The organism is Armatimonadota bacterium (assembly GCA_036504095.1).
In the GTDB taxonomy this organism is placed as follows: Bacteria; Armatimonadota; DTGP01; order JAKQQT01; family JAKQQT01; genus DASXUL01.
Window position 1 is genome coordinate 1 of record DASXVS010000042.1, and the last position, 115,343, is coordinate 115,343.

86 protein-coding genes and 3 pseudogenes (1 of these 89 running past the window's edge) are annotated in these 115,343 nt (G+C 63.4%); 31 read left to right on the plus strand and 58 right to left on the minus strand.

The features are described from left to right. Positions 1 to 566: 566 nt before the first annotated feature. The 4 genes from VGM51_08485 to VGM51_08500 form a co-directional block, all read right to left on the minus strand. Complete coding sequence (locus tag VGM51_08485; GenBank protein ID HEY3413081.1) at positions 567 to 968, minus strand: DUF559 domain-containing protein; 402 nt, start codon at positions 966 to 968, stop codon at positions 567 to 569. A 105-nt stretch (positions 969 to 1,073) separates the two neighbouring features. After that, positions 1,074 to 1,766, minus strand: a complete 693-nt coding sequence (locus VGM51_08490; GenBank protein ID HEY3413082.1) for a hypothetical protein — start codon at positions 1,764 to 1,766, stop codon at positions 1,074 to 1,076. 158 nt (positions 1,767 to 1,924) lie between these two features. Then, entirely contained in the window at positions 1,925 to 3,385 is a 1,461-nt protein-coding gene (locus VGM51_08495) for a right-handed parallel beta-helix repeat-containing protein (GenBank protein ID HEY3413083.1), read from the minus strand. A gap of 420 nt (positions 3,386 to 3,805) precedes the next feature. Beyond that, positions 3,806 to 4,891, minus strand: coding sequence for an IS481 family transposase (locus VGM51_08500; protein HEY3413084.1), 1,086 nt, complete (start codon positions 4,889 to 4,891; stop codon positions 3,806 to 3,808). A 287-nt stretch (positions 4,892 to 5,178) separates the two neighbouring features. Here VGM51_08500 and VGM51_08505 point away from each other — a divergent pair, with 287 nt between their 5' ends. Next, positions 5,179 to 6,015 carry a hypothetical protein gene (locus VGM51_08505; GenBank protein HEY3413085.1) on the plus strand — a complete coding sequence of 279 codons (837 nt, stop codon included), beginning with the start codon at positions 5,179 to 5,181 and terminating at the stop codon, positions 6,013 to 6,015. 198 nt (positions 6,016 to 6,213) lie between these two features. Here the strand turns inward: VGM51_08505 and VGM51_08510 are convergent, their stop codons facing one another. Together VGM51_08510 and VGM51_08515 are read right to left on the minus strand one after the other, a co-directional pair. Continuing rightward, positions 6,214 to 7,569 (minus strand): terminase family protein, encoded by a 1,356-nt coding sequence (locus VGM51_08510; protein HEY3413086.1) that lies wholly within the window; start codon positions 7,567 to 7,569, stop codon positions 6,214 to 6,216. 132 nt (positions 7,570 to 7,701) lie between these two features. After that, positions 7,702 to 10,758: a sugar-binding protein gene (locus VGM51_08515; protein HEY3413087.1), complete on the minus strand. Its 3,057-nt coding sequence runs from the start codon at positions 10,756 to 10,758 to the stop codon at positions 7,702 to 7,704. Between the two features lie 308 nt (positions 10,759 to 11,066). Here VGM51_08515 and mutS point away from each other — a divergent pair, with 308 nt between their 5' ends. The 7 genes from mutS (at position 11,067) to VGM51_08550 (ending at position 20,453) form a co-directional block, all read left to right on the plus strand. Next, positions 11,067 to 13,643 carry a DNA mismatch repair protein MutS gene (gene mutS, locus VGM51_08520; protein ID HEY3413088.1) on the plus strand — a complete coding sequence of 859 codons (2,577 nt, stop codon included), beginning with the start codon at positions 11,067 to 11,069 and terminating at the stop codon, positions 13,641 to 13,643. Between the two features lie 120 nt (positions 13,644 to 13,763). Continuing rightward, positions 13,764 to 14,912: a Fic family protein gene (locus VGM51_08525; GenBank protein ID HEY3413089.1), complete on the plus strand. Its 1,149-nt coding sequence runs from the start codon at positions 13,764 to 13,766 to the stop codon at positions 14,910 to 14,912. 158 nt (positions 14,913 to 15,070) lie between these two features. After that, on the plus strand, positions 15,071 to 16,207 hold the full coding sequence (locus tag VGM51_08530; protein HEY3413090.1) for a hypothetical protein: 1,137 nt from the start codon (positions 15,071 to 15,073) through the stop codon (positions 16,205 to 16,207). A 38-nt stretch (positions 16,208 to 16,245) separates the two neighbouring features. Then, positions 16,246 to 16,380: a hypothetical protein gene (locus tag VGM51_08535; GenBank protein HEY3413091.1), complete on the plus strand. Its 135-nt coding sequence runs from the start codon at positions 16,246 to 16,248 to the stop codon at positions 16,378 to 16,380. Beyond that, entirely contained in the window at positions 16,377 to 18,584 is a 2,208-nt protein-coding gene (locus tag VGM51_08540) for a hypothetical protein (GenBank protein HEY3413092.1), read from the plus strand. The genes VGM51_08535 and VGM51_08540 overlap by 4 nt, the downstream gene beginning before the upstream one ends. Positions 18,585 to 18,778: 194 nt before the next feature. After that, positions 18,779 to 19,030 (plus strand): type II toxin-antitoxin system Phd/YefM family antitoxin, encoded by a 252-nt coding sequence (locus VGM51_08545; protein ID HEY3413093.1) that lies wholly within the window; start codon positions 18,779 to 18,781, stop codon positions 19,028 to 19,030. 331 nt (positions 19,031 to 19,361) lie between these two features. After that, positions 19,362 to 20,453 (plus strand): glycoside hydrolase family 43 protein, encoded by a 1,092-nt coding sequence (locus VGM51_08550; protein ID HEY3413094.1) that lies wholly within the window; start codon positions 19,362 to 19,364, stop codon positions 20,451 to 20,453. Positions 20,454 to 20,539: 86 nt separating this feature from the next. Here VGM51_08550 and VGM51_08555 read toward each other — a convergent pair whose 3' ends face one another. From VGM51_08555 to VGM51_08595, 9 genes are all read right to left on the minus strand, one after another. Continuing rightward, the gene (locus tag VGM51_08555; GenBank protein HEY3413095.1) at positions 20,540 to 22,441 is read right to left on the minus strand and encodes a hypothetical protein; all 1,902 of its coding nucleotides are present in this window, start codon (positions 22,439 to 22,441) and stop codon (positions 20,540 to 20,542) included. A 228-nt stretch (positions 22,442 to 22,669) separates the two neighbouring features. Further along, the gene (locus VGM51_08560) at positions 22,670 to 25,735 is read right to left on the minus strand and encodes a glycoside hydrolase family 38 C-terminal domain-containing protein (protein ID HEY3413096.1); all 3,066 of its coding nucleotides are present in this window, start codon (positions 25,733 to 25,735) and stop codon (positions 22,670 to 22,672) included. A 160-nt stretch (positions 25,736 to 25,895) separates the two neighbouring features. Then, entirely contained in the window at positions 25,896 to 27,110 is a 1,215-nt protein-coding gene (locus VGM51_08565; protein HEY3413097.1) for a glycosyltransferase, read from the minus strand. A 106-nt stretch (positions 27,111 to 27,216) separates the two neighbouring features. Beyond that, positions 27,217 to 28,458, minus strand: coding sequence for a hypothetical protein (locus VGM51_08570; protein ID HEY3413098.1), 1,242 nt, complete (start codon positions 28,456 to 28,458; stop codon positions 27,217 to 27,219). Positions 28,459 to 28,486: 28 nt separating this feature from the next. Beyond that, positions 28,487 to 29,806, minus strand: a complete 1,320-nt coding sequence (locus tag VGM51_08575; protein ID HEY3413099.1) for a hypothetical protein — start codon at positions 29,804 to 29,806, stop codon at positions 28,487 to 28,489. Between the two features lie 89 nt (positions 29,807 to 29,895). After that, positions 29,896 to 31,146 (minus strand): sugar ABC transporter substrate-binding protein, encoded by a 1,251-nt coding sequence (locus VGM51_08580; protein HEY3413100.1) that lies wholly within the window; start codon positions 31,144 to 31,146, stop codon positions 29,896 to 29,898. 128 nt (positions 31,147 to 31,274) lie between these two features. Continuing rightward, positions 31,275 to 32,330: a polysaccharide deacetylase family protein gene (locus tag VGM51_08585; GenBank protein ID HEY3413101.1), complete on the minus strand. Its 1,056-nt coding sequence runs from the start codon at positions 32,328 to 32,330 to the stop codon at positions 31,275 to 31,277. A gap of 170 nt (positions 32,331 to 32,500) precedes the next feature. Next, positions 32,501 to 33,796, minus strand: coding sequence for a S41 family peptidase (locus VGM51_08590; GenBank protein ID HEY3413102.1), 1,296 nt, complete (start codon positions 33,794 to 33,796; stop codon positions 32,501 to 32,503). Between the two features lie 43 nt (positions 33,797 to 33,839). Beyond that, a complete protein-coding gene (locus VGM51_08595; GenBank protein HEY3413103.1) occupies positions 33,840 to 35,126 on the minus strand; it encodes a S41 family peptidase in 1,287 nt (428 codons plus the stop codon). 93 nt (positions 35,127 to 35,219) lie between these two features. Here VGM51_08595 and VGM51_08600 point away from each other — a divergent pair, with 93 nt between their 5' ends. Next, positions 35,220 to 36,164, plus strand: a complete 945-nt coding sequence (locus VGM51_08600; GenBank protein ID HEY3413104.1) for a dockerin type I repeat-containing protein — start codon at positions 35,220 to 35,222, stop codon at positions 36,162 to 36,164. On the opposite strand, the gene VGM51_08605 is transcribed toward VGM51_08600, so the two are convergent. Beyond that, the gene (locus tag VGM51_08605; GenBank protein HEY3413105.1) at positions 36,161 to 37,423 is read right to left on the minus strand and encodes an MFS transporter; all 1,263 of its coding nucleotides are present in this window, start codon (positions 37,421 to 37,423) and stop codon (positions 36,161 to 36,163) included. The two genes, VGM51_08600 and VGM51_08605, sit on opposite strands and share 4 nt — an antisense overlap. A gap of 248 nt (positions 37,424 to 37,671) precedes the next feature. On the opposite strand from VGM51_08605, the gene VGM51_08610 reads away from it, so the two are divergent. Together VGM51_08610 and VGM51_08615 are read left to right on the plus strand one after the other, a co-directional pair. Beyond that, complete coding sequence (locus VGM51_08610) at positions 37,672 to 38,268, plus strand: hypothetical protein (protein ID HEY3413106.1); 597 nt, start codon at positions 37,672 to 37,674, stop codon at positions 38,266 to 38,268. Positions 38,269 to 38,493: 225 nt separating this feature from the next. Further along, positions 38,494 to 39,711, plus strand: a complete 1,218-nt coding sequence (locus VGM51_08615) for a glycosyltransferase family 4 protein (GenBank protein HEY3413107.1) — start codon at positions 38,494 to 38,496, stop codon at positions 39,709 to 39,711. Positions 39,712 to 39,728: 17 nt separating this feature from the next. Here VGM51_08615 and VGM51_08620 read toward each other — a convergent pair whose 3' ends face one another. The 17 genes and pseudogenes from VGM51_08620 to VGM51_08700 all read right to left on the minus strand — a co-directional run bounded on the left by VGM51_08620 (position 39,729) and on the right by VGM51_08700 (position 53,402). Next, positions 39,729 to 39,983: an RHS repeat-associated core domain-containing protein gene (locus VGM51_08620; protein HEY3413108.1), complete on the minus strand. Its 255-nt coding sequence runs from the start codon at positions 39,981 to 39,983 to the stop codon at positions 39,729 to 39,731. A gap of 66 nt (positions 39,984 to 40,049) precedes the next feature. After that, a complete protein-coding gene (locus VGM51_08625; protein HEY3413109.1) occupies positions 40,050 to 40,517 on the minus strand; it encodes a hypothetical protein in 468 nt (155 codons plus the stop codon). A gap of 55 nt (positions 40,518 to 40,572) precedes the next feature. Next, positions 40,573 to 40,992, minus strand: a complete 420-nt coding sequence (locus tag VGM51_08630; protein ID HEY3413110.1) for a hypothetical protein — start codon at positions 40,990 to 40,992, stop codon at positions 40,573 to 40,575. Between the two features lie 24 nt (positions 40,993 to 41,016). After that, positions 41,017 to 41,169: an RHS repeat-associated core domain-containing protein gene (locus VGM51_08635; GenBank protein HEY3413111.1), complete on the minus strand. Its 153-nt coding sequence runs from the start codon at positions 41,167 to 41,169 to the stop codon at positions 41,017 to 41,019. A 127-nt stretch (positions 41,170 to 41,296) separates the two neighbouring features. Further along, positions 41,297 to 41,974 carry an SMI1/KNR4 family protein gene (locus VGM51_08640; protein HEY3413112.1) on the minus strand — a complete coding sequence of 226 codons (678 nt, stop codon included), beginning with the start codon at positions 41,972 to 41,974 and terminating at the stop codon, positions 41,297 to 41,299. Positions 41,975 to 42,167: 193 nt separating this feature from the next. Beyond that, positions 42,168 to 42,845, minus strand: a pseudogene (locus tag VGM51_08645) (RHS repeat-associated core domain-containing protein). Positions 42,846 to 43,544: 699 nt separating this feature from the next. Next, a pseudogene (locus VGM51_08650) lies at positions 43,545 to 44,087 on the minus strand (RHS repeat-associated core domain-containing protein). A gap of 67 nt (positions 44,088 to 44,154) precedes the next feature. Beyond that, a complete protein-coding gene (locus VGM51_08655; protein HEY3413113.1) occupies positions 44,155 to 44,547 on the minus strand; it encodes a hypothetical protein in 393 nt (130 codons plus the stop codon). 40 nt (positions 44,548 to 44,587) lie between these two features. After that, entirely contained in the window at positions 44,588 to 45,241 is a 654-nt protein-coding gene (locus VGM51_08660; GenBank protein HEY3413114.1) for an RHS repeat-associated core domain-containing protein, read from the minus strand. 611 nt (positions 45,242 to 45,852) lie between these two features. Further along, positions 45,853 to 46,245 (minus strand): hypothetical protein, encoded by a 393-nt coding sequence (locus VGM51_08665; protein HEY3413115.1) that lies wholly within the window; start codon positions 46,243 to 46,245, stop codon positions 45,853 to 45,855. Between the two features lie 343 nt (positions 46,246 to 46,588). Then, positions 46,589 to 47,236 (minus strand): hypothetical protein, encoded by a 648-nt coding sequence (locus VGM51_08670; protein ID HEY3413116.1) that lies wholly within the window; start codon positions 47,234 to 47,236, stop codon positions 46,589 to 46,591. A 60-nt stretch (positions 47,237 to 47,296) separates the two neighbouring features. After that, entirely contained in the window at positions 47,297 to 48,022 is a 726-nt protein-coding gene (locus VGM51_08675) for an RHS repeat-associated core domain-containing protein (protein HEY3413117.1), read from the minus strand. 1,623 nt (positions 48,023 to 49,645) lie between these two features. Beyond that, entirely contained in the window at positions 49,646 to 49,792 is a 147-nt protein-coding gene (locus tag VGM51_08680; GenBank protein HEY3413118.1) for a hypothetical protein, read from the minus strand. Between the two features lie 454 nt (positions 49,793 to 50,246). Then, positions 50,247 to 50,903 (minus strand): RHS repeat-associated core domain-containing protein, encoded by a 657-nt coding sequence (locus VGM51_08685; protein ID HEY3413119.1) that lies wholly within the window; start codon positions 50,901 to 50,903, stop codon positions 50,247 to 50,249. A 65-nt stretch (positions 50,904 to 50,968) separates the two neighbouring features. Then, positions 50,969 to 51,160 carry a hypothetical protein gene (locus tag VGM51_08690; GenBank protein HEY3413120.1) on the minus strand — a complete coding sequence of 64 codons (192 nt, stop codon included), beginning with the start codon at positions 51,158 to 51,160 and terminating at the stop codon, positions 50,969 to 50,971. Between the two features lie 58 nt (positions 51,161 to 51,218). Next, positions 51,219 to 52,142: an RHS repeat-associated core domain-containing protein gene (locus tag VGM51_08695; protein ID HEY3413121.1), complete on the minus strand. Its 924-nt coding sequence runs from the start codon at positions 52,140 to 52,142 to the stop codon at positions 51,219 to 51,221. Positions 52,143 to 52,376: 234 nt separating this feature from the next. Beyond that, complete coding sequence (locus tag VGM51_08700; GenBank protein HEY3413122.1) at positions 52,377 to 53,402, minus strand: Gfo/Idh/MocA family oxidoreductase; 1,026 nt, start codon at positions 53,400 to 53,402, stop codon at positions 52,377 to 52,379. 99 nt (positions 53,403 to 53,501) lie between these two features. On the opposite strand from VGM51_08700, the gene VGM51_08705 reads away from it, so the two are divergent. After that, positions 53,502 to 54,173 (plus strand): phosphoribosylanthranilate isomerase, encoded by a 672-nt coding sequence (locus VGM51_08705; GenBank protein ID HEY3413123.1) that lies wholly within the window; start codon positions 53,502 to 53,504, stop codon positions 54,171 to 54,173. 53 nt (positions 54,174 to 54,226) lie between these two features. Here VGM51_08705 and VGM51_08710 read toward each other — a convergent pair whose 3' ends face one another. The 9 genes from VGM51_08710 to VGM51_08750 form a co-directional block, all read right to left on the minus strand. Beyond that, positions 54,227 to 54,919: a PEP-CTERM sorting domain-containing protein gene (locus VGM51_08710; protein ID HEY3413124.1), complete on the minus strand. Its 693-nt coding sequence runs from the start codon at positions 54,917 to 54,919 to the stop codon at positions 54,227 to 54,229. Between the two features lie 308 nt (positions 54,920 to 55,227). Continuing rightward, complete coding sequence (locus VGM51_08715; protein HEY3413125.1) at positions 55,228 to 56,556, minus strand: hypothetical protein; 1,329 nt, start codon at positions 56,554 to 56,556, stop codon at positions 55,228 to 55,230. Positions 56,557 to 56,862: 306 nt separating this feature from the next. Then, on the minus strand, positions 56,863 to 59,001 hold the full coding sequence (locus tag VGM51_08720; protein ID HEY3413126.1) for a glycosyl hydrolase: 2,139 nt from the start codon (positions 58,999 to 59,001) through the stop codon (positions 56,863 to 56,865). An 8-nt stretch (positions 59,002 to 59,009) separates the two neighbouring features. Beyond that, entirely contained in the window at positions 59,010 to 59,777 is a 768-nt protein-coding gene (locus VGM51_08725; protein ID HEY3413127.1) for a prepilin-type N-terminal cleavage/methylation domain-containing protein, read from the minus strand. Positions 59,778 to 59,819: 42 nt separating this feature from the next. Then, positions 59,820 to 60,908 (minus strand): LacI family DNA-binding transcriptional regulator, encoded by a 1,089-nt coding sequence (locus VGM51_08730; protein ID HEY3413128.1) that lies wholly within the window; start codon positions 60,906 to 60,908, stop codon positions 59,820 to 59,822. A 105-nt stretch (positions 60,909 to 61,013) separates the two neighbouring features. Next, positions 61,014 to 64,490, minus strand: a complete 3,477-nt coding sequence (locus VGM51_08735; GenBank protein ID HEY3413129.1) for a hypothetical protein — start codon at positions 64,488 to 64,490, stop codon at positions 61,014 to 61,016. Between the two features lie 288 nt (positions 64,491 to 64,778). Next, positions 64,779 to 65,483: a hypothetical protein gene (locus VGM51_08740; GenBank protein ID HEY3413130.1), complete on the minus strand. Its 705-nt coding sequence runs from the start codon at positions 65,481 to 65,483 to the stop codon at positions 64,779 to 64,781. Beyond that, positions 65,470 to 65,955, minus strand: a complete 486-nt coding sequence (locus VGM51_08745; GenBank protein HEY3413131.1) for a hypothetical protein — start codon at positions 65,953 to 65,955, stop codon at positions 65,470 to 65,472. The genes VGM51_08740 and VGM51_08745 overlap by 14 nt, the downstream gene beginning before the upstream one ends. Positions 65,956 to 66,000: 45 nt before the next feature. Beyond that, positions 66,001 to 66,738, minus strand: coding sequence for a DUF2231 domain-containing protein (locus VGM51_08750; protein ID HEY3413132.1), 738 nt, complete (start codon positions 66,736 to 66,738; stop codon positions 66,001 to 66,003). 319 nt (positions 66,739 to 67,057) lie between these two features. Here VGM51_08750 and VGM51_08755 point away from each other — a divergent pair, with 319 nt between their 5' ends. From VGM51_08755 to VGM51_08775, 5 genes are all read left to right on the plus strand, one after another. Then, entirely contained in the window at positions 67,058 to 68,548 is a 1,491-nt protein-coding gene (locus VGM51_08755) for a glycoside hydrolase family 172 protein (protein HEY3413133.1), read from the plus strand. A gap of 68 nt (positions 68,549 to 68,616) precedes the next feature. Continuing rightward, positions 68,617 to 70,140 carry a sulfatase-like hydrolase/transferase gene (locus VGM51_08760; GenBank protein ID HEY3413134.1) on the plus strand — a complete coding sequence of 508 codons (1,524 nt, stop codon included), beginning with the start codon at positions 68,617 to 68,619 and terminating at the stop codon, positions 70,138 to 70,140. 141 nt (positions 70,141 to 70,281) lie between these two features. Continuing rightward, on the plus strand, positions 70,282 to 71,703 hold the full coding sequence (locus VGM51_08765; protein ID HEY3413135.1) for a sulfatase: 1,422 nt from the start codon (positions 70,282 to 70,284) through the stop codon (positions 71,701 to 71,703). A gap of 73 nt (positions 71,704 to 71,776) precedes the next feature. Further along, positions 71,777 to 73,024, plus strand: coding sequence for an endo-1,4-beta-xylanase (locus VGM51_08770; GenBank protein ID HEY3413136.1), 1,248 nt, complete (start codon positions 71,777 to 71,779; stop codon positions 73,022 to 73,024). Further along, on the plus strand, positions 73,021 to 75,099 hold the full coding sequence (locus tag VGM51_08775; protein ID HEY3413137.1) for a glycoside hydrolase 43 family protein: 2,079 nt from the start codon (positions 73,021 to 73,023) through the stop codon (positions 75,097 to 75,099). Before VGM51_08770 ends, VGM51_08775 begins: the two co-directional genes overlap by 4 nt. A 38-nt stretch (positions 75,100 to 75,137) precedes the next feature. Here the strand turns inward: VGM51_08775 and VGM51_08780 are convergent, their stop codons facing one another. Then, on the minus strand, positions 75,138 to 76,805 hold the full coding sequence (locus VGM51_08780; GenBank protein HEY3413138.1) for an AarF/ABC1/UbiB kinase family protein: 1,668 nt from the start codon (positions 76,803 to 76,805) through the stop codon (positions 75,138 to 75,140). Between the two features lie 389 nt (positions 76,806 to 77,194). Between VGM51_08780 and VGM51_08785 the strand changes: the two genes are divergently transcribed. From VGM51_08785 to VGM51_08810, 6 genes are all read left to right on the plus strand, one after another. Then, on the plus strand, positions 77,195 to 77,668 hold the full coding sequence (locus VGM51_08785) for a hypothetical protein (protein HEY3413139.1): 474 nt from the start codon (positions 77,195 to 77,197) through the stop codon (positions 77,666 to 77,668). 300 nt (positions 77,669 to 77,968) lie between these two features. Further along, a complete protein-coding gene (locus tag VGM51_08790) occupies positions 77,969 to 78,409 on the plus strand; it encodes a hypothetical protein (protein HEY3413140.1) in 441 nt (146 codons plus the stop codon). A 324-nt stretch (positions 78,410 to 78,733) separates the two neighbouring features. Beyond that, positions 78,734 to 80,941: an efflux RND transporter periplasmic adaptor subunit gene (locus VGM51_08795; GenBank protein ID HEY3413141.1), complete on the plus strand. Its 2,208-nt coding sequence runs from the start codon at positions 78,734 to 78,736 to the stop codon at positions 80,939 to 80,941. A gap of 9 nt (positions 80,942 to 80,950) precedes the next feature. Then, the gene (locus tag VGM51_08800; protein HEY3413142.1) at positions 80,951 to 84,439 is read left to right on the plus strand and encodes an efflux RND transporter permease subunit; all 3,489 of its coding nucleotides are present in this window, start codon (positions 80,951 to 80,953) and stop codon (positions 84,437 to 84,439) included. Further along, positions 84,436 to 85,095 (plus strand): hypothetical protein, encoded by a 660-nt coding sequence (locus VGM51_08805; protein HEY3413143.1) that lies wholly within the window; start codon positions 84,436 to 84,438, stop codon positions 85,093 to 85,095. The genes VGM51_08800 and VGM51_08805 overlap by 4 nt, the downstream gene beginning before the upstream one ends. A 16-nt stretch (positions 85,096 to 85,111) precedes the next feature. Beyond that, entirely contained in the window at positions 85,112 to 86,539 is a 1,428-nt protein-coding gene (locus VGM51_08810; protein HEY3413144.1) for a TolC family protein, read from the plus strand. A 47-nt stretch (positions 86,540 to 86,586) separates the two neighbouring features. Here the strand turns inward: VGM51_08810 and VGM51_08815 are convergent, their stop codons facing one another. The 7 genes from VGM51_08815 to VGM51_08845 form a co-directional block, all read right to left on the minus strand. Further along, complete coding sequence (locus VGM51_08815; GenBank protein HEY3413145.1) at positions 86,587 to 87,903, minus strand: HAMP domain-containing sensor histidine kinase; 1,317 nt, start codon at positions 87,901 to 87,903, stop codon at positions 86,587 to 86,589. Beyond that, a complete protein-coding gene (locus tag VGM51_08820) occupies positions 87,900 to 88,565 on the minus strand; it encodes a response regulator transcription factor (protein ID HEY3413146.1) in 666 nt (221 codons plus the stop codon). Before VGM51_08820 ends, VGM51_08815 begins: the two co-directional genes overlap by 4 nt. Before the next feature lie 51 nt (positions 88,566 to 88,616). After that, a complete protein-coding gene (locus VGM51_08825) occupies positions 88,617 to 89,642 on the minus strand; it encodes a YncE family protein (protein ID HEY3413147.1) in 1,026 nt (341 codons plus the stop codon). Then, positions 89,639 to 92,731: an efflux RND transporter permease subunit gene (locus VGM51_08830; GenBank protein HEY3413148.1), complete on the minus strand. Its 3,093-nt coding sequence runs from the start codon at positions 92,729 to 92,731 to the stop codon at positions 89,639 to 89,641. Before VGM51_08830 ends, VGM51_08825 begins: the two co-directional genes overlap by 4 nt. Next, complete coding sequence (locus VGM51_08835) at positions 92,728 to 94,191, minus strand: efflux RND transporter periplasmic adaptor subunit (GenBank protein HEY3413149.1); 1,464 nt, start codon at positions 94,189 to 94,191, stop codon at positions 92,728 to 92,730. Before VGM51_08835 ends, VGM51_08830 begins: the two co-directional genes overlap by 4 nt. Continuing rightward, positions 94,188 to 95,441, minus strand: coding sequence for a TolC family protein (locus tag VGM51_08840; GenBank protein ID HEY3413150.1), 1,254 nt, complete (start codon positions 95,439 to 95,441; stop codon positions 94,188 to 94,190). Before VGM51_08840 ends, VGM51_08835 begins: the two co-directional genes overlap by 4 nt. A 101-nt stretch (positions 95,442 to 95,542) precedes the next feature. After that, a complete protein-coding gene (locus tag VGM51_08845) occupies positions 95,543 to 95,932 on the minus strand; it encodes a PepSY domain-containing protein (GenBank protein ID HEY3413151.1) in 390 nt (129 codons plus the stop codon). A 213-nt stretch (positions 95,933 to 96,145) separates the two neighbouring features. Between VGM51_08845 and VGM51_08850 the strand changes: the two genes are divergently transcribed. After that, the gene (locus VGM51_08850; protein HEY3413152.1) at positions 96,146 to 97,774 is read left to right on the plus strand and encodes a CARDB domain-containing protein; all 1,629 of its coding nucleotides are present in this window, start codon (positions 96,146 to 96,148) and stop codon (positions 97,772 to 97,774) included. Between the two features lie 22 nt (positions 97,775 to 97,796). Here VGM51_08850 and VGM51_08855 read toward each other — a convergent pair whose 3' ends face one another. The 4 genes from VGM51_08855 to VGM51_08870 are packed head-to-tail and all read right to left on the minus strand — an operon-like array spanning position 97,797 to position 101,911. Next, complete coding sequence (locus VGM51_08855; protein HEY3413153.1) at positions 97,797 to 98,741, minus strand: hypothetical protein; 945 nt, start codon at positions 98,739 to 98,741, stop codon at positions 97,797 to 97,799. A gap of 4 nt (positions 98,742 to 98,745) precedes the next feature. Next, positions 98,746 to 99,627 carry a carbohydrate ABC transporter permease gene (locus VGM51_08860; protein ID HEY3413154.1) on the minus strand — a complete coding sequence of 294 codons (882 nt, stop codon included), beginning with the start codon at positions 99,625 to 99,627 and terminating at the stop codon, positions 98,746 to 98,748. Beyond that, positions 99,618 to 100,562, minus strand: a complete 945-nt coding sequence (locus VGM51_08865; GenBank protein ID HEY3413155.1) for a sugar ABC transporter permease — start codon at positions 100,560 to 100,562, stop codon at positions 99,618 to 99,620. Before VGM51_08865 ends, VGM51_08860 begins: the two co-directional genes overlap by 10 nt. Next, positions 100,559 to 101,911 (minus strand): sugar ABC transporter substrate-binding protein, encoded by a 1,353-nt coding sequence (locus VGM51_08870; GenBank protein HEY3413156.1) that lies wholly within the window; start codon positions 101,909 to 101,911, stop codon positions 100,559 to 100,561. The genes VGM51_08865 and VGM51_08870 overlap by 4 nt, the downstream gene beginning before the upstream one ends. A 292-nt stretch (positions 101,912 to 102,203) precedes the next feature. Between VGM51_08870 and VGM51_08875 the strand changes: the two genes are divergently transcribed. Then, a complete protein-coding gene (locus VGM51_08875) occupies positions 102,204 to 104,183 on the plus strand; it encodes an NPCBM/NEW2 domain-containing protein (GenBank protein HEY3413157.1) in 1,980 nt (659 codons plus the stop codon). 12 nt (positions 104,184 to 104,195) lie between these two features. Here the strand turns inward: VGM51_08875 and VGM51_08880 are convergent, their stop codons facing one another. From VGM51_08880 to VGM51_08890, 3 genes and pseudogenes are all read right to left on the minus strand, one after another. Beyond that, positions 104,196 to 105,806: an ATP-binding cassette domain-containing protein gene (locus VGM51_08880; GenBank protein ID HEY3413158.1), complete on the minus strand. Its 1,611-nt coding sequence runs from the start codon at positions 105,804 to 105,806 to the stop codon at positions 104,196 to 104,198. 103 nt (positions 105,807 to 105,909) lie between these two features. Further along, a pseudogene (locus VGM51_08885) lies at positions 105,910 to 106,185 on the minus strand (transposase). A 366-nt stretch (positions 106,186 to 106,551) separates the two neighbouring features. Next, a complete protein-coding gene (locus VGM51_08890) occupies positions 106,552 to 107,919 on the minus strand; it encodes a hypothetical protein (GenBank protein HEY3413159.1) in 1,368 nt (455 codons plus the stop codon). Between the two features lie 565 nt (positions 107,920 to 108,484). Here VGM51_08890 and VGM51_08895 point away from each other — a divergent pair. Beyond that, the gene (locus VGM51_08895; GenBank protein HEY3413160.1) at positions 108,485 to 109,015 is read left to right on the plus strand and encodes an L-2-amino-thiazoline-4-carboxylic acid hydrolase; all 531 of its coding nucleotides are present in this window, start codon (positions 108,485 to 108,487) and stop codon (positions 109,013 to 109,015) included. 46 nt (positions 109,016 to 109,061) lie between these two features. Here VGM51_08895 and VGM51_08900 read toward each other — a convergent pair whose 3' ends face one another. Beyond that, positions 109,062 to 110,009 carry an AraC family transcriptional regulator gene (locus VGM51_08900; GenBank protein HEY3413161.1) on the minus strand — a complete coding sequence of 316 codons (948 nt, stop codon included), beginning with the start codon at positions 110,007 to 110,009 and terminating at the stop codon, positions 109,062 to 109,064. 201 nt (positions 110,010 to 110,210) lie between these two features. Here VGM51_08900 and VGM51_08905 point away from each other — a divergent pair, with 201 nt between their 5' ends. The 5 genes from VGM51_08905 to VGM51_08925 all read left to right on the plus strand — a co-directional run. Next, on the plus strand, positions 110,211 to 111,386 hold the full coding sequence (locus VGM51_08905; GenBank protein ID HEY3413162.1) for an aldo/keto reductase: 1,176 nt from the start codon (positions 110,211 to 110,213) through the stop codon (positions 111,384 to 111,386). Positions 111,387 to 111,438: 52 nt separating this feature from the next. Then, the gene (locus VGM51_08910; GenBank protein ID HEY3413163.1) at positions 111,439 to 112,290 is read left to right on the plus strand and encodes an aldo/keto reductase; all 852 of its coding nucleotides are present in this window, start codon (positions 111,439 to 111,441) and stop codon (positions 112,288 to 112,290) included. Positions 112,291 to 112,328: 38 nt separating this feature from the next. Further along, on the plus strand, positions 112,329 to 113,939 hold the full coding sequence (locus VGM51_08915) for a carboxylesterase family protein (protein HEY3413164.1): 1,611 nt from the start codon (positions 112,329 to 112,331) through the stop codon (positions 113,937 to 113,939). A gap of 55 nt (positions 113,940 to 113,994) precedes the next feature. After that, complete coding sequence (locus tag VGM51_08920) at positions 113,995 to 114,960, plus strand: aldo/keto reductase (GenBank protein HEY3413165.1); 966 nt, start codon at positions 113,995 to 113,997, stop codon at positions 114,958 to 114,960. Positions 114,961 to 115,069: 109 nt separating this feature from the next. Then, positions 115,070 to 115,343, plus strand: the 5' end (the start) of a protein-coding gene (locus tag VGM51_08925) for an aldo/keto reductase (protein HEY3413166.1). 716 nt of this gene lie beyond the right edge of the window; the window shows 274 of its 990 coding nt (coding positions 1-274); its start codon is at positions 115,070 to 115,072; the stop codon falls past the right edge of the window.

Here is a 115,343-nt window from a genome sequence, read left to right on the forward strand (position 1 = left end):
CACGAATGGGTGGAGATTCGCCCTGAACTACACGATGATGCAATCTATTTCGCAAACGTCCGCATCGCCGCTCTCGCTGAGGCCCGGGTGTAAACCATCTGTTGTCAGAAACTGTAAAGGATCTCTTGACATCGGACAATACTGGGGGACCAAACGGGGAGGGTTCGGGGGTAGCGCGGGCGCCTCGCCTGTATCCGGACCTATCCCGGCTCGCTAAGGCTCGCCACCCCTCCCTGAAGGGAGGGGCACCGGCCGCCGGACTCGCTAGCGCGGGCGCCTCGCCCGCATCCCGTGGCGCCGGCCTCCGTGCCGGCGGACGGTCTCACGGTAGGGCCGGCGTCCTCGCCGGTTTTCGGGAGTGGTCAACCCTCGTCGCGAGGGGACGTGCCCTTGGATTGTGCTACGCTGTCAGGTCAATCGCCGCGTGGAGCCCTCACCCCGGCCCTCTCCCCGAGGGAGAGGGAGCACGTTTGTGAGCTACGCCACCTTCACGGTTTGAGCGGAAGCCCATTCCGATTCCCCCTCGCCCGCAGGGAGAGGGGGTTAGGGGGTGAGGGCTCCGGGACTTAGCGGTCCAGATCAGCGGCGATCTTGGCAAGCACACTCTCAATCTCGCCGCACACCTCATCATTCGTTACGCGCAAAACCCGAAATCCGTGCGACACCGCCCACTCATCTCGCACGGAATCGCGCTCAGTCTGTAGCGCGTGGATGCCGCCATCAACTTCAATGATCAGATTGTATGCGTGGCAATAGAAATCCGCGATGAACGGACCAACGTTGTGTTGCCGGCGGAACTTCGCGCCACCAAGTCGCCGACCGCCAAGGCGTTCCCAGAGCATATCCTCAGCGGGCGTCTGAACGTGCCGCAACTCCCTCGCTCGCTCAAGAAGCGGGTCCGGAATAGTGCGGGCACGGCCGGCCAGGATTGAAATGTCATCGTTCTCGGGCACGGTGGAAGTCCTCACCCGGCCCTCTCCCCGAGGGAGAGGGAGCACGTCTTTCACCTACGCCACTTTCGCGGTTTCAGTGCAAGCCCAGTCCGGTTCCCCCTCGCCCGTAGGGAGAGGGGGTTAGGGGGTGAGGGCTCCGCGGGCGTCGCGTTTAGCCTTCCACGCCGCGTGCGCATCCAACGGCGCTTTGAAAAGGCGGTTGAAATCATCGATTACGTCCGGCTTGATGTCACCCAATATCCATTCACAATCCTTGAGGTGACCTTGGAAGACGTTTACAACCTCTAACACCTCCTCATAGCACGCCTCGACCTCTGCCATTGAAATCCACACAGCAGTGACGCTCTGGCGATCACCGACTCCTTGCAGGTCGGAGTGAGCGAGGACCTTGTTTCGAATGCGGCGTATTCGCCCTGCTAGATTGTGCTCCTTGATCCACTTCTTCTTGTCTTCGACTACTTCGATCACTGATTCGCGGGTCGGAGCGTGGACGAAAACCTCGGGATTTTGCGCTACCAAGTCCAGGAGTGCGGAAAGGCTGGCATGATCATGGCGGCGATCACGGGGATCAAAGATGCGCGCAAGCGCCATGATCGCCTCATGTCTACAGCTAATCACGACGGACTGCAGCAGCCAGCTGTGGCCGTCCAAACGGTCTTCATTAACGGCTTCTGTGACCACTTGCCATGTGGATAGCGCCGCCCAACCTCCGATCAGGTTGTCCCAAATCACCCTGAAGCGCTGATCAATATCCTCCCTTCGCAGTGAGATACTCTCTGCACTTTTCATCTCGACAGAAACCTCACTTGCCACGCTGCCTCACCTCACATCTCCACGCTCCACTGCCCGGCGTCCACCTTTGCCGCGGGTGCCAGCTTCGTGCCCTTGATAACCGATAGGCTGGCGAAATGAAACCCATAGCGCGTCAGCAACTGGTCCATTTCTCGGAACTGGACGCGCGGGGACGTTTCTCATGACGGGTCGAGGCCCGTGGCCCGGCGGACTATCCACACGACATCGAACATATCAATGGTATCTGCGGATGCTCCGCCACGGTCCGCATTCAGGTGCGCAAAGTCCGAAGGAGTGACGTAGGAAAGGCCACCCATAGATGCCAGGGCTGATTCTCCATCGTGAAGAGTGTAGGCGTCAATAGTACCACTCTCGAACGCACCCATATCCACGTGTGCGCCGACAATGCGGGGGCGGCCTTCCGCATCACGCTGTCCCGCAGTTACGAGGGTATCATCACCCGCGTCGATGCACGGCGAGCCGGAAGTCAGGTGGAAGTCGCCGCCCGTTCGGCTTACGAACCGCGGATCCTGAGAAATATTGCCGTTGGTACCGGTCGGGTCGGGGATGTTTCTGAAGTCGTCCGGGCTGCTGCCGTAAACGTCGTTGTGCGACAACATTACCTTGCCACCGTTCAAGTAGATCCCAGTGGAGTTGAAGGCAACAATAGAGTTGGTCACGGACGCCGTGCCACCGCTTTCCACGTAGACACCCGAGCCGATGGTGTTACCGCTGATGGTGCAGTTGGTCAGGGTAGCCATTCCGCTCACGAAGGCAGCAGTGGAGTTACCGCTTAAGGTGCAGTTGGCAATAGTCGCCGTGCCACCAACGCGGGCTCCCGTGGTGTTGCCACTGATGGCGCTGTTGGAGACGTTCGCTGTGCCTCCAGATGTGAAGATGCCAGTGGTGTTTGAGGTGACTACACAGTTGGTCATTGTCACAGTGCCACTGAACACGTCGATGCCAGTTCCATTATTGCTGACAGTGCAGTCTGTGATGGTCGCCGTGCCGTGGACGCCATAGTAGTTGCCGCTAATGGTGCAGTTTGTGATGGTCGCCGTGCCACCGTAATCCACGTAGACCCCAGAGCCATTGGTGTTACCGCTGATGGTGCAGTCGGTGATGGTCGCCGTGCCACCAGGCACAAAGATGCCGGTACCGTTACCTTGGATGGTGCAATTGGTGATGGTCGTCGTGCTGTTTACACGTATGGCATTTCCGCCATTGCGGACGGTAAAGCCATCCACAACAGCGCCCTTGACGGAAGACGAAACCACGTTGGACGTTGTGTTGTTGCCGTCCAGTATGGTGACGTTTGCCTTCACGTCACGCTGCCCTCTGTCAGTCTCCGTCCCGGCGAATCCGCCGTAGAGTCCCACGTCCGTGGGAAGGGTAATGGACTCCACGTATGCGGGCGAGGCTGGCTCAGACTTGGCCACCCATACGTCGTCCCCACCGTAACCCGCGTTCAATGCTTCCTGGACAGTGAGGAATGCAGTAGACCAGGCGGTTCCATCGTGCGTTGGTCCTGCCGCGTTGGCGTTCACATAAAGGACCGCCGACGTGGACGCGCCGGCAACGAGGGAGAGGTGATAGCCTGCCAGCAGCAGGCGAATAGATGCGCGATAGATGCGTGCCATCCGTTTTGACCTTCTAAGGGAAACGATGGCTGTCCCAGCGGGCGCCTTTGCGGGTGGGGCAAGCCGATGAGTGCGTGTGCCAACCTGTTGGTTGGTTGCCATCTGGAGTATATCGCGCATGGTAGACAGCTTGCGAATGCGGTTCGCCCCGTACCGCCTCGCCGCCCGTCCGCGCCATATCAGGTCGAGACCCTTCGCAGGCTCAGGGTGACGTAAGGGTCGGGTTCGCCCAATGCTTGTTTGGTCTTCCTCCGCGAGACCTCCCCGTACGGGTCCTCCGCGTTGTTGACGATGAGATTCTTCGCTGCGCTCAGAATGACATGTTGGGTCGCCCGCGCTACGCCTGCAACCCTCCCCCTTTGGTCCCCCAGCATTTGTCCGATGTCAAGAGATCCTTTACAGTTTCTGACAACAGATGGTTTACACCCGGGCCTCAGCGAGAGCGGCGATGCGGACGTTTGCGAAATAGATTGCATCATCGTGTAGTTCAGGGCGAATCTCCACCCATTCGTGGATCAGACCTTTGCCAGCCCGGTAGAGATGGCCCTTGTAGGTAACAGTTCCATTCTGCTCGACCTTGCGGGTCACAGCGCCCTCTGGTATCACATGGGCCGGCAGCTTGTTTGGGCGTTGCTTGAAACTGCTTTCGTAGACGACCCCCGGAACGCGCATCCCCAACGCCTCGTGGGGCCGGACCCAGTTGTAGCCATATTGGTACTCGACGAGTATCCTCTGTGCCATCTCCACATTGGCCTGGTCTAGTTTGTCACCGAGTTCCAGTTTCAGGGTCTCGTGGAACCGTTCCACCTTTCCCTGCGTTTGCGGGTGGCGCACCCGACCGTGCAACGTGCGTATCCCCAGTAGCCACAGGTTCGCCTCGAAACGGGTGGGGCCCTTCGACTGCCAGTCGTTGAACCCGTCCCCATTATCCGAAAGGATGCTGTCGGGCAAACCCACCTCGCCGAACAGGTTCCACAGCGCTTCGAACACCGTTTCCGTTGTCTTGTGCGGCAGTGCTGCAAGCAGCAACAGGAACCGCGAATGATCGTCCAAAACGCTCAACGGCCAGTAACGGTAACGCCGCGGCACCCCCTTGTAGTCCAATTGCCACAACTCGTTGCACCGATCACGCTCGAAGCGTTGGTCCCCTTGCGATAGTCTGACTTGACGGCCAACCAGGCCGTTGCGCTTCAGTATCCGGTCCACCGTTCGAACGCACACGGGTGCCGTGGAATCACGCCACAACGTGACGTGCAACTTCTTCGCCCCCCACGCCCGGTGCTTCTCCTTCTCGGCCAGCACTATCTCCTCGACGCTCAAAGGCGATACACGAGCGATTGCGTGTGGCCGCCGCGAACGTTCCGTCAACTCGGCGATCCCTTCCTCCCGCGCTCGATTCACCCACAGATACGCCGTTGTACGGCTGACGCCAGACTGGCGGGCGGCTTCCGATACGCTGATGCCACCCTCCAGCACCAGGCTCGCCAATCGTTTCCGTGACTGCATAAGCGATTGCTCCTGAAATGGCATCCCACACCTCCCGAGCGAAGTGTAAAGGATGTCTTGTCAGAAACTGTCCACCATCTATTGTCATCAGACACATTGGGGGGTAGGGGGGCTCCGGGACGACCATGCGATGTCGGCGAGGACGCCGACACTACCGGATTGGACGATGGACGATAGAAGATGGAAGTTGGATGGGAGTCCGGCTGCTGTCTCCCGCCTCCTGTCTCCTCCAAAAAAACTTCAGACAAAACCGCCTCCTCGCGGGCTAGTAAGTAGGAGGCATTCAAATGGCTACTAACCCTGCACGGTCCGAGGGGGACGGTATGATACGCGGCAAAGGACCGCGGGAGATCGCCGTTGCGAGCCGCGGCGATTGGCCCCCTTATGGCGAGGGGAGCGCGGCCTGGCCGGTGTGGCCGTCCATGTCGAGCATCACGCGGCTGCGGGTGATGAGCTATCTCTGCCAGCACGTTCCCGCCGGTTCCCCGGCCATCGCACGGGACCTGGGGATAGCGCCGACGACGGTGCGGTCCGTTTTGTGGGGCCTGAAGTCCACGTGGGCCGTCAGCGTGTGCGCGAGGCCAGCGAAGCGGAGGCGGCCGAAGTCATCGGCCGGCAACATTAAGTACCTGGACTGGCAGGCCACCGATACCGGGCGCAAATGGCTGTGGCGCTACGGTTGGGTCACGCGGCGCATCGGGTGGGACCTGGAGTGGCAGACGGCCGGCTACGAGGGGCGGCTGGATGTGATGCCTTACGACGTCTTGCACGACCACGCCGAACCCTCCCTGCTGCGTCCCACACCGCTGGCCATCATGCATTACCTCACGCGGTGCCCTCCGGAGCAAACCCCGACCCTTGCAGAGCACTGCGGGTTCAGCTACTTCTCCGTGCACGCGCTCCTGCAAAAGTGGTGGCGGCTCGGCTGGGTGGAAAAGACGCAGAACGCCGTGGAGCCGCGCAGCTACTTCGCGCCGGACTTCGTGACGGAAGCCCCGCGCTGGCTCCTCACGGAACGCGGAAAGCAGGCAGTGGAGCGCCACACCGCCGCGCTCCGATGGGCCAGCCAGACCGCCGGTTACACCCCACCGCCGGACGACCCGTTCCTGAACGATGAATTATGAGCGAGGAACGATGAATGCACTCCGCCCTCCCCGTCTCCCCCTTCCCGCCGCGCGTAGCGCGGGAATCGGGAAGGGGGCCGGGGGGTTAGGTCCGGAAGCGTCGGGCTCGGAGGCCCAACCTCCCGTTTCTGGCAGAATCTCGAATCCTCTGCGCTCCTCAGCGTCCTCTGCGCCCTCTGCGGTAGATCGGGATGATTTTCAGGAAAGCACCTTGACGTTGATCAACGCCGGGCCGCACTTCGTCGCTTGCAGCGCCAGGGCCAGCGCCCAGAGCTTGTCCGCGTGGGCCCCGTCCTTCACCGGCGCGTCATAGCACGGTATGCCGGACTCGCGCACGGTCCGGCGGAGCGATTGGATCTGGTCCATCAGGCTGCGGTTCCGCGGGATGGTCAGCGTGCCGCGCTCCAGGTCCCGCTTCAGGGCGGACGCCATCCGCTCCTTGCCGGCGGCGGTGAAAGTCACGGGTACCACGCGTTCCGGGCACTGCGCCATGATGCGTTCGCCCAGCTCGCAGCCGATGCCGGTGGCGTCGATGCACGCCATCTTCACGCCCGGCACCGCCAGGCAATCCATGATCGCGTTTTCCTGCTGCTCAAAGGTGGCGTTGACCATCGTGCGGATGCAGCACACGGTATGGCGGTCGCGTTCCTCGCGGAGGACCACGATCTCGGTGGCGTTGGCCACGCGGCCCACGTCTACTCCCACGAACAGCCGGCCCGGAACGGCGGCCAGGGCCGCCCAGGTGCCGGCCAGCGGGATGTCGTTCGCGTTCGCCTCGATCAGCGGCCACGAGATGAACGCGTCGTTGCTGTCCACGAAGCGCAGTTCGTATTCCTGCTGGAACGCCTCCAGGTCCAGCGTCTCGCGGATCGCGATGAGGACGTCGGTGCCGTAGACGCCAACGCGGCGGTCCGTATCGGCGTCCGGGTCCTGCCGGGCCGCCTCGACGTCGTTGCACAGCCACGGGGCGTCCCACCATGGCACGACGTGCTGGGAGTAGTGGGCGGCGATGAGCGGGTCAGACGTCACGCGGAAAAAGGCGCCGATGTCCCCGTTCGGGGTGGACGCGGCGGTGATGCGTCCTCCGTGGGTGATCACGGGGATCGCCCCGGTATACAGGCGCTGGGAGTTTGGGTAGAACGCCATCTCGTCCAGGTAGATGTTGGCGCCGGAGCGGCCCCGCGGCGAGCGGCAGGGAAACGAGAGGAGTCGCCCGCGGTTCGCGAAGCGTATCTCGCGGACGCCGGAGAGGGTAAGGCGCGGACGCATCCGCGCGGGCAGGCTTTCGTACAGGTCCATGGCGTAGAGGATCTTCTCCGCCGCCTCCTCGCGGTTGAGGCTCACGAAGATGCTGAAGCGCCCGTAAGCCACGGCCTCGGCCAGCGCCTCCAGCGCGAACAGCCAGGAGAACCCCGTCTGCCGGGCCTTCAGAACGGCGCGGAACCGGCTGCGGTCCGCCAGAAAACGCTGCTGATAGTCGGTGAGTGTGTACCCGGACGAACGGACGGCGGACGCGATCACCTCGTCCGCCGTCAAGCCGTTACGCTTCGCCATGATTTTGGCCTCCTACTTACTAGCCCGCGAGGAAGCCCTTTTGTCTGAAGTTTTTTTCAGCATCCAGCATCCGGCATCCAGCATCCAGGTCCGAAGTCCGGCCTGGATGCTGAATGCTGGATGCTGCCCCCCTCACAGCCCGTGGGCTATGCGGTTCACCTTGACGGCGTCTTTCATGTCCACAACGCCGTCACCATTGACGTCCGCGCTCGGGAAGGCGATTCCCGGCACGGTTGAGGTTGTGAGTCCGCCCGCCAACTGCGTGGCCAGAATCACGTCCTTGGAGTCTACAACGCCGTCCTGGTTGATGTCGCCAAGCAGCGGCGGGCCACCCAGCAGAATGGCGGAAGTCCAGGTGTTCGGGGTGGTTTCCGCGCCCGGCAATCCGGTGAGACTCATCAGGGTATCGGTACCCGGCGCGCTGGAGTCATTGTCCCGCCCTTGCAGGTTGAACCCGATCACGCCTCCAATCGCCGGTGTATAACTCCACGCGTTCGGCTGCTTCCACGGCAGCGATCCCTCGATGGCATACCCGCCTGCCAGGCGCACGAATTTGATGACGTTCAAAACGCCTTTCAGGGCATCCCTGCTCTGTGGCGAATTGGCGATGGCGGTATAATCCACGGTGCCGGCGGCCGGCGGGTCGGCGGAAATCCTCACATCGAAGTCACTGTCCGTGTAGGATGTTCCCCCATTGTGCTGGTGGTCGGAGAGGCTCAGGAACATCTGGAGCCCGTCTCGCCCGAGCAGATCGGTGGGATCTACTGGCGAAGCCGGCAGCGAGACCACGTCGTCCGCCACGAACGCGGCGAAATACAGGTTGTCTGTATCCCACTTCAGTTTCACCTGCGCCGAGTAATCGGCCAGGCCGCTCCAGTGGCCGGGCAGCAGGTCCTGCACCGCCTGGTTGAGGTTGATGATGGGCGCGCCATTCCATTCGGCAGCGGTGATGTTGCCGTCGATGGTGATGGGCGTCGTTGTGTGGAAGATGGGTATCTGGCCCGTGAGGACCACGTTGAACGGGTTGCTGTCCACGGCCTCTTCCGGATCATCGCTGGGCGTCGCGGTAAGCACGTAACCCACACCGGCCTTTGTGACCGAGAACTGGTTGAAGGTGACCCTGCCTCCGGAAACCTGCCCGGTAGTCGTCCCGGTCAGGGTGGCGCCGTCCGACCCGGTACCGGGCTTGATCGACAGGGAGACGGAACCCGTCATGTCTGTGATGAGGTTGCCGTCCGGGTCACGGGCCGAGATAACGGCCCCACCGGGCAGCGCACCGCCAACCACGGCCGTACCCAGGATAACGTCCCAATGCCACTTGGAACCCTTCCGAACGTAAGGCCTATAGCACACGGTAACCTCGCAGGTCCTGCAGTTAACGTCGGTGAATTCATAACGTACACAGAATGAAAGGCTGTCCGCACACGGCCAGCCGGGTATCGGTGGGAACTGGATGTTCATGGGGAATGCCTGCCCCGCGCCGAGGTTCACGCCGGCCGGCGCTACAGACTTCCAGACCATTGCGTGAGCGTTGACCAGCGGGATGCTGGCGTTGAAGCCAGGACTCGCGCCCCAGCCGATGAGGTAGCTGTTCACCGGGCCGGCTGTGCCGCAGGTGACCGGGGTAAACGTCCGATTCGTGGTGACCACCGTACCCACGACACGAATGATGGGGCCAAGTCCCGCGAGAACGCTGAGGGTTGGCGCGAAAGTGGCCGAACCGCCTGGGCCTAGCGTGAAGGTGCTTGGCGTTGCCGTCAGCATTACGCCGTCGCAGCAGGGTTTCGGCGTAATGTCACACGGCTGGATTCCGATCTCCTTTGTGATCGGCGGACACGCCGGCCCCATGGAGATCGTCACTGTCACAACGCCGCCACCGGTCGGATTCCAGTTGATGGTCACGCAAGGGCCGTTGTTCGGTCCCACGATGGTCCCGTTGGTAACAGACCACAGGTACGTGGCGCCCGGCGGCGGTGGCGTCACGCAATAGACGCCTTGCTGGCAGGTTGTGGGAGGCCCGGTAATGGTGAACACTGGTGTGGGGCACGGCGTCCAGCACTTGGTGACGGTGTTGGAGGTGTAGACGACGCCAGTGGCATCCGTCCACGTGGCGACGATATAGTCGCACCCGGGGCCCTTCGTGTCCGGATACGTCCAGGATGCCACGCCGCCGACGTTGGTGTTGCCGGTTCCGGTGGCGCCGGTATTAGGGCCTGCGATTACGGTGAACGTCACGACCGTGTTGACCGGCGGAATGGGTGTGATCGTGGCGCTGACGGTGTGATTCGTTCCCACCGGGTTGGTCGCGGTTTTGGGTCCAAGCTGAATATTCGTGATGACATCAACTTTGTCGCCGGTGACGATGATGTAGGGCAGGCCGTGGGTCCCGTCCGTGGCGCTGTACACGTTGGTCAGGTTTTGGCCGATGGCGAACACGTAGAAGTTGGCCGGCCAGGAGTCGAACCCTTCGTGCATCGAGCAGCCCCATCCGGAGAGATTGGCGTCCAACAGCAGCGGCACAGGCGGCAGGCCGACGCTTGGTCCCGTGAGACCAGGTGCGGTCGCTACGATGTGTGCGTTGTTGTAACACCCAAGCTGGCCGTGAATCATGAAAGTGCCGAACTGGTCCATCAACGGCAGGGGTTGTGGCGTGACGGGCGCGGCGTCGTAGTAGCAGCTCAGTGAAACGAAGGCACCGGTTTTTGCGGGGTTGTTTGCCGCGAAGTAGATGCCGCGGCGTTTCAGGTCTGTTCCCCTGTCCTTCAAGCCGGGAAGTGTTTCGGTGTGCAGGGCTTCATCGGTGCCTGTGATGAGGATGTTGCCTGTAACGGCTGGCGACCAGACTGTCCGGTTGGCCAACGCGGCCGTTATAGGGCCGGTACCACCAACGCAGAGCGGGTCGCCCAGGATGATGGCCCGGAAGGTCGCAAAATTGGCGGTGGTCATGCTGCCCCACGTAGTGGCGTTGTTCAGCACAACATCGAAGCCGAGGTTGAGCGCTTCCACCGCTTCCTGGCTTGTCGCGCCGCCATAGACGGTGTCGTCAAGGATTATGACGGAATTACCGGCAACGGGGGCGTTGACCAGGTTTGTGTAGGTGGTGTTGGCGCCAGATGGCGCGGCAAGGGCGCCGGCCAGGCCGGCCACAAGGAATGAGACACGGAGCCACACCGGAATGATGCACCTCATATGAAAAGATCCTTTCGGGTTGCACCCCTAAGATTGCAACCATGCGAGCGCGGTAAGCGCGCCGACGATTCATTAACCGAATTACGGTCAGTCATTAGCAAATGACCGCTGTAACAACTTAACAAACAGCTTGCCCTGAGGTTCCTTTACATGTGGATTTGAGACCGCTGGAATGACGGTGAATCGGAGGGGCCCAGCCCGCCAGCGCGGCCGTGGTGATTCTACGGTCTTGAGGCGATGTAGGGAACCCCCGCGCCCTCCGCGTTGAATTCGGGCAATGCCATCCTCCGCGTTGAAATCGTTCTAAAATGGGGTTCGTGGAACACGCCCCCAAACTCACCCCGATGATGGCGCAGTACAACGCCGTCAAGGCCCAGTACCCGGACGCCCTCGTGATGATGCGCATGGGCGATTTCTACGAGATGATCGGCGAGGACGCCGAGCGTGCAGCGCCGGTCCTCGAGATCACGCTGACGAGCCGCCCTGTCTCCAAGAGCGACCGCGTCCCCCTCTGCGGCGTGCCCTACCACGCAGCCGATCGCTATATCGCGAAACTCATCGCCGCCGGTTTCCGGGTGGCTATCGCCGACCAGTTGGAGGATCCCAAGAAGGCGAAGGGCATCGTCAAACGCGGCGTTACGAGGGTCGTCACGCCCGGCACGGTGGTCGAGGACTCGCTGCTCCCCGGCAAGGCCAACAATTTCCTCGTGGCGGTCGCACAGGGCGGCGACAACTTCGGGCTGGCCGTGGCCGATGTCAGCACCGGGGAGTTCGCCGTGACGGAACTGCGCGGCTCCGATCCGCGCAGGGCTCTGCTGGACGAACTGACACGGCTCCAGCCGGCGGAAACGCTGCTCCTGCACGATTTCCTGATCGAGGAGGACGTGAGGGCGGTCGTGAAGGGCCGCCTGGAGGCCTTCGAATCGAAAGCCGACATCCGCTCGCCGCACCAGATCCTGTGCGAGCATTTCGGCGTCGCCAGCCTGCGCGGGTTCGGCTGCGAAGACCTGCCGCTGGCCCAGCAGGCGGCTGTGGCCGTGCTGGACTACCTGGAGGGCAACCACCTCTCCGCAAAGCACCACCTGAACGGCCTCTCGACCTACAGCACGGACCACTTCCTGTTCCTGGACGCCACCGCCCGCCGCAACCTGGAGCTCACCAGCACGCAGTGGACCGCCACCGGCGCCAGCCTGCTCCAGACGCTGGATCGGACCGCCACGCCGGGCGGCGTCCGCCTGCTGCGCCAGTGGATCGAGCACCCGCTTCTGGACGTGGATACGATCCACGCGCGCCAGGACGCCGTCGCCGAGTTCCACGCCTCCACGATCCTCCGCCACGATGCCGGCGCCGCGCTGAAAGGCATCGCGGACCTCCCGCGCCTCGTCAGCCGCGCCGCCACGGGCGCGTCCAACCCGCGCGATATGGCAGCCATGAACGCCTCTCTGGAACGCATTCCGGAGTTGGCCAGAGCGCTTACATCGTGCGAGTCGTCGCTCCTGGTGGTGCTTCGCGAGGCGCTGGACCCGTGCGACGACCTGCGGAGCCTCTTGAGCGCGGCCATCGTGGACGATCCGCCGCTCAAGATGCAGGACGGCGGGTACATCCGCGCCGGCTTCAATGCCGACCTCGACCACCTGCGCGATCTGGCCGCCAACGGCCGCCAGTACATCGCGAACCTGGAGGCGCAGGAGCGCGAGCGGACGGGCATCAAGACGCTCAAGATCGGCTACAACAGCGTATTTGGTTACTACCTGGAGGTCTCTCGCTCGCAGGTTAACGGCGTGCCGGACGACTGGATCCGCAAGCAGACCACGGCGAACGGCGAGCGCTACGTGACGCCGCAGTTGAAGGAGTTCGAGCACGAGGTCCTCGGAGCGGACGAGAGGATTTCGGCGCTGGAGTCGGAGCTATTCAAGGCGGTCCGGGACGCGGTGGCGGACCAGTCGGTACGGCTGCTCGCCCTTGCCGCTGCGCTGGCCCAGGTGGACGCGCTGCTCGGGTTGGCGAAGGCCGCCGTTGAGAACCGCTACACGCGGCCGGAGGTCAACGCGGACGACGCCATCCGGATAACGGCCGGCCGGCACCCGGTGGTGGAGCGGTCGCAGTCCGACGCGTTTATCCCCAACGACTGCGTGCTGAACAGCGAGGAACGCCTCATTGTCCTCACCGGACCTAACATGAGCGGCAAGAGCACGTGGCTGCGGCAGGTCGCTCTCATCGTGCTGATGGCGCAGATGGGGTCGTTCGTGCCGGCGGACAGCGCGACGATCGGCGTGGTGGACCGCATCTTCACCCGCATCGGCGCTCATGACGACCTTTCGAGCGGACAAAGCACGTTCATGGTCGAGATGACCGAGACTGCCAACATTCTGTCCAACGCCACGGAGCGCAGCCTCGTCATCCTGGACGAGATCGGGCGTGGAACGAGCACTTACGACGGCCTGAGCATCGCCTGGGCGGTGGTGGAGCACCTCGCCGGCGTTGGGTGCAAAACCCTGTTCGCAACCCACTACCACCACCTGAACGACCTGGAGAAGCAGCAGGATGGCATCCGCAACTACCGCATCGCCGTTCGGGAGGACGGCCACCGCATCCTCTGGCTCCGCAAGATCATCCGCGGCGGCACGGACAAGAGCTACGGCATCCAGGTCGCGCGCCTGGCCGGCCTGCCGGACACAGTCATCGCCCGCGCCACCGAGGTGCTGGACCAACTGGAAGGCGACGGCAACCCGCCGGCGAAGGTAGACAAGGTGGAGCACTTGCAGTTGACGCTCTTTGACGCCCAGCAGACGCCTATGGAGAAGGAACTGAAGGCCCTGGACGTGAACGTCCTCAGCCCCATCGAAGCGCTGAACCTCCTGCACAAGTGGAAGGGGGAGAGGTAGCACCATGGTAATTCTGAAAGGTTTCTTTCAGGATGCCCCAAGTTTTGAAAAGATTCCCGCGTATTCTTTCAGAATGCGCTACCATGCAAGCGGCGGCATTGTCGCGGAAGGGAATCCCCAGTGAACCCAACTGAGTTTCACAGCACAGAAGCTGGTACAGTGACTCTCACTCGCGAGGGTTACCATGCCTTTCTGCCAGCCCCCCTGCCACCAAAGCTCCGTTACGATGACGCCCTCGTGCTAGCGCTGTCCAAAGCGGACACTGCACTGAGCGAACTTGCGGGTGTCGGACGAACTCTGCCAAATCCCCACCTTTTCATCATGCCCTACGTTCTCCGCGAGGCGGTTCTCTCCACTCGCATCGAGGGAACGCAAGCCGGGGTTTCCGACTTCCTGCTTGATGAGGTGGGGGAAAAGACTTCCACACAGCCGGCAGACAGGCAGGAGGTACAAAACTACATTCAGGCGATGGAGTATGGATGCAAGCGCCTAAGCGATCTGCCGCTCTCCAGGCGACTGGTATGCGAGATACACGCGCATCTGCTAAATGGCGTACGCGGAAAACACAGCACACCGGGCGAAGTTCGTCGATCACAAAACTGGATTGGAGGCACATCACCGGCTGACGCGGTTTACGTTCCTCCGCCAATCTACGAAATGGACAATGCTCTCACCCTTTGGGAATCGTACCTGCACGAACGTGACAAGTATCCACCACTTATCCAGTGCGCGCTGATGCACGAGCACTTCGAGTCGATACATCCGTTCCTCGATGGCAACGGACGCATTGGCCGCCTCCTGATCACGTTGTTCCTGATCGAGCGAGGCCGGCTGACTCGACCGATGCTTTATCTGTCTGCTTACATCGAGGCTACAAAGGGCCAGTATTACGATTGTCTGCAGCGCATCCGCACTCATGGCGACTGGCGATCGTGGTTGCTCTACTTCCTTGGAGGCGTGACGCAGGCCGCAGCCGATGCCGCACGCCAGGCCGGCCATCTTATGGACCTGTGGCGGGACTACGAGTACAGGCTACGTAACGAGCCCAGGGCCCATGTCTTGCTCCCACCTCTCTTCGCCAACCCTTATATGACAGTTGCCCGTGCTGAGAAGATTCTGCGGGTATCGACGCCAACCGCTAGAAAAGCTGTACTCGCGCTGGAAGCACATGGCATGCTCGAAAACGTTCCTCAAAGCCCCTGGCGCAGGTTGTACATGGCGCGTCCGATTCTCGATTCGTTCGAGCCAGCAGAGGTGTCTGGAGCCTGATCAGGGGTCTCCTTGCGCCACACTGTGATGCACTCGTTGGGGGCCGCGGAGTCGCCGATGGAGAAAGAACTCGAAGCGCTGGACGTTAACGTACTATCGCCCCCCGAAGCGCTGAACCTCTTGTACCAATGGAAAGGCGAGGATGGTAAACGATGATCATGAAACTGAACTCACTGACTCTGGTTGTCCTCAGTGCCGCGATTATGGGATGCGTGCCCGCTGCGCGCGCGATGGACAGGCCCACGAAGCCGAAGGAGACCAAGCAAATGCGCCGAGGATTCACGATCCCCAGGGTCTGGGTGCGCCGGGGCCTCGTGCTGCCGCGGCAGGAAGGGGAAGGCAACAGCGTCAGCGGCGATCCGTGCATCGTCTGGGACGAGGCCATCAACGGATGGCGGATGGTCCTGTTTCACGATCCTCCCGGCCATGCGCAGGCCGTCTGCTTGAATCGCGATGACCTTGGCCCCGGAAACTGGAAACTCGAGGGTCCCCTGCCGGTGGCGAATCCGGAGGCGGTGGGCGGTTTCCACAAGCCGTTCTTCGTGATGGACCCGGACCACCCCAACCAGGCGGCGAAGATCGACGGCCGCTATTGCCTGCTGGTCGTCAGCTTCAAAGACGGGCACAAACAGGTCCAGCGAGCGTGGTCCGAGAAGCTCGCCGGGCCGTGGACGTTCGAACGCGAGGCCATCATCCCGACAGGCGCCGGGGATGCGTTCGATGCAAAGCACACGGACGCGGTCACTGGCTACTATTTCCCCAAGCGCAAGGAGTTCCTTTACTTCTACATGGGATATCCGGCCAAAGCGCAGCCGAGGAAGATCAGCCCGTACGGCTCGGCACAGGCCGTCGCCACGCAGAAGCTAGGCGACAAGGTGGCGACGAAGCGCGGCGTGATCCTCGCGCCTTCCCAGCAAACCGGGCATTGGGCTTCGGGCTGGGTTGGCGGCCTCCAGTTGCTGCGTGGAGCGCAGCACCGCTGGGTAGCCGTCGTCAACGCGTCGCCCACCGCGCCCGATCCCGGCAACAAGGCTGAGTGGAACGAGGAACCCGCACCGAGCCTGGGCGGCTTCGCCTGGTGCGATGAGGAATGGCCGGTGAAAGGCTGGCACTTTGCTCCGGCGCCCATCGAGTGGGTCAAAGACATTCCCAGGGATGCGCTTGATGCCGGCGAAGGATACAACCTGTGGCGGCAGTTCATCCACGTCTTGCCAGACGGGCGGGCCGCCCTTTTCTACAACAGCGGCTATTACGGTCGCGAGCAATTGTACATGAAGTTGAGTCAGAGGCCGTGACCGGTACGCCCCGGGCCGGTGTGCAAAACGCGGAGCATATGCTGCAGATCTTTTTCGAAGCCGTCGAATCGCCGATGGAAAGAGTACTGAAAGCCCTGGACGTGAACGTCCTGAGCCTCACTGAGACGCTGAAACTGCTGCACAAATGGAATCGCGAGGCGGGTAAACGATGATCAAACTGAACTCACGCACCCTGGTCGTGCTCTGCGCCGCGAGCATCGGATGCGCGCCGGCATTGGCCGGCGCCTGGCCGTTCCAGCCGGCGGCGGATACGTTCGATCCGAATGCCCTCCTGGATCTGCACTCGCTGAATGAGAAGACCGCCGGGCAGTCCGGCTTCGTCCGCCGGAGCCCGGACGGGCACGGATTCGTCCTGGGCAACGGAAAACCCGTCCGTTTCTGGGCGGTCACGGATTATGTCCAGCGCCTCCCCGGCGCGACGGACCTCGAACACCACGCCCGGTGGCTAGCGAAGCGTGGCGTGAACATGGTGCGCTTCCACGGGCAGCTAACACCCAAGGGCGAAGCCACGAAGATCACGGACGCCAACCGCGAGGAGATAGACCAGTGCTGGAAGCTCGTGGCCGCCATGAGGAAGCACGGCATTTACACCACCATCTCCCCGTACTGGGCTTTCGGCTACGGCAACATCCCGGCGTCCTGGGGCGTGCCGGGCGATGCGGGCCAGAGCCCGGCCGCCCTTCTCTTCTGGGACAAGACTCTCCAGAACGGCTACAAAGCGTGGATGCGGGCGCTCCTCTCACCCCCCAACCCCTACACCGGCATCCCGCTTGCGAAGGACCCGGCCGCGGCCATCATCCAGCTCCAGAACGAGGACAGCATGCTGTTCTGGACGATGCAGGGCGTGAAGGGGGAACAACTCCGCGCCATCGAGCGGCGGTTCGGAGAGTGGTTGGCCCGACGGTACGGCTCCCTGGAAGCGGCGAAATCCGCGTGGGGCAGCGCCACCCATCCGGACGATGACGCGGCGGACCGTCGCGCCGGCCTGTTCATCGTGTGGGAGTTCACGCAGCCGCAGCAGGGCGGCAAGGCGAAGCGCCTCGCGGACCAGCTCCATTTCTACGCCGACACAATGCGGACTTTTGACTCCGAGATGGCGCGCTTCCTGCGTCAGGACCTCGGCTGCCGGCAGCTCATCAACGCCGGGAACTGGAAGACGGCGGACGACGTGAAGCTCAATGATGTCGAGCGGTACGTCTACACCCAAAACGACGTCATCGCCGTCAACCGGTACTTCGGCGGCATCCACATCGGCCCGCACGACGGCTGGGCGGTCGAGGTGGGCGATCACTTCACGAACGCGTCTGCTCTGCTAAGGCCGCTGGAGATGCCGATGAACCTGAAACAGGTGGTCGGCTATCCGAGCCTCATCACGGAGAGCGAGTGGGTGGCGCCATCTCTCTACCAGTCGGAAGGCCCCTTCCTTACCGCCGCGTACCAGTCGCTAACCGGGGTGGACGCGTTTTACTGGTTCAGCGATGGAGACAGCGCGGAGTGGCGGCAGCCGGATGGACCCTGGGCGGTGAAATGGGCGATCAACACGCCGATGCAGCTCGGTCAGTTCCCGGCGGCGGCGCTGCTGTACCGCAAAGGGTATCTGAAGCGGGGGGCAACGACGGTCCACGAGGAACGCGCGCTGGAGGACCTCTGGCAGCGGCGAACCCCGATCATCGCGGAGGCCAGCGGGTTTGATCCGAACCGGGACGCGGGCGACATCGCGCCGCGATCCGGCGTCAGAACCGGCGTGGACGCGCTCGCGTTTCTGGTCGGGCCTGTTGAAGTGACGTACGGGGGTGACCCGGCGAAGAGCCGGGTGATCGATCTGAAGCCGTATATCAGGAAGGACCGAAAGACCGTGGTCAGCGATACCGGGGAGATCCGGTTGAACTACGGAGTCGGGCTTTGCGTGCTGAATGCGCCCCGCGCCCAGGGCGCAGCGGGTTTCCTTCGCAAGGCGGGGCCGATCGGCCTTTCGGACGTGCGGATCACCTCGGGCAATGAGTACGCCAGTATGCTTGCCGTATCCATGGACGGTAAACCCCTCCGCTCATCCGGCCGGGTGCTGGTGCAAGTGGGGACCACCGCGCGGCCCGCAGGCTGGGAAGACCGCGAAGCCGACTTCTCCAGTACCGACGGCAAGACGGCCTACCATGGCCGCCAGGTCGTCGCCTTCGGCCATCCACCCTACGAGATCGAGCAAACCGACATCACTTTCACCCTGAGGAATCCACGGATAAAGGACGTCGTCGTGCTCGACGCTAACGGGAACGCGGCCGGAGATGTGCCGACGGTGCGGCACGGCGCCAAAATCACCGTCAAGCTCCCAGCCAACGCGATGTACGTGGTCTTGCGCTGAGACACCCGAGAACCGATGGACGGGCAAATAAGGTGCTCGGAGGTGAACTGCCGAGCCGCATCGAGGCTCTGAACCTGCTGCACGAGTGGAAGAATGGGAGAGCTGTTAACCAGCCGGTGGGTCGGCGTTCACAGGATATGTCGCCGATGGTAACATGTGTACACAAGGCAACTTGTTTACACTAGGAGGGACCAATGTCAACCATGACGTGCCGGCAGCTGAGGACGGATCTCGCGGACACACTCAATCGTGTGGCATATGCGGGTGAGCGTTTCGTTATCGAGCGCCATGGGAAGCCGGTGGCGGCCATCGTGTCCGTAGAGGACCTTGCCGAGATAGAAGCGCGGGAGGATGCAGAGGATATCGCGGATCTGAGAGCTTCCATCGCCGAAACGCAGGAAGTGGGCACCGTGCCATTTCGTGGCCTGCTTGCCTCGAAACCCTAGCCATTCCCTGCCGCGTGCGATGCAGGAGCGGCTTGAACCCCATATCCTGGCAATTGAGGGAGACCCTCGACCTCACGGATGCCGAAAGCTCTCCGCGCCGCTTGAAGGGTACCGGATTTGGGGGGGCGACTACCGGGTCGTCTATCAGGTAGATGATGCCGCACGCATCGTGTTCATCCACAAGATCGCCCCGCGTGACGGCGTTTGCACGTGAACTCAGTTGAATCGCTGAACTGAATCGCCGAGCCTCCCGCGGAGACAGAGTTCTTTCGAAATGCGGCAGAGACGGACTGTTGGCGCCGTGAAACGGCTATATGAAAAGGCAAACATAATGAGAATTTCGATTACGAAGAACCCCCTGAACAGAACCGGGGAGCGGATCACTCTCGCGGCGGTACTGTCGCTCGCCTGGGCGCTGCCGTCCATGGCTCAGCCACAGGCCGCTTCGGTGAACAAGGACGTTCAGAAGTCGCCGCGGAACACGGCGGGTGCGACTAAAGATGCGAAGGGTGCGGTCACGTCGGGCAATCCGTTGTTCCCGGGGTGGTATGCCGATCCCGAGGTCGCGGTGTTCAAGAAGCAGTACTGGATCTATCCGACCTACTCGGCGCCGTATGACCAGCAGACCCACCTGGATGCCTTTTCCTCCAAGGACCTGGTTACCTGGACGAAGCACCCAAGCATCATCGATACGAACGCCGTGACATGGGCCCGGCGGGCCATGTGGGCGCCCGCCATCATCGCAAAGGGCGGCAAGTACTACCTGTTCTTCAGCGCCAACGACATTCAAAACGACGATCAGATCGGCGGCATCGGCGTGGCGGTCTCGAAGTCTCCGGGCGGGCCCTTCAAGGATTATCTGGGCAAGCCCTTGCTGGGCAGAATCATCAACAGGGCGCAGCCGATCGACCAGTTTGTGTTCCGTGACAGAGACGGCACGTACTATATGATCTACGGAGGCTGGGGGCGGTGCAACATCACCAGACTCAAGGACGATTTTACTGGCCTCGTTCCCTTTGCCGACGGCGCCACCTTCAAGGAGATCACGCCCAGAGGCTACGTGGAAGGCCCAGACATGTTCGTGCGCAAGGGGAAGTACTACTTCATGTGGTCGGAGGGCGGATGGGGCGGCCCCAACTACCGTGTGGCGTATGCCATCGCCGATTCGCCACTCGGGCCTTTCGAGCGCATCGGCACGATTCTGCAGCAGGACCCCGCTGTCGCCACGGGCGCCGGCCACAACTCGGTGCTGCAGGTTCCCGGCACGGACGACTGGTATATCGTCTATCACCGAAGGCCGCTGGGCGAAACGGACGGCAACCACCGCGTCACCTGCATCGACAAGATGTTCTTCGATGAAAGGGGTTTTATCCTGCCGGTCAAGATCACGAATACCGGGGTCGCGAAGCAGACCGTCAAGTAGAGCGATGCTCCCTTCATTCAGATCGATCGGAGGCCGGATACACCGTATCCGGCCCCCAATCTCAAGCGTCTCACATCGAACCTGCCTCAGCGAACGTTCACCAGGACCTCGATGAGGCCTGCGTCAGCGCCGTCAAACGGGGCGAGAGCCTTCCCGATGATGCTTCCGGCCGGCGGGTTGGAACCGGCTTTCATCGCGACGCCGGGACGCGTCGATGTCACCAGCAGGTCGCCACGGCGGATCGATCCGTTGCCTGCGCACACTTTGGTGGGGATGACGCCGATAACGCCGAGGGGCACAAGGTCGGACTGGTCCTCATCGACGTCGCGTTCGGTGAGAAGCACCCCCGGCTTCTTGGCAACCACTCCGGCCACGCGCGTTGAATACGCTTCGGCGCACTTCTCCATCGTGCGGTCGGTTCGCTCCGATATGACGAGAACGTCACCCGGCTCATAGGCGGCGCGGCTGCCTTCCACGGCGAAGTCCTCGGCGACGTCCGCTCCGCTGTACTGCGCTCCGCCGTTGAAGAAACCCCTGCCGTTGTTGTCGATGCGAGCCTCGTTGGCGCCGTTCGTTTGGAAGACGGCGAGGTTGCGCAGGGTGGTGGTGCTGGTTCCCACTCCGGTGTGGTTGACGTACAGCGCGTTGCCTGTGGCGCTTGTGACGGCTTCCAGCGCATTGGCCGCGCTGACCGCATTGATAACCTCAAATCGCCCCCCCGCGCCCGTACCGCCGGCGGACCCTCCGGTACCTAGAACGCCGGGCCCTGACTTTGTGGTGAACCCCCTGACGCCGGAGCCCAGCCCGTCGTTGCGGCCGACAACGGAACCGGATAAATCGCACAAGGTCATGCCAACTATTCCCTCGCCCTTGAGATTCTTCCCGATCAGGCCGGCGCCGCTCATCGCACTCGTTGAACCGTACAAGGCAGTTCCGTCCGTTGAGACGCTGTAGACGCCGTATCCCGACGCTGCGGAGACGTTGAGGCCGGTTCCGCTTCCGTTTTGCGTGAGGACGAGTGCGGTCGCGGTCGACCCCGCCGGCACTGTGAGCTGGGCGGGTGTTCCGGTATTGGAAGTGGCGGAGAGAGCGATGCCGGAATCGGTAGCGATGCTGAGGCCGCGCCCAATTCCGGCGTGCGTGATCGTTACGGCATCCGCCGGTGATCCAGCGGGTGAAACAAATTGTCCAGCGGACCCGGTGGAGGAAGTGGCGTAGACGCCGGTCCCGGTTGACGATATGCCCTGAAGCCCGCTGTTAGAGGTGCTTTGTCCGAATACCCCTACTCCCTGAGGGGTGCTACCATAGACGCCATAGCCACCGTTGGCGAAGCCGTACACACCCCAGCCGGATCCGGCGTAGGAGCCATACACGCCAATTCCGAGGCCGCTTGTTCCATAATTGATCCCGCGAACCGCGGCCGAGAAAACTCCGGTCGACGGGGAGGAGACAATTCCCTGAATCGCCGTTGCCGAAGGATCCGTGGAATCTGTTATCCCCAAGATGCCGGGATCCGTCCCGGTGGTGGACGTTCGGCGACCCAGAATGCCCGATCCCGTTCCGGCGTTGCCGATCGCCAGGGCCGCGCCCTGATAAGTGGTTGTGGCGAGCGTTGGCAACGCCAGACCGATCGCGTACGGGACGGATGACAGCGGGAGGCGGGGCGTCATCTCCGCGTCAGGGGGCAGCGCAACGCCCACGAAGTATGGCGAATTGAACGTGACAGACGAGGGGAATGGGGTTGCACTGCCCAACGCCGTGTTAAACACGCCGGCAACGGTCGTTACCGCCTTGGCTTCCGACCACATCGGTGAGCCACCTGAAGGCACCGCATACAAGGACAGCGTTACATTGTAGGTTCCGTTGGCCACCGGAGCACCGGTGGGCTTGGAGAGACGTCCCTCGAAGGGGATCGTTCGAGGCGCCTGGGCGATTGCCATGGTCGCGGCCACGCCCAGCAGCATGCACATAACAGCAGTCGTTCGCACTTCGCACTCCTTTTTGGGATATGCCAGGCAGGCTCCGCGTCTGAATCCGATCCCGCATTTCCCGGCCCGGCCGCTCAGATTACTGAACACGTGACGCAGGCACAAAGACATGATGTTTGTTCCATATCGGTCTTATCAGCGCCCGCATGTACCGCTCGCTCCGCCCAAAAACGCGATGAGCGCCGGACCAGGCTCCTGGTCCGGCGCTCATCGAATCTCGCTCAACGTTTAGAACGTCAGGCGCAGGGTCTTTACCTCGTTGTGGCCGAGCGGGACGGTGACGGCCGTGCCTCCCGACGGGTATTGTGTGAGCGCGTTTTCCATCATGTCCGCGTCCCAGACCGCTTTCGGGGCTTCGGCGAAGATCAACTCGGCCTCTCCGTCCAATCCCGCCGTTTCGAAGAAGCGGAGGATGACGTCGTCGCCGTCCTCGGCCGCCTTGAGCGCGCTGATAACCACATTCGGCTGCGCGATCTCCACGAACGCTGCGCTTCCGGCGCCCGGGCGGGCGATCAACGGATCGTTCAGGCTGTGGGCCTCGCGATAAACCTTCCCCTCAACCCAGCCGCCGGCGTGCGGGTAGAAGCTGTACGTGAACACGTTGACACCGCGGTCGCATTTGGGATCGGGGCTGTTGGGAGAGCGGAGAAGAGTGAGGCGCATCGCATTGCCCTTAATGTCGTGGCCGTGCTTGCAGTCGTTCAGGAGGCTCACGCCGTGGGCATCAACGCTGAGGTCGGCCCATTGAAGCGCGGGGACCTCGAACTGCGCCTTCTCGTGGCTCGTTTCGTTGCCGGTGCTGCGCTCGATGGCGGCGTAAGGGACCTCATAGGTGGCCACCTTCGTCTGGACGTTCGCGGGGAACAGCACCTTGATCATCGTGCGGCTCTCGTGCCAGTCCACACGGTTCACAACGTCCACGCGCTTGGAGCCAGCGGTGAGGATGACGTCCTGGACGAACGTGGACGCGCGCCATTGGCGGGTGGTCCGAACGCGGGCTCGCACCGGGCCGGATTCCAGCACCTCGATGTGAACGGGTCCGGTCAGGTCTTCCCGCTGCGCGGCGAAATCCTTGTCGATCTCCCACGCTTCCCACTTGCCTGGGTTGTCCACAAACGCCTGCAGAAGGTTGCCGGCTTTGCCCGGTTCCACGGCCTCGAAGTCCTGCGCCTTGTCGTAGACACGCGTGAATGTGCCGTTGGGCGCGATCTCCACGCGGAGGTTGGCGTTCTCAATGAAGGTATCGCCCGCCGACAGAGTACCCTCAACGGGTTGGGAACCGGCGGCGACGGTATACGTCGCGACGCCGAGTGCGGGGACGCCTTTCGCGAGGAAAAGGAGCGTCGGGACGCCTGCGTCTTCCACCACCTGGCTCGGGACTGGCCCCGCCGGTCCGGTAACGACGAACGAATCGCCGCTCAGGCCGATCTTCTCCAGCGCGATGGAAGCGACCCCGTCGCGCGCCCAGTTCATCGGATTGGCCACAACGACCGATCCGGCCCCGGAGCCCTTACCCAACGCTTTGAGCGCGGCGTCCAGCAGGGCGCCACCTTCGCCCTGGATCTGCGCGTAATCGGATGCGGCGTCGGCCGCGGCGGCGCCGATGCAAGAGCCCGGCAGGATGTCATGGAACTGGTTGAAAAGCGTGAGCTTCCACAATTCCTTCAACTTGTCGCCCGGATACGGCAGACCGAATCGGCCGGCCAGCACGCTGAACGCCTCGACGTTACGCAGAAGGCGCTCGGCCTCGCGGTTGCCGCGCTTGATGGCGGCCTGGCTGGTGAATGTGCCTCGGTGATACTCCAGATAGAGTTCGCTGTTCCAGACCGGCAGTTCGTGGCCGGCCTTCGCTTCCGATACCATCCCGGCGACGAAATCATGGGCCCGCTCATGCTTCACCGCCGGATAGGGCTTCCGGGCGGCCAGGCTATCGGCGCGGTCCAGCATGTCGCGGGTCGGTCCGCCGCCGTGGTCTCCGATGCCGTAAAGGTGGCAGGTCCGGTTGAAGCCCGTTTCCTTGACCATGTACGCCAGGTCCGAGATCAGTTTGTTCGGCCAGACGTGGCCCACATAATCGGTCGGGAAATACGAGAAGATGCGGCTGTTGTCCGGCGACTCCCACCAGAACGCGCGGTACGGCCAGAGGTTCGTGTCATTCCACGTGAGTTTCTGGGTGAGGAAGGCCGAGATACCGCACTTCTTGTAGACCTGGGGCATCGACCAGTTGTAGCCGAACGAATCCGGGTTCCAGCCGAGCGTGACGTCCTTGCCGAACTTCTCCATGAAGTAGCGCTTGCCGTATACCACCTGGCGGACGAACGATTCGCCGCACGGCAGGTTGCAGTCCGGCTCGACCCACATTCCGCCGACGATCTCCCAGCGACCTTCGTTGACGCGCTGTTTGACCTCCTCGAAAATGTCCGGCCAGAGTTGTTCCACCCACTCGTAGGACTGCGCCTGGCTGTGCGCGAAGATAAAATCGGGATACTCGCGCATGAGGTTGAGCACGCTGCGGAAGGTATCGTGACAGACCTGTTTAGTCTCTTCGCGGTCCCACAGCCACGCCATGTCGATATGGGCGTTCGCGGTGAGCGCGATGGTATAGCGCTTGAACAGGTCGTCGAGGCCGGAGAGCGTCTCGTTGGCGGTTTCTATGCTCTCCAGGAGGCCCGCCGTATTGCCGGACGCGATGGCCGCCCGGTCGATCGCCTCCGCCGCCTGCGTGAGCACATAATCGCCTTTGCCGGTGAGCGCCGTCAGGCGAGTGGACACGTCCACGCTTTCCAGGTGGGCGTTGATCGCCGGCCTCACTCCGTCCACCGCGCCGTACTCAAGGACCGCCGAGTGGAGGCCGATGCCGCGTCCGGAAGTGCCTTCCGACACCTCCGCGCTGTTGCTGCCGGGGCCGGCCACACGGATCGCCACCTCATATGTCTGGCCTGGCCTGGCCCGTTCCACCAGGACAACGCGGCTATTTCCGCGGTGGTACCTTCCGTGATAGCGGCCGTTCACATACACCTCGCCGTAATGGAGGATGTCCAGGATCAGCGTGACAGGCAGGCCCGCGACTGGCCAGCCGTGGTGCTTCTCTGGTGTCACGATGGTCGTACGGTACCATGCGGCGGGCAGGCCGTAAATGTCGTTCGGCAGTTCGACCGGCGCCCATCCCGTTCCGCCTCCGGTCGAGGAAAGGGGATCGTCGGACGGGGTTGCCGACCAACCGGCCACGGGGGTGGCGGCGATATCCGAAAGTACCCGGTGGATCGTCTCCACGAGGGTGGGTTGTTCAGGCACTAGCATACTCCTTAGGCAACAGGGGACGTGACGCAGGGGGCGGGCGGTGAAAGCGGCGTCCGGTTCATTTTAGCGGACGCCCGCGCGGAAGGAAACGCCCCGGCCGGAAATCAGTGAATGAGGAAACGAGGAAATCGGGAAACGCCTCGGTTCGATATACTCATTTCTTCGTTTCCTCGTTTCCTCCCAGGTTCTCCTCGTGGTGGCCGGAGCCCAGGAGGCCGGCGTACAGGGCGTCCGTTCGCTCGGTGGCCGAGCCGGAACTGCGCCGACGAGCCGTTTCGCGCGCCGAGGCGGCCATCCGCTCGCGCTGCGCGGGGTCATCCAGGAGCGTGGCGACCGCGTGCCGGAACGCATCCGTATCCAGCGCCGAAATCAGGCCGTCGTGCCCGTCCACCATTCCCTCGCGGGCGCTGAACGAGTCCACCGCCACTACCGGCGTGCCCGCAGCCAGGGACTCACCGATGGTCAGTGGGTTGACTTCCGTGACGCTCGTGATGAGGAAGAGGTCGGCGGCGGCGTAGTACCGCGCCGTCTGCTCGTGCGGCAGTTTGCCCGCGAAGGCTACGCGATGGTTCAGACCCAGGTCCGAAGCGCGACGCTCGAGCTCGGCGCGCTGCGGTCCGTCTCCCACGAACACAAGCCGCGCGTTCTTCGCCTCGAGGAGCGGCGCCACGCTTTCCAGCATGAAGAGGAGGTTCTTCTCGCTCGCGATGCGGCTCACGCTCAATATGAACGTCTCGCCCGGCGCAAGCCCCAGTTCCTCGCGCACCCCCTCGCCGGACGCGTTCAGGAAATCGCCCGAGTCCACGTCGTTGGGGATGACTTCGATGCCGACCGTCACGCCGTATTCGCGGAGAAGGGCTTCCATGCCGGCGGCCACCGTGACCACCTGGTCGCACGTGTTGCAGAACTCGCGGATGATCTGCCGCACGATCCACCGGCCCGGTTCGTGCCACGGCGTCCAGTAGTGTACGTATTGCTCGTACTGGGTGTGGACCGTCACGACCAGCGGGATGTCCAGCCGCCTCGCCAGCGCGCGGGCGACCGTTCCGAGCAGAAACGGGTGCTGCGTGTGCGCGATATCGTACGATTTCGCGGCGATGTCGTTGAATGCCATGGGGGTGAGCGGCATGCTGATCGGAATCCAGCCGGGGAGCGGGACAGGCACGGCCGGCAGGCGTGTCACACCGGTCTCGTCGGCCGGCTGGTCCGGGTGGTAGGGCGCGTAGACATCCACCTGGTGGCCCAGGGTACGCAGGCCTTCCACCAGCGTGCGGGTGGCGACGGCGACGCCGCTCACGATGGGCGGATAGGCCTCGGTGAACATGGCGATCTTGAGGGGCCGGCTCTCCGGCGGGGTATCAGGAGTCATACCGCTAGGATAGCGCCCGGAAAGGGCTGAGGGCTGAGGGGCAAGGGCTGAGGAGCGCGATGGAGCGCGGGCGCCCCGCCCGCATCCGGCCCTCAGCCCTCGGCCCTCACCGCGGCACCCACATGTTGTTCATGTTGTCCGGGGACCAACAGTTGTGCTCGGTGATCTTAAGGCCGGCGGTCGTTGTCGTGCCGATGCCGACCGTCGTGGAGACCTTCAGGAAGGCCGCATGACCGTCGCAGAATGCGTACACGCCGCCTCCACCGTAGAAGTCGCGAGCGACGCCGCGATCTGCGTTCAGACCGTATGGCTCTCGATACGGGTGGTTTTGCGCGTCGTTCACAATCTCGATGAAAGCCCGTGGGCTGATGTCGATCCAGCCGTACAGGGCATCCCTCCATTGCGAGCTGCCCTTACCGGCCCGACCCGTGAACGGTATCGGGTCTGGCGCCCGTCCGTACACTCCGGGCATCGAAGCGTTAGTGGTCAGTTCGGCGAAGAGGATGGTCTCCGCCGGACTGCCGACGGCACCGGCGCTGGACGGCGCCGGCGGGTTGTTATTGGCGGCGGTGGTGAAATCCGCGTTCCCGTCCCCCATCGGGGGTGCGATGAGCAGGCCGTTCAAGCCGTAGGTGAGAACGCGACGGTGGGTGGGGTCTGAGTACGACCTGATGCCCGTGTCGCCGTTATTGAAGGCGTCCTTGGCCTTCAGCTGACTGTTGATCTGCTCGTCCCAGCAGTTATGGGCGTACGCGCCGTCGGGATTGCGGACCCAGCCGGGGAAGGTCTCGCTGTAGTCCTGTGAGTACATCACCTCTGCGACCCACAGTTGCTTGATGTTGTTGAACGATTTGGTCTTGCGGCTGCCGTACATGTGCTCCGCTTGAGTCAGAGGCATTGCGAAGAACCACGCAAGCAGGAATGCGATGCCGCACACATTCGCCGCATATTTCGCGGAGGCCATGGCTTTCACTTCGAAGCCGGCACGCGCTAGGAAATACCGCGCAAGGCTCCAGGCGCCTCCCAGCATCGGCAGCAGCAGCGCGGCGTACTCAAGGTCTCTTACGATATCCCACCGCTCGACGCTGTACGGAACCGCGGTCAGCGTCAGGCAAGCCAAGCCCACCAAGCCCAACCAGCCGGACGCACCCAGCGAGGCGCGTGTGATACCCCGCGAACGGATGCCGCTCACCACTCCGATGAACATCGAAACGCTCACGTAGACGATGAGTCCGCAAACGATCAAGCCGATCCAGTCTGCGCCTGCGGCGAGGACCGCAAGTGCGAGAATCGCCAGCGCGACGAACCCCCACTTCCTCAGCGACAAACCGTGCCAATTGTTTATCATGTCGTTGCCTCCACGAACGCAGCGTCGACTATTTGGCTCCAGGCGGGTACTGAAAGCGCAGAGACTCCGTCAGCGACCGAGCCCTCTCCGGTTCCAGCCCTGAAGTGTCCGGGTGCGCCGCGATTTCGAAAGCGTTGCCGTTGAACTTGTACTCGAGCGGGCGGTTAGTCTGGTAATCGACCGGCTGTGGAGCACCCGCCTGTTCCAGCGTGGCGGGATACTTCCCGTGCCGGGCGCGGTACGCCAGCACCGATGCGGCGGTTGCGATCACTGCACGCTTGGTGGCCGCACCCGAAGCACTCCCGGCAACCTCTCGGAACATTCGCACCCGTACCATTGCGAAGTGAAACGCCGGGGCGGCCATTCGGCGTTCGCGAGTGGCGGCGGTGGCCTCCTGGAACTCTCGATCCACCTGCGCAATGGCGTCGTTGCGCTCGGATATTGGTCGGCGAGAAGCCGCCATGTACCGGGTCATCCAGTGAAGCCAGACGGCCTCGCTGGCGTCCGCGAAATACCCCCGTGTGGCCGCGTGCAGTCCGAGCGCGTGCGGTATCCAGAGCGGGTGCGCTTGGGGTGCCGGCACTTTGCGCACATGGTCGATGCGGCGCACGGTCCCGAGTCCGTCCAGTGTTTCTCCTGCGATGAACCGGCTGAAGTCACGATTCGATCTGTACGAAGTGACTTCGTCGCGAACTGCCTCCGCAACGCCGGGCCGTTCGCCGGCCTCTTCCAACAGATCCCTGAAACCGCTCATGGCGATCGCTTCGATAGCGAAGCTGGTCAGTTGAGTGAGCAGAACCTGCTGCTCCAGACATTGGTTGGCGATTCTCAGGGAAATCGCCTCATTCCGCACTGCCTCTACGTACCGCCCCTCGCGGGCCATCAGTTCGCTCTCCCAGCGGATCATGATGGCTGCCTGGCGCATGCTGGTCAGCCTCGGGATGAGTTGGTTGTTCTCCGGTGCGACATCGATGCGCGCGTGTGGTTTGGCCGCGGCGGTGTGGATGACTCTCAATATCTCGTGTTTGGCGGTGATGAGCGCGCGAAGCTCCTCCGTGCTTTCCACCCTCGGGCTGCCGCCGCGGTGCTCGCTCGCCGGCCGTGGGCGTTTCGTTTCGGGCGGCTCGACCTCCCGCAGTGCGGTGAGCTTGTCGTACAGCGGGACGGCGTCATCCGCCGCCGAGATCGCCGGCAGCGGGTTCTCCGATTCGGACAGCGGGATCCCCGCCGCGCGCGCCGCGGCGCGTTCAGCCTTGAGATCGTAGGTACGCAACCACCGACCGGCAAACAGAACCACCGCTACAAGGATCACGATGACCGTCAGGAGGATAAGCCGCCGCTTGTTCACAATGCTCTCCCAAAGCGCATCGATTGGTGGCTTTCACTCCAGCCACTTTGCATTCTCCATTCTTCATTCTTCATTTTGCATTCGCCGCCTCACCCTCCCGCCGCCACCTTGTCCACGTCCGCAGCCGCCTTCTTCAGCGCGTCCTCCGGCGTCGCCTGTCCCAGCAGCGCCGACTGTACGGCGTCACACACTTTCACGCTCATCTGCTCCCATTTCGGGTGGGTAGGCACGTATCTGCCCTTGGGCAGCGCTTTCATGAAGAACGCGCGGTTCTTGTCGGCGGTCATCTTCGGGTCGGCGGCTACAGTGGATTTCTCCGGCAGCATCCCGGACGCCGCATCCCACGCGAGGCGGTTCGCATCCTTGTACCAGAACGCGAGGAACTTGTGCGCCAGGTCCTTGTTGGGCGATTTATCGAAGGCCACCATCACATCGGTCACTGCTGGGAAGACGGGGCCGGTTTTGCCGGGGATTTCGGTTATACCGTACTTCAGATCGGGGACGTCCTTGCGGAGCATTCCGGCGAAAAACGGGCCGGTGATGACCATGGCGATCTTGCGCGCCTTGAACAAGTCTTGCAGGCCCTCGCGGGTGTATCCGGTCGGTGAAGGCTCGGAGAGGCCGTTCTTGACGAGGCTCGTCTCGAACGCCAGCGCCTCCTCACCGGCCGGCGAGGCCAGGGCGCACTTGCCGTCCTTGCCGAGGATTTCGCCGCCCGCCCCCCAGAGGAAATAGTAGTAATAGAGGTCGGTTTCGACTTCCTTGCCCTGGATGCCGATGCCGTTCACGCCGGGATTCGCGGCCTGTACCTTGCGGCAGGCGGTCTCGAGTTCGGCCCAGGTCTTCGGCGGCTTCACGCCCGCCTTAGCCAGCATATCCGCGTTGTAGTAAAGCCCTCGCACGCTCGCCGCGCACGGCAGGCCCACCAGTTTGCCGTTCACGCGGCCCGTATCCAATACGGACGGGATGAAATCCTCGAGCGCGATGCCGGTGACGTCCGGATCGGAGAGGTCGGCCAGGAGGCCGGCGTCGGCGTACTCGTTCATCCATCGGGTGCCCACGATGGCGATGTCCGGCGACTGGTTACCGCTGATGAGCGTTTGCAGTTTCTGGTGGCCGTCGTTCCAGGCGACGATGTCGATCTGGACCTGCCCGTCCTTGCTCTGCCTGTTAAAATCATCAACGATGCGCTTCTGGACGGCGGATGACGCGCTGTCATAGTCCATCGAGAGGAATTTGATGGTCCTGCCGCCCGGCGCGGTGGGCGATTGTTTGACGCCGCATCCGGCCAGAAGGGTGGCGGCCAGGGCCGCGGTGAGAAGTGCCGGCAGTCGCAACATGTTGGAACACCTCGCTTCGGGGATTATGCCTATATGTTAGCGCGTGGCGCGACGCGGCGAGGGGGCGAGGGGGCGACACGGAGAGGGGGTGAAGCGGAGACACGGAGAGGTCCCCCGCCCCCTCGCCCCTACCCTTTCATCAACTCGCTGACGGGTACCACCCGCAGGCCGCGGGCGTCAAGCCCTTCGAGAATCGCGGGCAGGGCGTCGGCGGTTGCCTGGGAGCCGACGTGCAGCAGGACCACGTCACCGGGTTGCACGCGGCCCAGCACGCGCTTCGAGATCTCGTCGCTCGTGATGCCCTTTTTCACGCTGTCCCAACTGTCCAGCGCCCAGCAGACCGTGTGGAAGCCGTCGGCGGCCACTTCGTTGCGCACGCGGTTGTCCCGGTCGCCGAACGGCGGACGGAAGAGCGTGGGGGTCTGGCCGGAGATCTCGCGGATCAGATCATTTGTGCGGGTCAACTGGCTGTCGATCTGCGCGTCGGTCAGTTCCGTGAACTTGGGGTGGCTCCAGGAATGGTTGCCGAGTTCCATGCCGTCATCCGCGATGCGCTTCACGCTGTGGGGATACCGCTGGGCGAAGCGGCCGGCCACGAAAAAGGTCGCCTTGTACCCGTGGTGGTCGAGCGTTGTGAGGATCTTGGGGAGCGGTTTGTCGTCGTAGCATCCGTCGAAGGAGAGCGCCACCTCCCCGGCGGCCCCGGGGTTCCGCTCGAATTCACCCTTCGTCACACGGGGCATGCGGATAGCGCGGCGCTCCGTCTTCGGCGGTTCGATTGCCGGGGGCGCGTCCGGGGTCAATTTCACGGATGGTTCGACGATTTCGCGGCGAGGCTCGGGAACATCCGCGGAGCCCGCCGGGCCTTCGACGCCGTTCGTGGGCCTGGCGTCCGGTTCAGGGGCGGGTTCCGCGGGCTTTGGCGGTTTCTCCGTTACAATGACCTTCGGCTCCGGCGGCCTCGCGGCCGGTTCTTCCGCCACGCGCTCGGGCCGCGCCGGCCGCGCAACGATCGGAGCGCCGGATGGCGCCCGCGGCGCCGTCGCCTTGGGGGCGCATGCGTAATAGACCAGTCCGGAGATTCCGGCCAGGACAAGGAGCAGCCCCATCGGGTTGCGTCGGGCGGGTGGTGCGTTCCATCGTTCCGGTCTCTTCTTCGTTGCTGCTTTCCGCCGTGTCGCCATTCCGCCCCCTAAATGAGGATTTGGGGTTTAGGGGTCTGGCGCCGGGGGCCGGAGTCCCGACTCATTTCATTCTCAGCCAAGCGAAGGATCTCAACCCATCGTCGAGATTCTTCGCTTCGCTCAGAATGACAATCCTGCGTCCCGCCGCCCTGAAGCCTAACCCGCTGCCCCTAGCCCCGTAGCTTCGCCTGCAGTACCGCCACACCTTTGGCGATCTGCGGATCGTCCATCAGTTTGCGCGTTTGCTGTACCTTCGCAAAATCCTTGTCCGTCACGTTCACAAAAACGTCCGGCGCGATGCCCTTCTTGTTGATGTCCACCATCGCCGGCGTATAGTAACGGTGCGTGGTGATCAGCACCGCGCTGTTGTCTGTGGCGATCGGGTTGATCGTCTGGACCAGGCCTTTGCCCCAGGTGGTCGAGCCGACCAGCGTTCCCGACTTCGTATCCTTGATGGCGCCTGAGACGATCTCGCTGGCGCTTGCGCTGTACTTGTTGATCAGGATGACGACCGGGATGTGGCCTACCGAGCGCTTCACACGGATCGCATCCATGCTTTCGGGTTTTCCGCCTCGCTCCTTTATCCATACAATCGGGCCGCTGTGCACGAATCGGCTGGAAATGGCGACTGCCTGCTCCAACAGGCCGCCCGGGTTCCATCGGAGGTCAAAGATCAGCCCGCGGACCTTCTTGGCCTGCAGTTTACCCAGCGCCTCCCCCACGCGGCGGTCGCTCTGGTCGTTGAACGACGACAGCGACATGTAGCCGATGTTCCCGGGCAGAACCTGAGTCACAACGTTGTCAAACTCAACGATATCCCGGACGACATGGAACACGAGAGGGTGCTTGACGCCTTTCCTCTCGACGGTCAGGGCCACCGCGGTGCCACGTTCTCCACGGATCAGCTTCACCGCGTCGTCGACCTTCGAGGACGTGATCACCGTGTTGTCGACTTTCACGATGTGGTCGCCCGGCTTCAGGCCCGCTTTACGGGCGGGGCTTCCTTCGATGGTATCGACCACGATCACCTGGCTGGCGCGAGCGTCCAGGCGCGCACCGATGCCGCTGAATTCGCCGTGGTTCTCGTCCATCATGTCACGGTATTCACCCGGGGTGAGGAACCGCGTGTAGCGATCTCCGAGGCTTCCCAGCATACCGCGGATCGCCGCGTAGGTGAGAAGCTGGTCGGTGGTGTATTCGGTGCTTTTCGGAAGCGAACCGTAATAGCGCTGGTGGATCGTGTCGAGGGCTTCCTGATACGTATCGACCGGCGGCATGTCCTCATCGGGCGCGGTATCGCGGAGGGCGGACGAGGTCGGCAGGGTGTCCGGGAGCAGTCCGACGCTTGCCACACGCAACGCGACACGCGGCTCCCGTCCGCCCAGACCGACCCGGAACCCGCCATAGGAGGCAACCGCCAGTGCGGCCGCCAACACGCCAACGCTGCTTATTCTACGAAACGTCATTCAACTTCCTTTGGAGAAAAGGCATTTGCCCTCAAGCCACGAACTAACGGAAGGCCTTCATCGCCGCCGCCGGCTGATCCGCGGCGCTTGCCACTGCTACGCCGGGCGTGACGCCCCGAGCCTGGAATGACTGGCCGTTGGATGTGAATATCTTTCCGGTGGTCATCAGGAGCGACGAGCCGTCGTGCAGCACAACGACGCTGTGCTCCATGCCGTCGCCGAACGTCCTGGTACCCACCAGGGTTGCGCGTCCATTCGCCGCGAGGGACCCTGCGAGGAACTCGGCGGCGCCCAGCGTGCTGCGGTCCACCATCACGACCAGCGGCCCGGTCCAGGCGTTCGACGTCTTGTGCGCCACTAGCGCGGCCTTTCCAGTCTTGGCGCCCACCTTGCGGCTGACGCTTCCGAGGTCGCCGTCCGTGAACCGGGAGGCTACCTGGGCGGCCCGCTCCAGCGATCCGCCAACGCAGCCACGGAGGTCAAGCACGATGCGTCTGGCGCCTGATTCCGTTGCGCGCTCCAATGCGGAATCCAGTTGCGGTCCCACGGATTTGGTGAGTCCCGAAATCCTTACCTCCGCCACGTCGGCGTCGCGGGAGACGACCTCCACGGGGGGGATCTTCGTCGAGGCGGCCGCCACGTCCACGACTTCCAGCGACTTGCCGCCGCCACCCATGAGCGTGAGCCGCACGGACTCTCCGTCGCGGGACAGGCGCTGCATGATGTCGCGCGTGGTGAAAATGACGGCGTCATCGGTCTGGGGTAGCGTGGGCGCCGGCAGGGCCGACCTATCGGACCGCTTGATGACCGGCAAATTCAGATGCGGGCCGTAGACCCACTGGCTGCCGATCATCACGATCGCGTCGCCGACGTGCAGACCCGCCCTGGCCGCAGGACCGCCGGGCAGCACGTTCGCGATGACGACACGGCGGCGCTCGCCCTGTTTGACGTGGGTTGCCTCGATGTTTACAACCGCGCCGATCCCGTGGAACAGCCCATCCTCCGCGTCGAGGATATCCCGCGTTTCAGCGGGGTCCAGGAACCGGCTGTTCGGATCGTCCAGTTCGTCCATCATCTGGCGCAGGGCGCCATAGGTGAGGCTCTTCTCGTCCTGGACCTTGTCCACATACGAGTCTTCGAGGCTGTCCAGGACGGCCGCGAAAGTCTGGGAAGGCGAGTGGCTCATTTCGCGCCCGGTGAGGCTGGCGAGCCATAGGGATCGGCCGGTCCGGTGGCCGCCGCTGTATTTGCGCGCGTAGACGCCCATGGCGAACGAAGCCACGGCCACCAGTGCGCACACCAGGAACAAGTTTCTGTAATGTCTCTGCATGATTTCTAATTATACCACTTCGGGCGCTTGCGTCACCCGAGTCTTCAGGCGGATTATCTTGTCCCGCTCGTCGGCGCGCCGCTACCGTGAACCATGATGTCACGCTGGATCACCATAGCGGCCCTGGCCGCGCTGCACTGCCGCGCGTTTGCCGGCGGGCCCTCTTCGAGCGCCGATTTTGCCACGAAAGTCCTTGCCTATAGCGGGGTTAACGGCGTTTCAGGCTATACGTCACACCCTGAATATGCCATCGGCCCTCCGAGCACATCCGCTTCGCCCATCGTTCCGGACAATTCGTCCGTGTTCTCCTTCGGCTGGGGCGGCTTTATCACCCTCGGTTTCGACAAGCCAATCACCAACGACCCACGCCATCCAGGCGGTTACGATTTCATCGTCTTCGGAAACGCTTTCTACGCCGGCGGCGACCCCGCGGCGCCGTATCGCGAACCGGGCTACGTTGAAGTGGGCGTCGATCCCACCGGCCTGCACCAATACAACGTCGGCGTCAAATGGTACTGGCTCAAGGGCTCGCCCGCACCGGCGTCCGTTTCCGGGTTTCCGATTGCGCCCCCAGGTTGGACGGATACCGTCATCGGCTACGCCGACTGTACTCCCACAGACGGCAGTGGCGATCCGCTTGTTCCCTCCGACCCGTATGCGGCGTCGATTACACCGGGCTCGGCCGGCGGCGACGCGTTCAACCTTGACTGGGCGGTCGATGCCAACAACCTTCTCGCCCACCTGGATTACGCGGATTTCGTGCGGGTTACCTGCGCCGTGAACGCGCTGACCAACCTCGGTAATCCATACTCAACGGAAGTCGATGCCGTTTCGCTCGTGCGCCCCCGCGTTCCGGGTGACGTGGACTACGACAACACCGTCACGATATCCGACGCGTGCCTCGCGCTGCGGGCCGCGCTTTCCGTCGATAGCCTCGACATCGAGCAGCAGCGCCGCGCAGATGTCACGGGACATGATGGCCCGCCAACCGTCGCCGACGCTGCGGCCATCCTCCAGACAGCCGCCGGCATGCGCTAGGGGCTCGCGGCGCCGCCGGTGTCCGATACCACAGCCTCGTGCAGGCGTCCGAGCCTTCGCAGTTGCGGCCAGATCGCGGCGACCCCTAGAACGACCACGATCGTGCCCACGCCTCCCGCCACGACCGAGATCTGGGGAGTGAGATACTGCGCCACGAGGCCGGACTCGAAGCCGCCCAGTTGGTTTGAAGTGCCGATGAACAGCCCGTTCACCGCGGCGACGCGCCCTCGCAGTTCGTCGGGCGTTCGCAACTGCACCAGCGTCTGCCGGATCACCACGCTCACGTTGTCGAACACGCCGGTGAGAAACAGCATGCCCAGGGAGAGCAGGAACGAGCGGGAAAGGCCGAACACGATGGTCGCCGCCCCGAACCCGGAAACCGCCCAGAGGAGCGTCGTTCCGGCGCGCTGCATGGGCCGGGCGTGCGCCAGGTAGATAGCCATGCAGAACGCCCCGGCCGACGGGGCCGCCTGCAGCCAGCCCAGACCGCCGGGACCGACTTTGAGGATGTCCTTGGCATATACCGGCAGCAGCACCGTGGCCCCGCCCAGCAGCACAGCGAACATATCCATCGTGATCGCGGCGAGGATAATCTTCGTCCGATACACGAAGCCGGCGCCTGCTATCACGGACCGCAACGTTACCGGCTCCGTCGGCCGCTTGATGCTGCGAACGCGGATCATCGAGACCACCGCCGCGAAGGCGAGCGATGTCAGAGCCGCGGCGGCGAATACGGGGGCGGCGCCATGGAGGACCGCCAGCATCACACCGCCCATCGCGGGGCCGGCGACGGACGCGACCTGCATGCACGTGCTGTTCCACGTCACCGCGTTGGAGAAGACCTCCGCCGGGACGATCTGCGGCATCAGCGCGGCGCGGGACGGATTTCGGACCGCCATCGCGCAGCCCGCGAGAAACAGCAGGGCATAGGTGCCGATCACGGGCCCGTGCATGACGCTCAGCGCGGCGAGGCCCAACGAACACAGCGCCGTCGCGATCTGGGACGCAATCAGCACGATGCGCCGGTCCAGGCGATCCGCCAGATGGCCGGCGGGAAACGTCAGAAGGATGACAGGGAGGATCTGCACGAGCCCAACATATCCCAGGGCCAATTTGGAGTGGGTGCGCTCGTACAACTCCCAGCCCACGGCCACGCTCTGAGCCTGCGCCCCGAGTATACCCAGAACGTTTCCGAGGGCGTACAGCTGGTACTCCCGCAGGCGCAGGGCGGCGTATGGGTCGTGTGCTTCGTTCGGCAAGGAATCCATCCTGTCGGGGCGGGAGCGATAGAACGGGGCCTGCGAGCGTGGCCATCGCAGCTCTTTTGCCGCCGCCGCCGCAAAAATCTGCCATTTTGCCCCGTACGGTATTATAATCGGTTACGCGGGACCTTACTGTCGGAGGGCGTCCATCGCCCGCTGCGCCAGCGTGGAAACACCGGATACTCGCGGCGCGTGTGACGGTGGGTCTCAGCAACACCATTGTCCGGATGTGTATGGAGGATACGATGATGCGGATAACCCACGCCCTCGCCCTGTTTGCGGCAGTGTCTGCGTTGACGACCGTTTCGGCGAACGCTCAGTCGCCGTCCCTCTCCGACCAGATCACCGTCAAAGGCGGCATCTTCACCCCCGCCAAGGGTCCCGTTAAGGACGTTGACAAGAACTGGTGGATTGGCGGAGCCGAATACGCCTTCGGCAACCCCGACGCCCAGGCCGTGAACAGCCTGGAAGTGTTGTACAGCAGCAAGAGCGGCACCGTCACCCCGTCCGGTTCTGCCGGCATCGAAAGCAAGTACAAAGTGCTCTCGTTCGCGCTGAACCACAAGATTCGACGGGTTGCGAAGGACACCGTACCGCTCGGCAACATCCTGTTCTACGGGGGCGGCATCGGCCTTGACTACGTTGACGTGAAGATAGCGGACCCCAACACGGGCGGCGAAGGCAACATCAGCAAGAAGAAGACCGTTGGCGGCGCCAACCTCTTCATCGGCTATGATATCGCGGCCAATTTCCAGATCGAAGCCAAGTACCAGTTCGCGTTGGGGAAGGTGGCGGACCGCGACGTCAGCGGCCCCCAGTTCCTTCTCGGCTTCAAGTTCTAAGCCCCCGAAGCGGCATCCTGCATTCGGCACGCGGCATCCAGGCTCCGGCCCGGATGCCGCATGCCATTTTTTGTACCGCCGACCCCGTGACGCGACCCGCCCAGGCTAAGCCCTCAGCCCCTGTCACTCGGCCCATCCCTCCCGCTAAACGCGGTCCGACCATGTGGAATAACAATTCAAGGCTGCCCGTTTGCAGCCGATGTGGCGGCCACGGAGGTCTGGGTCATGCGGGTGCTGAACATAGGGCTGGGTGCGCGGACGGCGCAATCGAACGCAACCGGCCATGCGGCGGAGTGGACGCGTGAGATCTCGCGCCTCGTAGGGGAATACGTGTCAGTCACCGAGGGGGACGGTGAGGATGCAACGCCGGTCCGGTTGGCGGATAACGCAACGGCGTATACTTTACGCTGCCATCCTCTGGCCTATCCGTTTGCGGCGGCCGCGTTCGCGGAGCGCCTGCATCGCCGGGAGCCGTTCGACCTCTGCACCGCGGAAGACCCGGTCCGGTCCGGCCTGGCCGGCGCCCTGTTTTCCCGGCGAACCGGGGTACCGCTGAACGTGGAAAACCCAGCCTTCCACGTCCATGACCCGGCAGGGCCGCATGCGCGCGCTTGCCAACCCATTTACTACCGGATTGGGCTCCGGGTACTCAGACAGGCGGACAGCATCCGCAATTACAGTCCCGACCAGGATGCGGCGCTCATTCAATTGGGCATTCCGCGCGATCGCATCGACTGCATTCCGCACCCTTTCCCGGAAGTCGCTGCGACTGACCGCGCTGCCTGCCGTAAACGACTCAACCTCGGCGCGAACGACCGGATGGTCCTCCGCGCCGGCCGCATGGTACCGTACGAGAACGTCGGCGCGTTGCTGGGTGCTTTCGCCATAATGCGGCGAAACTGCGCGGCGCGCCTGTTCCTGGTGGGTGACGGCCCGTGCCGCCGCGGGTGGGAGGCGCGCGCCCGCGATCTTGGATTAGCCGACGCCGTCACGTGGGCCGGAGCCGTGCCGGAGGGCGACATGCCCGGCTACTACGCCGCCGCGGATGTATTCGTGGCGCCGGCCATCCAGGAGACCGGCCCGCGGACCGTACTTGAAGCGCTCGCCGCCAATTGCCCCGTCATCGTCACGCCCCGGATGGGCGTCGTCCGCTACGGAATATGCGAGCATGAGCGCACCGCCTTTGTGGTTCCGCACGACGACGTGTCCGCCATGGCTTCCGCCATGCGGCAGATGTTGGAGGATACGGAGCAGGCGCGCGCGATGGCCGCTTTGGGTCGGGAACGCGCGCTCGACCGGTGCGCCCTCGGCCGGGTCGCCAGGGAGGTTGCCAGCGTGTTCCGGGAGACCGTCCAGCGCGTCGATTTGGAGGCGTCCGTCCGCGGTGTCGATTCCGCTCTCGTATCCGCCGGCCGAACGCCGGAATTGAGGCTTGAGGTCTGAGGGAGACTGGGCCTAGATTAGCCCAACCTAGCCCGCCCTCGTAGCACGCTTCCATCACCGCCCCGTGGATCCGTCGTGGTCACCGGGTCGCCGCCCACGTAGCCGTAGAGGTTGATGCCGCCGGCGTATCCGATGGGATCACGGGTTACGAACCGGCCCGCGGCTGGGTCGTAGTAGCGGTGCGTCATCAGCACGAGGCCCGTCCCGGCGTCTGTGTAGGCGCCCCACTGACCCTGGTAGCCGAAAACCTCGCTGGTGGCCGAACCGCTCACTCGCCTTGATCCAACTGCTGTATTCCCAATTTTCCGCCCACACGCCGGAATACAGAGAGGCGAACGCTACTCTATATCATCAAGCGGGCGGAGCGCTAGTTTGGTCTTCCAGAACGTATAAGCTGAGTTGATCTCGTCTTCAGACAGTGAGAAGCCGGGCAATCTCCTCGCCATTTCCAACCAAGCTAAGATAGCGACAACTTGTCGCCTGTCGAACAGCTCGAGCCTCTCCAACGTCCTGCTTTGTATTGAAGGATCGTCACCCCAAGGCTGTATGCTCCAGAGCACCTCGTCGCCCCCTGCGTTATCGACCGGGTCCGGTGTGTGGTAGGTCACCAAGTCCTTGAGTATCCAAGGTAGAGTGAATTGGTACTCATCATCCGACATGTCCCAAATATGGAAGCGCATTTCAGCCAAGTAGTCGTGATTGTGCACATGCTGTTCGAGACTCTTGTGCGAGGGTGCTACGATATCAAATGCACTGTCCAGAATTTGCCAGACCTTTTCCCACCCGGGTGGAATGTCTTCAGACATTGATTACCCTTTCGATATGAAGGTACGAGTAAAAGCCCTTTCGGAAATAGCTCATTTAGTGCGCACCCTGAGGCGCCAGCACGCGCGCAGCTCCAGCTGCCGCGGCCTCCCATGCGGCGAGCGAGGCATCCGCAGCGCGCATCAACGCGCCGCCCCCAACTAGTATCAGCATCTTACCCGAGTCATCATGGATCGCCTCATTGGGGTCTGGCAGTTCCCACTTCTTAGCCACCCACTTCTGTGCCTCTTTACATGGTGCAGGAGGCTGTCCCTTACAACGTGCATAATAGGTGGCAAGATTCGCTATTAGCGCCGCACGCAGGCCGACTAGCTCCAGATAATGGGACCAAGGTTTGGTGATCCTTATCACACCGTTAACGCGGTATTCCTGCCCGCCGAAATAGTCGGCCTTTGGGTCGTATTTGGCATCCTTTGTTTCCAGCTTGGCGATCAGTCGATAGATCTTGGCCAGCAAGTCCCCACACTCACCGCTCGACAGTTATGACTGCGCCGCCAGTCCCCACGAATCGCTTCCGTTCACCGGGTCCCCGCCCACGTAGCCGTACAGGTTCACCCCGCCGTTATAGCCGATGGGATCACGCGTCAGCCAGCGGCCGGTGGCGGGATCGTAGTAGCGGTGGCCGCAGAGCACCAGGCCGGTTTCCTAGGGTCTTGTGGTAAACCGCCTGGATACTACAGAGGTTGAGACTCCCTTGGAACGGGCTTATGCTAGATTGGCATTTTATAGCCCTATGCACAAAATGCAGCCTCTTCAAGATTCATTCGATCGCATCCGGATTGGGCGGTGACGCCAGAGTTTGCTGGAGCGCGATGATGAGCTCTTTTTCAAGGGGTATTTCGTCCCCGTCAATCTGATCCAAGAGGTATACCTTGTCATCGGGATTATCTTGACGATAACCCAAAGCGTAACGAGAAATGTCATCCTCCGCTACGATAAGGTATAGGCCGTCTGGTTGAACGACGCTTCGTACCCGTGTACCGAAAAACCTCCATTGGCCGCAACGAAAGCCATTGGTCTCGCGAAGGAGAGCAGAATAGTCAGCAGGAATCGGGCGCGTAAAACGTGCAGAGAGCTCATCGAAGTCACTTTCAGAGGCCGGTCCGGCTATTCCCGTTGGAGGTAGTGCAAACCCAAGCTGGGACAGATCCGAACTCGGGGGCACGGGTGTTGTACTCCTGTCGATCGATTCTGCACGGATTTGTGACATGTCGACAAGAACAGATGCTGTACAGGTGATGGCCGCTCCCCTCAGTCGACTTGGTGACCTTGAGAACTCAAGTGAGGAGATTCGACCATTTGCCGCAACAACATCACATCGCAAAGGTGGAACGCCTGGTGATTTTACCTGCACGCGAGCAAATGCGACCTCACTTCGTTGATCAAAGAACAGAGGAAGATGCTCACGTGAGGTTCGCGTGAAGCCCATAATGACCATTCTATCCTTCGCGCTGCGACTCAAAGTGTCGATTAGGAGGACTTGGGACTCCAGAATGGAGCCAGCCGTGCCCATCGACGATCTTGCGGCATTCAGGACGCTCGTTTCATAATCTCTCAACGATGCGCTGCCGAACCGTACCTTCCGCCAAAGTCGGTCAACAAATTCATTCAGCATGGATTACTGGCTCTGATCATCGGTTTGCCACATTTTCAGCACCACCCCACCCTGCTCCAGCCGCACTCCCGTATATCAGGCGCGGTACTCTATCGATCTGCTGCAGGATTGGATGCCATTTGCTTCCCAGCTCACGGCAACCCTTCGGGTACCTATACGCGTCGTGTAGGAAGTGCCTAGCAGGTGTTACGAAGTTGCCGTTCAGTTTTGATCTCCCGAGGCCCTTTACGCATCGTGGTGCCCGCGCTAGAATCTTCTTCACAATGCGATTCGGTACCCAATGTGAGAACTCCTTACACGCCTGCTTGGCGCCGGCCGCTTTGAGCCCACCCGCTACCCCAAAGGCAGCCGAGTGAACGAAGCCTGTGGCCTCGCCTCCTCGGTACCACCCGGAGTCGGTGTTCACAGCCTCGTTCGCGTCCCCAACACCCAGCACCTCCCCAACGTACTTTCTAGCGATCTTTGTACCGCCCAGGGTCAACGTGTCGCCCCAACCTGCGATGAAATTGGCAGCGTTGTCCAGCCCATCTAGCCCGCTTGGGTCGCTCCAGTTCACCGGGTTCCCGCCCACGTAGCCATACAGGTTGATACCGCCGGCGTAACCGATAGGGTCCCGCGTCAGCCACCGACCCGTAGCGGGATCGTAGTAGCGGTGACCGCAGAGGATGTAGCCCGTTTCCTGGTCGGTGTAGTAGTTCGTGTAAGCGCCCCACTGAGCCTGGTAGCTACCCGATCACTGGGCCGGCGTGCCTACGGTGTGAAACAAGCGACCAAACAGGCTGTATACTTGCCCTCAGGCATCTGATGACAATCATAAGCAGGGTAGTGCAGCCAACCAGTCAATGCCGATGACGGAACATACTGACCGCAAGCACTCTACGTTCCACTCAAGCACAGCGTGCCAATCTTCGAAGCACGGGCTTACGACGAAGCCCACTTTGTCTTCAAACTCATCCACCGTCATCCTTGCTCCAATGAATGACCGAATATTATCGACCAGTTCAGATAGCCGCATTCTGGAACTGCCCTTTAAGTCCCCTTCCGTAAATAGCCAAACTGGATCGATTCTGAGTAAGGAGCACAGCTTGGATACTTCGGCGAGAGAAAGGCAAGTCTCCAGTTCATCGTCGAAAGTCTCCAGATCGTAATACGATGGCACACTAATCCCAAGTGCGGCTGCGACTTCCCTTTCGGTCTTGCCCGACAGCTCACGAGCTAGTTTTAGCTTACTTCCGAGGGAGCCCATTTATACCTCCAAGTGCCGTCAGATCCGTCGGCATATGCGTTGCGCTTTGCCTCGGGCAACCGCGGGTCACCGCATGAGGCACCCTGATCTGCGACCCCCATATGTCAGTCCGCTAGGTAGAGCATTCTGACACGTATTCAACGGGCGTCACGCCTTAGTATTTGGTCGTTTTCCGCCAGCCTTGTAGTATGTTTCTGGGAACCAAATACAACTGAGATCGAACGTTGAACCAAACGTAGCGATGATTTCGGTAACCACTGCCCTAAAGACAGGGACTCGCGGCTTGGGCCAAGGGTCATCGGCAGATTGGTCATTTTTGGGAGGCCGTTTCTGGTTAGGCCACGGCTTCTTCGCGTTCGGCGGATATCTCCCTCCCTTATCGCAGTCGTAGTGATCCCAGTGGCCGTTGTCTTCCGGGTGCGGATACCATTTGGCACGTGATTTGGGATTCTGGCAATAATCTCCTCGTGAATCTGAACCCGTTGGCCAATTGCGATTCCAGCCCGGCGGACGCCTGCCCGGCTTCGGAAGATACGGATCCAGTCCGCTCGGATCGATCCCGTTCACAGGGTCGCCGCCGACGTAGCCGTACAGGTTGATCCCGCCGTGGTAGCCGATGGGGTCCCGGGTCAGCCACCGGCCCGTAGCGGGATCGTAGTAGGGGTGGCCGCAAAGGATGTAGCCCGTCTCGCTGTCCGTGTTCGTCGCCGTTACCGTGCCCGCCCATGGGAGCTGCCCAAATCGGTCGGGACCTTCGTTACCTCATGCGAAAGAACCTCGGCAAAATGACTGCAATCCCGATCATATATATAACCCACGTGGCGCCTGATGATGCGAGCGTCGAACGTGGTGTGCGCTGGCACGCGAGCAACGCCGTCGCCGCCATCGCCCATACAATGGCGAATCCGTAATAGAACGGGCGCGAAACGATGAACCGCCGGTCGGATTGGGGTGTTTCTACCTGAGAGCTCTCACGCCGATTGGAGAGGACATATGCGCGCATAACGTAGACGTCCCAGACCGCCACGATCAAGAGCACTATTGGAAGGACTACTGCGCCCGACACACCAGCGGTGATCGCGACACTAAACCCCAGCATGGCCACCAGCCCGCCCACAATCCACAACTTTACTGCATCAGATCTCAGCATCAGCTACGCCTTACCCTCGATTGGCCGAGCACTTCGCCAACTAGCCAAAGTGCTTGCGCCAGATCAGCTTCCCCCAGTTAACCAGTTGACCCGCAGTTTCAGTGATGTCCAACTGAAGGCTAAAACTCTTTCCTTGGTTGGCGACAGCACCAATGCAGCCATATTTCGGACTAATGCCGTACTCCATTTCCCTATATGGGAGTTCCATATAGGTCCATGGTTCGAAAAAGTTGATATAGCTCGGATATACTACTCCCCTCGCATTCACCCCGTCCGGCCAAGAGACGCACGCTGAACCGCCATGTGCGCCAGCGAGCGCTGCGTACGCGTAATTGGACCTCGATACTCCAGTTCTGAGGGGAGATTTGGGATCTGCCCAACCGTTGAAGGTCGGGCCGGCCGAAGCCCCAAGCCCGTACCCGCTGTTGCCGTTCACGCTGAGACGCAGACCGATGTGCGTGCCCCCGCACTGAGTATGGTCCGTGACGACTCCACAGTCGGCTCCGAGACCGAAAATGGCCGCGAAAGCGTTCACGCTTACCCCAACATAGCTGCCTTCGAATCCGCTCGGGTCCGCCCCGTTCACCGGGTCGCCGCCAACGTACCCGTACAGGTTGATGCCGCCGTTGTAGCCGATGGGATCGCGGGTAAGCCAGCGGGCGGTTGCGGGGTCGTAGTAGCGATGGCCTTGCAGGCGTTCGTGGTTACAGCGACTTCGCTCCGTTTTTCAGGAGTCGCAATCCGTTTGGGCCTTGCGACCTTCTTCGCCCGGACGTGCCCGCACAACCATATACAGGTGAAGCACCAAACCCAGGAGCGCTCCGCTGAACATGTTCGGGACGAAGGTATGCATTACTATCCACCAAACCTGGTCGGCGGTCGTTCCTGGTGGTTGCCCGGCCAACGTGCCCGCCCTAAGGACTCGCCATGCCGAGACCGCGAGGCCGGACACGACGGCGCCACCAGTTGCCAACGCGACCGCCCGCGCGAATGACCATAGGGTTGATCGCGCGTGCAGAATGGCTAGTTCGCCGCACGACACGATGATGGCGCCTGCCAAGCCTGCTACGGCACAGCCAGTGATCGCAACAGGATACGGGCTTTCACCGGGCTCTGAAGCAACGCAAAACCATCCCCAGAAGAGCCAACCCAGGGGTATACCCATCAAAGCGCCCCATAGGGCCCCGAGCAGACCACGTCCGAGGACCCAGGCAGCCATACGCCAGAAAATGGGTGGGAGGACGGGCCAATCAAATAGCTCGCGCGTCAACCCATCAGGAAGCACTCTTTTGAATAACATACGTGCTACTGTCCTTCCGGACCTTCCGCGGCGCCATTGAACTGGTTGAACAGCGATTTGGGCGTCTCAACGCTTTGCGTATTCCTTGAGAACCCGGGCATAATGGAACTCAGTTTGTCGCGCGCCCAGTCAGCGCAATTGTATTCCTGCGCATCATACAAGGGATGCGGCCCTATAAAAGCCCCCCGAAGCTTCTTCACATCTCCCCTGGTGATGGAAACCGGATTCGATACCTTTCCGGTAGGCTTCTTATGCGTTTCCACAACGGCTCCCGGCCCTGTTGACTGCGAACTGCACATGTCCGCCGGCTTTTGAGGGTAGAATCCCCAGTAGCACGAGTGCAGCATGCCCTTGTCATCGTGCCACTCGACCTCTATGGTGACGTGGCTACCGGTCAAGCCGGCCGGCCCCCCTTCAGACTGGATAAGGCGCACCTTTTCTAGCCCCCAGGGATCACTCCCGTTCACCGGGTCGCCGCTCACATACCCGTATAGGTTGATACCGCCCTGGTAGCCGATGGGATCGCGGGAACTGGACGATGGAGGTTAGAAGATGGATGTTGGACGATCCAAAGACCGACAGCCAACCTCCGCCACTATACCTAACCGTAGCCGTCAAAGCCCACTCCTGTGGCGATACCGTTCGCCCGATTGTAGTTCGCATAGGCGCCTGTCGGATCGAACCCGCAGAACGCTTTGCCGCGGTTTGGCGTCATTACCGACGAGAGGAACCGAGAACGAGCTACGGATTCTCCTCGTACGACCGGTTGAGTTCGTTTGATAGGGTGAGCTCTTCGGCGATCATCTCTTCCGGAACCGGTATGTTCAGATAGTCATAGTCATCGTGGGTGCCGATACCAAACCGCACGCGTTCTCGCGCGGCGTTGAGGCACTCAGCAGTCAGTTGCTCACCAAACACCCGCACAGCCTCCGGCGTCGAAATGATCTTGAAATATACAAACTCACGAAAACCCGATTGGCAGGCCGGCCCATCCTGCCAATCGGTGGCAAGCCATGTGTGGACGATGATGAAAGAACCACCCAGGTCGGGCTCACGTGCTTCCACGCAAACTTTCAGCCAAAAGTTGTCAACGAAAGCCGACAACGCCTGGTCCAGGAGGGGCACACCGGATTCCGTGAAAGGCTGCTCCGGCAACCCTCCCGGTGGGATCTCGCGCACTCGAGCAAACGCTCTGGCTAACCGGTAAACTGTCCTGTCCAGGAGCTCCCAGTTAGCCACAGTGTAACGGCGCTCATACCGGTCAGTGCCAGATTGAAAGGCGATATTGTACTCAAATTCCGCCGTCTCCGGCGATGCGGGGACTGGCGCCACCTCCAGGTATACGTCGCCATGTATCTCCTCGCCGTCACGCCAGTGCAGAATAGCCATCGGATTGCTTCCCTCCAAACCGTTTTCGAGCCGCAGTTCAGTCAGACACGAGTTCAGCGCCTACCTGCCAGCGGCCCGACGCTGGGCTGCGATCTCGTCTGCCTTTTCCCTCGCAATTCTGTTCAGCTCTTTCCAACCGTGATTGGGATTGTTCCCCTTGTCGCAGCCCTTGAACTTTGCCTTGGCGCTCTCAATAGCCCGCTTGATTCGCTCTCTCAGCCCGGGATCGTTAGGTGGGAGACCGGCTCCACTTAGAGCATTCGAAATCGCCTTATGAGCCGCTGCATTCGCAGCCGTATTGTCACCTTGCCGCATCTTCTCCTTCGCCGCAGCCAGTGATCCGTGCGATGCTAAGGCCGCCGATGGAATTGTTGGATGGAAATGGTCCCATATCGCCAACCCACCACACACGATTACGCCAACCCCAGCTGTAATCACAACGGCCCCGTCACCAACGGGATCGGCAGGCCCTCCGCCGACAATCTCTTCAGCCACGGCAGCTCTCAAAAAGAACTGCCCGGCCTCGAGCGCGAGAGAAGCGCTATACCCGCTCGGGTCGCTCCCGTTCACCGGGTCGCCGCCCACGTAGCCGTACAGGTTGATGCCGCCGTTGTAGCCGATAGGATCGCGGGTCAGCCATCTGCCCGTTGCGGGATCGTAGTAACGGTGCGTCATCAGCACCAGGCCCGTGCCGGCGTCTGTGTAGGCGCCCCACTGACCCTGGTAGCCGAACGGTGCGGCGATGGTGTGGTTGCCTCCAGAAAAGGTCTCGTGCAGTTGGATCACCAACTCATCTGTACCGGATAACCGGGGAATTCCAATTCCTTCAGAGTCGACAGCTTTCGTAGGAACCGGCCTTCACAATCAACGAGAACCAGGCCGCTGCCTCCAGGCGCACCCTCATCGCTTTGAAGGATTGCCATCCGCGTCCCATCAGGTGCGTATGCTACCACCTCGAAGATGGCCAACCGTGCCGACATGAGGATTCGGCTTGTGTGACTGGCGAGATCGTAGCGTCGAATGCTCTTGCCCCCTTGGCGGAAAGGACCTTCAATCACGGTCAGAAATCTCCCATCGGGAGACCATGCTGGGCTCTCTCCACGGCCTAGTCTCTGGCGCTTCCTGCCGTCCGGCCGCACGATCCATACGTCGCTGTGATGCAGCGAATGCCCAGCGCTGTCCTTTCCCATCACCGTAAACGCAATGCTGTCCCCGAGCGGCGACCATGCCACGCTACAAAACCCGTTTGGAAAGTCACTACTGGTGGCAAGCACTTGCCGGGCCCGCGAGGTCAAGTCATATACAGTTAACCGCTCGTTGCTCGCGATAGCGACACGGCGGCCATCAGGCGACCAGGCAACCGATCCCAGGTGAATGTCATGCAAAGTGTCATCGTCCGGTTCAGGCAGATCAGTACCCCGCCCGAAGGCTTGCTTTGCCCCATTGTACGGGTAGACGGCGAAGCCAGCGGGGTCTACCGTCAGCACTCGCCGGCGGTCCGCCGACCAATGCACAGTTATCACGCTGCCGCCCCTTGAAAGCGCAGCTAACTTTCGATTCGGAAGCGCCGAGGCTTTGACACCGAAGACAACCGATGGATTCGTTCTCGTTCCGTAGAAGGGATCAACAACGAGAAGAATCGGAGTACGGGCCGATACCTGGCGAGCCTTTGAGTAGACATTACGTGCATCGGATGCCGCGGCCACTTGAGGTAGCACCCCCGGCGTAACGAACACACACAGGATGACCGTCACGGCGTACAGCCAGGGCCGATTCGCCGCCAACACCCAGCGTTCGTTCGACTCTGGCCGTTCTGGTGTCCGCGTCACGCAAGCTGTGCTGCCTGAAGTGCCTGACGAGCTACTTGGTATCATCTTTCGGCCTTCCCCATACCTGAACCCAAGGCAGAATGGAACCAATGCTACGGTACACATGCCTCTGGGGTTCGTGACCGCCTAGAGATGCCTCGTAGACGATATAGACAGTTGTGCAGTACGTCCTACCCTTCTTGCCTTTCCGTCTTCTAGCTTCGGTCCCCCCAAATATGCTGACGTGGCCGTGTCCGTCTGTTACCAAAACGTCCCCTGATTGCATCGTTCCATCGCTAATCTTGCCCTGTGACCAACGCTTATTGGTCTTGATGTAGTGCGAGATACTGCCAGAGCCAACGCTAGGATAACGGTTGTCATCTTCACCCACAACGTAGTGAGTAAACCTTCCACAGTCCGTAGTGTCTACTCGGGCGTTTGGGTCGCGTCGATAGTGATCGAGATTACTAATCGCGTCTCTGGCCCGGTTGAGACGTTCTGCTGCTGTCAGCCCGCTCGGGTCGCTCCCGTTCACCGGGTCCCCGCCCACGTAGCCGTACAGGTTGATGCCGCCGTTGTAGCCGATGGGATCGCGGGTTAGTCATCTGCCGGTGGCGGGGTCGTAGTAGCGGTGGCCTTGCAGGACCAGGCCGGTCTCGCTGTCCGTATAGCTGCCCCACGCGCCCTGGTACTGGAACGGGGAGGCGATGGTGGGGTTCCATCGACCGGAGACGCGATCAGACACCATCAACACTGAGCCTGAACAACGTCGGGATACCCTATCGTCCATGCGATAAGCTGATAATCCGACCATCCCATTTGGAGATTTTGGCCTCAGCGACCCCGCCCTTGACAATCACCCACCCGAGGCTAGTCTTCCCCACTGGGCCTCTGTACGGGAATGTACCGGTAACCGTCCAGATATCGCCGTGCAACCTGGCTCTGAATGGCTTCTCCCTGGCGATTCGGCCCGCTCCCAATAGCGGTATCCATACGGCCTCCGCAACCCGCTTGGCGGTCGCCGCGTCGGGCACGTAGCCTTCCGTTGGACCGTGCCAGCCCTGTGGTTGCCTGCCGTAGGCTGTTGTCAAAGGTATTAGGGCGCATGAGAACAGCACCATCACGCACACCCGCACTATTCGCGTCGATTTCATCGCGTCCCCCCCAAATCAGCTTGACCGAATCAACCGTCGTTATAAGAACTACTTTGGAGCGACCGTCCCTACCACGATTACGCGCCCTGGCCCCTTCTTCTTGGGATCCGGATCGTATCGCTTGATCTTTCCTTGCGGTGTACCCAGGAAACCGGGCCAGCCGTTCGTCGTGTTGTCTTGTTTGTCGGTAGGTGAAAAGTTTGCGTATTCACCAGGGTTCCATTTCGGGCAATTTCCGTGCGTATGGTAATCCGCAGCCGCCCTGTTCGGATTGGTATCCAACGCAGCTCCGCCATCGGTGCCCATCAATGGCACTGGAGCCGTGTAGGAATAGGAACCATCCCTATTCTTATAGATAAAACCTGCGTATTCCCGATCTTCTCTGATTGACTTCGGGTTAATGTCCCGTATCGCCTGCTTTCCACACGCGTTCAAAGATTTATACTTGTCGCCTGGCTTGAGTCCACTGGGGTCGCTTCTGTTCACCGGGTCTCCGCCCACGTACCCGTACAGATTGATGCCGCCGTTGTAGCCGATGGGATCGCGCGTTAGCCATCTGCCGGTGGCGGGATCGTAGTAGCGGTGGCCACACAGCACCAGGCCGGTGGTGGTCTCCGCGTCGGTGTAGTAGCCCCACTGGCCGCTGTAACCGTAAGGATCGTTGTTCGGGTTGCCGGCCAACCTGGCGCCGTACGCGTCATAGATGTCGTTGGTGACGACGTTCTTGCTTTACGCGGCTACGACCGCGGATGGCTACGCGTCTTGGCGCTTCAGTTAGCGTTGGGTGGCCCGCCCCTCCATTTCATCACAAGCACGCGTACGCCGACGCACACCACGGCGAAGGTGAGCACCACAGCGGGTCCAGATTCGCTGATGACTGGGATGGACGTCAGTGCCATGAAGAGCACGAAGATGATCCCAACTGTTATGAACGCGCCCACCCAGTCATAGTCTTTCCACACCGAGGAGATCTCCTTTGTGCCCAGTAGCAGAGGGAGGCGCTGCTACCGGGCATAGAGGTTAGCGACCCATGAGCTGGCGCTCAGTCTGGCTGCAGAAGCCGCTCCACCATTCTGCCACGTTCGAACACGCATCGCGAAATGTCTGTGAAATGTTCAGTGTTGCCGTAATCTGCTTGCACGCCACGATCCCTGCGCCTTCGGTGGGGCCGAATTTCGCACCACCCGAAAACGTCAAATTGTATAGCATATCGTACACATCCTCTACTGTGTTCAGGGCGCCGGGCGGGAAACCCGCGGTGATCGAACCACCACCAAGTAGACCGCCGAACACTGTCACGCTGTTACCAGTTGAGCAGCCCGACTGGATAGTGCAGTTACCGGAAGCTGTCGCACCAACACCCGGCCCTGCGGAGTATCCGAGGGCAGGACTCTTCCAGGGCACGCAGAACCCACCCCCCACGTATGCGTCGACACCTATGTCCCCGTTCGTGTCATACAGGATGTCCACACCTAAAAGGCCACCAATGCCCGGCAAACCGGCGACTCCTCCCAGGCCAAGGCTGCCTACACGCCCTCCCCCCTTCGCGCTATACCCGCTCGGATCACTCCCGTTCACCGGGTCGCCGCCCACGTACCCGTACAGGTTGATGCCGCCGCTATACCCGATGGGATCGCGCGTCAGCCACCGGCCCGTTGCGGGATCGTAGTAGCGGTGGCCGCAGACCACCAGGCCGGTGGTGGTCTCCGCGTCGGTATAGTAGCCCCACTGGGCGCCGTATTGGAACACGTTGGTGTTGCCGTTCAGCTGGCGCGCGCCAAACGCGTCGAAGCCTATGTTCGTCGCAACGCCGGACGTGATCTGGTTGGCCGCGTTGCCCTTGCTGTCGAACATGTAGAACGTGCTGGCGGACCCGACGCGACGCGAGACGAGGCCATCGGCGCCGAAGGTGTTCACGGCAGTGACCGTTCCCGATGCGTTCATCTCCACGATGGGCTGTGTGCCAGGGTAGTGACCTTCATCGAAACGAACCTCCTCCGAGCGAAAGAGGCGCCGGGCAACACGTCGTCGGGTTGCGGAGCGCGAAGAAGCATAACGTTCACTTGCTGGAAGGGTATGGCGGCGTTATCGATATAGTCAATGCATATATGTTGAGACCCGATTCCGGTGTGGACGGCTGGAGGTCGGGATTGGCTCCAACCCCCAGCCTCTAGACCATCACTTCTGCGCCACCTTCACCCACGCGTTCGTCTTCGCGCCTTCGTAGGCCGCTTCCATCACGGCCACGCGGGCGGCGGCTTCGGCGGGCTTCACCAGGTTGTCGTGCGGCTTGCCTTCCAGAGCGTCCAGGAACTGGGCGATCGGATGGACACCGGCCGGCGGAAGGTCCTTCCACGGCTCTTTCCCGTCGGCGTTCGGCACCTTGTCACTCTTGAAGTAGAACTGGCCCTTGAATATGGCCGCGTGGCCTTCGGTGCCGCTGATGAGGAGCGTCAGCGGGTTGTCCACGTCCAGCCACCCGGCCGCCAGGGTGCCGATGACTCCGCTCTGGAATTTGAGGAGCGCTTCCCCTGTCTCATCGCAGCCCGGATAACGGTCGGTCACGGCGCGGATCTCGGCGGTGGCGGCTTCAATGCCGCCGAGAAGCCACATCATTACGTCCAGGGTGTGGGTGCCCAGATCCCCGAACGCGCCCACCCCGGCGATTTTGGGATCGGCCATCCAGCGGTAGTCGGTGTCAAACCAGCCGCCCAGGGAACCGTTGTGGCACGTGGAGCCGCGCACGCGGGTGATCTTGCCGAAACTCCCCTTGGCGATCTGTTCCTTCAGGAAAAGGTGTTCGGGCAGCGTACGCATGAAGTAGCCGGTGGTGAAGATCACGCCGGCTCTTTCGATGGCGTCGGCCATGGCGAAGCTCTCCTTCGCCGTACCGGCGAGCGGCTTCTCGGCGAAGATGTGCTTTTTCGCGGCGGCGGCGGCGGGCACGAGATCTATATGGCGGTCCGTTTCGGAGTATATCACCGCGCCGGCGATTTCGGGATCGCTCCAGATCGTTTCGAGGTCAGTTGCGACACGGGAGCCCAGTTCGCCCGCGTATTTCGCGGCGCGGCCGGCGTCGTGATCCCACACGGCCTTGACGTTTATCCCGGGGCGTTCCTTGACCATCCTCACGAATTGGGGCGTGTGGATATGCGCCGCGCCGACCAGCGCAACGCTGACTACCTTCTCTGTGGCCACTGGCATTTCTCCTCTGTGTGACAATTTGCGCGTGCGCCCCGTCTCCGGGAGCGCGCATCACTCCATAATATGGCGGCAGACCGCCACAAAATGGAGGCACACGGAATGGACGCCACGCTGCGCCCGAGAATCAAGATCTGCTGCATCGGCAGCGAAGAGGAGGCGCGCCTGGCCGTGCTCTGTGGCGCTTCCGCGCTGGGCTTCGTGTCGCACATGCCCAGCGGTCCGGGCGTCATCTCCGAGGAGTTGATCGCCCGCATCGTGCCCGTTGTCCCGCCTGGTGTGGCAACCTTCCTGCTCACTTCGGCGCAGACCGCGGAAGAGATCGTCGCCCAGCAGCGGAGGACGCGCGTGAACACCATTCAGCTGTGCGATTCGCTGGATGTGCCGGACTACGCCGCGATGCGGGACGCTATGCCCGGAATATCGCTGGTGCAGGTGATCCACGTGACCGGAGAGGCCTCCATTCGCGAAGCCGTGGAGGTCGCGCCGCACGTGGATGCCATCCTGTTGGATTCGGGCAACCCCGCGCTGGCGGTGAAGGAGCTGGGGGGCACCGGGCGCCGGCACGACTGGAGCATCAGCCGCCGCATTCGCGAAGCCGTGGGGGCGCCGGTTTACCTTGCGGGCGGGTTGAGGCCGGACAATGTGCGCGAAGCGATCGCGCAGGTCGGCCCCTTCGGGCTGGATGTATGCAGCGGCGTACGGTCGAACGGGCGATTGGATGAGCGCAAACTCCGCGCGTTTTTGGTGGGATGCACGACGGACGGCGGCTGACGGGTTTGATACCCATCAGCCACCGTCCGATCAGTGTGTTATGCCCGGGTGTTTCAGTGCTTGCGGTTGCGGCGCAGGCTCAGCAGGCCGACAGCGCTCGAGGCGAACAGCGCCAGCGTGGAAGGTTCGGGAACGGGCGGCGTCTCTTTGACGGCCGTGACTTTCACGAAGCCCTTGTCCGCAGCATTAGTAATCCATACATTCGGGCCAATGGTCTCGAATCCGTACTGAACGTGATGTCCCGCGGCGGTTGTCTGCAGGCCGATGTTGAATACGCCCGGAACGAGCGGCGCGGTGACCGAGGTCCACGATGAGTAATCCGGCGCGAAGTCCTTGATGAACGCGACGGAGGTATACGGCGGCACCAGGGAGTTGGCCAGCACCTCGCCCGTAAAGTTGAGAAGCTGTCCGGGCAAGGTGGTGCTGTTTTCGACGTAGAAGTTGGCGTCCATGGTCTTGTTGCCGGTCCCATCCGCCTTGTACCAATACGCGTCAGCGAGACCATTCGGAGGGCTAATCGTATTCGGGCTCAGTGTGACCACCGGGCCGGCAAATGTGGCGCGCAGGTCCGCCGTGCCCCACGGGCTGCCCCAAAGGTATCCCCCTCCATCCGACGGAAGGCTGAATACGTTCATGTATCCGAGCCAGTTAGCGCTGGGATCGACCCCGACGGTTACCGACGCGTCGGCCTTGATGGCCGTGCCAAATAGGGCACAGATGGCGATGATTCTAACGAGTGATTTCATTTTCTGCATCAATCCTCTCTTTCTCGACAGGTTGAGAGCGCGGGTGACAGACGGATGCGGTGGCTTTTGGTCTGCACGGGCCCGGATCGATTCGAGAGTACTGCGGTCCGGTTCCGCGTGTTTGTCACTATTGCTCTAACGTGATTTCGCAGCACAATAGCTGCCAACCTGCGTGTCATGCGCGATCATGAGGTGATTGTTTCGGTATAAGATTGCGAAAGGGGGGCAGGAGAACCCTGCCCCCCGTCTATCGCGACTCATGGCGGATCCGGAATCCGGCCGTCGAGTCGGGGAACCGCCCTTGCGGCCTACGGATTTGGATCCTTGGCGTTCACCTTTCGAACGATACGGAGGACGTCGGTGAGCTGGATGCCGGCAGGGGTTTCGATGTCAAACCGCGTTACATCCGCCGCGGTCGCCGCGGCCAGCCCTCCCCACTCTTTGAGAGCCGTGACCGCTTCGGCCACGGTGTACGGCACGGCGGCCGCGGTCATCTGTGCGCTGCCCAGTGTAGCAACGTTCGCCAGCTGCGCGGGCGGGCCCTTGGTGTCGAAGCCGTACTGCACGTGGTCGCCAGGGTGCGTCTGCAGTGTGACGGTAAACGTCCCGTTGACCAGCGGCGCCGTCGCTTCGGTGAACGCGGAATAGCCGGCGTTGAAATCCCGAACGAAGGCGTTGCAGGAGTACGGGCTCACCAGGGTGTTCGCCAGTCCCTTGCCGGTGAAGTGCACGAGCTTCCCTGGCAGCGTTGTGTCATTTTGCACGTAGACCAGGGCTTCGAGGGTCCTGTTAGCGGAATACCCGCCCGGGCCCGAAGGGTCGACTTTCCACCATAAAGGGTCCAGTCCCGGAGGGTTATTGACGGAGATGCTGGTATTAGGGGATGTCGTCAGGACGGCCCCGTTCCATGTGGCGGGAAGGTCAGCCACGGCCCAAACGCTTCCTCCAATGTACGCTCCGCCGTCGGTGGGGAGGCTGAACCAGTTCATGTAGCCGATCCAGGCCGCCGCCGGGTCCAAACCCACGGTTACCTCTTCCACCGGTGAAGAGGTCGCCGTAATCTGCACGGATCCGAGTCCGGCAACCTCGCTCAAGCGGGCATTCGGCCCCTTTGTGGCGAATCCGTACTGAACGTGGTCCCCCGCCGTGGTCTGAAAGTGAATACTGAACGGACCGGGGACAACCGGAATTTCCACGCCTGTATGGGTGGAGAAGTCCGGGGCGAAGTCCTTGATGAAGATGACGGAAGCATAGGGGCTCACGAGGGTGTTCGCGATGACGTTGCCGGAGAAGGTCACATCCTTGCCCGGCAGTGTGGTGCTGTCTTCAACGTAGAAGAGAGCTTCCATGATTTTGTTGCCGGTGCCCGGGCCGGGCCCGGTCCACCAATAGGGATCGAGCGGGTTAGTCGCGTCGATGTTGGTGTTGGGGGTCAGGGTGAGCGTCGTGCCGTTGAAAGTGGCGGGAAGGTCGGCCGTGGCCCATGCCGAGCTGAAGGCGGCGGCTCCGGACAACTCCGTGACATTCATGTAGCCGATCCAGGCCTTGGTGGAGTCCACACCGACGGTTACCTGCGCGCTCGCTCCGGCGGTGCCCAGCAAGGCGCAGATGGCAATGTTTCTGATCAGTGATCTCATTTATTCCTCCATGTTGCGTCGTTCTCAGCGAATGTACGAGCCTTCCTGAGTGTCAGGAGCGCTTTATTGTTCTACATCCGCAATATCGATTTCCGCGTTCGACGGCATCGCCCTCGACGAACGTTCCAACCTGCTCGTTCGCGTCGGCGGCGCCGGCGTTCTGTTTTCACGAACCGGCCATCGGGTGTAGCCGGGAGATGCCTGTGACGATCTTCAGCGCAGATTTGGAGGTGGAGGTCTGTTCTGCCGTTCGATCGCTACAGGGGGAGTTTGGAATCTCTCCCGCCAAAATGCGCGGGAGAAGGGTTATTCGTTCTTCGGTAAGCTGCCTCCGGGCTGCGCGTCCAACGGGTGGCCGGACACCAGGCGTGTCGCGGTCGCAGCCAGGTTGGCAGTCCGCACGGAATCAATCAGGTCCCATTTAGGCCTGTCGGTGATATCCACCAGGCCAAATGCATAGTGCTCGCCAATCACCAGATTGGCGCCCGCTCCCGGGCCGCGCCCCGTGACGGGCTGGTCGCGGTATTGGAAATAGCCCGCTCCCACGCAGTACGGGTTGGCGGCCGCGTCGTGAAGCCAGCGTCGGTAATGCCCGGCGGCATCGCGGTTGTCCTCCGTGGACACCGTCGAATACACGCCGAGGCCCCGCCGCCCATTTTCAAACGGCGGAAACGAGAACTCGCCGCACAGGATCGGCTTGCCCGCTTCCCGCATCCAGCGGTCCATATCAGGGGTCGAGAACGTCTCCGAATACAGGTCGTAGCCGAGGACATCGCAATGCGCGGCCGCGAGCGCCCAGTCCGACTGGTTTTCCCACCACCACGGCACAACCCAGAAGCCGAAGTAGAGATGGTTGGGATCCAGGCCTTTGACGGTTTCGTAGAGGAAACCGTAGTACTTGTCGGCGAATGTATGCCGCATCAACTCGACGTCGGCGTCGTTCGGTGCCGGCGTGGATGCGTAAAGCTCGTCGCGGCTGCCGGCCGTGATTTTCCATGCCGTCGCGGCCGCCGAGACGTCGCCGCTATAGGTCTTATCGAGGCAACTGTCGATGATCGCCCTCTTGGCGGGCGACGATGGCTTCGAGAGTATCCCGGTGATCTCCGATTTCAGGATGATCTCGTCGCGCTCATTGCCGACCGACCAGCCTACCAGCCAGGGGTCGGTCTTTCGCGGCTCGACCTGTTTGCGCAAGGTTTCTTTGAAGGCCGCCTGAACCGCGGGGTCGAACACGTCCGGGTGCGCCGCCAGGGTCGGCACGCCGGGATAGTAGATCACGGCGATGTTCGGCGTTTCCTCAAGGGTTGCGTCGGACCACTTGGACACGCCGGTGAAGCCCCACGCGTCGAGGCGGCGCCTGATCGCCGGCGCTGTCTTTGCGTACCAATCCGGGCCGTATTTACGGACCATGTTGGCGGTGTAGAACGACACGTAATCGACATTGTCGTTCCAGCCCCACGGGCTTTTCGCCCAGGCCTGTTCGAAGGCCCCATCGCGGGGCGGCAGTTCGGCGAAGAGGTATTCTCGGCCGGTGACCGGGGTGCGCTCCCACGCCGCGCGGTCCACGGTGCACAGGCCAACATAGAACAGCGGATTGCCTTCCGGCGAGAGCATCCACCAGTATCCGTTCCGTTTGGTGACGCTGAAATAGCCGGATTTTCCGCCGGTCCAACCGGCGTCCGTCCGGCCGCCGAACCGATCGAGGCGCGTGGAGCGCACCCATTTGCCGGTATGCGAGGCTTCGTCGGCAATGGCGGCCTTCAGGTCCGCGTCGCTTTTGACTTTACCCGGGAACTCGGAGTGGACAGGCTGCCCGTAGCGATCCACGAACGGCGCCAGCGTCCGGATGTCCGGCGCTTTCGTCAGGCGAACCTTGGCGATTACGGTGAGCGTCTCGCCGGACCGCGTTGTCCAGGCGATGCGCTTCGGCGACTGTGGTTCAAACATCCGAAGCGCCAGCGTGCCCGGGGTTTGGGCAGGCCAGCGCGCATCCGCCTTGCGTCCCGTGTCCGTTCGGAGCGAGAGGGACGCCTCGTTCACAAGGTATTCGGCCGGGCTGTTCGCCCATCCGGGCGTTCGGAACGAATCCGCCTTCACTTCGGCCGGTTCGAACGCGCCTTTGCTTTCGCCGATGAGGACGCCGTCGAGGAAGACCGTCGCCACACCCGGCGAAACGACCGCCTGGATCGTGTAGTCCTTGTCCAACCGCCACGCGGGCGTGTGTTCGATGTAGCGCCACGCCTTGCCGTCGCCGATTCCCAGCACGATTTTCAAGGTGGCAAGGCGAAGCGGTCCATCGGGAGCGCTGTTTTCCAGATTCAGCGAGAATCCCTTGCAGCGCTCGAAGTCGTTCTGCTGGGCCAGCCAAACGCGGTTGTCCGATCCCCTCGCGTTCATCGCGAGCGTAGCGAACAGTACCGCGGTTATCGTGGGGCGGCTCGACACCGGGGTTCTTACCTGTACTCGGGCAGGAGCTGGGCGGGCATGTCCGCGTAGTTCTGGGCGCAGGCCACGCTGTAGGTTGTGGCCGGGTCAGGCGACCACATCTGCTGCGGCACGTACGTCTTCGCGAGTTTCATCGCCTGCACGTGCGTGTCGGCGAAGATGAAGTTGACCATGCCGCTGTGAGTGGTGAATCCGCCTTCGGTGTCTTTCAGGCCGGTCGCGTTCCCATGCTGGCGAATCCAGTTCAGGAACGCCTGGTTGCCGGAATAGGCGCGAAGGTCTGAATAGATGGAGCGCGATTCGACGAAGAGAATGGTCCCTGACGGGCTTTTAAACGCGGAGGTCGGAATGCCCCTGTTCTGATAGGTGGGGTTCACATAGAAGATATCGCCATTGTACGCGTACGAACGAGGGAACCGCCCGCACTCATCGCCATAGCCCTTACCGGACGCCCCAGTAGGAGCCCAGGCGAACCGGTTGCTGGGGCAGATCCATACGTCCTTGGACTTGATCAGCGGGTCGAGCGCGTCCTTCCAGGTGGGCGATCCCAGGTTCCAGTTGGGCGGGATTCGCTCGGGCGGGAACGTCTCATCGTTATCGTTTGAATACTGCGTGAGGGCGATTCCGATCTGCTTTTCGTTGTTGATGCAGACGGTGGATTTGGCCCGCTCCCGCGCTTTGGCGAAGACCGGGAACAGGATGGCGGCCAGGATCGCTATGATCGCGATGACCACCAGCAATTCAATGAGGGTGAACCCTCTCCGTTGATATTTCATGTGTCTAACTCCATTTGGGTATTCTCTGTCCCGGCCCTAGCGCTATGACATCAGCGGGCGCCCGGCGGGGGTGTCGTGGCGGATGGCCTGATCGGTCTCCGCATCGGGCGATCGACGTGCCCCGCACGACTCCCGAACGACGAGGCGCGTCCGCAGAATCTGCTCTTCCGATTCGTTCAATCCGGCGCCGTCCGCGCCGATGCTTGCCATCAGCATCTCGGCCGCTCGCTGCCCCATGCGGTACGTGGGCTGGTGTATCGTCGTCAGCGCCGGTTCAACGTGCTGCGCCAGCGGTATGTCATCGAATCCGACGACCGCGATGTCCTGCGGCACTCTCAACCCCGCCCGCTTGATGACCGCCATCGCCGCGATGGCGGACTGGTCGTTCGCGGCGAAAAGCGCCGTCGGGCGCGGCGATTGGGCGAGCAATTGCCTCATCGCCTCGCGACCGCCCTTCTCCGAATAATCGCCCTGCGCCACGAGACCCGGAACCACGCTCAGCCCGGCCTCTTCCATCGCCCGCCGGTAGCCCTGATACCTGCCGTCCGCGTCCGGCCGTCCCGCGGGCCCGGTTATGAAGGCGATGCGGGTATGGCCCAGGCGGATGAGGTGGCGGGTAGCATCGTAACCGCCGCCTTCGTTGTCACTCCCCACGCTCGGAACATCACGGTCCGCCGAGTCGCGGTTGACCACCACAAACGGCACGCCCGCTGCGCGGCAGGCGCTGATTGCCGTTTCATTGGATACCCCGCCGAACAGGACGACGCCGGCCACGCGGTTTCCGGAAACCAGACGCCGGTAGCCCTCCGTGGTGTCGTCGTGGTGGACCAGCAGGTTCACGTCGATGCGGTGCCGTCCGGCGGTATCCAGAACGCCGGAAGAGATCTCCGAGAAGTAGAAACTGCGGAAAGTGTGCGAGTAGTAAGGTATCACAAGCCCCAGCGTGTTGGGCGGGCGCCCGGTGGCCAACGCGACGGCCTGGGGGTTGGGTTGGTAGTGCATGGCGCGTGCGACTTCCAGGATGCGCGTCCTTGTGGCCTCACTCACCTTGCCCGCGTGTTTGTTGTTGACCACGCGGGAGACGGTGGAAGGGGACACCCCGGTTTCGTCTGCGATTCTTTGAAGTGACATGGTTCTTTTCCGCTTGCGCCGGCGACTGTGCCGACGCCTTAGTCAAGCGCTTGTCCATATTTAGTCAAGCGCTTGACTAAAGCATACCCTATCCCAAAGGTCCTGTCAAGGCCCCTGTTGAATTTCTTTTTCGGGGACGGTGATCCGCAGCCGGTCTATCTCACCCCTGCGCCCGAAAATCGAGTCGCTGTCGGCGGCGTTCAGCGCGTTGCCGTCCACGGTGTCGATCCGCCCACCCCGGCGGTGAACCGACACCGAGGCGCCGGCGCCGATCTCGTAGCACACCGGCACCTGGCAGAACGTAAACGCCAGGCTGCCCGCCGGAAGGTTCCATGAGCGCTCCCCGCCCCCAACATCGACCCATGAAAACTCCGTCGCGCCGGCGTGGAATTCGGATCGCCGGAGGAGGCGCGGCGCGAACCGCACACGTCCGCCCGATATTTCGACTCCGAGTTCGCCCCACCGCGCCAGTATCTCCTCCTTGACCTGGCCGGTCATGCCCGGCTGCTGGGCGCCTTTGTGCCGGGGGGTGTGCGAATAGGCATCTGTGGGGAACGCTCCGTACTCCTGCGGCGTCTTGCGGAAACACATTCCGTTCCGGATGTCCTCGTAACGGGCGGCCAGGCCAGCCACCACCCCGGGAGCGGCGCCTTCATCAACCGCCGCGCGCCAGCACTCCTGCGTGGCAAGCAGGAGTTTCGCGACCATGTGCCAGTAGACGCTCCCCAGCCCTTCAAAGGCGAAGAAAGTGCCGCTGCGGCCCGTGAACTCGCTATGCACGAAGACGTCTTCCCAGAGGTCCATCACGGCGTTGCGATCCTGGCGCACCCGATCGGCCCAGCGTCCGGCGGCCTCCAGCGTGTCAAGGCGCGCGGTGAGATCGACGGCGTTGTGCAGATCGCCCTGGAAATGGAGGACGCCTTGCTCGTCCCGGACGACGAGCGAGACATCGCCGGCCGCGACGAGGCGGGCCAGAAGCGGAACGCGTTCCCCGGCCCCCTCCGGCAGGTTGTTCCGATTCAGGAACGGCTGCACGTCATGGTCGGGATAGAGGGTGTAGCTGTGCTGGTCGGCGCGATACATATCGCTTTGCCGCAGGGCGCGGAGGATGCCCAGCGCCTCTTCGGGGGTCGTGAGCCCGGAACTGAGCGCGGCCACCTGCCCTTCCAGCATCGGATACAAGTGCTTGATCTCCGCATTCCCGGGCTCTGGAACGCTGAGGACGTTGTAGCTGTGGTAGAGGCCGTCCTCGCGCCGGTTCGAGCGGATCGTATGGTCCACGATGGGCACGGCGGCGGCGATCAACGCGCGAAGATCGCCGGTGCCCACCTCGCAGCGGCCTTCGAGCCCCTCGCTGTACAGAGTGTTTCGGTAGTTTTCGCCGGCGCGGCCCAGCGCTTCCATCATCGCGTAGCGGCCCGCGCCGTCCAGGCCGGCGTCGACCCTCTCGCGCCATCCGCTCAGGATGGCCGTCATTTCGGAAACAAACCGCGCAACGGGGGCAGTCACGCTTACCACCGCACCGTCCGCCTCGTTGAGCAGCGTGTCCAGGAACCGGAGGTACCGCCGCACGTATTGCACCGTGACCACCGACAGGCCCCATCCGGCCAGCGCATTGTTGGCGTCGTTCCATTCCGGGCGCTGCGTGTTCAGCCAGGTGCCGCCGTCCGGCACGAGGTTCGAGAGTTTCGCAAGGAGCGGCGCCAGCAGCTTTTCGGCCAGGGTTACGCGCACAATCCTGCCGCCCGCATCCTTCAGGAGGAAGCCGTCCGCGCCTTCAGACGCCTTGCGCAGCCTCAGGCGGTCGTCCAGGTCGTGGTTGTACGTTATCGTGTGCCTCGGATCGGCGATCATCGCATCGAATCCGGCGATCTCGTACGGCACGTGTGCGTAGGCAAAATCGCAGTCTCCCAACGCTCCGGCGAGCCGGCCCGGGTAGAACCGATGCGACATTTCGAGCAGGCGCAGCAGGTAGATGACCTGGTGATCTCCGAAGTATCCGACGAAACTCCAGGGGTCGCCTCTATGATGCACGTCCCAATCGATGCCGTCGCGGGAGATGCGCAGCGGGTTGTAGCCATCGGCGGTGGATGCGTTGAGGAAGACCGCGATCATGGCCTCCAGCGCCTCCGGGTAGGACATCGCCAGGCTCTCCCAGTTCTGGAAGATGTCGCGCCAGTTGCCCTGGTACCCATACACGGGCTCGCCCACCGGGTCCTTGATGTGGATGGAAAACCCGTTCCACGGCCGGCTGGGGTCGCCGTGCCGGCGGCTGAAGGTGAGCGGCAGGTATTCCCGCAGCACGCGGACCAGTTCGGGGTCCCCCGTCGCCCCGGCCGCCTCACGCAATTGGCGAAGCGTCAGCCGCTCGGGCAAGGACGCCGGCCAGTCGGCGTGGCGACGGGCAACCGAAGTATTGCGCGCGCTCAGGAACGCCGCGACATCCGTCCGGGGAAAGCGATCGGAATCCGCAAACGTGCCGCCGCGCATGCAATTGAACGTTACGTTGGAAAAATGGTGGGCGCCGGCCGCCGCATCCGCCGTTTCCTCGAGGCCATCAGCGCCGGCAACCAGCCGGCGCAGTCCGCTCAGGCTGTCCCGGAGGCTCGCCTCAAGGTCCTGCCGCAAGTGGCCGGGTGACCGCAGTTCACGCTTGAGGCGGACAATCGCCGCGTGGTCCATGCGTGTGTCCACCACGTTCAGCCATTCGTGGCTCTCGCCCGGCGCGAGCTGCACGGAGTCCACGGCGAGGAAGGCGCCGGTCTCCCCGCGAATTTCCGGCTCGTCGTTCGGCACCGCACCGCTGCGGAATGCCTCGCACTGCCGTTCACACAGCAGGAACCTCGGGTTGGGATGGCCGATGGACCACGCCGTGGTCGCTCGCAGCGTTTCATACGGGTCAGACGTGTCTGTGATGCCGGCGTTCAGCGTGAACAGCCCCAGGGGAAGCGACGGGACGCGCTCGTGGCGCATATACGCCTCGGCCAGATAGCTGTGGCGCGAGTAGGTGTCGTTGGAGACCCCGGGGACCATGAGCCGTCGCCACCCGTCAAGGTAGCGGATCTCCGCCGGATCGGCGCCGATGTTCGTCAGGCGGCACTGGCGCACAACCCCGTACGCGTCGCTGGCGCTGAGACTCCAACTGAACTCCAGCCCGAGGTCGTCGTTGATCTCCTCAAAGACGACGATCCCGCAATGGATGTGTTTATGGAGGTTGCGGCGGATACGATATGCGCGCCCGCTTTCGCGCCACGGCTCCCAGAGGGACGTCCGGCCGCCTCGATGGGCGAGGAATATCGTCAACGCGCCTTCCGAGTCCGGCGTGCGGACGATCTTGTCCACGGTGAGGTACGGGAAGATCGCGCCGTCCGGGTCCACCCGTCCGGCGGTGAAGGGGCCGTTGCTGCCCGCGAAGAGCCAGAGGTCGCTGAAACTGACGATGCTCATGAGGAACGGCGGCATCGCATCGACGTTGTTTATGGTTGCGTATGTCTGGCCATCGAGGCAGCTGAACGCTCCGCTGACGGGCCGGCTACGGAGTGGCAGCCTGTTGTCCCCAAGCCAAATGGTATCTGTGTGCATGGATGGACATATCCTATCGCGACTAAGGAGCGCGGGCGCAGGGAACGACGAATGAGTCAAGCGCTTGCCCTTCAAGGGTCAAGCGCTTGACTTGATTATACTTCCGGTGGTACAACGGCGTCAATAGACGGAATCTCCGTGGGCGGACGCCTGGGGAACGTTTTCATCGGTTGAAACCGGGGGCTGACGAACCAGGCCGGATGAAGACGTTCAAACCGCGCTTCACAGCTCCACGGCCGAGGCCGGCGCCGGGTTCCGGAAACTCCACCTTCCCACCTCCAGCCACCGCTACAGCCGCCAGATCCATGCAGTGTGGAACGTTCCCGATGTCTTCATCCGTCCGAAGAATGCGCCGACCCCCACCTTCACGCTCAGTGGCCCCTTGCTGTGGTAGTAGCTGGGCATCAGCTCGACGCCGTCTGCGAGCGGCGCGCGCGCGACGAGTTCCAACCCCGCCCGATCGCCGTTCGGCAGCGGCGTCAGCGCTCCTACCGCGAACCCATAGTTGCGCTCTCCGCCCGGAGCCAGCTCCTTGCCGGCGATCAGATTGACCGCAACGAGCGTGTTTGGCGTCGTCCGGGCCAATATCGCGCGCACCTGAGCGTTGCTGTGCTCTTCACTGTCGCGTGGCTTTTCGCCCTCAAGCGAGAGCGCCGCGCGCCACTCAGAGCCGGGCAGGTTGCCGATCCGGTAACGGACCTCGCCGGCCGTGGCCTCGTACCGGTACCCTCCGCCGGGAGGCGCCGACAGGTGGAAATGCGGCTCCACGGAGACCCTGTCGCCGAGGCTGATCAGCACCCCCGGAGTGATTTCCGTCGTCCGGCTCCCGTCCCTTGCGATGATGGTGTCTGTGGACAGGCTCGCATATGCGTGGCCCGCAAGCGGCATATCATCCGTGGCTACCAACATGAAATCCTTGCCGTGGTGGGCAGCGGCGGGAGCGGCGGCGAGCGCCAGCAGCAGGAGCGTGTCGAGAGGTCTACGGATGGGCAACGGTTTCCCCCTTGCCGGCGGCATCGAGTTGAGAAAGGGAAACCTCCGGTTTTGGCGCAAACGCTACCAACACGGCCTTCGCTTTTCCGTCCACTTTCGTGGAGGCGACGCCCGGCACGTTCGCGAGCGCCGACGCCAGGCGCTGCGGATCCGCCCCGGGGACGACCGCCCAGACGAGCGTGCACCCCTTGCCCAGGTCCGTTCGGCCGATGGCCTGAGCCAGCGTTGAGACGGGCTTCCGGGAATCATCGAAGGTCACGTCCAGCCGCCGGTCCTTGACCGAAAGCCGCGCCTCCTTCACGCCCTGGATCCTGGGGATGTCTCTCCGCGCGGAAAAAGCGCATTCGGCGCAGTTACACGCGGACGTGACGCGGAACGACACCGTTCTCTCCGCGGCGTACACCGGCCTCCCGCCCAGAACCGCCGTGAGCGCCAGCGCGCCGGCCGCAAGCATGAACCTCGCATGCATCATTCCGCCATCCTCCAACAGTGGGTGGGGCCCGTCATTTCACCCGGGCTACTTCCTGGAAGCCAAATACGCGGACAGCGCTTTCAGTTCCTCCGGCTTGAGGCGGGAGAAGCTTGGCATCATGGACCCGGGATGCACGGCGGAAGGATTCGTCAGGTGCGCTATGTGCCATTCCACGGTGTCATGGCGGCGCGCTTCGTGCGTCAAGTCGGGGCCGACAGTTCCGCCGAGACCGTCCATTTTGTGGCAGTTCCGGCAGCCGGTCTGGGTGCTTGCGAACAGCTTTTGCCCCAACGCCACCCCCGCGGCGGGAACGGCGCCCGCCGCTGCCGGAGCAGGCGGCGCAGCGCCAAGGCTGGCCGCCGCTCCACCCAGCGCCATGGCGCCTCCCAGATACCCGGCGATGCTCACACAGAGCGCCGTGAAGGCTCCGAGCATGAGGCTCACAGCGCGGGTCTGCGTTCCGTGGTCGTCGCGCCGGCTGATACGGAAGACCAGGTGTACGATGGCCGCCGTTGCCGCGCAGAGCGCTATGGCCCGGTGAATCAGGAAAACGTGCGGGGGCGTCGGGCTTGCCCCAAAGAGCGTTGCCGCGGTCATCAGCCCGCTCGGTATAGCGCCGGCGACGCCGGCCACGCCCACCGCGAGCATCCAGAACGCCACCGTCTCCCATTCGCGCTTCCGCAGCACAGTCGCGCCCGCGTCAAACAGGAAGGCGGCCATCAGCATCGCCACCGGAAAATGCGTTACCGCGCCGTGTAACTCGGGCCAGGAAGGCAGCGTCATCGTCTCTCCTCCATTCGGACAAAGTGGGTGAAGCGCGCCGTCTGCCGGCGTTCACCGCGCAGTATAACGGAGGGCGGGTTCGCATCGCTCCCGGGGGGCCGATGTTTTTTTGCGGTTTGGCCCCACATGCCTGCACGCTCATGATACCCGGGGCCGGCCGGCCGGAAACCCGCTGTGGCGGGCAGGGATTCAAATCACGCGGATCGGGTGCCCTCTTGTGTGTGCGCGGAGGACATACTGTGGCAGGGGAGCCGGAAGGCGAAGGCGGGTTGTCCTGGCGCGCCCGAACGCGTCCCGTTCGTCACAAAGGAGCTGCAAAATGTGGGGAGTTCGCCATTTCGTTTTCGCGGCGGCGCTGATGCCGCTCGCCTGCCTCACTGCCCGGGCCCAGGATCCGATGGATGGATTGGAACTGGCTCGCCTTAAGCCGTACACCGCGCTTCGTTCATCGTCCAACAACGCCGATCTGAACAGCAACGATGACAGCAAGCGTCTTCCCGCGGGCGCGACGCTCACCCTGGCGGACGTCGACGGCCCGGGCGCGATCACCCACATCTGGTGTACGCTTTCCGCGAATGAGTACGCGTGGCCGCGCCTGCTGCGCCTCCGCATCTACTGGGATAACAGCCCGTTCCCCAGCGTGGATACCCCGCTCGGTGATTTCTTCGGCGTGGGCCATGGCTTCGAACGCAAGCTGGATTCGCTGCCGGTGCGGAACTCCTCGGACGGACGCTCACACAACTGCTACTGGCCGATGCCGTTTCGGAAACACGCGAGGGTGACGGTGACGAACGAGGGCACGCGGGGCGTGGGTTTGTTCTATTTCCACGTGGATTGGCGGAAGCAGGACAAAATCCCGAACGACGTGGCCTATTTCCACGCGCACTACCGCCAGGCCATCCCGGCGCCGCCCGGCAGGAACTATGTGATCGCCGACATCGAGGGGACGGGCCACTACGTGGGCACGGTGCTCTCGGTCGTTCAGAACCGCACCGGTTGGTTCGGCGAGGGCGATGACATGTGGTTCGTGGACGGCGAGACAAAGGCCTCGATTCAAGGGACCGGAACCGAGGACTTCTTCAACGACGCCTGGGGCTTCCACGAAGCTACGGGGCCGTACTACGGCATCACCGTTGCAGAGGGCCAGGGTGTCGGCGCGCGGTGCAGCGCCTATCGCTGGCAGATCCTTGACCCCGTCCCGTTCAAGAAGTCATTACGACTAGAAATCGAGCACAAGGGTTGGACGTTCAACGATGAGACGGACGGTTCCGTGCGCTCGGGGTTCGAGGAGCGCGCCGACCATTTTTCCTCTGTCGCTTTCTGGTACCAGAAGGAATTGAAGCCGCTTCCCGACTTGCCGGCCGGCTATGCCCGCACGCCCTACGGAAACGCCACCGTGATTCAGGCGGAGGGCCTCCTGGACAAGGTGAAGACCGAGAAGGGTGAGGCGGAGATCCAGAAAGGCCTCGATTTCACGAAGGACATCATCTTTTTCCGCGGTACCGGGGAAGGGGCAACGCTGACGATACCATTCAGCGCGCCTTCCGAGGGCGTCTACGAGATCACGACGCAACTGGTCCACTCCTACGACTACGGCACCTACCAGGCATTCCTTGACGGCAAGGCCCTGGGTGAACCGCAGAAGACATACGCGGCGGGGACCATCGCATCGCTCGACCACGTCCTCGGCCGCGCCAGGCTCACGGCCGGCACGCACGATTTGACGTTCACGGCCGTCGGCAAGGATGCCGCCTCGACTAACTACTTCCTCGGGGTTGACGACATCGTTCTGGCGAAGCTCCCGGAGTGAGCACGGAACGGAATGGAGAGGCGGTCCAGGCAGGAGAGGCTGAAAACACTATGGAGAAGAGCCCGTTCATGTCGCGACGAGACTTCCTGAAGACCACCGGCGTATTGACAGCGGGAATGATGCTGGACACCGAACTTGCGCAAGCTCAGGGGAACGCGGGCCCGGCGGACCCGAAGCGTCCCAATATCCTCTGGATCTGCACGGATCAGCAGCGCGCGGACACGATCGCGTCGCTCGGCAATCCCAATATCCGCACGCCCCACATCGACCGGCTCGTGGCCGAGGGTGTCGCGTTCACCCAGGCTTTCGCCCAGAGCCCGGTGTGTACGCCAAGCCGGGCTTGCTTCCTTACGGGACGCTACCCGCGCACGACCGGCGCTCGGCGCAACGGCCAGGCGATCCCCTCCCACGAGGTTCTCGTCACCCGGATGCTCGCCGATGCCGGCTACGACTGCGGCCTGTCGGGTAAGCTCCACATTGCGCCGTGCCAGGGCCGGGTGGAAAAGCGGATCGACGATGGATATCGCGTGTTCCACTGGAGCCACGACCCCTCACCCCAGTGGAAGGAAAACGAATACCAGCAGTGGCTGGCGTCCAAAGGGGTCGCCTGGAAGGACATCTACAAACCTCGAGGCAGGAAGGCGTTCGCCGGCGCGCCCGCGGATCTGCACCAGACGACGTGGTGCGCGGACCGCGCGATCGACTTCATGAAGGAGAAGCGCAACGGGCCGTGGCTGATGAGCGTGAATATCTTCGCTCCCCACCACCCGTTTGATCCGCCGAAGGAATATCTGGACCGCTACGACCCGGACAAGCTGCCGGACCCCGATTATGTGGAAGGCGAGCTGGAGAACAAGCCCGTGTTCCAGCGGGTGGACCACGATGGCGCCTACGGAGGGATGCTGCTGGGCTACAGCAAGATGAGCCCTCGCGAGCGCAGAGAGGTCACGGCGGCATACTATGCGATGATCGAGCACGTTGACGACAATGTCGGACGCATGTTGAAGGCCCTGGAGGAGACCGGCCAGCGCGAGAATACGATCGTGATCTTTATGAGCGACCACGGCGAGCTTCTCGGCGACCACGGGATGTACCTGAAGGGGCCCCACATGTACGATTGCTCGCTCCGCGTCCCGCTGATCTTCTCGTGGCCGGGACATTTCAAGGCGGGGCTCCGGAGCGACGCGCTGGTGGAACTGGTGGACATCGTGCCCACACTGCTGACGTCCGCCGGTCTTCCGATCCCGGAGCGCGTGCAGGGCGAATCGCTCTTCGACATCTGCGCCGGGACGGCCGACCCTGGCCGGCACAAGGAGCAGGCATACGCCGAGTACTACATCGGCCAGCCGTTTCACCGGAAATTGAAGGAGAAGCCTCTTCTGACGACACTTCGAACGCGCACCGCCAAGATCACTTCGTACGCCGGGCTGGAGATCGGCGAACTCTACGACCTGCAATCGGACCCGGGCGAGCACGTGAACCTGTGGGATGACCCGAAGCGGAAAGCGCTGAAGATGGAAATGCTCAAGCGCTGCTTCGACGCGAGCGTTCTGTCGCAGGACCCTCTGCCCGTCGTTCAGGCGGACTGGTAGGCCGGCGGCGCGCGCCGCCGCCGTGACAATGGAGGAAAGACCATGCCGGATCATGAGGCACCGTCGCTGTCGCGGCGGAAATTCATACAGACCGCCGGAGCCGCGGCGGCGTCCCTGATTGCGGCGCCGAGAGGAGAGGCGATGATTCGAAACCCTGGGCCGCCTCCGAGGCGGCCGAACGTGATCTACATCCTGGCGGACCAACTCCGCTACCGGTCGTGCGGTTATACGGGCGACACCAAGGCGCACACGCCCAATCTGGACTCGTTCGCGGCGCGGAGCGCCAGTTTCGAGAACGCGGTCTCCGGGCACCCCGTTTGCGCGCCTCACCGCGCCTCGATGCTCACCGGATTATACACCACCTCCACCGGAATGGTGATCAATGAGCTGCGGATGAACCCCGATCACGAGTGCATGGGCCACGTGCTGACGCGCGGCGGATACGAGACAGCGTATATCGGCAAGTGGCACCTCTATGCGAACCAGTTGGGCAACCACGAGGACCCGAAGAACTCCTACACGCCTCCGGGGCCGCACCGCCTCGGTTTTGACGGATTCTGGGCGTCCTACGGATTTCACCACGAGTACTACAAGGGGTATTACCACACCGACAGCCCGAAGAAGATCTTCATCGACGGCTATGAGCCGGACGCACAGACAGATATGGCGATCGAACGCATCGGACACTACGCGAAAGGCGACAAGCCGTTCGCTCTGTTCCTCTCAATCGGGACGCCGCATGACCCCTGGGACACGAGCAACGTCCCGCCGGAATACCTGGCGCGATTCGCAGATGCCCAGTTCCCGCTGCCGCCCAACTACAAGCCGGAAAACGACCCGTACGCGGACGCCTGGGGCAGGCTCAGCCCGGATGAACGAAAGGCGCTCCCGCAGTGGATGCGGGTGTACTATGCGATGGTCGCCAACATCGACTGGAACCTGGGGCGGCTGATGGAAGCGATCGACAAGGCCGGCATCCGGGAGAACACCGTCGTGGTATTCACCTCCGATCACGGGGAGATGTTCGGGGCGCAGGGTCGCCGCGCGAAGAACAACTTCTACGAGGAAGCCGTGCGCGTACCGTTTCTCGTGCGCTGGCCGGGGAAGATTCGCGCTGGATCCGTCTGCGACACGTGCCTCAACACGCCGGATATCATGCCCACGCTGCTTTCGCTTGCCGGCCTCCCGATCCCGGCCAAAGTGGAGGGCACGGATCTGAGCCATTGCGCCCTCGGCAAGCCCGGCCCGGAGCCGGAGGCCGCCTTCATGCAAAACACCGGCGCGTGCGCTATATGGGAGGACGGCTACGAATGGCGCGGCCTGCGGAGCAAGCAGTACACGTACGCGACGTACCGCAAGGACCGGTCCGAACTGCTCTTCGACAACAAGGCGGATCCCTACCAGCGAAAGAACCTGGCCGGCGACCCCGCGCACAGGGATACACTGAACCGCTTCCGCGAGCTGCTGAAGGTCCGGATGACCGCCGTGGGCGATACATTCGAAGCCAGTTCCTGGTACAGGGATCACTGGACGAAGGACCGCATCATCACATTCGTCCGCTAGCGACAGATACCGGAATGAAGGGATTTGGGCCCGACCCGCGCGACGCTCGGATCGACCGGCCCGGGACGAAGGAATGAAGACCCGATTCGCATCTTGCGCCTTGCTGGCGGCGGCCGGCCTGTTGGCGGCGGCGTTACCCTCGCCGGGCTCTCAATCAGATAAAGCGCCGTGGGATGTCCCGCCGCTGAAGGACTCGTTCAAGGGTGCGTTCCTAATCGGGACCGCGCTGAACTACGCGTCGCTGCATGGGATGGCGCCGATGGACCTGGCCATCGCCAAACGGCATTTCAGTGCCTTTACGTGCGAGAATGGCATGAAGCCGGATGCCACCCAGCCCTCGGAAGGCCGTTTCACATTCGCCGACGGCGACCGTCTCGTGGAGATCGCCCGGGAATGCGGGGCCGTTCCTGTTGGCCACACACTGGTCTGGCACAGCCAGACGCCGGCGTGGTTCTTCCAGGGCCCCGACGGCCGGCCGCCGAGCCGCGAGGTGGCGCTCGCGCGCATGCGCAAGCATATCGCCGCCGTTGTGGGCCACTTCAAGGGCAGGGTCAAGCAATGGGACGTCGTCAATGAGGCCATCAGCGATGCCCCCGGCGAATTCCTGCGCCCCACCCCATGGCAGAAGGCCATCGGCGACGACTACATCGCCGAAGCGTTCCGCGCCGCGCACGAAGCCGACCCCGATGCGACCCTCGTCTACAACGACTACAACATCGACCTGGGTTACAAGCGGGCCAAGGCGCTCAAGCTGCTCCGCTCGCTCCGCGCGGAAAAGGTGCCGATCAACGCGGTCGGGATCCAGTGTCACTGGCGCATGGACAGCCCAGATTTCGCCGAGGTGGATGAGAGCATCAAAGAGTTCGGAGCGCTTGGCCTGAAAGTGATGATAACCGAACTCGATATCGGCGTGCTGCCAACGCAGTACAAGGGGGCCGACATTTCGACGCGCGAAACGATGACGCCGGCACAGGCGGCGGTGATGGACCCATGGGCCGCGGGTCTGCCGGATGATGTCGCCCGGAAGCACGCCGAGCGCTATCGGCAGGCTTTTGAGATGTTCCTCCGGCACCGGGACGTCATCCGCCGGGTAACGCTCTGGGGGCCTCATGACGGCGATTCCTGGCTCAACAACTTTCCCATACTGGGTCGGACCGACTACCCGTTGCTCTTCGACCGGCAGGGGCGGCCCAAGCCCGCATATTACGCCGTCCGGCGCGCCGCGAATGCGGCGCCACCGCTTTCCCGGGGCAAGCGCGCGCGGGCCAAAGGCGCCCCCGGGAGCTTGCGCCTTCCGACACGGAGGGATCCGCAACAATGAATACTCGAAAGGTAAAGCTCATCGGGGCCGGCCTCGCCATATCGGCCGCCTTGACACCGGCGGACGCAGCGGCGCCAACGTGGACGGCCGACAACGGCAACGGCACGTTCACCAACCCATTGTTCTACGATGAGTTCTCCGACCCCGATATGATCCGCGTCGGCGATGACTACTATCTGACCGGAACGACGATGCACGCCATGCCCGGCCTGCCGGTGCTGCATTCCCGGGATCTGGTTAACTGGAAGTTCCTGAGTTACGCGGTAGACCGCCTCGACTTCGGGCCGGAGTACCGTCTCGAGGACGGCAAGGAGATCTACGGCCAGGGTATCTGGGCCCCGAGCTTCCGCTGGCACAACGGCACGTTCTACATCTTTTCCAACGTCCGGGGCCAGCCGACGCAGATCCTCAGCGCCAGGGACCCGGCGGGTCCCTGGAAGCGCTCCGTGATGAAGCAGGGGTTCCACGATATGTCGGTCCTCTTCGACGATGACGGCAAGGTTTACATCGTCTGGGGCTACCGCGAGATGAAGTTCGCCCAATTGAACGACGAGCTCACAGATATCGTCCCCGGCACCGAGCGCTCGCTGTTCCCGCCCGACAGCCTCATGGGCGAGGGCGCGCATTTCTACAAGATTGACGGCAAGTACTACATCACCAGCGCCTGGTTTGACGGGACGATGCGCATGGCCTGCGCTCGCGCGGACAAGCCGGAAGGCCCCTACGAAGTGAACCCCGCCATCAGCATCGGCGAAGATTACGGCCTCGGAGGTGTCCACCGGCTGAGTTCGAACAACTACCGGCCGCCATTCAAGGTGCACCCGCCGCTCCCAAAGAGCGCTGGGAACCGCGGCCTTCATCAGGGCGGATTAGTGAGCACGCCAAAGGACGTGTTCTGGGGGTTCTCGCAGATGGACTACACCGCGGTCGGGCGCCTCACCTGCCTCGCGCCGATCACGTGGAAGGACGGCTGGCCCTATTTCGGCCTCCCCGGTAATCTGGGGCGCACCCCCCGCATATGGGTCAAGCCGGACACCGGAAACGTATCGCCCGTCTCGGCGCCGTATCAGCGGAGCGACGATTTCTCGTCGCCGGCCCTGAATCCCATCTGGCAATGGAACCACGCCCCCGATGACACGAAATGGTCGCTGACGGAGCGGCCCGGCTTCCTGCGCCTCCACTCGCTGCCCGCCGCGGAGTTCTGGTGGGCGCGCAACACGCTCACCCAGCGTTCCGTTGGGCCGGCGTCGAATCCGACCGCCGTGCTGGACACGAAAGGAATGAAGGCTGGGGATATCGCCGGCCTGGCGCTCCTGAACCTCCCCTACGCCTGGATCGGCGTCCACCGAAGCACAGACGGGTGGGCGCTGGAGAGGTACGACCAGACAACGGGGGAGACCGTGCGCGTTCCCCTGTCAGCCGGGCGCGTGTGGCTGCGGGCGGAGTGCGATTTCCTGACGGAGATTGCGCGATTCAGCTACAGCACCGATGGCGCGACGTTCACCCCGCTGGGCGGCGAGTTCGCCATGGTCTTCCAGTTGAAGACTTTTGAGGGCGTCCGTTACGCCCTCTTCCACTACAACACCGGCGGCAGACTCGGGGGCTACGCCGACTTCGACGGCTTGACCATCGATGAGCCTCGTCCGCACGGATTGACGAAACCAATCCCGCTCGGTCGGACGATCACGATTTCGAGCCTCGGCAGCGGAGCCGTATTGGCCGCGGACAGGCACATGCTCATCGCTGTGCCGAAGGATGACGCGCGCGCGGCTTCGGCGGCCGCGGCGTTCAAGGTGGTGGACCGCGGGCAGGGGCGCGTCGCGCTGCAGGCGGGCGACGCCTTCGTCTCGGTGGTTGCGTCCGGTACGGCGGGCCAGGTCATGCTGCGGAAAGGCGATCCCGCTGACGGCGAGACGTTCCAGTGGGTGGAGACGCCTTATGGGGACCTCGTGCTTCTTTCGCTGGCGTCGCACCGCTACCTGAGGATCCAGCCGAACGACAATGCCATCTCCGCCGACAGCCCCGGCCCGCATCCTGGCCGGGAGGATGGTACCTGCCTGAGCTGGAAGAAGTGAAAGCACGGCCACATCCGGGTCTGGCCTATGTCCGGGAGCTACCGCCCGGAACGCCAGAATGCGCCGAGGAGCCAGAGGCAGCACGCGATGCCGAGCGCGATCGCCGCTCTCAGCAGGAAAATGCCGATGTCATCCGAGCCGGCCGGCCGGTAGATGGCCGCCAGCACGCTCAGCCCGATCGCAATCCCGGCCGCGATGATGCTTATCGATATGCGATTGGCCGCCCGCTCGAAGCGCCTGGCGACCTCCTCCGGCACTTCGAACCGGCTGGCGACGGACAGTTCACCGCGGTCCAGTTGAACCAGCAGGTGGCGGAGCCGCTGAGGCAGGTCGAGACCGATCTCGGCCATGTCGATGGCTCCCTCGCGGGCTCGCCGGGTGATGACACGAAGGGAGTGGCTTCGCCGCCAGAAGCGCTTGAGGTAGGGTTTGGCGAACTCGAGCAGGTTGAAGTCCGGATCAAGGAACGCGCCCAGACCCTCATCCATGGCGATGACCTTGGTGAGCAGCGTCAGATCGCTGGGAAGCTGGAGGTGATGGCGCCTTGAGACGGTGGTGATGTCGCCGAAAACGTTGGCGGCGGTCACTTCGCCGAGAGGCTGCCCGGAGTACCTCTGCAGCAGACGTTTCAGATCGCGCCGGAGCGCCCCGCGGTCCACCGGTCCCGGCGCTGCTCCCAAGGCCAGGAGTTCGTCCACCAGCCCGTCCGCATCCTGCCGTGTAACGGCGATGGCCAGGCGCACAAGCGACTGGCCGAGGCGGTCTTCCACCTGCCCGACCATCCCGTAGTCCAACAGTGCGATGGTGCCATTGGATTGGACGAAAAAGTTGCCGGGGTGCGGATCGGCGTGGAAGAAACCGTGGTCCAGCACCTGGACAACCGCGATGTGCGCGCACCGTTCGGCGAGACTGGCGCGATCGATACCGGCGGCGTCGAGTGCGTCGAGATCGCTGATCTTGATGCCCGCGATCTCCTCCATCGTAAGCACTCTCTTGGTGGTGTGCTCCCAGTAGATCCTGGGCACGAGAAGTGATGGATCCGCAGCGAAGTTCGCGCGAATGCGATCGGCGTTGCGTCCCTCGCGCACGTAGTCGAGTTCGTTCCGCAGCGTGATGGCGAACTCGTCCACCCACCCTTCCAGGTCGTACTGCTTCCCAATCCGTGAGTTCTTCGAGAGAAAGCGGGCCAGGTCGCCCAGGATGGCGAGATCTTCTTCGACCACCGCTTCGATCGCGGGCCGCTGGACCTTGACCACGACGTGCGTACCATCGAGCATCACGGCATCGTGGACCTGGCCGATGGAGGCGGCGGCCCGTGGCTCCACCGCGAACGTCCGAAAGACCTCTTCCGGCGGCGCTCCCAGTTCCCGCTTGATGGTGGCGGCGATATCGGAAAAGGCCTCGTGCCGAGCCTGATCCTGGAGTTTGCTCAATTCGGCGATGTATTCCGGCGGCAGGAGGTCCGGGCGGGTGCTGAGTATCTGGCCCAGCTTGATGAAGGTCGGTCCTAGTTCATCGAGTGCGTTCCGGACACGCTCTGGCTGGGTCAGCGCCGGCGATTTTGCCCTGCCGCGCCAGTTTCGCACGCGGCCCAGGATCTCGTCGAGGCGCCATTCCGCCATGAGCCAATAGAAGCCATTGCGAACCAACACCTGTCCGATCTCGCTATAGCGCTTCCTGCGATGCGTTGCTACGCTGCTCGCCATGCGTTGTCTCCTTCGCTCCGGTCCCGCCGACCTGTCGCTCTACACATCGTATCGTTCGTCAGCGGCCATGGCAACGACACCTACACTCTTATGGCCGTTCCGCCGCATCTCTCCAGCCGCCGGCGGGTGAATGTGTATGCGACCGGCCGACGATGTGGGGTCCGGACGGCGGCAGGCTTGGTTCCTTTTGGTCGAAGCGGTTTCGCAGGCCCGGTCATTGGGTAAAAACACGAGTGGGCCGATTCGCCAACCGGCCAGCCTCAAGAGCGGCGCCGCACTGAACGCTTCTCCTCGGACTGTGCCGTCAGGCGGAACCGGTCCGGAATTTCCCGGATTGTATGTCCGGGCGTTTGGAACCTACGACAAGGCTCGAAGCAGGAGGTTGTGCGATGCGTATGCTAAAGAGCGCGCTTGTGGTTGGTGCGCTGTTGTTGTCCGGGATGGCCTGGGCCGGAGCGCCCAAGGTTACCGGCGAGATCCAGTTCATCAACGGAGGGCTTGAAGCCTACTCCGCCGTGAGCGTGCACGCTGACTGGGGCAACCAGACCGCGGGCGGCTGGTTCACTTATTCGGACGTGAACGGCGCCTATACGTTGGACGTTCAGTGCGTCAGCATCGACGTTGCGGCGGGAACCGCGACATTCGTGGGCGTCGTGACAGAGAGTACCCGGACCGATATCGTCGTCGGCAACAACATACAGATCTGGCTGGTGGATAATGGCAAGCCAGGGCAGATCCAGAAGGCAGGCGGCACTCCGGACGGCATCCAGGGCAACGTTGGTGACTGTGCGAAACTGGGCACTGCACCCCCGGGGCCGATGCTGCCCGCAATCGCAGGCAACATTACGGTGCACGATAAGTAGAAGGCGCCAATTGGACGCCGAAGCGGCTCCCGTCCTATCGGGGCGGGGGCCGCTTCCTCGTCCGGAGACCGCGCGTTGAGGTATGCGGGTGGATCAGAGATGAACGCCGATACGAGCCGCGACCTGCCGAATTGGTCCGCGAACAATGATATACCCGGTCAGACAGGTCGATATTGCTCTTTTCCGGCCCAGGTGGTATCATGCTGGTGAACGCCGGGTTCGGTTCCCGCTCCGTACGGAGCACCGGGTGAGACGCATCTTATGAACGGCTACCGACACAAATGCAGGAGGCTCTCGTGGATGACGGCCATGCTGGTCGTCCTTTCCACGTGGCTTTCGGTCGGATGGGAGTGCACCGGCGCATCGGCGGCGGCCCCTGTTGTGGGGGCGGCCTCCGGTATGTCGTGCCATATGACCGCGGCATCCGTCGCCGACGGCTCCGCGTGCGCTATGCCGTGCTGCCAGCAGCAGACCCGGTCGTCCGGACCGCAAGGGCTCGGTTCCCAGCGCCATTCGTCTCCCCTGACGTGCATGGCGCCGAAAACCAGCCAGACAGACATCATCGTTGCCGACGTTCACCCGCCCGTTGTCTGTTTGGTGATCTGCGTCGTCCCGTCACTCCTGTTGCCGGCGATCGACGCGGCTGTCGCCAGCCTGGCTCCGCCGTCCACCATACCGCTACCGCCGCGGGACCCACTGTCCCGCATCCTCAGTTCGCGCGCCCCTCCTTCTCTCGCGTAACAAGCACTTGGCACGCGGTCCCCGTGGGACGGCGTGCAACGGCGGCTTCGTTGCGGCCGCATGTCGGGATAGCCTGAGGACATCCGTCCGCCGAGCATCCCGGCGCGCACCTTCCAACCCTGCACGTTCGCATTGACCGGCAAGTGGCCCGCACGGGCGTTTGCGAGCTAGCGTTTAGGCGATGGGAAGGTGACGCAACCCACTCAGATTCCATCCGGGCCGTCGGCTTGCTCATCACGAGTTCGCGTGGCGGGGGTGGTATCCGTCTGGATCGAGAGAAAGGTTTTTGCGATGAACGAACTCTCAATATCGAGGATGGGGTGGATGAGAAGCGTGCGGACCCTGTCGGCGGCCCTCGCCGCTCTTCTCACATTGGGGCCGGCCTTCGCCGGGCCCCAGGCCCGGGTCGGCCCCTATACCATTGAAGTGGCCACCGATCCCGCTGTGATCGCGGTTGGCGACGCCAGACTCCTTATCCGGGTGACGGATGCCTCCGGAAAGCCGGTCGACGGCGCCACGGTAAGCGCGTTGGTAAAGATGCCGGCCATGGACATGGGGGAGGTCGAGCGTCCTGCCTCGCCCGTCGCCGGGACGCCCGGCGTGTACGAGGCCAAGGCGGCGTTCGCGATGGCGGGCGATTTCGAGGCGACGGTGAAGGTTGCCGGCCCGAATGGCGCAGCCACCGGCAAGATACCCTTGAAAACGGGACAGGACACCGGCGCTCTTTCGGCGACTCAAGCGGCAGGCGGCAGCGCGCCGTCCGGCCCGTCCCCGGCCCGGTTCCTGCCTTGGCTCCTCCTTGTGGCGGGGGCGGCGTTCATCGTCCATCGCATGCGCAAGACGGGGCAGCACATGAACTGGAAGGCTGTCCTGCACTGGCAGTTCCTGGTCGGCATCGCCATTCTCATCGTCCTGTTCCTCATCGCAAGCTACGCGGTTGGTCACTGGCGCCGCCCGGGTTCCATGACGCCGCTCGAAGCGCAGGGCATGGAGATGAACACGCCCGCGCCTCCCGGAACGGCGCCTGTGCAACTTGCCTCGGTGACGCGCGGACCCATCGACAGCACGGTCACATACACCGGTCAGGCGGCCGGCTTCTATGAGCAGGACGTTGTGGCGCGGGTGCGCGGTGTGATCGTGGATATGCCGTGCTACATCGGGGACCACGTGGTCAAAGGCCAGGTCGTCGGGCGCCTGGATACGAGTGAAATCGACCCGAAGATCGCCGAGAACCTGGCCATGGCCGATTCCGCCCAACAGGGCATCGTCGCGGCTCGCGCGGAATACAGGCAGGCGCTTGCGGCGGTCGCACAGGCGCGGTCAGAGAGCACCGGGAAGCAGAACGGAGTGCTCGACTCGCGCGCGAACCTCACGGCGGCGCAGCAGGAGAAGGCGGGCGCCCAGGCCGCGCTTTCGTCGGCGCAGTCGCAGCTATCCGACGCCCAGGCGCAGTTGGACTCGGCGACGGCGGACAACCTTTACTGGCAGGCCCAGGTTGGACGCACGCGAAGCCTGGAGAAAGCCGGCGCGGTCTCGGGCGAGGAGTTGCAGAAGGACGTCGCATCGGCGCAGGACGCCGCCTCCAAAGTCCGCCAGGCGCAGGCGCTCATCGCGAAAGTAAAGGCTGACATCCGGGTGGCACAGGCCGCCAGCCGCAAGGCGGACGCGATGATCTTGAGCGCGCGGGCCAAAATCGCCCAATCCGGCGATGAAACTGACGCAAGCCGCGCGCAGATCCGGACGATGCAGGCCGCCGCGGATGCGGCGAAGCAGCGTATCGCGCAGGCCGAATCCGCGCTCCTGCAGGCCGAGGCGGTCGTCACGCAGAGCTCGACCCAGCGCGATTTTGCCGTGCTGCGATCGGGCATTAACGGCATCGTCAGCCGGCATGGCCCCAACATCGGTCAGCTCATGAGCCCGGGCCAGGTGATCCAGACGATCGTCCAGGTAGACCCGATCCGGCTTCAGGCGAACGTCGCCGAGTCGGACCTGGCGAAAATCCGCGTCGGATCGCCGATCACCATCACCAGCGCCACGCGGTTGCGCACCCCCGTCCGGGCGCGGGTGACATCGATCACCCCGAGCCTCGATCCAACAAGCCGCACCGGCGTGGTGGAAGCGGTCCTTCCAAACCCGGACGGCCGCTTTGCGCCCGGGCAGTACGTGGTCATGAGCATCTCGGTAGGTCGAAACGCGTCGTCGCTGCGCGTTCCGACCGCTGCGGTTCACTGGCGCACGCCGGCGACGGGTGACGCCGTCAGCACGCAGGGCACGCCGTATGTGTGGGTCGCGGCGCCAGCCTCGGGCGGCCGATACACGGCTCGCATGGTGGACGTGGTGGTTGGGCTGACCGGCGGGACGACAACGGAGATCACCTCGGGTCTGAACGAAGGACAGAAGGTCGTAACCGTAGGCGCCGACACGCTCAGCGACGGGGATACGGTTGCTCCCGCCGGGTCGTCCGCGGCCACGTCTGGCCCGTCCTCGCCCAGTTCACCTGCCGCGGGTTCGATGCCCGGGATGAAGATGTAGGGCCATTCGATGAACACACCAAACAAACCCACGCGGTTCGATGTGCACGCTGTGAATCCGCTGCATTTGATCCACAAATGGTCCATCGAGCATCCCTATGTCATCGTCTCGTTCTACATCGCGGTCATCGCCATGGCCTACATCGCGCTCTCGGGGCGGATGCCCCGCCGCTTCGCGCCCTACGTGCAGAGCCCGATGCTGGGCGTCGTCACGATGATGCCGGGCCTGTCCGCACAGGAAATGGAGATGTACGTCTCCAAGCCGATCGAAGAGCAGATCGTCAACGTGAAGAACCTGCGCTACGCCCGCAGCACGTCGCAGGACGGTTTCTCCATCGTGACCCTCGAGTTCTACTACGGGTCGGATATGCAGAAGGCGCAGACCGACGTGCAGTCCCTGCTGAACGTCATCCAGGCCAACCTGCCCGTGACCGGGGCGAACATCAAGCCGTCGTGGGTTGTTTCCGTGGACCCGTTGAACTTGCCCGTGGCCACCTTGAGCCTGCGCGGCGACCCGGACAAAGGCTGGGATCCGGTCAAACTGCGCGAGTTCGCGGACAACGACGTCGTGAACGCTATCAAGCCCGTAAAGGACGTGTACTCGGTCGTGCCGTTCGGCGGCTACCGGCGGCAGATGCAGGTCATCGTCGATCGGAGCAAGGTGGCGGCCTACGGCCTCTCCATCCTGGACGTGAAAAACGGTATCGACCGTTACAACGTGGCGCGCTCGGCCGGCACCGTGACATCCGGGACGGGCGAGGGCATCGTCCGCGTGAACACCCTGGCGACCAGCGCACAGGACGTGCTGAACTACCCGATCACCAGCGTGAAACCCGGCGTGCCAGCCGCGGCGCCGCCTGGAGACACCGGCGGCTCCGGGGGCGGCGCCGCGATGGGCATGGGCGGTGGCGGCGGCGCATCGGCCGCCGCTCCGGCACCCGCACCGACGGCACCATCGTCTACTTCGCCGCGTGTGATCTATGTCCGGGACGTTGCCAGGGTGGTGGATACGCACTGGGAGCGCCGCAGCGCCTACCACTACCTGAAGAACGACGGAGCAGGGCCGGCCGAGGTCATCCCGTCCATCGAGGTGAACGTTATCCAGAACCCCGGGGCAAGCGCCGCGGAGGTGGAACCCGCCGTGCTGCAGGCCGCGCGCGATCTGGAACGTCAGAACCCCGGCATCCATTTCGACGTGGCGTATGACAGCGCGCACTTTGTGAACATTCTCTTCGAGAACGTCTGGCACGAACTGGCTGTGGCGATCCTGTTGACCGCGCTGGCGGTCCTGTTTTTCCTCGGGGAATGGCGGGGGACGGTGATCGCGATGATCACGCTGCCGACGTCGCTGGCGATGGCCATCCTCTTCATGATGCCGCTGGGGATGACGTTCAACTCCGGCACGCTCATCGGCCTGCTGCTGTCGATCGGGCGCCTCGTGGACGACTCGATCATCGACATCCACGCCGTGGAGCGCCACCTCCGAATGGGAAAGGACCCGAAAACGGCGACCATCGACGGCATCGCCGAGGTCCGCCTCGCGGTCATCGCGTCCACGCTGATGATGGTCCTGGCGCTCACCCCGCTGCTTTTCTCGGGCGGGCTGGTCCAACTGATGTTCCGCGAGTTGGTCTGGCCGATCATCTTCGGCCTGCTGGCTTCGATGCTGGTGTCGTTCACCCTCACCGCCCTCCTGTGCGCCAATTTCCTGCGGCACGAGGAGGAGCGGGCGGCGGACCGCAAGCATCCTGTGCTGAAGTGGCTTTACGTACCGCTCGATCCGTTCCAGCGCGGCCTGAACCGCCTCGAAGCGTGGTATGCCCGTTCCATCGACTGGATGCTGGAGAACCGGTTCTGGTCGTTTGCCCGCATCGCGGCGGTCGTGATCATCGGCTTCACGTTCTACTACTTCCTGGGCTCCGAAATGATGCCGTTGGCGGATGTGGGCCAGGCAAGCGGCCTCCTGGAGATGGCGCCCGGAACGACGTTCGCACAGACCGAGCAGGCCGTTCAGCAGGTCGAGAAGATCATGCTCAAGTACCCGGAGTTGCAGAAGGGCAGTATAGAGATCGGCCAGGAGACGATGTTCGAGTCTTGGAACCCGTTCTTCACCGGCTACCAGATGCCCCAGGTGAACGCGGCATCGATGATGCTGACTTTCAGCGACAAGGGAGAGCGCAAGCGCACTATTTTCCAGATGATTGACTCGATTCAGAAGGAGGCTCTGGCAGCGGTTCCGGGCATTCGGCGGTTCCAGATCAAGGAGATGGGCTCGGATGTGATGGCGACCTCCGCCGCGCCCGTCCACGTGAACATCTACGGGCCTGACCTGGCAACGCTGGACCGCCTCGGGCGGCAGGTGCTGAAGGTTGCGGACAGGATGCCCGAGATGTACCAGCCCGGCACGACGTGGAGCATGAGCCTGCCGGACTACGAGATCAAGGTGGACCCGCAGCGCGCCCAGGAAGTGGGCCTCTCGCCAGAGAGCATCAGCCAGCAGGCTTACTACGCCCTCCGCGGAGGCCTGACGAACGAGTTCTACCGGCTGCCCAACCGGCGCCAGGACACTATCCTGGTCCGGTACGACCAGGCCGACCGCCAGACGGCCCAGAACGTTGAAGCCATGTACGTCACCGGCCCGGACGGCCGTCAGATACCGCTGAAGAGCGTGGCGACCGTCGAGCGCACCGTGGCGCCGTCCGTGATCGAGCACGATCAGATGAAGCGCGTCATCGGGGTTACCGGCTTCTACCGGCTTGGTAACCTGCCATCCATGGACGTCGTGATGAACCTCGTCTCCAACACCTACGCGGGGAATCCCAAACTGGGAATTCAGAGAGTGAACTTCCCGCCGGGATACGGGATGGAGATGCGCGGCGATATGACGCAGATGATGGACTCTTTCCGGCGCCTCATCGGCGGGCTGGCGCTCGCGCTGATCTTCATGTACCTCGTGCTCGTCGCCCAGTTCCGGGGGTTCCTGCAGCCGTTCCAGATGATCGTCAGCCTCCCGTTGGAACTGGCCGGCGTGTTCATCGCGCTGTTCATCGCCCACCAGGCGTTCTCAACCGTCTCGATCCTCGGCGTCATCGTGCTGACCGGCATGGACATCACCACCGCCGTGCTGATGATCGACCTGATCGTGAAGTACCGCGACCGCGGGGTTCCTCGGGACCAGGCCATCCGCGAGGCGTGTCCGCAGAGGCTTCGGCCGATCCTGATGACCTCGGCCATCAGCCTCATCGTGCTCCTGCCGGTGGCGATCGCGCCGAAGACCGGGCTGGACGCCTACCAGCCGCTCGCGACGGCCGTGTGCGGAGGATTGCTCGTCGGCACGGTGCTCTCGCTGATGGACATCCCGATCATGCACACGTTCATGGACGACTTCATCCGCTGGGTGAACAAGACGTTCCTGGGGCGCGATTGGGAGTGGCCGGTGACTGATGAGCCCGGCGCCGGGCCCGTAGAAGAGTCAGTAACGACAGGAGCTGCGAAATGAGCAACACGAACAAGCGTGGCGCTAATCGGACGCGCCTCGCACCATCGACTGAAGTCGACGGCTGCCCACCCAAAAGTCGGCTGAAGCCGACTGCGGACAAACCGTCTTCAGACGGTGTCGATTATCAGACGTTGGCTTCAGCCAATGGCAGGCGACCACTCATCAGGGTCGGCCCGGGCCTGGTTCTGGCGGTACTCGCGAGCATCGCGGTATGGGCGTTCATGCCAAGGCAGCCGAGCGGTCCGAAGATATCACCTTCGCCGGCGTCAATGCCTGCGATCTCGAGCGCGCCGGATCCGCACTGGCTCCTCCGTCAGGCGGATGCCCTCGGGTTGACCCCCGTCCAGGCGTTCAAACTGAGCCGCCTCGTCAACCGGTGGGACCGCGATACAGCCGGCCTGAAGCGGGACCTGGACGCCGCGGCAGCGGACCTTCGAAGACGCATGCCGAGCCGGCCGGAGGCGAAACTCTCCGTTCAGAAGATGCAGCAGGACGCCGGCCCGATGGCGGCGTTGTCGGGACAGATGGCGGACGCCCGCCGCGCATGGTGGGCGGAAGCGAGGACCGTACTGACGCCCAGCCAGCGGGCCAAAGCCGAGGCGGCCTGGTCCGACCAGTGGTCCGGGCGTGGCACGGCGAAAGAGGAGTCGAGGTAGCACCATGAACAAACCAATGAGCATAATATTGTCCCTCAGTCTCGCGGCGCCCCTTTGGGCGCAGCCGGCGAGCGTTCCGGACACCTCAGCCGCCGGAGCGCTCGGACCCATTCTGGCATCGCGGCCGGTGATCCACCAGGCGCTCACCATCGATCAGGCGGTCGAGATCGCACTGAGGGAGAGCCCGGTGGTCAGGGGCTCCGCCGCCGATGTTGACGCCGCCATTGGGCGTCTCCGGGCGGCCCAGGCGGAGCGGCTGCCATGGCTATCCACCAACGCCTTCGTTTCCACAGGCAATTCGGCGAGCGTGATGTCAACGCCGCCTCCGACACAGCCGGCGGCGATCATGGCGCTGCCGGATAGAAGGTTCACCGACCTGAACCTATCGCTGATGCTTCCGCTCTTCACGGGCGGGCGGTTGGAAGCTATGATCAGGCAAGCGGAGGCGCTTCGGCGCGCCTCGGATGCAGATCTCGCCGCACAGCGCCAGACAGTGGCACTGATGGCCCGCACCGCTTTCCACGACGTGCAGGCCCGCCGCTCTCTCGTCGACGTTGCCAAAGCGCGGCTGACGGAGAACGAGGCGCGGCTCAAGAACGATCAGGCACGCTTCCAGGTCCAACAGATTCCCGAGTACTATCTCAGGCGCGACGAAGCGGAGGTCGCGGCCGCGCAGCAGGAAGTCACGAATGCGAAGCGGGACGCCGACCTCTCTGTTGTCCAATTGAAAACCATCATGGGGATCAGCCCCGCGTCGCAGATCGATGTCTCCGGCAGCCTGGCCGATCCGTCCGCGGAGTTTCTGACGGGCCTAACCCGCCAGGCGCCATCTATGGCGTCAGGAGGCGCTGCATCGACATCCGATGATCTGTCGGCACTGCTGCGGCTGGCGGAACGGCAGCGTCCTGAGCTTCGGGGGGCAGAAGAGCGTTTGAGGGGCGCCGGCCACGAGGTCCGATCGGTGCGCGGGGCCTACCTCCCACAGGTCAGTGTGGGCGTGATGGGCGACTGGATGAAGATGGGCGGCGATCCATCGCAGACAGGGACCACCGCCGCGCTCATCGCGTCCTTCCCGCTCTACAACGGCGGGCAGCGCGAGGCGCGGCTGCGGGAGGCGGACGCGATGCGCAGGCGCTCGGAGCAGGATCGGCAGGAGGCTGCCCTCCAGGTGGCGCAGGACGTGAGTACTGCCCTGCTGAATCTGCGTGCGGCGGAGCAGAATGTGGCAACGGCAAACGCGGGCCTGACAGCCGCCGAGGCGGAGTACAAGGCGGCGCAGCTGCGGTACGATGTGGGACGCAGCATCGTGGCGGAAGTCCTCGACGCGCTGGCTTCGCGCGTCCACGCCCAGAGCGACGTCGTGCAGGCCCGGTACCAGTATAACGTGGCGCAGGACCAATTGCTGCGAGCCGTGGGCGGACTTCCGGCGCCGGCGACGAGATAATCCGCGATTTCGCCCGCCGGCAAGGTGGAACCGCCCATCCGTACACCTCAGACGCCGGAATTTCCGCGGAACGCTACCGTCACAGTTACGGTGGCCGCGTCCTGGTGAAGCGCCAGAACCCAGCCGTTCGCGTCGGCCGCCGTCTTGCAGAGGGCCAGGCCCAGTCCGTTGCCGCCCGTCTCGGAATGGCGGTCCGCGTCCGGGCGGTAGAACGGCTCGAAGAGACGATCCCGGTCGAGCGGTTCACACGGTCCGGTTTCGTTGACAATGGAGAGCTCGGGCGCGGGTCCCTTCGTCAATCTGATATCCACACGGCCTTCCGGCTTCGAGTACTTCACGGCGTTCTCCACCAGATTTCGCACCACCATCTCCACGTGGGTCTCCGGCGCGAATGTCTGGCTGTCGTCCGGGATATCGAGCGCTAGATGCACCGCGCGGCGTTCGGCCAGCGGGGCGTAGGCCTCGGCGACCCGCTCGACGACCGAGACCAGGTCCACCCGCTCGCGCGGTGTCTGGCCGGTACCCGACTGGAGCCGGTTCAGCGCGAGGAGATCCTGCACCAATCGGGACAGGTATCCGGCCTGCTCGCGTGCCTCCTCGATGGCGGCTTCGTATTCCTCCGGTGGGCGCTTGCGCGTGAGCGCCAGCTCGAGGTGCCCCTGCAGCGCCTGCAGCGGAGTGCGCAGCTCGTGGGAGGCTGCGGCGTAGAACCTGTGACGGGCCGCCGTCGCCTCGTACAGCCGGTCCAGAAAACCGTTCAGGGTCCCCACCAGCGTGACCACCTCCGCGTCGTCGGATGGGGCGGACAATCGTACGCTCGCCAGATCGGCGGACGCGCGGGCGGCCTGGCGGCTGAGGAGTTCGATGGGCGACAGCGTGCGGCCAACAAGCACCCAGGCGCCGGCGCCCGTACCGAGAAGCACAACCACGCACAGGGCGGCCAGACCGAAAGCCTCCCGCCTGAGATCGCGTTCCGTCTTCACCCACGGCATGCCGAAGACGACCGTGTCCGACCCGAACTGCAGCGGCACGGTCCTCCACGCCGGGTGGGCGGCCCGGGGCGCCGCGGGGAGCTCTCTGTCCGTGGCGGACACGAGGTTGCCGGACCGGTCATACAGCGCGAGGGTAATGCCCTGGGAGCGGCGCTGGGCCGTTTCTTCGGCCATTTCGGACAGAATGGCGCGACGCCCGCCGTTTCCAACTTCGGCCCGGAACTGAGACGCCGCAGACCGCAGCAGGGAATCCGCCTCACGCTCGGCGGTCTGCCGCGCAAACCAGACGAGGCCGCTCCCGAGGACCAGCAGGAGCAAGGCGGCGATCGCCGTGAACGTCAGGGTCATCCGCGCGCGAATGGAGGACATCATCCCGGCGCCTCAATCCGGTAGCCGGTCCCGCGCACCGTGTGGATCAGCGGAACGGCGTGTCCTTTGTCGATCTTGCGGCGCAGGTAGGAGATGTAGACCTCAAGCACGTTATCCGTGCCGGCGAAGTCGTATTGCCAGACGTGCTGGAGGATCATGGAGCGGGTGAGGACGCGCCCCGCGTTGCGCATCAGGTACTCCAGGAGCGCATATTCCGTAGCGGAGAGCCGGATGTCCCGGCCGCCCCGGGCCGCCTGCCGGGTCGCAGGGTCCAGCGTCAGATCGCCCACCGTGAGCAGGGCCGGGGAGGAGACACCGCGGCGCAGGAGGGCGCGCATGCGAGCGAGCAGTTCTCCGACGTGGAAGGGCTTCACGATATAGTCGTCCGCCCCGCTGTCGAGGCCCTCGATCTTGTCCTCCGTCGTGTCTTTGGCGGTGAGGATCAGGATAGGGATGCCCACGCCGTTTGCCCTGAGTTGTTTGCATACGGAGAATCCGTCAAGCCCGGGCAGCATCACGTCAAGAAGGACAAGGTCGAACTCCTCCGCGTTCGCCAGCCCAACCGCCGCGAGGCCGTTGTGCACCACGAATGAGGCGTAGCCCGCTTCCCGGACAGCTTGTTCCAGGAAACGGGCCACACTGGGATTATCTTCGACTATGAGCACGTACAACGCTCAGGGTCCTCCATCAGCCTTCCGTGAACCTCACGTCGCGGGTTATTTGCGGACGACCTCGAGGACTGCAAACGAGCCCGCCAGGAATCGTCGGCGGCGCGGGTTGGCGCCGGGCGCCGGCGGCGCCGGGTCCGGCTTGGCCGTCACGAGGAAAACATGTCCGTTTTTGGTGTCCAGCGCCATGGTGCGGGCGCCGGGCTCGGTCTTCGCCGTTTCCACAACGGAATACTTGTCCGGCGAGTCCTCATGAATCACGGTCAGCGTGCCGTCGCGCCCGTTGGGGCTGAATGCCAATCCCGTCTTGCTGTCGAACGCCAGTCCGTCCGCCCCGTTGCCGATCGCGGGGGTGGCGACCACTTTGCCAGCCTTCGGGTCGGAGACGACCATCATGCCGTTGGCGCAAGCGCTGAACAGGCGGTCGTGCACGTGATCGATCGCGAGCCCGGTGGGCCCGTCGCCCGGCGCGAGGGACCAACGCTTCTTGACGGTCAGCGCCTTCGCGTCGAAGGCGACGATCTCGCTGGTATCCTCAAGGTTCACGTATACCGTCCCTTTGCCGTCCGGAACGGCGAACTCCGGCTTGCCGCCGAGAGCCAGCGTTCCGGCGACCTTGCCGGTTGCGGTATCGATGGCGGTTGTATCATTGGTGCCGCCGTTGAAGCTGAACACGCGTTTAGTGGCGGGATCGAACATCATGATGTCCGGACCGCGGCCGACAGGGATGGACCCGGCGGGCTTGAGCGTCTTGGTGTCGAAAACCGCGACGGTGTTGTCGGCCCCGTTGCTCACGTAACCCCGGCCGAGGGCTGGGTCGAACGCGATGTCGTGGACGCCCCCCGTCTGGGGGATTGTCCCGACGAGCGCGTGTTTGGCCGTGTCAAACACCTGCACGACGGCGGATCGGCCGATATACAGGCGCCCTGCGGAGTCCAGTTCGATGGCATCCCATCCGCCGTCGCCACCGATCACGGTGCTTGACACGATCTGGTATCCCGGCGCGGCGGGTTTCGCCCAGCCGGCGGCAGCGGCGGTTCCGGCCAGGACGGCCAGCGCGATTCGCAATTTCATTCAGCGTCTCCTTTCGATTGAGAGACAGGTGTCGCCGAGGCGGGCGCGGGCTGGCGGGAGACTTGCCAGCGCCTCATCGCGACGTAGAGAAGAGGGGCAAATACGAGCGTAAACATGGTGGAGAACGTCAGGCCGCCGATGACGGCGATGGCGAGAGGTTTCTGCATCTCGGCGCCGGCGCCAAGGCCCAGCGCGAGTGGAACGAGGCCAAGGATCGCTGTCAGCGTCGTCATCAGGATCGGCCGCAGGCGCACCTCTCCGGCGTGAACCACGGCCTCCTCAAATGGGACGCCTTCGTGCTCCGCCTTCTGTGCGCGGTCCAACAGCAGGATGCCGTTCTTCACAACGATGCCCACCAGCATGATCGCCCCCATGAACGAGGACACGTTCAGCGGCGTGCCGGTGGCCCACAGCCCGAAGGTTACGCCGAAGAGCGAGAGCGGCATCACCGCCAGGATGACGCTTGGCGCCGTGAAACTGCCGAACTGGAAGAGCATCACGGCGAAGACCAGCAGGATGGCGAGCAGAAGCACACCCAGGAGCCCGCGGAACGACTCGGATTGACTCTGGAACTGCCCGCCCAGTTCATAGGACACCCCCGGCGGCAGCGGCATCTTGCGCATGCTCGAAGAGACGTCTCGCATCACGGAGCCCAGGTCGCGTCCGGTGAGGCCGGCGGTCACGTTCACCACCCGACGCTGATCCTCGCGATGCGCTTCCGTCGTGCCCGGCACCGTCTCGACAGAGGCCAGGGCCGACAGCGGGAGGTTGAAACCGTTCGGCGAGCGGATGGGGATCGCCGCCATCGACACGGCATCCGACCGGAAGGCATCGGGGAACCGAACCCGAACATCCACTTGACGGTCGCCTTGCAGAAGTTTGGTGGCCACATCGCCGAACATCGCCGCCCTGGCCTGGTTCGCCACCGCGTCCGGTGTGAGGCCCGCCCGGCCGGCGCGCACCGGATCAACGCGGGCGACGAGTTGCGGTCCGGCCTCAACGACGCCGCTCTGAACGTCAACCGCGCCTTTCACGGCCTCCAGCCGGCCCGCCACGGTGCGAGCCAGGCCCTCGAGTTGGGCCTGGTTCGGCCCGAACATCTTCACCTCGATGGGCGCGGCCTCCCCGGCGAGATCGCCGATGAGATCCTGGAGGACCTGGATGAAATCCACCTCAACGCCCGGAACGCTCTCCGTGATACGGCCGCGCACTTCGTCCATCACCGCCTCGATGTTGTGCCGGGGGCTGCCCTTCAGGACCACGGCAAAATCGCCGGTGTTCGGTTCCGTGATGAAGAAACCCATTTCGGTGCCCGTGCGCCGGGAGTAACCCTGCACCTCGGGCGTGTCCTCGAGAATCCTCTCGATCTGGCGCAGCACACGGTCGCTCTCGGCCAGGGATGTGCCGGGCGGCGTCCGGTAGTCCAGCACAAAAGCCCCCTCGTCCATGGTCGGCATGAATCCGCTTCCCAGACGGGTGGCGAAGAGCAGCGTCAGCGCAACGATTCCGGCGGCTCCGGCGGGCAGCACCCAGCCCCGGCGCAGCGACCAGCGAAGTATCCGTTCATACGCGCGAATGGTCCGTTCGAAGAGCCTCCCGTGCTCCCTGGCGCCGTGCGGCACGCGCAGGTACGCCGCACACAGGGATGGGCTGACGAGGAGAGCCAAGGCGAGCGAGACCAGCAAGGCGATGGTGAGGGTCACGGCCAAGGCGGTGAAGAATGCGCCGGCGACGCCTCCGAGCAAGACGAGAGGCAGGAAGACGACCACGGTCGTGAGCGTCGATGAGATCATCGGCGCGGCGATCTCCGTGGCGGCCATCTGGACCGCCGAGCCGGCAACCTCGCCGTGCGACAGGTGGCGGAAGACGTTCTCGACCACGACGATGGCATCGTCGATCACGAGTCCGATCCCAACGGCCAACGCGCCCAGCGTCATCAGGTTCAAACTGAGCCCGGCGAGGCGCATCAGGAGGAACGTGATGAGCACCGTCAGAGGGATGATCGCGCCCGTCACGAGCGTGGCCCGGACATTTCCCAGGAACATCAGCAGGACAAACACCGCGAGGACAAAGCCGATCAGCACCGCGTCCCGAACGCTGCCGACGGCTTCGCGGATGAGGACGGACTGATCGTAGAACGTGCCGACATCGATGCCGGGCGGCAGGTCGGCCCGCAACCGTTCCATCGTCTTTACCACTGCCTGCACCACGGACATCGTGTTCGCGTCCGGCTGGCGCACGATGTTCAGCAACACCGCCTCAGCGCCGTCCGCCGTTACCACGGTGGTGCGGTCCTGCACCGAAGCCCGAACCGTCGCAACATCTTTGAGCGGCACAGGCACGCCGCCTCGTTCCGCGACGGTGACGCCTTCCAGTTGGGCAAGCGTCGCCGTTTCGCCTGACACCAGCACCTGGTAGTTCTGGAAGCGGCGATCCATGCGCCCGGCGGACCGGACGACGTTTGCCTGCGTCAGCGCCTCCTCGATATCCGGAAGCGACAGGTGATAGGCGGCGAGCCGCTGCGGATTGACCTCAACGGCGATCTCCGGCGCGCGTCCTCCCTGCACCACCACGCGGGCCACGCCGGGCACGCGGGCGAGCTGGGGCTGCAGAGTGTAGGTGGCGAGGGTCCACAGCTCGGACTGCGAGAGCGTTTTCGAGCGCAGCGAGAGCCCATAGATGGGGAACACGGTGGGGTTCATGCGTTCCGCCGTCACCTCGATATCCGGCGGCAGGTTCGTCCGCGCCTCGCTGATGCGCGCCTGCGTCATCTGCTGTGCGGTGAGCATATCGGTGCCCCACGAGAAATCGATGGACAGCTCGCTGGCGCCCCGCTGCGTGGTGGAGCGGATCTTGCGCACGCCCGGCACGTTCGCCACGGCCTGCTCCAGCGGCCGGGTGACGCTGGCTTCCATCATCTGCGCGGGCGCGTCGCCACCCTCGGCGATGACGACCAGGCGCGGGAACGTTACATCCGGCAGGATGGCGACGGGGAATGTGAAGAGGAGCCATCCGCCCACTACGCAGAGCGCGGCTGTCACGAACAGGATGGCCTTGATATGCCCTGTGGCGAAGCGCGATAGCCTCATTGCGCCTGCGCCCCCGCGGGCTTCACTTTGGCGCCGTCCGGCAACTCATACTGCCCGACGCGGATCACCGTTTCACCGGGCTTGAGTCCCGAGCGCACTTCCACGAAGGCGTCCTGTTCCGGGCCGAGGGTTACCGTCCGCTGGTGCGCCGTGCCATCCGGCGAGACGGTGAAGGCCACACTTTTGCCCTCGCGCGAAACCACGGCCTCCTTCGGGATGGCCACGCCGCGCGGGTCGCTGTGGACGATGATACGGGCCATGGCAAACGAGCCCGGCTTCAGGCGCCCGCCCGGGTTGGCCACGGCGATGCGGACGCTGAGAAGGTTTGTCTGCGGATCCACCTGGCCAACGGTGAGGACGCGTCCCGCCGCCGTCTGCGGCCCCGCGTTCAGGCGCACAATCTGGCCCGGTCGTACGCCCGCGCCCTCGCCTTCGGGCAGATTCGCGAGGAGGTTGAGGGACGTTGTATTGGCGATTTCCAGGATCGGCGAAGCGGGATCGGCCGTATCGCCGGGGTTGGCCATCCGGTGGGTCACTATCCCCGGGATGGGGGAGCGCAGCACGGTATACGCCGCCGCCGCTTGCATTGATATCGCCTCCTGGCGCTTCGCCTCCACCAGCAGGGTCCCCTGCTCGGCCTGCCTCAATGCCGCCTTGGCCTGGCGCACATGGGCGTCTCCGCTCTTTCGCGCCTGTGCCAGCGCTTCCCGAGCGGCCTGCACCCGGAGTTCGGCGGCCCGGACGTCTTCGATTCGCGAACCGGCGCGCACGAGGCTCGCCTGGGCCTTCGCGCTGCCCAGACCGGACTCAGCGACGCTGAGCGCCGTCTGTGCATCCTCCAATTGACGCTTCGGGACGATACCCTTCTCATTGAGGTATTTGACGCGCTCGATCTCCGATGCCGCCCGATCCCGGGTCGCCTGGGCCTGACGTACCGCCTGATCCGCCTGGGCGATTTCCTGCGGGCGCGCGCCTGCGCGGGTCTTCGCCAGATCCGTCTCTGCCGATTGGAGGGTCGTGCGCGCCTGTTGAAGCGCGGCCTCCCGGTCGATCCCGGCGGCGTCCAGCGCGAGGCGCGCCGCGCGGAGGGCGCTGACCCTGTCCGATTCCGCCGCCTGCGCGCCATACCGGGCCTGGTTGGCCTGAGCGTTGGAAGCGCGGCTGTCAAGTGTCGCGACCACCTGGCCCGCCGCCACGCGATCGCCCTCGCGGACCGGAATCGTCTCGATGCGCCCCGCCGTTACGGCCGCCACCTTTGCGGAGTCTCCCTGCGCCGGCGCGAGCGTACCCTGGGCCACGACGATCGTCTCCATCGGCTGCACCGTCACGCGCGCCGTCTCCACGGCGACCGGCGCCGCGGCGGGTTCGCCCGCCGGGTCTGCCTTATTCGAGCGCCCGCATCCGGCGAGCGCCAGTGCAGTCAGTCCCAAAACGATTCCCTTTACGTTGCCGGTCCTCACGTCAGCGGTCCTCCAACAGCGTGCTCCAAAGTCGCCAGCGCGGTGTTCTCGTCGGCCAGCGCCCGGGCGTAATCGGCCTGCTCGTTCCGATATATCTGCTGCGCATCGAGGAGCTCCAGATAGGATGAAGCCCCGTGTTCGTAGCCCGTTTGCGCCATTTCCAGGAGCTCCCTGGCGCGGTCGAGCCGGCCCGAACGGAATGATTCGACCGATTTCTGTGAAAGCGTGAGCATTCGGTAGGCCTCATCGACCTCCAGCGTTGCCGTTCGCGTCGATTCAGCGAGCGCTGCCTGCTGCTCGGTGAGCGCCGCCTTCGCCGAGGCGACCGCGGCGCGGTCACGCCCGAGGTCCAGGAGGGGCAGCGTGAGGCCGATGCGGACCGAGCTTCCCCCGGTGGAAGGGTTGAGGGTGGAATGGCGGCCCTCCACGAAGATATCCGGCTGCCACGCTGCGCGCGCGCCCGAGACGTCCGATGACCGGGCTTCGCGAAGCCGCTGGGCCGCGGCGAGGTCTGGCCTCTGCCGCAGCGCCCTCTGCTGCAGCCCTTCGAGTGGCTGCGAGAAGGCTACGCCCTCCAGCTTGTCCGCCAGTTCCAGAGCGGCGTTCGCGGGCAGGCCGACGAGGCTCCTCAGTGCGGCGTAACGGTTTTCGCGCTCCGCGTCCGCGGCGTCCAGCGCCTGCCGGGCCCGGGTCGTTTCCACCTCGCCGCGAAGGACATTGCTGCGGGCGGCGTCGCCGGCCTGGAATTGGACCTGAGCGGCGGTTGCGAACGCCTCCGCCTCCGCCAGTGAATCGGCGGCCAGGGCGCGCTCCACGTCCGCCCGCAGGGCGGAGAAGTAGGCGGTCCTTACCGCGAGCGTGACGTCCAACTCGGCAAGCGCCAAGTTCGCGGCGGCGGCATCCCGTTCGGCCTGCGCCGCGTGGACCCTCGGCCCAACCTTGCCGGGCAGTTCCGCCGTCTGGCTGAGCACGACATCTTCGTCGAACCCGGCGGTCTCCGTGCTGCCGTAGGGCTTTGCCAGCGTGAGCGTCGGGTTGGGCAGCGCGCGGGCGCCCCGGATCCCGGCCGCGGCGCCCTTAAGTCGCGCGTCCGCTCCCCGCACCGGGAAACTATGGACATGCGCCTGACGGACGGCTTCGGCCAGCGAAAGCGGTATCGGCGCCGCCGCGAACGCGACGGAAGCGATGCCCGCCGCGAGAAGGGCGAGGCACCACGAGCGCCAAACTGGATGACGGTATTGCGGTCTCATAAGTAAAAGTATGTGCCGTGAGGCGTTTCAAACGGAGGCCGGCCCACCCGCGCTTGCGCGGGGGACCGGCCTGTACCGGTAGATAACGATTGGACGTAGCCTCAGTCCTTTTCGTTAGCCTCACCCTTCTCGACCGGCTTCGCTTTTGCGCCTTTGCCGGCGGCCTTCTTCTCGGCGGCGGCCTCTTTGGCCTCTTCCTTGGGGCTGGTCACTTCCACACTGGCGATCTTGCCGGTGTTGGCGTCCACCATCACTTCGCGAAGCGTCTTGGCTGAGCGAACGTTCACGGCGTACTGCCACTTTCCGTCTTCGTTCTCCAGGGCGACCTTGCCTACAACCTTGCCGGGGTACTTCGCCAGCGCGGCTTTGGACGCCTGGACAGCCGTAACCTTGACTTTGGGGGCCGGCGCTTTGGCTTTCGGTTTCGGTGCGGCCATCGCGGCGGACGCGATCAGCGCGGAGAGCGCTACGAACAACGCGGTCTTCTTCATCCTTCTACTCCTCCGGGAAAGGGGACAATAGTCATCCTCAACGATCAGGTTGAGCGCTGTACCTGAGAAGGGCCTTAGGCGAAGATGAGAATGCTCTCAGGTCCGGGGCCGGAGCGACACCCGCCGTCGCCGGAAGGCGGCATCTTTGGTCATACTTGATCTGGTGAAGCGGCCTCCGGTATTTAACCCGCCGCGGTGTTGGAAGGAAGTCCCATGCAAAGGCGATTGTTTGCCCTTTTCATCTCCGTCCTGGCCTCAGCGTCAGGTGTGCAGGCAGTAACCCCGACCGACCTCGATGTCACCTACATCGAGCGGACCCCGCGCTACGATTACGACGCCGCCAAGAACAACCCCGCGCCCGGTGACGTTGTGACTTTCACCGCGCATGTGATCAACTGGGGCGCCGCGGCAGTCAATTCCGTGCCCTTCAGCTGGCAGATCGATTCGGACCCGCCCACCACGGGCGTCATCGACTCGATAGCCGCCGGTTCGGAGAAGACCCTTACGCTTCCGTGGACGTGGCAATCAGGCAACCACACGGTCAATTTCACCATCGACCCGGCCAACACGATCGCCGAAACGACCAAATCCAACAACAGCATCACGGACCGTACCAACTCCATCATCGCCGGATTCTGGGTTGAGCAGACGGCTTACAACTATTTCCACGCCCATCAGCAGGACCTGAAGATAGGCTCCAATTCGTGGCAGGACTGGATACAGCGCCAGATGGCCCGGCAGAATTCGCTCTACGCCTCCGCAATTTATCCGTTGACCCCGCATGGCGTTCTGGACCGCGTACGAATCGACAAGATCGTGGTTGTGCCGGATGGCGCTCTGCCGTTGCACGGCGGCCTTGCTACAAACGACCCGGATATGAGCGACAAAACCGTGGACCTCATGTGGGGGTTTCCGGCCATTCAGGTAACCGGCAGCACTCAGTATTCCAATACAACCTCCACCGACGTCAACAACCCGTTCTATCTGGAGGGCTCCCTGATTCACGAGCTGGGCCACGCCCGCTACCTGGTGGATCAGTACGGTTATGACGTTCACAACACCTACAATCCGTCGACCGGCCAGGGTTACGACTCCGTGCAGATCCAGGAGGACGGGAAGCCGGTAGCAGGCACGGCCCTGATGCCGTTTATCGCGTTCAACGAAGTGCTCTACTACAACAAGAGCGGCGGCATTATGACGGGTCCCTACGGTTTCGTCTGGAGCCCTTACGAAGCGGCCGCGCTGAACCTCATCGCCGGACACCGCGCGCTGTGCGGCAATTACAATGCGCCTTGCAACATCGGCGCCTTCCTTAACGACCTGCCCCAGCGCAATCACGTTCGGTTCGTCGACTCGCAGGGCCGGCCGGTGGCCGGCGCGGACATCCGACTGTACCAGGCCACCGGCGGCCCCGGCTGGTATGGCAAGACATTTGACAACACGCCGGACCTTTTCTTCACCACGGACAGCAGGGGCTTGGCCGATATGCCTCGCAATCCCTTCAGCTCAGGGATGATCCAGGATACGTACGGCCTCACCAACGGCGTGGCGATCCTGCGCGTCCAGCACTCCAGCGGGCTGTGGTACCGGTTCATGGAAGTCACTGACTTCAACATGCAATACTGGTCCGGCGCCACGCAGGACGCGAACTACACCATCACTTTGCCCGGCGCCGTTGGCGCGATACCGTACACCGTCCAGGATGCCGCCCGCGCCCTGCAGATCGCTTCTGGCCTCGCCGCCCCCGGCGCCGGAGATTGGCCCGCTCTGGACTGGGACGGCGCTTCCGGAATAACGGCTCAGGACGCGACGGCCATCCTCCGGATAGCGCTGGGGCTCTGAGCCCTCGAACCCGGTCCGATCTTCAAGGCGCCGGGCGTATGACGCCGAAAATGAAGATCTGGCCGGAATGGAACGTGGCGTTCATCTCGAAGTTCTCGAATGCCTTGCCGCCAGGGATGGGATCGCTGCTGCTCCAGTAGGCCTTGCGCGCGTTGACAAGCACCCGGAGATCGGGGTCCACGGGTTCCGGTTGGCGCCAGTACTGGGTGAAATTGGGGCCCTCATAGCGCCACCAGCTTCGCTCTGGGATCTGGCGCGAGAGGCGCCACGCTTCCTTTTCGCTCCCGTCCGCCATCACGATTACGCCGGACTTGTCGCGTTTTAGCTCTCCCAGCGGGAAGACCGCGTGCCGTGTGAACCCCGTTCCGGGGTCCTCCGGCAGCGCATCGGAGACCGTTGCGGTCCTGTCTTTGAGATGCAGGTTGCGCAGGCGCTGGAGATTGCCCATAGTGGCCGTGAGGATGCACGTCCTCATCGGGGCGCTGTCCTTTTCCGCGTAGACCTCGAACCGGACCTCCATGGGGCTGTCCGCCCGCAGTTCCGCGATCAAATACGGGTGAGCTCCGTTCGCGAACTTTTCCATGCGGATCGTTTGCCGGAGGCGGTCCTTCGTGCGTTTCAACGGGCCGAACCAGAATTTTATGCCCGGCTTGCCGTCGCTGGGGCTCGGCTGAAGCTCGCTGAGGTCGCGCTTCCCCTCCTCGATGCAAGGTTCGACGGCGATGAAGTTGATCGAGCGCAAGCCGGCGTTTCCGGGCGTCACCGGCAGGACGATGCGGATCAGCCCTCGCGGTACTCCCCCCGGTTCACCCGGCACATAGGCATCGTGCAGGGCCAGGGTGATTCCGTTCCTTACCGTCCAGTGCGGCCCTGTGCCCAGCGGCTGTGTGAACGGACTCAACGGCGGCGCGGCGCCCGCGGCAACGGCGGCGGCCAGAAGGAGCAGCAAATAGCAGAGTTCTCTCATGGTTTCAGCCTTTGATGCCGCCCAGGGCGATGCCTTCCACCAGGAACCGCTGGGCAAAGATGTAGACGATGAGAACCGGAAATACAACGAAGCAGGCCCCGGCCATCAGGAGCGGCCAGCTCATGACGTAATGGCCCGAAGAGAGGGCGGAGATCGCCAGCGGCAACGTGCGCATCTCGTCGCTCTTCACCACGATAAGGGGCCAGAGGAAGTCGTTCCAGGTACCCAGGAATGTGAAGATGGACAACGTCGCCAGCGCCGGTTTGGCCAACGGGGTGATGATGCGCCACCAGATGGCGAGCTCCGAAGCGCCGTCCATGCGCGCGGCGTCCATATAGTCGCCCGGGATGGTGATCATGAACTGCCGCAGGAAGAAGATGCCGAACGCGGACGCGAATCCCGGCACCGTCAGGCCCGCGTACGAGTCCAGCCACCCGAGGTGCTTCATCAGCAGAAAGCACGGGATCATGGTGATCTGGCCCGGGATCATCATCGTGGCCAGCACCGCGATGAACAGGGCGTGTGCGCCGCGAAACTGGTATTTTGCGAAGCCGAAGGCGGCAAGGCTGTTCAGCAGCAGGCTCATGCCCATAACCGAGAAACTCACCACCGCGCTGTTGAAGAAAAAGCGGCCGAACGGGGCGATCTGCCACGCATCCCGGTAGTTCTGCCACTGCGGCGGCCAGGGCAGGATCTTGGGCGGCCACAGGAACGCCTGGGCATCGGTTTTCAGCGATGTGGACACCATCCAGAGAAACGGCAGCACCATCGTGAGCGCGCCGGCCACCACCAGTAACCAGATGAGCGCCCGCATTGCGGTTCTGCCCAGCGGGAGACGCCGTACCCGCGCGGGCTTCGTCCCGGCTGAGAGAGGGATTACTGCCATGTGGACATCCTCCGGTTGAAGAAGCGCCATTGAACGAGCGTCAGGCAGAGGACGATCACAAACAACAGGACCGCGAGCGCCGATGCGTAGCCCATCTCCAGGTTCTGGAAGCCGGTTTGCCAGAGGTAGAACAGGTATACACGCGTGCGGTCCAGCGGGCCGCCGCCTGTCATGATGTAAACGCTCTGGAACACCTGGAACCCGCCAATGACGCCCATCATGGTGAGGAACATCGTGGTGGGCGTGAGCAGCGGCCAGGTGACGTGCCGGAACTGCTGCCACGCGCCGGCGCCGTCGATCCGCGCGGCTTCGTAGACCTCGCCGGGAACGGAGCGAAGGCCGGCCATGTACACGAGGACACTGAAGCCCAATCCGTGCCATACCGCCACCATCGCCACGCACGGCATCGCCAGGTTCGGGTTGCTGAGCCAGCCCTGGCCGGGCAGCCCGATCCCGCGAAGGCCGGCGTTTACGAGGCCATACTCGGGGTTCAGCAGCCACTCCCATACGAAGGCCACGGCCACCAGGCTGGTAATATTCGGCAGAAAGTAGATGCCCCGTGTGACAGACCTGCCGGCGAACCACTTTTCGTTCAGCGCCAGGGCAACGATCAACGAGAGTATCAGGCCGGCGGGCAGCGTGAGGGCGACGTACAGGACCGTATTGAGGAGCGTGCTTCGAACCAGCGGGTCTTCCGCGAGGCGCCGGTAATTGGCGGCCCCGACAAAGCGGGCGGGCAGGATGCCGTCAAAACCTGTGAAGCTGAGCACGATGCCCCACACGCAAGGCAGCACGACGAACACGCAGATGATGAGGAGCGCCGGCGCGATGAAGTCCCAGCCCTCCGAGCCCTTGCGTCGCTTTCGTGGCCTTTTCGTGCCAACGTTCGGCCGGGTGGACATCACCCTCTTCGTGGCGGGATCCGGATTCGTCATGGGTGTGCCTCGTTTTCGCGCGCTTTTCGGATATCGTCATTCGTGGCGCGCGCCGCTTCGCGCAGGACCGTGGCTGGGTCCGCGTTTTCCAGCAGCACCCGGTCCACCGCCTCGTTGAGGTGGAGCATCAACTGGCTGGAATACGGTCCGTCCACCTCCACGGTTGTCCATCCGTTTTCCAGCACTTCGGGTATCCACGCGCATTTCTCTTTCCATTCCGCCTGAGTGGTCAGCGCCGGAATGCGCCCGGGTGCTCCGGTGACGTTGCGGAACGCGGGAGAGCGAAGGGCGGACCACCGGGCCGGCGGCGCCACCCACAGGTACTGCCAATAACGCGTGAGCGCGTCGGTGCTGCTCAGGAATTTCGCCAGCTTCCACGCGGCATCCGGATGCCTGCTCTGGCTGCTGACCGCCCAGAAACAGGACGTGCTCACCGACATGGGCCGTTTGCCCCGCGGCAGCGGCGCGACGCCGAAGCGCAGGCCCGGCGCGTTCTTCTTCAGCGAAGGGGTCCGCCAACTGCCGTCGATGAAAAGCGCCACCTTGCCCTGTTCGAAGAACTTATCCGGCCCCAGACCGCCTCGCTGCGAGTTCGAACGTGTGAGGCTGTATGTGCGCATAAGGCTCTTGTAGTAACGCAGCGCCTTCACCGCCTCCGGACTGTCGATCACGGTGCGGGTCTGATCCTCGTTCCAGAATCGCCCGCCCGCCTGGTACAGGAACGGCCGGAACGACCAGCCCCCCCACCCCATGTCCAGTCCGACGACCTCCGGATGCCCGTCCCTGTCTTTGTCCTCCGTCAGGCGCGTGGAGGCCCGCTTGAGATCGTCCCAGGTCCAGGATGCGTCCGGGTAGCCGATCCCGGCCTTGTCAAACAGTGTCTTGTTGTAGTACAGAGCGAGGATGTTCACGTCCTGCGGCACGCCGAACGTCTGCCCTTTGTACTGGATTCCCTGCCACGTGACGGGCAGGAAGTCATTGCGGTCGATGCCGTCCGGTCCGTCGATGAACTGATCCAACGGCAGGTTCACGCCCTTGCGCATCCAAAGCATCGCGAAATCGATGTTCTGGCGCATCACATCCGGGGCGATTCCGCCCGCGTGCGAAAGAAGCAGGCGGTTGGGGTAGTCCTCAAAATACTGGAAGCGCACCTTGATGCCGGGGTTTTCACGCTCGAACTCCGGGATGTAGACCTTGGTGTAGAGGTCGTTCTCCCACGGCATACCCCATACGCTCATCTCGATCGTTACAGGCTGCCCTCCGGAAGCCGCGGCGGGGTGGCGGCCGGCGACGACGGCGGCACGGACGATGAGAGCTGCCAGTGCCAGAAGAGTCAGGGCTCGAAGCATTTTTACACTCACAGTGGGCGGGGCGTCCCCGTTTGGGGGCGCCGGCACAAACGGTACCGGGCGGGGGCCGACAGCGCGAAATCGCAGCCGGACAGAAAACGGACCGCCTCTCGATTTCACTGGCGCCACGCTCGGTTGTATACTCTCGATTATCAAGAGCTGAGATCGGGAAGGTCAACCCCGGCACCCGCCTGCGATTGATGCTCGCCGCAATGCAGGCTGAAATCGGCTCGGTAATTGCCCTGTTGCCGGGCGAGCGATCATGAGGGATGAGTTCAGAAAGGCGAATACCATGCGCGGAATCCTACCCCTGGCAGCTCTCCTGGCCGCCGGGATCCTGGCCCCTTCCCGGGCACAATCAACCGCAACGACCCTCTGGCTGGAGGACATGGATCTGGCGCCCGCGTCGCAGTCGTATGGGCGGCCGCACATCCGGAAGACCATCATCGACAAGCCGATCACGCTGGGCGGCAGGGTTTTCGATCACGGAGTGGGGGCGCATGCCAGATTCACATTGCGGGTACGTTTGTCCGGAAGCCCGTGCCGGTTCTCTTCGATTGTGGGGGTTGACGATGAGACGGTGAAGTTGGGATCCGTGCGATTCAAGGCGACCGTGGACGGCAAGTTGGCCGTGGACTCCGGCGTTTTGAAGGGTGGCGACGCACCGAAGGCGATCTCACTGAACCTCGCGGGCGCCCACGAACTGCTCCTCGTGGTCGGGGATGCCGGCGACGGCATTGCCTACGATCACGCGGACTGGGCGGATGCTCGCTTTGACTACTCCGGCGCGCCGCCGGAAACCGTGGCGGAACCGCGCGAGGTGGCCGTCAGCCTCACTCCAAAGCCCTCACCAAAGCCACGCGTCAATGGGCCGAAGGCGTTCGGGGTACGCCCCAACGCTCCGTTCCTGTACACAATCCCGGCGACCGGCAGGCTCCCAATGAACTATTCGGCCTCCGGGCTGCCGAAAGGGCTGAAGGTGGACGCGAAAACCGGGCGTATTTCCGGATGCGTTGCCGCGCGGGGAACCTACAACGCCACGCTCATCGCGCGCAACGCCCTGGGGGTCTCGAAGCGCCCATTCCGAATCGTCGTGGGTGATACCCTCGCTCTCACGCCGCCGATGGGTTGGAACTCGTGGTACTGCTTTCTGAATCGTGTGACTGACAAGGATGTCCGCGCCGCCGCCGATGCGATGGTCCGCACCGGGATGATCGATCACGGCTACTCATACGTGAACATCGACGATTGCTGGGCCATTAAACCGAACTCTTCGGACCCCGCGCTGTCCGGAGAGCCGCGCGACGCGGAGGGACGCATCAACAGCAACAAGCGATTCCCTGACATGAAGGCGCTCACCGACTACATCCATGCGAAGGGCCTGAAGACCGGGATTTACAGTTCGCCGGGGCCTCTCACGTGCGCCGGCTTCGTGGGCAGTTATCAGCACGAGGAGCAGGACGCCCGCCGGTTTTCGGACTGGGGCTTCGATTTCCTGAAATATGACTGGTGTAGCATGACACAGGTGTCCGGCGGCCTTGAGCTCTCGAAACTCGAGAAGCCCTACCGGCAGATGTCCGCTATTTTGAAGCGACAACCGCGCGACATCGTGCTCAACCTGTGCCAGTATGGCATGGGCGACGTGTGGAAATGGGGCCGTGACGTTGGCGGAAACTCCTGGCGCACCACCGGCGATCTGGGGGCTGCAACCAGCCTGGCGGATAGCATGTACGCTATCGGCCTGGGCCAGAACGGACTGGAGAAATGGGCCGGCCCGGGCCACTGGAACGATCCGGACTACCTCCTGATAGGCACCATCACGTGGGAGGGCGCGATGCGCCCAACCCCGCTGACTCCGAACGAACAGTACACCTACGTATCGCTGTGGGCTGTGCTGGCCGCGCCGATGTTCTTCAGCGGCGACATGACCCGCCTCGACGCTTTCACCCTCAGCCTTCTCACCAATGACGAGGTCCTGGACGTTGATCTGGACCGCCTCGGCCGGCAGGGCCGCCGCGTGTGGAAGGGTGAGGACGCTCAGGTGTGGGCGCGCTTCCTGGAGGACGGTACCCGGGCCGTGGCCCTCCTGAACACGGGCGAGGCTCCGGTGAAAGTGACAGCCCGCTTCGCCGACTTCGGGATGAGAGGCACGCAACCTGTCCGGGACCTCTGGCGCCAGAGGGCGGTCGGGCGCTTCAACGGCTCCTATTCGGCGGTCGTTCCGCGTCACGGTGTGGTATTCGTAAAGGTGGGATCACCGGCGCATGAATGAGCATGGCGTCCCCTACTTTCGCCCGGAGACCGCGCCTTTTGCCGCCAGCGGGTACCGTTCCAGGTACTCTTCGTAGGTGCCCAGGTAATCCAGGATGCCTTCCGCGGTGAACGCCAGGATACGGGTGGCGACGGTTGAGATCAGGTCGCGGTCGTGGCTCACGAGGAGCACGGTGCCGTCGAATTGGGCGAGGCCTTCAGAGAGCGCGTTCACTGATTCCAGGTCCAGGTGATTGGTCGGCTCGTCGAAGACCAGGACGGGCGCTTGTTGAAGCATGAGGCGCGCCAGCAGGAGGCGGGCGGTCTCGCCGCCGCTCAGAACCTCGGTGCTCTTCAGGGCGTCATCGCCGGTAAACAGCATCCGGCCCAGAAGGGCCCGCACGCTCTGCGGTTCGCCGTTGGGCTCATAGCGCAGCAGCCAGTCGCCCATTGCCACGCCGGGCTCGATCTGGCCAGCCGTGTCCTGCGGGTAGTAGCCCTGGACCATCCCGTTGCCCCACTTCACCTCCCCGGCGTCGAGCGGGACCTCGCCCAGCAGGCAGCGGATGAGCGTCGTTTTGCCGACGCCGTTTCCGCCGATGATGGCGACTTTGTCGCCGCGCATCACATCCAGGTTGAGGCCTTCGAAGATGGTGTTGCCATCGAAGGTCTTGGCGATGTCCCTGGCCGTCACCACCTCGCGGCCGCTGGGTTTGTTCTGCTCGAAGCGGATATAGGGGCGCTGGATGTTGGAGCGCTTCAGGTCCTCCGGCGCCAGCCGCAGGATCTCCTTCTTGCGGCTCTGCACCTGGCTGCTCCGCTGGCCGGCGCCGAAGCGGGCAACGAACTCCTGCAACTGCGCGATCTTCTTTTCCTTGGATCTGTTTTCCGACTCGATGCTGCTGCGGGCCTGGGCCTTCGCCGCAACCATATCGTCATAGCCGCCCGGGTAGATGATGATGGTGTCGTAGTCGATATCGGCGATATGCGTGCAGACGGCGTTGAGGAAATGGCGGTCGTGGCTGATCACGATGAGCACACCGTCGTAGTCGTGCAGGAAATCCTCCAGCCAATGGATGGAGTCGAGGTCCATGTGGTTGGTCGGCTCATCCAGGAGGAGCGCCTGCGGGCCGCCGAACATGGCCTGGGCCAGCAGCACCCGGAATTTGATATCCGTGGGCAGCGTGAACATCAGGTCTTCATGGCGGTCGTCCGAGAGGCCGATGCCGCGCAGGAGTTCGGCGGCCTCCACCTCTGCCATGTAGCCGTTCTCGTCCGAGATGATCTCCTCCACCTCGCCGAGGCGCGCCATCTTCTCAGTGGAGAAATCGCCGGCTTCATAGAGCTCGTCGCGCTCTTTCATCGCGTACCAAAGCGGCCCGTTGCCCATCATGACTGTGTCGATGATGCGTTCCTCGTCGAAGGCGTACTGGTCCTGGCGCAGCACGCCAACCTTGTTCGGCTTCACGACCGTGCCCTTGTTTGTCGGCTCCACCTCTCCGGAGAGGATCTTCATAAAGGTGGACTTTCCGGCGCCGTTGGGCCCCGTGAGGGCGTATCGGTTGCCGGACTGGAACTGCACGTTCACCTCATCGAAGAGCGTGCGTCCGCCGTAGGTTTTGGTAACGTTATTGACGACAATCATCTGTTCAGGGCCTGCTTTCCGCGATCAAGACACAAAAAAAGAGACGCGCTCCGCGCGTCTGTGCGACTTCCATTATAACAGAGATCCGCGGCCGAGTGTGGTGTCATTTGGCAGGAAAGAGTTCAGGGTCGGTGAGAGCGAGGGGACGGAGCAGTTGCGTGCGCGGCCGATTGAAGATATTCTGGCAAGCCTGGAGAAGATCGAGTCCTTGGGCCTGCCAGGTACCGAAGAGGCTCCTCAGGACCGTCTTGGTGTTCGAGCCCTTCTTGAAGCGGGCGCAGCCGCTGACCTTACGAGCGATGACGAAGGGCCTAATCGCCCGCTCGGCGGCGTTGTTCTCGCTTGGAACCTCGCTGTACTCAACAAAGGTGAACAACTCCGAAGTGACCACCGTGGCATCGTCCGGATTCTGTTCCATCAACGCCCACAAATCGCGCAGAAGGTGCACCCAGCACCGTTGGTGCAGTCCTGTGGAATCGGTACCCGCCGCAGACGGGGTACACATCGCTTCGGGCACACACCGCACCAACGCGCCATCACACGGTGGTGACGGATCATCACCGGCATCTGTGGTATCTCGATCACTTCCGGTGTCCGATACAGGCTCCCGCCCGAAAGTCTCCGGCCGCAGTCTTCACCCACATCGCACGCGTGAACCACCACTCACCGCGGCTGGTCGCCCAATGTCGCGATTATTAGCCCGCCTGTTTCATCGGACAATGTGGCGGTGGGCTTGTCCGGGGCGCTACCGCGGGCCGGCCACAATGAAATCGAAGTCCTGGTCAGCGATGCTGGAGACGTTGCGCCCCTCGGGCTGAGTGGTCTGGATTTCAACGTACTGCGAGGTGGCGGAAGTGATGGTGGTAATCCACGGCGTCCAATCGGTGTTCGCCGTGGCGCTGACCGTCCCCGAAAAAGGCGTTAAGAATGTGAGATGGTACAGGCCCGTCTGCGGTTGGTGGCTCACGGTGAACCCTGATCCGGCCCAAATCGTGCCGTCAGAACTCACGGTCCCGCGGATGAAGCGCAGGTTCTCATCGCCGCCCACCGCGAAGTACTGGCCTGAAGGTCCCAATCGAACGTCGCCCCGGACGTCCAATTTAGCGGCCGGCGATGGCGTCCCGATGCCGACATTTCCAGTGCCCGTGAACCGCACATTCTCGGTCAAGGCGGCACTGCTCCCATATCCGAAGGCGATGTCGTCGGTGCTTCCCCGCGAGTGGACCTGCAGGAGCGATCCCTGGATGCCGAAACCGTAGTTTTCCCCCGACTGGCCCCAGAGGCTGATCTTGTCGCCCAGCGCGTCGGCGAACGTCAGCGGAAAGCCCGGCGTCGCCGTCCCAATGCCAACGTGCCCGTTTCCGTCGACTCGCACCCGCTCCGATCCGCCGGTCCTCACGGCCAGCGCATCTTCTCCGAGGTAGCCGATCTGGCCGGGCACATTCCCGTTTTTGTCGATGAAATTCAGGGCGCCGATGTAGGTCGGCGAGGCTGTCATGTTCCGGAACTCCAGCACCGACCCGTTCAGGGCGTTGAGCGAGGTGAGCTCCGCGACGCCCTGATTGGCCGACACCTCCAGGTTGGCGGAGGGGCTCGCCGTGCCAATGCCGATGCTCCCGTTCGACGACGCCATCGCACCGCCACTCACTTTCGCCAGCGAGTAGGCGTCGGTAGCCAGCTTCGCGGACGTAACCGACCCGTCCAGGACATTCTGCGCCATCATCGCATACGGGACGCCCTGGAGCGGGATGCGCGGCTGCATTTCCGGGTCCAGGTGCTGTGCATCAGGTCCCACCGAGACGCCGATGAAATATGCGGTGTCGAACGCCAGGTCCGGCGGAATGGGCGTGGTATTGCCCAGTGCTGTCGAGAACAGGCCGTGGGTGGACGTAACGCTCTTGGTCTCGGTCCACAACGCCGCGCCGCCCGCCGGCGCGCCGTACAGGGACAGAGCGACCGTATAGGTCCCGTCCGCCCTGGGCGAGCCGTTCGGGTTGAGCAGCAGGCCCATGAATCCGATCGTTCGGGGAGGGGCGCCGTGCGCTGCCATTCCAAGCGCAATGAGCAGCACGCCGAGGGAGCCGGCGGCTGCATTCGCCATTCTTGGTTTCATACCGGAATCTCCTGTGTTCGAGACGCTGCCGGGTTGGGCATCCAAGGGCGACGTCCGCACGCAGAGTGTCGCGCCCGCCCGCGGGCACAATCAACCTTCCGCACCCACAGGACTTTCACCGACACGTCGTCGAGGAGACGATTATACCATGAAGGGCTGTTTGCATGAGCCGCTGTTCGCGCGCCGGACGATTCCCCTTCACCCACGACGGCGCCGAAGAATTCCCACCGGGGCCCTCTTTTCGGAGCCGATCCGCCTCAGCTCGCAAAGACGTGACCTGCTCCACGAGAGACTCGATCTGCTCCGCCTGCGTTTCGGCGATCCGTTCCAACTCCGACCGAATTAACTGGGACAACACTGACATGCACCAAATTGCCACGCCACGTTAAATCCAATCGTGCTTGCACCGCTGAACGTTCCGGTGTTGGGCCCCGCCTAGAGCCTATAGATGGAGGCCGGCGGTCAACATGGGGCACGGTAACCTCGGCTATGCACCGGCGGCGCCCAGATCCTCGGGAGTCTATAATGGCAATTGATCCTTTGGCGAGAGAATATGGGAGACGAAATGGCGACAGACAATGGCGATTTGCTCACGGCGCTGGAGCAGTCTCACCGGGAGACCCGATCGGCCTTCGAGAACCGTGCGCTGATGTATGCCTACATCCACGACGAGTTGGTGGAAGAGATAGGGGCAGAAAGGGCTCGCGAGCTGATGAAGCGCGCCATCCGGCGCCGTGGGGTCGAGATAGGCCGTGTCTATCGCGAGGCGGCCGCGGCCGGAGACCTGTCGGAAGTAGCCCGGCTCTTCTGTGAGGGCTCGCCGTGCGGGGGAAGCCTCTTCGAGCCGGGTGTCGAGGAGGAGGCGAACGCCGGCCGCGTCGTGCTCAAGATGACGGCGTGCCCCCTCGTGGACGCGTGGAAGGCCGCCGGGTACGGCCCGGAGGCGGTCGATTCCCTTTGCGAGATCGCGGCCGCCGTGGATGAGGGTACGTTCGAAGGCGCGGGACTGGGACTGCGCTTCCTGGAGCGCGCCGCCCAGCCGGACGGCCACCGCTGCCTGCTGGAACTGCGGCTGCCCGCCTCTACCCCTGAGTGACGATAGGGACCTTTCGCCGTTACGTCGGATACCTCGGCCTGGCCAGTTAGGCGTGGGCTCCCGCGCCTGCGGCTTCGCGAACTCGCTCCACGTCCCGCATCGGCGGCTCGCCGAACAGGCGCTTGTACTCGCGGCTGAAATGCGATGCATTGTCGTAGCCGACCCGGTACCCGGCGCCGGCCGCATCGATGTCCTCACTGAGCATCAGCCGGCGCGCTTCCTGGAGGCGGAGCTGTTTCTGGAACTGCAGCGGGCTCATCGCTGTCACGGCCTTGAAATGAGCGTGGAAGCCGGACGCGCTCATACCGAACTCGCGCGCCAGGTCCTCGATGCGCAGCGGTTTGTCGAAATCTCCCCGTAATCGGGCGACCGCTTGGGCGATGCGCTGGCCCTGCCCGCCCAGTACGGCAAGGTGCCGAAGACGGGCGCCCTGTTCGCCGGCCAGCAGGCGGTACACGATCTCCCGTGTGACCATCGGCGCCAGTATCCTTGCCTCGGCGGGGGAGTTCAGTAACCGCACGAGTCGAACGACGGCATCCAGGAGTTCGGCGGTCAGCGAGCTCACCGTCATGGCCCTCGCATCGGCGCCGTTCCCCCGCGGCAGTTGGCCGGCCTCCACCATCATGGAGCTCACCAGCGCCGGGTCTAGGTTCAGCCGCAGGCTCAGGTAGGGACGCTCCGGGGAAGCCTCGATAATCCGGCTCGCCACTGGCAGATCGAGGGTGGCGAGGAGGTAGCGGCCCGGGTCGTACTGGAACCGTTCCTCTCCCACCAGCACTTCCTTGCTCCCCTGCGCGATCACGCAGAAGGACGGCCCGTACACCATGTGGCGGGGGGTCGCGGGGGCGGATGCGCGGGCGAGGAACAGCCCCGGCATCGCTTCCACAACTCCGTCCCGGGGGAGCGCTTGTGCGATGCGGGCCACCAGTTCATGCCGCTGAACCTGCGCCTGCTGCGCCTCCAGTTCGATGTGTTCCGCCTGTATGAATTTCATCAATCACACTGTAACAGCCGCGCGCCTCGAATGTCAGCATCGTCCCGGAGATTTGGAGGAACGTGCAATACATTTCGATTTCTGTTGTATGAGCCTCTGCCTTTTCCTGCTTAAGATGAAATGTAACCAGATGGCGATACGCCAGGCGGCCTGCTTGCCGCCTGGATGATTAGGCATCTACAGAACGGGGAGGAACCTGGCATGGAACGTAAACGGAACGATCAGCCGAAGCAGGGCGGCCCGAACACGATGGCCCGCCGCGATTTTCTGGCCGCGGGGCTGGGGCTGGGGACAGCCTCGCTGCTGGCCCTCACCCCGGGTGCGCTGGCGCAGTCCGCCGCCGGGAACAGACCGGCCCCCGCATCGAAGGAGCGCCGCAAGCTCGGCACGCTGGAAGTCTCTGCGGTTGGGATGGGCGTCCAGAACATGACCCGCAAGTACGAGACCACGGTGCCTTACCGGCCGGAAATGCTCAACATCATCCGGGCGGCCTTCGACCGCGGCGTCACGTTCTTTGACACAGCCGAGGCTTACGGGCCCCTCGAATGCGAGCGTATCCTGGGCGAGGCCATCGCCCCCTTCCGCGACAAGGTCGTGATCACGTCCAAGTTCGGGTGGAACATCGATCTGGAGACCGGTCAGATGCGTGGGGGACTTAACAGCAAACCCGAGCACATCAAACTCGCCGTTGAAGGCATGCTGAAGCGCCTCAAGACCGACCGCATCGACCTCCTCTACCAGCACCGGGTCGACCCGCAAGTCCCGATCGAAGACGTCGCGGGCGCGGTCAAGGACCTGATGGACCAGGGCAAGGTCCGGCACTGGGGCCTGTCCGAGATGGGGCTGAAAACGCTGCGGCGCGCCCATGCGGCGCTGCCCGTAGCGGCGGTGCAGAGCGAATACTCCATGCTGTGGCGCGGTCCCGAGAAAGAAGTGCTTCCGACGTGCGAGGAACTTGGCATCGGCTTCGTGCCGTGGAGTCCCTTGGGCGTGCAATTCCTGACCGGATGGATCGATGCGAATACCCGGTTCGCCCAGGGTGACATCCGCGGCGCCGAATCCCGATTCTCCGGGGAGAACATGACGCACAACCTTGCGCTCGTGGACCTGGTGATAACCTGGGCCAAACGGAAGAGTGCGACTCCCGCCCAGATCGCGCTGGCGTGGCTGCTGGCGCAGAAGCCATGGATCGTGCCGATTCCGGGTACAACACAGATGGCGCACATGGTCGAGAACAGCGGCGCGGCCGCGGTCCGGTTCACTCCCTCCGAACTCACCGAACTGAATGCGGCCGTCTCGGCGATCGAAGTCCAGGGGCAGCGCCTGCCGGACTTTGTTCTGGGCCTTTCAGGCGTAGAAGCTCCTCCGAAGCCATAACGGAAGCCGGACCAGGGGTTTTGACAGGGACGATATAAGCAAGGGGTAAGCAATGAGAAATGTAGTACTGAACAACGGAGTGGAGATGCCGATCCTGGGGTTTGGCGTCTTCCAGATGACAGACCAGGCGGAGTGTGAGCGGGCCGTCCACGATGCCATTGAGACGGGCTATCGCCTGCTCGACACCGCGGCATCTTATGGCAACGAAGAGGCGGTGGGCAACGCCATCAGGAACAGCGGCGTGGCGCGGGAGGAACTCTTTGTAACGACCAAGTTGTGGATAGCGGACACCGGTTACGAGCGCACGAAGGCGGCGTTCGAGCGTTCCATGAAGCGTCTGCAACTGGATTATCTGGACCTCTACCTGATCCATCAACCCTACGGAGATGTGTACGGCTCCTGGCGGGCGATGCAGGAGTTGTACAGGGAGGGCCGCATCCGGGCCATCGGTGTGAGCAACTTCCACCCGGACCGCGTTATGGATCTGATCCTCCACAACGAGGTGGCGCCGGCCGTCAACCAGCTTGAGACACATCCCTTTAACCAGCAGGTTGAGACCCAGGAGTTCCTGAAGGAGAACAAGGTCCAGCTCGAGTCCTGGGGACCGTTCGCGGAAGGCCGGAACAACATCTTCCAGAACGAGGTGCTCACGTCCATCGCCGGTAGGCACGGGAAAAGCGTCGCTCAAGTTATCCTTCGCTGGCTCATCCAGAGAGAAGTCGTCGTCATCCCGAAGTCCGTACGCAAGGAACGGATTCAGGAGAACTTGAACGTCTTCGATTTTGAACTCGGCCCGGACGATATGTCATCCATCGCGGCACTGGACACCGGGGTGAGCCAGTTCTTCGACCACCGCGACCCGCAGACGGTGAAGATGCTGAGCGAGGCCCAGCGCAACACCTGAGAACCCGACGTATATGAGATAACGGAGGAACGCCTGATATGACAAGCAGAACCATCGCTCTGGCCGCTGTGGGATTCAGTATCGCATGCGCCGCACCTGCGGCTCCACAGACCGGAGCGGTCCCGGCCGCTACGCCGACCGTTCGTACCGCCTCCGGAGTCGTGCGTGGCGTGACGGATGGAGACGTCTCCAGCTTCAAGGGGATTCCCTATGCCGCACCGCCGGTCGGCGCCTGGCGCTGGCGCCCGCCGCAGCCCCTGCCCGCGTGGAAAGGCGTGCGTGATGCGAGCAAGTTCGGCGCGGATTGTGCGCAGGCGGGCTGGGGTCGTGGCTCTTCGGTCATCTCTCCGACCTCGTCGGAAGACTGCCTGTTCGTCAACGTATGGCGGCCCGCCGGGGTCAAACCGGAGGCGAAACTGCCGGTGATGGTGTGGATTCACGGCGGCGCCTTCGTGATGGGCAGCGGTTCAGGCACTTCGGGGGTCTCGTTCGCACGGCAAGGCGTCATCCTGGTCACTTTCAACTACCGCCTGGGGCGCCTCGGCTTCTTCGCTTTCCCCGCGCTGACCAGGGAGCACCCGAAAGAGCTTAAGGGCAACTACACCTACATGGACCAGATCGCCGCCCTCAAGTGGGTGCAGAGGAACATCGCCGCGTTCGGAGGCAACCCGAAGAACGTCACCATCTTCGGCGAATCGGCGGGCGGCGTTTCGGTGCACACGCACTTGACGTCCCCGCTGTCGCGCGGCCTTTTCCAGAAGGCGATCAGCGAGTCCGGCGGAGGCCGGGACGGCGTGCTCACCGGTCGGCCCATAAGGTTGGACCGGCCCAATGAGCCGTCGGCGGAGACCATCGGCGTGAACTTCGCGCACCGGCACGGGATCGAGGGGACGGACGCAGCCGCCCTCACCAAGCTGCGCGCCCTCACCGTCGGCGAGATCGTCGACGGCGGCCAGGAGAGCGCAGGCCCCGGCGGCCCGGTCACCTACGCGGGTCCCATCCTGGATGGCCGGCTGATGGTGGAGACGCCACAGAGCGCCTACGAGGCAGGACGGCAGGCGAAGGTTCCGCTGATCATCGGCTCCAACAGCGCCGATTTCGTCGGCTTCATCAGCGCAGACACGAAAGACGAGCTGTTCTCCCAGTTCGGCGAGCGCAAAGCCGAGGCCGCCGCGGCCTACGACCCCAACGGAACCGCTGACCTCGGGACGCTCATCTCGATGGCGGGCGTCGACAGGGTCCAGGGCGAGCCGGCCCGCTTCACCGCGAACGCATTCGCCGCCAGTGGCGCGCCGGCGTACGTTTACCGCTTCTCCTACGTCCTCGCCGCGGTGCGGGCCCAGGGGCGGAACGGGGCGTCTCACGGCGCCGAAATCCCGTATGTGTTCGACACCCTGGGCGGCGGCCCCGGGGGCGCGCCGGCACCGCAGGACCAGGCGGTCGCCCGGATGGTCAACACCTACTGGGCCAATTTCGCCAGGACGGGCGACCCGAACGGACCGGGCGTGCCGAAATGGCCCCGGCACGACCCCGCCAGGGATCAGCTGTTCGAGTTCCGGCCGGACGGTTCGGCGGCCGCCGCCCCCGATCCCTGGAAGGCGCGGCTGGACGTGACCGAAGCGGCCGCCAATGCGGCGAAGCCACGTTAGCCCCGCGCGGCGAGTGACTTGGCCACCGGCGCGGCTACACCGATTGAGAGGAATTATGCAGAAACGGAAACCTGGAAACAGCGGTTTGGAAGTCTCGGCTCTCGGGCTGGGCTGCATGCGGATGACGTTCGGCGACGCCCCCATCGGCGACAAGGCCGAGATGATCGACTTCCTTCACGCGGCAGTTGACCGCGGCGTGACCTTCTTTGATACAGCTGAAGTCTACGGCCCGTTCACGAACGAGGACCTCGTGGGCGAGGCGCTGGAGCCGTACAAGGGGCAGGTGGTGATCGCCACCAAGTTCGGATTCAACCTCAACCCGGACGGCAGTCCCGGCTGGACGGGTCAGAACAGCCGCCCCGAGCGCATCCGGCGGGTCGCCGAAGAGTCAGCCAAGCGGTTGCGGGTAGACGCCATCGACCTCTTCTACCAGCACCGCCCGGACCCCGACGTGCCCATCGAAGACGTGGCGGGCGCGGTGAAGGAGCTTATCCAGGAAGGGAAGGTGAAGCATTTCGGCCTCTCCGAATCGAGCGCCGACCTGATCCGCCGCGCCCACGCCGTTCAGCCGGTGACGGCCATCCAGAGCGAGTACTCCCTGTGGTGGAGGAATGTGGAGGCGGACGTCCTGCCGACGTGCGAGGAGCTTGGAATTGGCTTCGTACCCTACAGCCCGCTGGGTAGGGGATACCTCACGGGGAAGATCGACGAGACCGCCACTTTCGACAGTTCGGATATCCGGAGCCACAACCCGCGCTTCACGACCGAGGCGATGAGGGCGAACCGCGCTGTCATCGACCTGCTCGATCGGATCGCCAACGAGAAAGCGTCGACGCCAGCGCAGATCGCGCTCGCATGGCTGCTGTCCCAGAAGCCGTGGATCGTCCCGATACCGGGCAGCCGAAAACTCGTGCGTCTGGACGAGAACCTCGGGGCGGTATCGGTAGAGCTCACGGTCGAGGATCTCCGGGATATCGACCAGGCGCTCTCGGAGATCACGGTCGTGGGAGACCGCTATTGACGGCCGCAGAGAACCCCACCGCGTGCGGAATGTTCTGAGCCCGGGCCCCGCGGTTCGCCACAACGTGCGGCTCAGCAAGCCCGCATGACCGATATCGGAGGAGGAAATGATGAAGGTAAGAACACTTGGAAAGAGCGGCCTTGAAGTCTCAGCGATCGGCCTTGGCTGCATGGGGATGAGCGCCTCCTATGGTCCGCCCAAGGACGCGAAGGAGATGATATCGCTGATCCGGTCGGCCGTAGACCTCGGCGTGACCTTCTTTGATACGGCGGAGGTCTACGGTCCATTCACGAACGAAAGGCTCGTGGGGGAGGCGCTCACGCCCATCCGGGACCGCGTGGTCATCGCCACCAAATTCGGGTTTGACATCGCCAACGGGAAGC

What these genes read in the sequence shown, in the direction of transcription:
- VGM51_08495 (HEY3413083.1), bottom strand. Translation starts at nt 3,385, where the DNA reads ATGGCACGCATCTATCGCGCATCTATTCGCCTGCTGCTGGCAGGCTAT.
- VGM51_08500 (HEY3413084.1), bottom strand. Translation starts at nt 4,891, where the DNA reads ATGCAGTCACGGAAACGATTGGCGAGCCTGGTGCTGGAGGGTGGCATC.
- VGM51_08505 (HEY3413085.1), top strand. Translation starts at nt 5,179, where the DNA reads ATGGCTACTAACCCTGCACGGTCCGAGGGGGACGGTATGATACGCGGC.
- VGM51_08510 (HEY3413086.1), bottom strand. Translation starts at nt 7,569, where the DNA reads ATGGCGAAGCGTAACGGCTTGACGGCGGACGAGGTGATCGCGTCCGCC.
- VGM51_08515 (HEY3413087.1), bottom strand. Translation starts at nt 10,758, where the DNA reads ATGAGGTGCATCATTCCGGTGTGGCTCCGTGTCTCATTCCTTGTGGCC.
- mutS (HEY3413088.1), top strand. Translation starts at nt 11,067, where the DNA reads ATGGGGTTCGTGGAACACGCCCCCAAACTCACCCCGATGATGGCGCAG.
- VGM51_08530 (HEY3413090.1), top strand. Translation starts at nt 15,071, where the DNA reads ATGAAACTGAACTCACTGACTCTGGTTGTCCTCAGTGCCGCGATTATG.
- VGM51_08535 (HEY3413091.1), top strand. Translation starts at nt 16,246, where the DNA reads ATGCTGCAGATCTTTTTCGAAGCCGTCGAATCGCCGATGGAAAGAGTA.
- VGM51_08540 (HEY3413092.1), top strand. Translation starts at nt 16,377, where the DNA reads ATGATCAAACTGAACTCACGCACCCTGGTCGTGCTCTGCGCCGCGAGC.
- VGM51_08545 (HEY3413093.1), top strand. Translation starts at nt 18,779, where the DNA reads ATGTCAACCATGACGTGCCGGCAGCTGAGGACGGATCTCGCGGACACA.
- VGM51_08550 (HEY3413094.1), top strand. Translation starts at nt 19,362, where the DNA reads ATGAGAATTTCGATTACGAAGAACCCCCTGAACAGAACCGGGGAGCGG.
- VGM51_08565 (HEY3413097.1), bottom strand. Translation starts at nt 27,110, where the DNA reads ATGACTCCTGATACCCCGCCGGAGAGCCGGCCCCTCAAGATCGCCATG.
- VGM51_08570 (HEY3413098.1), bottom strand. Translation starts at nt 28,458, where the DNA reads ATGATAAACAATTGGCACGGTTTGTCGCTGAGGAAGTGGGGGTTCGTC.
- VGM51_08580 (HEY3413100.1), bottom strand. Translation starts at nt 31,146, where the DNA reads ATGTTGCGACTGCCGGCACTTCTCACCGCGGCCCTGGCCGCCACCCTT.
- VGM51_08585 (HEY3413101.1), bottom strand. Translation starts at nt 32,330, where the DNA reads ATGGCGACACGGCGGAAAGCAGCAACGAAGAAGAGACCGGAACGATGG.
- VGM51_08590 (HEY3413102.1), bottom strand. Translation starts at nt 33,796, where the DNA reads ATGACGTTTCGTAGAATAAGCAGCGTTGGCGTGTTGGCGGCCGCACTG.
- VGM51_08595 (HEY3413103.1), bottom strand. Translation starts at nt 35,126, where the DNA reads ATGCAGAGACATTACAGAAACTTGTTCCTGGTGTGCGCACTGGTGGCC.
- VGM51_08600 (HEY3413104.1), top strand. Translation starts at nt 35,220, where the DNA reads ATGATGTCACGCTGGATCACCATAGCGGCCCTGGCCGCGCTGCACTGC.
- VGM51_08610 (HEY3413106.1), top strand. Translation starts at nt 37,672, where the DNA reads ATGATGCGGATAACCCACGCCCTCGCCCTGTTTGCGGCAGTGTCTGCG.
- VGM51_08615 (HEY3413107.1), top strand. Translation starts at nt 38,494, where the DNA reads ATGCGGGTGCTGAACATAGGGCTGGGTGCGCGGACGGCGCAATCGAAC.
- VGM51_08625 (HEY3413109.1), bottom strand. Translation starts at nt 40,517, where the DNA reads ATGTCTGAAGACATTCCACCCGGGTGGGAAAAGGTCTGGCAAATTCTG.
- VGM51_08640 (HEY3413112.1), bottom strand. Translation starts at nt 41,974, where the DNA reads ATGGTCATTATGGGCTTCACGCGAACCTCACGTGAGCATCTTCCTCTG.
- VGM51_08655 (HEY3413113.1), bottom strand. Translation starts at nt 44,547, where the DNA reads ATGCTGAGATCTGATGCAGTAAAGTTGTGGATTGTGGGCGGGCTGGTG.
- VGM51_08670 (HEY3413116.1), bottom strand. Translation starts at nt 47,236, where the DNA reads ATGGCTATTCTGCACTGGCGTGACGGCGAGGAGATACATGGCGACGTA.
- VGM51_08680 (HEY3413118.1), bottom strand. Translation starts at nt 49,792, where the DNA reads ATGGTGTCTGATCGCGTCTCCGGTCGATGGAACCCCACCATCGCCTCC.
- VGM51_08695 (HEY3413121.1), bottom strand. Translation starts at nt 52,142, where the DNA reads ATGAACGCATCGGGAACGGTCACTGCCGTGAACACCTTCGGCGCCGAT.
- VGM51_08700 (HEY3413122.1), bottom strand. Translation starts at nt 53,402, where the DNA reads ATGCCAGTGGCCACAGAGAAGGTAGTCAGCGTTGCGCTGGTCGGCGCG.
- VGM51_08705 (HEY3413123.1), top strand. Translation starts at nt 53,502, where the DNA reads ATGGACGCCACGCTGCGCCCGAGAATCAAGATCTGCTGCATCGGCAGC.
- VGM51_08710 (HEY3413124.1), bottom strand. Translation starts at nt 54,919, where the DNA reads ATGAAATCACTCGTTAGAATCATCGCCATCTGTGCCCTATTTGGCACG.
- VGM51_08715 (HEY3413125.1), bottom strand. Translation starts at nt 56,556, where the DNA reads ATGAGATCACTGATCAGAAACATTGCCATCTGCGCCTTGCTGGGCACC.
- VGM51_08725 (HEY3413127.1), bottom strand. Translation starts at nt 59,777, where the DNA reads ATGAAATATCAACGGAGAGGGTTCACCCTCATTGAATTGCTGGTGGTC.
- VGM51_08730 (HEY3413128.1), bottom strand. Translation starts at nt 60,908, where the DNA reads ATGTCACTTCAAAGAATCGCAGACGAAACCGGGGTGTCCCCTTCCACC.
- VGM51_08735 (HEY3413129.1), bottom strand. Translation starts at nt 64,490, where the DNA reads ATGCACACAGATACCATTTGGCTTGGGGACAACAGGCTGCCACTCCGT.
- VGM51_08745 (HEY3413131.1), bottom strand. Translation starts at nt 65,955, where the DNA reads ATGATGCATGCGAGGTTCATGCTTGCGGCCGGCGCGCTGGCGCTCACG.
- VGM51_08750 (HEY3413132.1), bottom strand. Translation starts at nt 66,738, where the DNA reads ATGACGCTGCCTTCCTGGCCCGAGTTACACGGCGCGGTAACGCATTTT.
- VGM51_08755 (HEY3413133.1), top strand. Translation starts at nt 67,058, where the DNA reads ATGTGGGGAGTTCGCCATTTCGTTTTCGCGGCGGCGCTGATGCCGCTC.
- VGM51_08760 (HEY3413134.1), top strand. Translation starts at nt 68,617, where the DNA reads ATGTCGCGACGAGACTTCCTGAAGACCACCGGCGTATTGACAGCGGGA.
- VGM51_08765 (HEY3413135.1), top strand. Translation starts at nt 70,282, where the DNA reads ATGATTCGAAACCCTGGGCCGCCTCCGAGGCGGCCGAACGTGATCTAC.
- VGM51_08770 (HEY3413136.1), top strand. Translation starts at nt 71,777, where the DNA reads ATGAAGACCCGATTCGCATCTTGCGCCTTGCTGGCGGCGGCCGGCCTG.
- VGM51_08775 (HEY3413137.1), top strand. Translation starts at nt 73,021, where the DNA reads ATGAATACTCGAAAGGTAAAGCTCATCGGGGCCGGCCTCGCCATATCG.
- VGM51_08780 (HEY3413138.1), bottom strand. Translation starts at nt 76,805, where the DNA reads ATGGCGAGCAGCGTAGCAACGCATCGCAGGAAGCGCTATAGCGAGATC.
- VGM51_08785 (HEY3413139.1), top strand. Translation starts at nt 77,195, where the DNA reads ATGCGTATGCTAAAGAGCGCGCTTGTGGTTGGTGCGCTGTTGTTGTCC.
- VGM51_08790 (HEY3413140.1), top strand. Translation starts at nt 77,969, where the DNA reads ATGACGGCCATGCTGGTCGTCCTTTCCACGTGGCTTTCGGTCGGATGG.
- VGM51_08795 (HEY3413141.1), top strand. Translation starts at nt 78,734, where the DNA reads ATGAGAAGCGTGCGGACCCTGTCGGCGGCCCTCGCCGCTCTTCTCACA.
- VGM51_08800 (HEY3413142.1), top strand. Translation starts at nt 80,951, where the DNA reads ATGAACACACCAAACAAACCCACGCGGTTCGATGTGCACGCTGTGAAT.
- VGM51_08805 (HEY3413143.1), top strand. Translation starts at nt 84,436, where the DNA reads ATGAGCAACACGAACAAGCGTGGCGCTAATCGGACGCGCCTCGCACCA.
- VGM51_08810 (HEY3413144.1), top strand. Translation starts at nt 85,112, where the DNA reads ATGAGCATAATATTGTCCCTCAGTCTCGCGGCGCCCCTTTGGGCGCAG.
- VGM51_08815 (HEY3413145.1), bottom strand. Translation starts at nt 87,903, where the DNA reads ATGATGTCCTCCATTCGCGCGCGGATGACCCTGACGTTCACGGCGATC.
- VGM51_08825 (HEY3413147.1), bottom strand. Translation starts at nt 89,642, where the DNA reads ATGAAATTGCGAATCGCGCTGGCCGTCCTGGCCGGAACCGCCGCTGCC.
- VGM51_08830 (HEY3413148.1), bottom strand. Translation starts at nt 92,731, where the DNA reads ATGAGGCTATCGCGCTTCGCCACAGGGCATATCAAGGCCATCCTGTTC.
- VGM51_08840 (HEY3413150.1), bottom strand. Translation starts at nt 95,441, where the DNA reads ATGAGACCGCAATACCGTCATCCAGTTTGGCGCTCGTGGTGCCTCGCC.
- VGM51_08845 (HEY3413151.1), bottom strand. Translation starts at nt 95,932, where the DNA reads ATGAAGAAGACCGCGTTGTTCGTAGCGCTCTCCGCGCTGATCGCGTCC.
- VGM51_08850 (HEY3413152.1), top strand. Translation starts at nt 96,146, where the DNA reads ATGCAAAGGCGATTGTTTGCCCTTTTCATCTCCGTCCTGGCCTCAGCG.
- VGM51_08855 (HEY3413153.1), bottom strand. Translation starts at nt 98,741, where the DNA reads ATGAGAGAACTCTGCTATTTGCTGCTCCTTCTGGCCGCCGCCGTTGCC.
- VGM51_08860 (HEY3413154.1), bottom strand. Translation starts at nt 99,627, where the DNA reads ATGGCAGTAATCCCTCTCTCAGCCGGGACGAAGCCCGCGCGGGTACGG.
- VGM51_08865 (HEY3413155.1), bottom strand. Translation starts at nt 100,562, where the DNA reads ATGACGAATCCGGATCCCGCCACGAAGAGGGTGATGTCCACCCGGCCG.
- VGM51_08870 (HEY3413156.1), bottom strand. Translation starts at nt 101,911, where the DNA reads ATGCTTCGAGCCCTGACTCTTCTGGCACTGGCAGCTCTCATCGTCCGT.
- VGM51_08875 (HEY3413157.1), top strand. Translation starts at nt 102,204, where the DNA reads ATGCGCGGAATCCTACCCCTGGCAGCTCTCCTGGCCGCCGGGATCCTG.
- VGM51_08880 (HEY3413158.1), bottom strand. Translation starts at nt 105,806, where the DNA reads ATGATTGTCGTCAATAACGTTACCAAAACCTACGGCGGACGCACGCTC.
- VGM51_08890 (HEY3413159.1), bottom strand. Translation starts at nt 107,919, where the DNA reads ATGAAACCAAGAATGGCGAATGCAGCCGCCGGCTCCCTCGGCGTGCTG.
- VGM51_08895 (HEY3413160.1), top strand. Translation starts at nt 108,485, where the DNA reads ATGGCGACAGACAATGGCGATTTGCTCACGGCGCTGGAGCAGTCTCAC.
- VGM51_08900 (HEY3413161.1), bottom strand. Translation starts at nt 110,009, where the DNA reads ATGAAATTCATACAGGCGGAACACATCGAACTGGAGGCGCAGCAGGCG.
- VGM51_08905 (HEY3413162.1), top strand. Translation starts at nt 110,211, where the DNA reads ATGGAACGTAAACGGAACGATCAGCCGAAGCAGGGCGGCCCGAACACG.
- VGM51_08910 (HEY3413163.1), top strand. Translation starts at nt 111,439, where the DNA reads ATGAGAAATGTAGTACTGAACAACGGAGTGGAGATGCCGATCCTGGGG.
- VGM51_08915 (HEY3413164.1), top strand. Translation starts at nt 112,329, where the DNA reads ATGACAAGCAGAACCATCGCTCTGGCCGCTGTGGGATTCAGTATCGCA.
- VGM51_08920 (HEY3413165.1), top strand. Translation starts at nt 113,995, where the DNA reads ATGCAGAAACGGAAACCTGGAAACAGCGGTTTGGAAGTCTCGGCTCTC.